Source organism: Candidatus Amarolinea dominans (genome assembly GCF_016704685.1).
Classification (GTDB): domain Bacteria; phylum Chloroflexota; class Anaerolineae; order SSC4; family Amarolineaceae; genus Amarolinea; species Amarolinea dominans.
Window position 1 is genome coordinate 1 of the sequence record NZ_JADIZS010000016.1, and the last position, 113,449, is coordinate 113,449.

Genomic DNA, 113,449 nt, shown 5'->3' on the forward strand with positions numbered 1-113,449 from the left:
GCGCAGAATACCAGCGGTGACGCCTGTCAAAACCAAAAACAATGGCAGGATAGCAAGCAAAGCGATCCTTGTCCAATTCCTCGCCTTCCTGAACAGCGCCCCATCGTCGGTCTGCAAATACATGACCGGAGCGAATACATCGCGGCCCGCCTGATAGGGCGGCAGGATCAAGCTCTGGCGCGCTTCGGCGATGGCAACGTCCGCCGGACGGAACGCGGCCAGGAGATGCAAGTACTGCTCGACGAAGGCCGGCGCCACCAGATCGCTGACGGAGTACTGCATGGCGATCACTGCCGGGACGGTCTCGCATAATTCCTGCGCAAAGCTGCGCAGCAGTACGCCCGTCTCATCCGTGTTCGCGGCGGTGTTGCAGGCAGCAACCAGGACGAGCCGCGTCGGTTTTTCGCGCAACCAATCGGTCAGATGACCTTTGGCCGGCAAAGGCGACCTGTCTCCATCTTCATCTTCCAGGAAGATCACCGGGCGTTGCAAACCATCTGTCTCGTCGAAACCACCGTGACACACGAAGACAATGGCGTGGAAGTCCTCGGCCAACTTATCCAACAGCGCATCGGTTGTGGAGTGCAAGAGGGTCTCAAAGGAAACTACCTTGCGGGCGATCAGTTTTCCCAGAACCTCCTCCCCGGCCAACCGGGCGGCAATGGCCTCGATGTCAATAGGGGTATTATTGGCAGGCGATGCGCCCACGAAGAGGATACGCAAGGGGGGCGAGATCTGGAGGGACGACGGGTAGAGCACGTCGGCCGAAGCAGGGAAACGGCGCACGAGCGGAGTATCGCCGCGCGTGCTGAGCCATCCGTTGGCATCGTGCATGGTCTCCCAGGGCAGCGCCGATAGCCCCGGCGGGACGATTTCCAGGCGCAGACGCAGTCCCTTGTCTTTCTGCATGGCGCGCGCCGCGCCGAAGGCGACAGCAATGTCCGAGCCGAACAGCACCTCGAAAAGCCTGCGTCCTACCCGTTGGATGGCTTCGGCCGGCAGTTCCCCGCCCGTGATGTTTTTCCCGCGCCACAATATCCAGGATGTTCCGTAGCTCGGTCGTAAGCCAGGCGTCACGATCGGCAAGAGAGACTCGAACGGGCTGATCCAGGCCCGGTCCCCTGGCTGTTACCACATAGGGCGGTTCTGTGCCCTCAACCACGATCTCAAAGGTCGCCGTGTTTGTCTGCCTCATGGTGTCTGTCCCTGTGACTCCTCTGACTGGCCAGCTGCTTCGCTGTCCTCCGCCGCCTTTCGGAACTGCTCCGGGAAATAGGATGGCTCGCCCCGGCGGACGAACGCAGCCAATTGCTCCACACGAAGCGCTCGGCGGCCAGTGTGGCTGGCTGCTGCAACCTGAAGGTGTTCAAGACCAGGCGCCGATGGGTATCGAAGCTGTTCTTGATCAACTCGCCCAACAATGCCATCCGGCTGATGGCGGAACGATAGGATGCCGACGCAACGACCAGGGCAAGGACGGCCACGCCTGCTGGCAGAATTACAGGTTGGCCGCGCACAGCATAAGGCCCACCGTGGCAATAGTTTCCAGCACGACAATGCCTGCCAGGAAGGTCAGGTTGATTGAGATGTCCAGGAAGGTCTTCGCGGCCGTCAGGCGTTCCGAGTGCCCCTCCGCGTGCTCGTGCATCTGTTCGCGCAAACGGGGCCAGAACAGAACACTATCTGCGCCATAGCAGTCATACGGGTACTCCTCCGCCATCGCGTAGATATTGCCGAAGGTTGTGGGCATCACACGTTCAGGGTCGCACGGCAGCAGCGGATTGCCCATCATTCCATCAATGCGTGTGTGCTCCTCAGCTATCTGCTTGCCAGACCTGCCCAGGAGTTGCTCCATCTTCAGACGATCGGCGTCGCTGTCAGCCGCACCAGGCGATGGCTTTCATAGCGATATTGCCTGCGGAGTCCGGTCAGTTCTTCCCGCAAGCGACACTGCTGTTCGTTTGCGCCGTTGCCAATGAACAAGCAGGCCGCGTCGGAGCCAGCGCGGCCTGCCCTCGAAGACGATGATCAACGCGTCATTCAGCGCAACCAGGATCAGACCGACCAGCATCGGCAAGAACAGGGCGCCGAGCAAATTGGATAGCTCGCTGCTCAGGGCGCCGAGAAGGGATGACTGTTCACCTGAGGTTGACTCACCCGTCTGCCCCGCCTGATCTGGTGCATCGGCAAGCAGCCCAGCGTCGGCAGAAGGCGCCGCGGCGACAGCCGGCTCTTGCGAAGCTCCGGCCAAAGGATCTGCCAAGCCCCAGATTGGCGCCAGCAGTTGCACGTTGACGAGGAGGAAGACCGCCGCGGGCAAATAGTATGCCAACAGAAAGGTCTGCCCCAGATGCTCCAGCGCCCCGCTCAGGGCTTCAGTCAGGCTGTTCATGGCGTCTCCACGATGTGCTTGCACGCCTGGCAAACGTAGCGGCCACCCTCGAATCGGTACCAGCCTTGCTTGCCGCAATGCGGGCATGTGGGCGGCTTGACAGAGATTAGCGGCACCACCCCAGGCCCTAATCGGGCGTATTCACCATGGAGGCCGAAATAGGAGACTGCATCGAGCGCACCGCCAGAGAGGTTGGCGTTGACGAACAGCGCCACAAAGCCGGCGTCATTGACCACGACGAAGACCGCGCCGGGCGTTGCCGTGAGCCGTTTTTCGACCGAACCCCCTCCCTCCTGCGTGTCCTGCCGCACGACCTCGGTGGCGGCCGTATCGGCAGCTCGATCAGGGGTGTCTTGAAGGCGACGCTCCCATCAACTTGACTGGCGTCAGCAGTTTTGCGCCAGGACGACCCGAAATCCCCCGCTGGATCATCGGTTACCACATAGGTTCCATGCTCCGAATAGCCCTTCTGCGCCAGCATCGCGGCCATTTCAGAGAGGGTCGCCGTGCCTGGCAGCACGAGCACGCATCTTGCCGCTCGTTTTTCGATGAGCTTCAATGATATAGGCATGTTGTTGCTCCTTGTCCCTAGCGCCTCCCTTGTTGGGCTCGCACTTCGAGGTGCTCGAACAACCCTGGGCTGGTTTGGCCGAGATTGTTCGAGCAGCAGGATGGTCGCTGATCAGGCTGATCATGGATGCTTTACTGTAAAGGTTGCAGCCCGGCTCCTTGCAATCAGCCCAAGCCATTCGCTCCAAAGTCCGCCTCTTTGTAGCGCTTGCGATGACCAACGCCACAAGGGAGCTGAACAGCCTTTCCGTTCCTCAAAGCCTCCCCGAGCAGGCTCCAAGCATCTCCCCCACCAAGGTTCGAATTGACAAAGACGCAGATGAATCCATTCGAGTCTACGATGACGAAGATAGCGCCCGGTGTGCTCGTCAGTCGTTTTACCACTGAGCCGCCGCCTTCCGGGGTATCTCTGGGGATCACTTCATTCGCGCTGGGGATTGCAAGTTGACTCAGGGGGAGGTCGAAGGTTTCTGCGGTGATCGCGCCAAGGTGGGCGAGCAGCCCGCAGAATAACGATGTGCGATACTGGGCCGCCGATTCAGCCACGACGAGAATGGTGTTGTATTCGCTGGCATTCGGCTGTTGTTCCGGAAGCTGTTGCAGTTCGTCAATGGCATCATGCAGGGTCTTGTTGCCCTGCACTGACGATGACGTTCTTCCACCGCCGTTTTTCGATGAGCTTGTCTGGAGATCAGCCATGGTTTGTCTCCTTGTTGGTTGCCTAGGTTTGCTAGTTGAGAAGTAGCGCCGACGTTCCTCGGCACGATAGACTTGCGGTTGGCGTTGGATCAGGGAGTCGGCCTGTTCTAGTAGATTGTCCAGACTCTGCCAGGTTTGCAAGACCGCATCATCTCCTCCTGTGAGAATGCTTTGATCGCCAGGATTGATTGCGATTGCCGGATCGGTTTGAGTTCGATATTCTGTATTGAACTCTCCAACGTACCGTCATCTACGCTGCGTGTCAGGATTGTGCCATCGCAACTGACTGAAATCAAGTGGCTGCCATCTGACGTGAATGCAAGACCTGTCACTTGCCTGGTATGGCCCGCGACAAGTGGAAGTTGCTTGCCTGTCTCGATATCCCAAAGCTGAACCAGTCTGCCGGCCGGTAAATCTGGCTTCGATTCAGATATCCCAGGTTCGGGACATGCCAGATATTCGTCGTAGCTGGCGGTTGCCAGTAGTCTGCCATTTGGACTGAATACGACGCTATTCACGGGGCCTGGGAACTCAGGGAATGGACGGCGTGAAGTCCGTGATGCGATGTCCCACAGTTGCACCACGCGATCATCACCGGCAGTGGCGAGGTTTGTCCATCGGGACTGAATGTAGCCGCAAGAACCCCACCAGTGTGGCCAGAAAAGCGGGTGATTTTTTGCCCGGTAGCAGGGTTCCAGAGGATCACGGTACCGTTGTCGCCAGTAGTCACGATCATCTCGCCGTTCGGGCTGAAAGCGGCAGAGTAGATCGCGCCTTCATCGCCTTCCAATTTGTATACGATCTCGCCATTGTCGGTGCGCCACAAGAATGCTGCACCGGCTTCATCGGCCGACAGCGCCAATGGGGCTATTGGGCTAAACGCTACAGCCGTGACCGACGCCAGATGGCGATCAAAAACGCGCAGCACATTGCCATTTGCAGTGTCCCAGAGCCTTACCGTGGCATCGCTGCCGCCGGAGGCCGCCATTGTACCTGCTGGCTGATAGGCCACAGCCAAGATCGGGCCAGTGTGTCCCTGCAACTCCCGCGCTTGACCCCAAGACCGAGTCCGCCAAAGCCGGACTGTGCCGTCGGTGCTTGCGCTGGCGACCATGGCTGTTTGTGGTGAGTAGCTGACATCCACGACCGTGTCCTCATGGCCGCGCAACGCCAGGATCTGCTTGCCGGTGTTCAGGTCAAAAAGGCGAATCGTCTTGTCCTCACTGGCCGTCATCAGGGTCTTGTCGTCCAGAAAACTGACGCGTGTCACGTTGCTGCCATGTTCGAATATGTATTGTGCGATCGGTTTGCCTTCGATGTTCCAGACCCGCGCCGTGCTATCTGCTGGCGGTGGCGATGAGATGTTCATCGGGGCTGAGCACGACGTCAATCAGTGGGCCTTGATGTCCCTCCTGGCATATGGGAGGATCTGAAGAACTCAGCAGCCAAAGGCAAAATCGTTTATCGTCTCCAGCAGTAGCAACCGTCTTTCCGTCCTGACTAAAGACCACTTTACTGATGGCCTCGGCGTGTCCTCCCGATAAGGTTCGAACGATGCGATCTGCTTGCCAGTCCCATAGTTGGGCGATGTTATCGAGGCCCGTTGTTGCGATCAGCCTTCCTGTTGGATCGAAGTCGGCATCGGCAAGGAGAATATATTTTCGCGTCCTGGAAGCTCGGCAAGAAGCTTCGCGGTCACTGAATCCCACACCCGTACGGTTTGATCGCGCTGGCGGTGACTATGTATTGGCCATCATGACTAAACTTGGCAGATCGAATGACGCTGAGGTTGCCTTCAAGTGCTTCAAGGACATGCAACATCTCTCCCGTGGCCGTTGACCATAGGCGCGCGGTGCGGTCGCGGCTGGGCCCAGAGTGCCCTTCTCGAAAGTACACAGGTTCGCCAGAGTCGCTTTTCCAGAGTCGTAGGCTCTGATCGTCACTCACTGACGCAAGATATCTCCCTGCGGGCTCGAAGGCAACGGCGTTGACCAGAGCAAAATGCCCGATCAAATCTCGCAATCTCATGCCACTCTTGACATCCCACATTACAAGCTCACCCTCCAATCCTGCCGTGACAATGGCGTCATCTGCCGGATTGAACGCGGCGTATTTGATCCCACCATAATCGCTTTCAAACCGGGGCAAAATCTCCTCTCCTGTGGTGATATCCCAGATCGTGCAGTACCATCGCTTCCTGCGGTGATGACTTGTTTGCCAGTATGATCGAACTCAGCTGAAATACTCCCACGCTATGACCGCTGAAGGTTTGAAACGTTTGCCATCTATAGTGCGCCACAGTTTTGCGGTACCATCTCCGCTTGCGGTAACGATCTGCGCGCCATCGGGACTGAAGTTGGCTGTCATTACCCGCGCTCCATGACCGCGCAGTTCGCGCAGCAATTTTCCAGACGTTGGATTCCATATTCGAACCAAGCCATCATCGCAGGCAGTCACGATGGTGCGTCCATCGGGGTTGAAAGAAGCCCACCAGACAATATCACCATGAGGAAGCCGGGCGCGCATCTGGCCTGTTTGGAGATCCCAAACTCTGGCGGTTCCATCCAGGCTGGCCGAGACCAGGCGGCGACCGTCTGGACTGAATCGAATCGCCCAGACGCCATATTCGTGACCCTGTAGGATCTGCAGTTGTCTGCCGGTGGCAATATCCCAGAGCCGAATGGTTTCATCCGCGCCAGCGGTGGCGATGGTATGCCCGTCGGGGCTGAAATCTACGCCAAAGATGGCTCCCTCATGGCGATCCCGCGGCAAGGTCGCGATCCACGGCGAGACATGGTCAACGACCTGCTGCAGGGTGTTTTGCGCGTTGACGGTCGGTAGTTCACCGGCTTCTAGCGATATTGATACAGCATCGCGGGCCAGCATGAGAGCCAACGACGGATCCTGGTTTGACTCGCTTTCAAGTATAGCTAATGCGCTCGACGCCAATTGTTCTGCCTGAGCCACGTGAGCTTGATATTCGGCCTGTTGTTGTTGGATTCTTGCAAATACTGCAATCCAATAGCTAAAGCCATTAGAAGCAGAGCCGCGGCCGCCAACAGTCGAATCCGTCTGCTCTGCCTCCGCTCTCTCTCCTCCCGCTCTCTTCTCCTCCGGCACGAGGCCAGAAAATCACGCTCCCCCGGCTCCAACTCCGCCTCGTGCTTTGCCGCCCACTCCTCCGCCTCGGCCAGCACCTTTCCGCTCAACAGCAGCCCATCCGAGCGGCCCTGCTCATCCCACAGCGCGGCCTGGCGCTGCAGCGCGCTCAGGTGCTGCGGGAACCAGGCCGCGTTGCTGGCCCGGATCGGCTCCACGAAGCGGTCATGCACCAGCTCGATCCACGTATCCCCGCCCCGCGCCTCGGCGCGCACCAGGAAGCGGCGCTGCAAGGCGCGGACCACGCCGTTGGGTAGCCCGCCGGCGTCGCTCTCACCCTGATGCACCAGCCCGCGCGTGCCCTCCTCAGTGATCAACTCCTTGTCGAACCAACTCCGTAACTGCCGCTCGCTCACCCCCGCCGCCGCCGGGTCCGCCAGCGCCGCGGCCAGCGTCTCCTCGTAGAACTGCGTCAGCGCCCGGTCCACATCCCCAGCCCGCTCCGCCACGTCGTCGCCGCCACTTTGCTGCTACGCTCCCCTCCCCAATCTCCGGTCTCCGGTCTCCGCTCTCCAATCTCCGCTTCTCTCAGCCCCTCCCACAGTTGGTAACACACCACCTGCAACTGCACCGGCTCCACGTACTGCCCGGCGACCGTCGCCTCCTGCCCAGGCACGCGCACCTGGCGCAGGTTGTCGGCCAACTGCTCGGCAACACCCTCGGCAAAAGGCCGGCCGGCCAGTTCGGCCGGCTTGCGAATGGCGTCCAACGCCGCGGCCACGCCCATGCGCTCCATGTAGAAGCGGGCGCGCAGGCGGTCGGCCACGAAGGGCGCGTAGGGGTCGAGCGCGGCGACGTAATCCTCGCGCAGGGTGAGGACCACCCACAGGTTGGGGTCGGCCCGCATGGCCGCGTCGAGCTGGCGGAAGAACGCCTCCCGCTCGCGCCAGCGGCCGGGGTGGCTGGTGATGATCTCCTCGAACTGATCCACGATCAGGGCGTAGCGCCGGCTGCCGGGCGCGGCGGTGGCGTCGGCGTCGTAGACCCAGCCCTTGCGCTCCCGGCCCTCAGGGTCCGGCACGGTCTGCCGGGTCAGCCGGGCCAGGAAATCGCCCAGGGTGACGTGGGCCAGCCGCGCCGGATCGGCCCCCTCGTCCATGCTGAGCAGCAGATTGAAGACGAAGATGTTGTCCACCTGGGCGACGCCGACGGGCAACTCCCCGCTGACGCGGCCGACGGGCAACACGACGAAGCCTTTCTCCTCCTGCAACTGCGGGATCAGCCGGGTGCGCAACAGGGAGCTTTTGCCCGCGCCCGATTGGGCATAGAAGAGCAGCAGCCGCTCCGACAGCACCCGCGCCAGCAGGTCGCGCGCCTCGCGCTCGCGGCCGAAGAAGAGGTGGCGCTGCTCGTAGGCGAAGGTGCGCGGGCCGACGTAGGGGTTGGTGGATTGGGAGGTTGGGAGATTGGGAGATTGGGAGTTGGGTGGCTGGGTCATGGCTGGCGCAGCTCCTTCAGGGTGTCGGTATACTCTTCCAGGTTGCCCCAGAAGATGTCCAGGCGGGCCTCCCGGTCCAGGTAGCCATGCAGATACTTTTCCTGTTTGGCCCGCTCCTCCGGCGGCAACTGCACCACGCAGACGCCGCGGCGGTCGCGGCCCTGGCCGGTCTGGCGGATCAGGCCGTAGTAGAGGCCGCGGAAGGCCCAGCTATCCAGCCGGAAGCCCAGCAGGATGACGTCGTCGAAGAGCGCGCCCCGCACCAGGGCCGGCAGGCGGTCGGCGGTGTCCTTGCCCCGGCCCTCGGCCAGGTTGACCAGCATCTCCAGATGGTCGTCCTCGCTCAGGGCCAGGGAGCCGGGCAGGGCCGCGCCAGTCTGGGGGTGCGCGTCCAGCCCGCACAGGTGATAGACCAGCGGCCGCTCCGCGCTCGGTCGGTAGTCGTCAGGGATCAGCCACAGGTCCTTCTCCGGCGCGTCCACCGGCCCGCGCCAGCGGCACATCTTGGTCAGCGGCTGCTTGCCCGCCCGGCGCAGCGCGTCCTCCAGGAAGGCGCTGGCGCTGATGGTGAGGTAGGTCTTGAAGGGCAGGTTGGCCAGCACCTGCAAGGGCAGGGTCTGGGGCAGGTCGAAGCGGGGGTAGCCCAGCAGGTGGGCAAACGCGGTCACGCCCACCCGGTCGTACTGGCCCCGGGCCTCGGCCAGGGTCTCCTCGTCCACGCCCGCGGCCCGGGCCTCGCGGAAGATGTGGTTCTTCAGGCAGTCCAGATAGAATTCTTTGCAGGCGCCGTCGCTGCTGCGGTTGGTGTAGCGGTCGTAGTTGGCAAGCTGGCCGATGTCGGGCAGGTTGGGGTAGGGGTAGCCCACCTTCTCGGCATAGAAGCGCTTGAAGCTCTCGTGGCCGAAGAGGGCCAGGTCGAAGAGCGCGCTGTGGCTGAGGATGGGCAGCGCGTTGCCGGCGCGCACCCGCTGGCTGATGCTCTGCGCCTGGCTGGCGGCGGGTAGATCTTCGTCATCCCAGATGGGCATGGGTGGTATCTCCTACGGAATCTGCATGACGACGCGGAAGCCGCGCCAGGCGATCTTGCTGTCGGGTAGGGCGTTGCCGCGCGCGGTGGCGCGCAAGTCCTCGGGCCGTGACTTGAACGAGCCGCCGCGATGCACCAGCCGGGCCTGCGCGGGCAAATGTTGCGGATCGGTGATTTCCCGGTCATCACCGGAGTTATAGGGGTAGTCGTAATCGGGCTGCGTTGGCTGGCTGCCCCACAACGAGCGCGTCCACTGCTGCACGCCGCCCAACAGATCTTCCACGCGGTTCGCGCTGCCCCCCACCCCCGGCCCCTCCCCCGCGCTCGGGCCAGGGGTGTGGGAGAGGGCCGCCGCCTTCTCCCACTCCGCCTCGCTGGGCAGGGTGTAGACGCGCGGCTTGCACTGCTCGCTCAGCCAGGCGCAGTAGGCCAGGGCGTCGAACCAGCTTACGTCCGTGACGGGGTGATCCAGCCGGTCGGCCGGCGGCTGGCGGTTGAACCAGCCCGCGGGCTGGGGGTGCGCCTTGCGGTCCTTGATGAACGCCGCGTACTCGCGCACGGTCACCGGATACTTGCCGATACAGAAGTCGGGCAGGTGGACGGTGTGCTGGGGCTGCTCCGCGGGCGGCGCGGCCGGGTCGGCGCTGCCCATGAGGAAGGGGCCGGCGGGAATGAAAACGGTTTGCGGCTCGAAGGGCTTGCGCGGCCGCTCGCGGGCATCATCCTGGCCCAGCCGGACCTGAGCCTGCCGCACCAGCGCGTTGAAATCCTCGCCCAGCGCGTCGAGGCACAGGCGGTTGAGCGGCTCGATGATCTCGGAGCGCTCGCTGCGCCGATTTTCGTTGTCGCCGTGACGCCGCGTGCGCTCGATGTTTTCTTGCAGGCGCTGTTGATAGAGCAACGCGTCGGCGGTCAAGGCATGGTCGCGCCCCAGCCGTTCGAGCAGGGTGTGCAGGGCAATCAAATAAGGGACGAAGAGGTCGGCGGTCATGATGGCGCCCTCCGGGTTGGCAACACGATAGGGGAGTAGACTATTTTAGCACAAGCGTACACAGCCGCCAATCCGGCGCCGCAGGGCGAAAATCGTGTGCGTCCCGTTCATTCTGCCCAAATCGGCCGCCAAGGGGAGCAATGACGCGGTTTTTGTGGGCGCCGCTTGATCCTCGTATAATGTAACCCCCAGGCCATCCGTGATCTACTGGTCGGTCAGGCAGAACAGAAAAGAGGAATCAATCATGAAGGTCTTGTTCATCGGCGGCAGCGGGCTGATCAGTTCAGCCAGCTCAGAGTTGGCCGTGGCGCGCGGCATGGAGTTGTTCGTCATGAATCGCGGTCTGTCGGCCAGGTACCCCTTGCCCGCGGGCGCGGTCCACTGGCAGGCCGATGTGCGCCAGGCGCCAGACGCGGCCGCGCGGCTGCTGCAAGGACATTTCTTCGATGCCGTGGTGGATTGGGTCGCGTACACGGCCGCCGACATCGAGCAGGACATCGGCCTGTTTCGGAATATGACCCGCCAGTTCGTCTTCATCAGCTCGGCCAGCGCCTATCAGAAGCCGCCCGGTCACTATCTGATCAGCGAAGACACGCCGCTGGCCAACCCCTTCTGGGACTACTCACGCAACAAGATCGCCTGCGAGGAGCGTCTGCTGGCGGCCTATCGTCAAGAAGGCTTCCCGGTCACCATCGTGCGCCCCTCGCTCACCTACGGCCCGACGCAGATTCCGCTCTGCATGGGCAGTTGGCAGCACCCGTGGACGGCCCTGGATCGTATGCGCCGCGGGCAAAAGATCATCGTTCCCGGCGACGGTACCTCGCTGTGGGTGATGACCTGGAACGGTGATTTTGCCAAAGGCTTCGTTGGCCTTCTTGGCCGTGAGCAGGCCATCGGGCACGCCTTCCACATCACCTCGGACGAAGTGTTGACCTGGGATCAACTCACGGTGCAGGCCGGCCATGCCCTGGGCGTGGAGCCTGACATCATCCACATCCCGTCGGACCTGATCGCGGCCTACTGGCCGCACGCACATGGCAGCCTGCTGGGAGACAAGGCGCGCAGCGTGGTGTTCGACAACAGCAAGATCAAGCGCTTCGTGCCTGACTTTGTGGCCACGGTGCCCTGGCAAGAGGGTGTGCGCCGCGCCCTGGCCTGGTTCGAGGCTGACGCCGCCCGCCAGACGATTGACGAGGAGGCGAACCAGGTCTGGGATACGATCATCCAGGCCTACCTGCGGGCCTTTCCCAGCTCATAAACCTGGTGTGGTGCCCCGGCACCTTGCTCTGCAACGGCCTCTCAACCGATTCTCAGCCCCCCGCTGCCTGCTTGGCGATGTACTGCACGCCTTCGATGTGCGCGAAATGTTCGTCCTGCGTCCAGGTCGTGGCGCCGTAGGCTCGAGCCGTGGCAAGAATCATACTGTCAGCCATCGGTATCCGCAGGAGCGTTGAAATCTTGGCTGCCGACAAGGCAAGATGGACGTCGAGATCCACCGCGCGACCCCGCATCATCACGGCGACGGCCTGCAACGCTTCACTTTCGCTGCGCTGTTGCAGAATGCGCTTGAACACTTCGTATACGCTGATCGTGGGCACGACTAAATCAGAAATGGCTTCGATTGCCGGCGCGAAGAAATCAGCGTTTGGCCCATCAACGAAATACTCGAGCCAGCCGGACGAATCAACAACGTTCATACGCGATCTGGCTCCCGTTCGATGGTTGTATCAATGCCTCTGAGAAATCCGCGCATTTCATGGATTGGTCGGAGAGGAATCAACTCGATCCGATCTTCGTACTGCAGGACTTGCACCTTCTGACCGGGCCGAATTCGTAGCGCCTCCCGCACTGCGCGTGGAATCACAACTTGAAACTTGGGAGAAACCAAGACCGTTTCCATACCGTCTCCTTATCGATCAGCTGTTCGTAATACGTATCGTGATTTTAGCACACCTTGATCAAAAACGCACGCTAAGGGTTCGTAAAAATATAACTTCCCGTGTTTCTCAGCGTTTTCTCGGCAAAATACAGGAACTAATTCTTTTACGAACCCTAAGGAGCGAGAATTTTTTAATTGTCTGGTTCAACGGCCCACGGGGTGGCTATGTTCGGACACTTATTTAATTCTCGTTCCTAAGCGCCCAAGTTCCTACGTGCTCTTATCCTTCCCTTCATGCGCATAAGCATGGGTGAGCAAACGAAAACCGTTCTGCAACAGAATGGGGCGGCTCATGGGGCCGGCGCCCGTGGTGACAAACGCATAACCCCGGCCAATGGCCTCCTGGACGCGTACGGCAAGCAGGGCTGAATACAAGCCGCGCTTGCGGTACTCAGTTCTTGTCGCGGCGCCAAAGAGGCCGGCAAACTGACTGTTTGGGTGAAAGTACACCCAGCCGACAGAGGCAGGTTGGCCCTCGACATAGGCCACAAATAAAGCGTGCCAGGTTTCTGGCACGCTTTACGTTGCATATCGGGGGGTGATGTAACTATAGATTGACGCCGGTTCAAGCCTGAGCCGGGCGCCGGCTGATTGCCAGACTAGCGCTTGGTGTACTGCTTCGCGCGGCGGGCCTTGGTCAGACCAGGCTTCTTGCGCTCCACCGCACGGGCGTCACGTGTCAGGAAGCCGAACTTGCGCAGGGTGGTCTTGAAAGCCTCGTCGGCCTCCACCAGGGCACGCGCAACGCCCATGATGACCGCGCCGGTTTGACCGGACGTGCCGCCGCCGGCCACGTGGACCGAGACGTTGTACTGATCCTGCGCCTCAGTCACGTTCAGCGGACGCAGCAGTTTGATGCGATCGGTCTCGCGCGGGAAGTAATCCTCCAGGGAGCGCTCGTTGACCACGATGCTGCCCGTGCCCGGATACAGACGTACCCGTGCCGTGGAAGTCTTGCGGCGCCCAATGCCCTCGTAATAGCGAACTGTAGCCATTCGTTCTTCTCCTCGACTATGCGCTGCCCTTACTCTTGCGGCATGTCCAGCACCTTGGGCTGTTGGGCCTGGTGCGGGTGTTCGTTGCCAGCGTAGACCTTCATTTTCTTCAGCATTTGCCGCCCCAGCTTCGTGCTGGGCAGCATCCCGCGCACCGCCAACTCGATCACACGGTCCGGGTGATGCGATATCTGGTTGCGCAGGGAAATCTGCTTCAAGCCGCCATGATACATGGAGTGGCGATAGTAGAACTTCTGGTCGAGCTTGCGGCCCGTCACCTGAATCTTTTCGGCATTGAGGACAATCACGTAGTCACCCATGTCCATGTGGGGCGTATACGTGGGCTTGTGTTTGCCATGCAGAATGATGGCGATTTTGCTTGCCAGTCGCCCCAGGTTTTTCCCGGCAGCGTCAACCACGTACCAATCTCGTTGAATCTCTGATGCTTTTGGCGAATAAGTTTTCACTTCCACGTCTCCTCGAGTCCATCTAGCCCTATGCACGGCCTCACGCGCCATCGCAACCATGGCTAGCGTCGCAAATCGCCGGACATTCTCTCATCGTTCAATAACGAACATGCACCAGGCACAAACCGCAAGCCGGGGCCGGCGGCGGGGCCAGACGGCGTTCAGCCGCCAGCAGCAGATCCCGCACGTCGGCGGATGTCCGCTCACCCCGCCCCACGGCCAACAACGTCGCCACGATGGTGCGCACCATGGTGCGCAGAAAGGCGTTCGCCTCGATGTCGAAGCGATACCACACGCCTTCGTCATCCACCGTCAGCCGCCACTGGGCTTGCATCACCTCACGCCGCGTGTTGCCACGCCCGGCTTTTCCTTCCGGATCCACGCCGAAGGTGGCAAAATCATGCCAGCCAACCAGGTGCGCCGCCGCTTCATTCATGGCGGCCAGGTCAAGCGGCTGCTTGACCTGGTGGGCGAAGCGTGCTCGCAGCGGCGAGCGCACCGATCCCACCCAAACCGTGTAGCCGTAATGACGGCTGCGCGCACTGAAGCGCGGGTGAAAGCCGGGCGCCGCCACCGCCAGCTCACGCACCGCCACCGCAGCCGGCAGAACGGCATTGAGCGCCCGTTCCAGGTCAGCCACCGGATGCCGCCAGGCACTCCGAAAACCGATCACCTGGCCGCTGGCATGCACTCCGGCGTCCGTGCGACCGGCGCCGCTGATCCGGATCGTCTCACAACAAACTCGTGCGAGTGCTGTTTCTAAGGTGCCTTGCACGGTTGGCCTTCCCGTTTGGATTTGCCAACCGGCGTAGTCGGTTCCGTCATACTCCACCGTCGCTCTGTAGGCAGGCCGTTGGTCGTCAGACGGTTGTATCATGATCCCAGCAAGTACTTCTCCCCCGTGGTCACCGGCCCCTGATGGGCGTCCCGGTGGCGGCGGGTTATTCCTGCACCAGCTCGATGATCGCCATCTCGGCGCCATCGCCCTGCCGCATTCCCAGCTTGTACATGCGCGTGTAACCGCCAGGGCGTGATTCATAGCGCGGGGCGATCTCATCGAACAGCTTCTGCGCCACGTCAACGCCATTGACACGCGCCGCGACTAGCCGGCGCGCATGAACCTTGTTGCCGTCGGCGCGCAGCCCGTTTTTGGCAATCGTGATCAATTTTTCCGCATCTGATCGAATCGCCCGCGCTTTGGCCTCGGTCGTCTGAATACGGCCATGCTGAAATAGCTGGCTGATCAGGTTACGCAGAAGTGCCCGGCGCTGGGCATCGTTTCGTCCTAGTGTATAACCGCTAACTTGGTGTCGCATTTCATCCTCACGCGTATCGTCGCCGGTTTAGCCAGGGGCGCCCCGTGGCAGCCCTGGCCAAGCATCCCTTACTCGGTTGCGAGCGCCGGCTCTTCAAGATTGGTATCATCATCCGTTTCGGCCACAGCGCCATCAGGCGTCCGCCGCTCGAAACGAATGGCAGACAAGAAGCCCTTCACTTCCAGGCGTTCCAGCAACTCATCGAGCGATTTGCGACCAAAGTTGCGAATCGCGAGCACTTCCTCTTCGCCCTGTTGTAGCCGCTCCAGCACCTCGCCGATCTTGGTAATCCCGGCGCGTTTCAAGCAGTTGTAAGCCCGCACCGACAAATCCAGATCCTCGATGGCCGTCTCGTAGATGCGATCAGGAATGCCCTCTTCATCCTTCTTGGGCAGGTCCGCGATCGTGGCATCCACGCCGACAATCAACGAGAAATGCTGCACCAGAATGCGCGCGCTCTCGCCGAGCGCGGCCTTCGGCGAGATGGTGCCATCTGTCCAGATTTCAATCATCAGTTTATCGTAGTCAGTTTGCTGGCCTACGCGTGTACGCTCGACGGTGTAGTTCGACTTGCGCACAGGGCCAAAGATCGCATCCACCGGAATCTCACCGAGCGGCAGCTTGGTGCGATCCTCAGACGGCGAATAGCCCTTTCCGCGCTGAACCACCATTTCAATATCTAATTCTGCTAGTTCGGAGTCAGACGCCAACAGGTACAACTCCGGGTTGATCACTTCGACGCCCACCGGGCACACCAAGTCGCCCGCGGTGATGATGCCCTCGCCAGTGACCTCAACGTGCAGGCGCTGCGGCTCATCCGTGTCGCACTTCAGGCGAATCTGCTTGATATTCAAAAGCAGCGCGGTCATGTCCTCGCGCACATGAGGGATGTCCTGGAACTCATGATGCACGTTACTGATACGAATCGAAGTGACAGCGGCCCCCGTCAACGAAGAGAGCAGAACACGGCGCAACGCATTGCCCAGGGTAATGCCATGTCCACTTTCCAGCGGGCTGATGACAAAGCGTCCGTAGTTCTGCGCACTCGCTTCACATTCGATTTTCGGCAGCATTACGCTTGACAAGTTACTACCTCCTTGCGTCATGCGATTGACGTGAAACGGAAAGCAAGTCGGGCCACCCCTGATCGCTGCAGGCAGCAGTCCTTACCCATCTCACGTGGCAATCGTCTACCGGCTGTAGAACTCAACGATCAACTGTTCGTTCAGTTGCACATCGATGTCCAAACGGCCTGGAAGCTCCACCACACGCCCGGACATGCCCGCCGTGTCGCGGCTGAGCCATGCCGGTGTGGAACGGTCATGCAGGTAATCGCTCAGACCCTTGAAATAGACGTTGCCGCGACTATTGTCGCGCACGGCCACCACATCGCCTGGCTTGACCAGGAAAGACGGGATATCGGTCTTTTGACTATTGACCGCAAAATGGCCGTGACGCACCAACTGGCGGGCCTGGGCGCGTGAATCGGCAAACCCCAGGCGGTAAACCACGTTGTCCAGCCGTGACTCCAGAATCGTCAGCAGGGTGGCGCCGGTCAGGCCTTTGGCCCGGCTGGCAGTTGAGAAGTAGCGGCGGAACTGCCGCTCCATGATACCATAAATCCGGCGCGTCTTTTGCTTTTCGCGCAGTTGACGGTTGTAGTCAGACACCTTGCGCTTGAAGGTGCCCTTGCGGCCATGCATACCTGGCACAAACGGCCGCCGTTCCACAGCGCACTTGGGCGTCAAACAACGCTCGCCCTTCAGAAACAATTTTTGACCTTCAGCTCGACACAATCTGCAAACTGGGTCCGTATATCTCGCCATCGTTTTTCCTCCAAATCAATCACGCGCCGCAGTCCAGGCGGTCACGTGGGCACGGGACAAGTTTACAGGCATACGGTAGCCCGTCCTCCTTGTCAACCGCACGACCTTGTTTTCCTAAACTCGGCGCTTCTTAGGTGGCCGACACCCGTTGTGCGGCAGGGGTGTGACATCGGTGATGGTTCGCACCCGCAAGCCCGCGCCCTGGATCGAACGGACAGCCGCCTCGCGTCCGGGGCCGGGGCCTTTGACAAACACGTCCACTTCACGCATCCCTATATCCATGGCACTCTTGCCGGCCTGCGTCGCAGCCAGGCCCGCCGCAAAGGGGGTACTCTTGCGGGAGCCTTTGAAACCGGCCAGGCCCGCGCTGCTCCAGGTCACAGTATTACCCTGGGGATCGGTAATCGTGATGATCGTGTTATTGAACGTAGACTGAATGTGCACGGCGCCCACGGGCACCATCTTCTTTTCGCGTCGTGCGGCGCCGCGGCGCGGTTCACGTCGTGCAACTCGTGGTGGCATATTAACTCCTTCTTAGGACTTTGGCGCCAGCCCGTAGGCTGGCTCCCCACACCGTTGAAAACTCCACCTGTAACGCAATCCGGCGGATTGCGCCCAGAGGCTCCGCTCTGATGGCTGAACCACAGCGCAGAGCGTTCATCCTTACTTCTTGGCCTTTGAACGACGCTTGCCAGCCACAGTCTTACGGGCGCCGCGCTTGGTGCGGGCATTGGTCCGTGTACGCTGACCGCGCGCCGGCAGGCTGCGACGATGGCGCAGGCCCCGGTAGGAACCGATCTCCTGCAATCGCTTGATGTTCAGGCTGATCTCACGCCGCAAGTCGCCTTCCACGCGGTAGTTGCGGTCAATGACCTCGCGCAGACGGGCCACTTCGGCTTCCGACAGATCCTTGACCCGCGTATCCGGGTTCACGCTGGTGACACCCAGGATTTCTTGGCTGGTGGAAGAGCCAATGCCAAAGATGTAGGTCAATGCCACTTCCACCCGCTTATCGCGCGGCAGGTCAACGCCAGCAATACGAGCCATGCTTGCCTCCTAAACTCTTAACCCTGTCGCTGCTTATGCTTGGGGTCCTGACAAATCACACGCACCACACCGTGGCGCTTGATGATCTTGCACTTTGCACAAATTCGCTTTACAGAGGGTCGAACTTTCATGAGAACACCTCTCCTTACCCCTACTTTTCGCTTCTACCCTGATCCCCTTAGCGCGACCTGGTCAGGATTTCCACACCATGATCGGTCACAGCCAGGGTGTGCTCGAAATGCGCCGATAGCCGGCGATCCTCCGGCACAACCGTCCAGTCATCGTCAAGCACCTTCGTCTTCCAGGTGCCCGCGTTGACCATCGGTTCGATGGCAATGGTCATCCCCGGCCGCAAAATCCAGTGCCTCACCTTATCATCGGGATGAAGATAATGCAGAATCTGCGGCTCTTCGTGCATTTGCCGACCAATGCCATGACCGGTGTACTCGCGCACGACGCTGAACCCCTGTGCCTCCACGTAACTCTGAATGGCCGCTGCAACATCCCCGAACGTTCTCCCGGGCACAACCTGCTCAATCGCCAGGTAGAGCGATTGTTCCGTTACAGCCAGCAAACGCTTGGCCTCGTCGCCAATCTCGCCTACCGGATACGTCCACGCAGAATCACCGTGAAAGCCTTTGTAAATGACACCGACATCCACACTGATGATGTCGCCCGCCTTCAGCATGCGCCTGGCGCTGGGAATTCCATGCACCAACTCATCATTGATCGAGGCGCAGATAGAGGCCGGGAACCCGTTGTACCCCAGAAAAGAGGGCACCCCGTTGCGTTTGCGAATCAACGCATCAGCCAGGCGATTCAGTTCACCGGTGGTTACGCCCGGCTTCACCGCCTGCTTGATGGCCTGATGCACCTCAGCCACAATTTGACCGGCACTACGCATCAGGCTCAGTTCATACGGCCCTTTCAGCGTGATGCGCGCGAGCGCCGGTTTCTCTTGCGGCCGCGTCGCTGTTCGGCGCGACAGCAACTGCCTCAAGCCTGAATTCGACTCAACACGTCCCACAGATCACTCGTTACCCTGTCAATCTCTTGCGCGCCGTTGATCTCAGCCAGCAAGCCGTGGGCGAAGTAATAGCCGATCAGGGGCGAGGTCTGTTTGTAGTAGACAAACAGACGATTGCGCACCGTCTCTGGCTGATCATCGCCTCGCTGGTAAATGTCACACTGGCTCTTATCGCCTTGCGGACATTCCCCATCCGGGGGCGGCCGGTTGAACAGCAGATGAAACACCGACTGGCAACGCCGACAGACTCGGCGGCCGGTCAGGCGAGCCATCACCTCATCATCCGTCACACTGATCAGCGGTACCAGGGCCACTTTCTGCCCTTTCCCGCTCAACATCTGGTCGAGCGCTGCGGCTTGGGCCAACGTGCGCGGGAAACCATCCAGGATGGCACCCCTGGCGCAGTCTGGCCGACTCAAACGCTCTTCTACCATCTGAATCGTTACATCATCGGGCACCAGTTCGCCCTTGTCCATGTAGCTCTTGGCCAATTGACCAAGCGGCGTCTGGTTGCGCAGGTTTTCGCGAAAGATGTCGCCGGTTGAAACCTGCCTCAGCCCCAGTCTCTCTTCAAGCCGCTGCGCCTGGGTGCCCTTACCCGCACCCGGCACGCCCAACATCACGATAAAGATCGGACTCGTTGACTCCATTGTCACACAACTCCTTGCCGTATCTGATTACTTGATGAACCCTTCATAGTGGCGCATCATCAACTGCGCTTCCAGTTGCTTCATCGTGTCGAGCACGACACCCACGACGATGAGCATACCGGTACTCGTAATCAGCATGGTGGTGGTCTCGGTCAAGTCACGTGTCAGCCAGGGCAAAACAGCCACCAGCCCCAGGAAGATGGCGCCCACCAGCGTGATCCGATTGAGAACGCCGTTGAGATAGGTCTCCGTAGGTTTACCCGGACGAATGCCCGGCACAAAACCACCTTGCTTTTGCAGTGATTCCGGCAGGTTTTGCTGCTGGAACACCACGCTGGTATAAAAGTACGTAAAGCCAAGTACCAGGAAGAAGTACATAATCCAGTACAGATTGCTCTGTGGGCTGAACATTGACGCAATCCAGGTGGCTACACTGCCAATCGTCGCGTTGGCTGAGTATACGAAGTAACTGGCAATCGTGCCAGGGAAGATCATGATACTCTGCGCGAAGATCAGCGGAATCATACCTGCAGAATTGACGCGTAGTGGAATGTGCGTACTCTGCCCACCCACCATCATCAACCGATTGCCACGCATGACACGCACCCGCTTGCCATACTGCACCGGAATGCGCCGCTGTCCTTCCTGCACCACAACGATGACGGCCACCGTCACGACGGTGACCAGGAGGAAAACCACGAACGACAGCACATTGTTGGCCAGCAAATTACCCACCGATTGGGGAATGCGTGCCACGATGCCGCCGAAGATGATGATCGAGACGCCGTTGCCAATGCCCTGCTCGGTGATCAACTCACCCAGCCAGATGGCGAACATGGTCCCAGCCGTCAAGGCAATAATCGTTGTTAAGGTCTCCAGGGGATACTGCGTGAACCCAAACGTGGACAATACTGGCGTGCCGGAGGTCTGCGAGCGGGTCAGGATGGTCGCCTGACCATAGGCCTGCAACGCAGCCAGCGGAATCGTCAACCAGTTCTGATATTGGTTGATCCGATTGCGGCCGGCCTCACCTTCCTTTTGTAGCGCTTCCAGTCGCGGCACAATCGGAATCAACAACTGCATGATGATGGACGCGGTGATGTACGGATAGACGCCCATCGCCATGATCGAGAAATTCGACATCGCGCCGCCAGAGAACATGTCAAGCAGGCCCAACAATTGGTTCGTTTGGAAAAGCTGACGCAATCCTTCCGCGTTGACACCGGTCACCGGTACGTGAGCCGCCAAGCGGTACACCACCAGGATCAGGAAGGTGGTCAACAGCTTGCGACGTAAGTCTGGCAACTTAAAGGCGTTACGCACGGCTTGCAGCATTTGCATGGAACTGATCTCCTCATAGCGCATCGCCGTCAAGCAGGTCGCCTAGCAACCTGTCTTCACGGCCAACGCCTTAGCGCCGATCGTGCTTGGTCTGCACCGACAGCGCTTCCACAGTACCACCAGCCGCTTCGATCTTCTGGCGGGCACTGGCCGAAATGCGATGGGCTTTCACGGTCAGCGGGCGATCAAGCTCACCGTTCCCCAGAATGGCCACACGTTTGTCAGCCGGCTTGATAATGCCAGCTTCGGCCAGCGTCTCCGGTGACACAATGCTGCCGGCCTCGAACACCGTCAGGCGATCCAGGTTGACCGGCTTGAACTCGATGCGCCACAGGTTATTGAAGCCGGGCAGGTGAGGCAAGCGACGTACCAGCGGCAACTGACCGCCTTCGAAGTACGGCGCTACGCTGCGGCCGCTGCGCGCATTCTGACCCTTGGTGCCCTTACCGGCCGTCTTACCCCGACCAGCGCCGCTACCGCGGCCCACGCGCACACGCGGCTGCTTGGCGCCGACTACTGGCTTGAGATCATGTAATTGCATAACTTCTCCCTACTCAAGCACTGACTTCTTCGACGCGAACCAGGTGCGGAACCTTGCCGATCATGCCCCGAATGGCGGGCGTATCAGCATGGAAGACAGTCTGGCCCAGGCGGCGGAGTCCCAATGCCAGGACTGTGCGCTTCTGACTTTCTTCGTAGCCAATGGAGCTTTTCACGTAGGTCACGCGCAAGCGTCCGCTGCTATTATCCTTGTTTGGCATCTGCCTTTTGCCTCCAGAACGGCAGCAGGCTATCGGCAGGCTTACCGCGGCGTGCCGCTTCTGCCTCGACATCCTTGAGCGAGTTGAGCGCCGCATGGGTCGCTTTCACCACGTTCAGCATGTTACTGCTGCCCAGGGATTTGGTCAGGATATCCTTGATGCCAGCGGCTTCCACCACGGCACGTACCCCACCACCGGCCACAACGCCAGTTCCCGGCGACGCCGGCTTGAGCATCACCTCGGCTGCGCCGAAGCGCACGCGTACTTCGTGCGGAATCGTCCGTCCCGCCAGGAACACAGGGCGCATGTCTTTGTGCGCACGTTCCGTCCCCTTACGAATGGCGTCCGGCACTTCGCGTGCCTTGCCGATGCCGATGCCGATCTTGCCGTTATTGTCGCCCACCACCACCACAGCGCGGAAGGTGAACCGGCGACCGCCCTTGACTACCTTGGCCGTGCGGGCGATATGTACGACGCGCTCGTCTAATTGCTCGCGATCTTCTTCGCGAGGACGTCGCTGTTCGCGTTCTCTCTTCTTCTCAGGCATGTATCCTCCTGCTCGGCGCCGGCCGCCCGGCCGGTCGCCATTGTCCGCATCGCGTCGGCTGACGCGGCCATTCCAGCGTTAGAAATCCAAACCCTTGGCGCGCGAGCCTTCGGCCAACGCCTTGACACGGCCATGATAAATGTAGCCGCCCCGGTCGAACACCACCTGTTTGATGCCGGCAGCCAGTGCGCGCTCGGCAATGATCTCGCCAACCAGCGTCGCCTGTGCCACCTTGTTCAGTCCAGTCGCCCGGGTGCGCATCGCCGGGTCAACCGTCGAAGCAGAGACCAGGGTGCGCCCTTGCTCATCATCAATGATCTGGGCATAGATGTGATCCAGGCTGCGGAATACATTCAGCCGGGGCCGTTGCGCAGTCCCCACTACATGTCGGCGAATGCGTGCATGCCGCCGCGTGCGTGCTGTTGCACTGTCATTTCTTGCCATGAGTCGTTACTCCCTTACTTGCCGCCCTTGCCAACTTTGCCTGCCTTGCCTGCCTTGATGCGGACGACCTCATTCACATAGCGGATACCCTTGCCCTTATAAGGCTCCGGCGGCCGAATGCGACGAATGCGTGCGGCGGTCTCGCCAACCACTTCTTTGTCAGCGCCCTCCACCGTCACCCGTGAATTCTTATCAGGCGTCGGGACAACGGCGAACGACACACCGGCCGGCGGCAGAAACTCCACGGGATGAGAGTAACCCACAAAGAGCATCAGGTTTTTGCCTTGCAATTCGGCCCGATAGCCAACCCCAATAATGTCCAGGTCCTTCTTGAAACCGCTCGAAACACCGACCACCATGTTGTTCAGCAGCGCGCGCACCAAGCCGTGGGTTGAACGCTGAAAGCGGTTCTCGGCATAACGCTGCACCGTCAGAGTGCCATCGGTCAGGTCAATGGCCATAGTGGTTGAAAATTGCCTGCTCAGCGTACCACGCGGCCCTGTTACTGTCACTTCATTGCCCGGGGCAATGTCAACCGACACGCCATTAGGCAACTTAATGGGAAGTTTACCAACTCTTGACATAGTTCCCTCGCAAGTTTCTGCCGGCTACCAAACGTAGCACAACACTTCGCCGCCCAAATGGGCACGTCGTGCCTGGCGGTCAGTCATCATGCCGCGCGGGGTTGTCAAGATGGCAACACCCATCCCACTCAGCACCCACGGGATTTCGCGGTACGGTGTATAGACACGGCAGCCCGGCTTGCTCACCCGCTTCAGGCCCGAGAGTACCGGTTTGCGGTTCTTGTCATATTTCAGAATGATGCGCAGCATCGGCTGCGGGCGGTCGCGCGTCACATCATAGTGCTGAATGAAGCCCTCTTCCTTGAGAAGGCGGGCAACCGCAACTTTCATCTTCGAGCTGGGGATCAGCACTTGGCGATGCCGAGCCATCAGCGCATTGCGAATGCGTGTCAACATATCCGCAATCGGATCATTAACCATCGTCTTTCACTCCCGAGGGCACACTGGTAAGTGACTCAACACTCCTGGTGGCCCCACTCACTAATATGGCTTCCCTGAACCCACACAGAGGCGCCGGCGCGGCGCCTGGTATTGCTCCGACCAGCCCAACGGCGGCGGCGGTTTTTACCAGCTCGACTTCACCACGCCCGGCAACCGTCCCACCAAAGCCTCTTGGCGAAAACAGATACGGCACAGACCAAAACGGCGCATGTAGGCACGCGGGCGCCCGCACATCTTACACCGATTGCGCACGCGCACAGCATACTTACGATGTGCTTCCTTAATGACAATTGACTTTTTGGCCACAGTTTCTCCTCGTCCTCACCGGTCTTCCCGACCGCCGACCCCGTCCAACCCGCCTTCGCGCGGTCTGCCAGGGATACTACTGCGAGCGAAATGGCATACCGAACAACTGCAACAGTCGGCGCCCCTCATCGTCCGTCTTGGCCGTCGTCACGACGGTGATTTCCATCCCACGTACACGGTCAACCTTGTCGTAATCAATTTCCGGCCAGATCAGCTGCTCACGCAGTCCCAGGCTATAGTTGCCACGGCCATCGAAAGCGTCGGGTGACACACCGCGAAAGTCACGCTGACGCGCCAGCGCGATATTGCACAGTCTGTCCATGAATTCGTACATGCGAGTGCCACGCAGCGTCACCTTCACGCCAATCGCGTTGCCCTCACGCAGTTTGAACGTCGCAATCGAGCGCCGGGCCTTGGTGATCACCGGTTTCTGTCCAGTGATCGTCGCCAGGTCGCCCGCGGCCGCTTCCAGGGCCTTGGCATTTTGTAGTGCCTCGCCCATCCCGATATTCACGACGATCTTTTCGATCCGCGGCACTTCATTGACATTCTTGTAGCCAAAATCCTCGCGCATGGCCTTGATAATGTCATTGTGATAGCGCACCTTAAGTTTTGGTTGTGCGTTCATCGTTTACTCCGTCTCTTTCGCCATCATCAATCAATGGCTTCGTCGGTGCCCGCTTCGCGACGCACCTTACGGCCATCGGCGCCCACCATCGAGCCGACGCGTACCGGCTCATTCGACTTGGGCGAAACGAGCATCACATTGGAAACGTGAATTGGCGCCTCGCGCTCAATGCGGCCGACCTGGGTGCGTACATTGCCGGTGCGCCGTTGGTGTTTGATGATCAGGTTGACGCCTGCCACTACCACGCGGACATCATTTGGATCTCTGTGCCCCAACTTATCCCTGCCCAGCAGCACCGTATTGACCTTGCCACGCGCCCCCGATGTTCGCCTCGAATGACTTCAACCGTGTCGCCTTTTCTAATCTTCATAACCCGGCTCTCCTCGTTACTCGCTCACTTCCACTGGCTTTGGCTGTTGACACCACGTCTTAAAGCGTTTCCGGAGCCAGGGACACGATCTTCATGAAGCCTCGCTCGCGCAGCTCACGGGCCACCGGGCCAAAGATGCGCGTCCCCTTGGGGTTCTTCGCTTCATCAATGATGACCGCCGCATTATCATCGAATTTGATATGTGAACCGTCAGAGCGGCCGTACCCGCGTGCGGTGCGCACGACCACGGCGCGTACCACATCGCCTTTCTTGACCGAGCCATTGGGCGCAGCCTGTTTGACCGAGGCGACAATAATGTCACCCACCGAAGCATAGCGGCGCGTGGAGCCACCCTTGACACGAATGCACAGGATTTCTTTGGCGCCTGTATTGTCTGCAACAACCAACCGGCTTTCCTGTTGAATCATTGTTGTCTCCTTCTGTGTGAATCACCGAACCGTCGCGTATCACAGCCCCGCCCAGTCATGCGACCAGGCCGCACGTGCGGCACGGTTGCGGAAAACGAATCAAACCACTTCCTGGTTCGAGCGATTCAGAATCTCGGTAACCACCCAACGCTTGTGGCGGCTCAGCGGTTGAGATTCCAGGATATGCACCATGTCACCTATCTGGCAGGTGTTATTCTCATCGTGCGCCATGAAGCGCCGGGTGATCTTGATGACCTTGCCGTACAGCGCGTGACGGCGCACACGTTCCACCGTCACGACCACGGTTTTGTCCATCTTGTTGCTGGCCACGCGGCCAACCAATATCTTACGCTGTTCACGCATAATTCTTTCCTCCGACGTCGGCTTTCAGGCCACGCTCCCTGCAGCATACCAGGCTTCCAATTCACGCTCACGCAGAATAGTCTTCAACCGGGCAATGTCACGCTTCACCACCGTCAGGCGGCTGGTGTTCTTCATCTGGCCGGTTGACATCTGAAAGCGCAGATTGAACAACTCCTGATAGGAGGCATCCAGCTTGACGCCAACTTCATCGGTTGTCAGCGTACGAATTTCTCTTGACACCATCTTGGGCTCCTCTTTACTACGCCGCGGCGCCCGTCGCTACGGCGCCCATCGCCTCGCCCGCCACTTCCGGCGCGGCTGACTCTGCGGCACGCGACACGATCTGCGTCCTGATAGACAGCTTGAAGGATGCCAACTGGAAAGCCTCTTTTGCCGCCTCTTCCGTCACACCGGCCAACTCGAACAGCATCAGTCCCGGACGCACAACCGCCACCCAGTGATCTACCGGCCCCTTACCGCTACCCATGCGGGTCTCGGCAGGCTTCTTGGTCACCGGTTTGTCCGGGAAGACACGAATCCACAACTTACCACCGCGACGAATGAAGCGCACGATCGTGCGACGAGCCGCTTCGATCTGGCGGCTGGTCATCCAGCACGGTTCAAGGGCCTGCATGCCGTACTCACCAAAGGCAACCTGGTTGCCCCGGCCAGCCGTCCCGCGCATATGGCCACGGTGCATTTTTCGATACTTTACACGCTTCGGCATTAACATCGTTTATTTGCTCCTAAATTCCACGGCCTGCGGGCGCCGCCACGCGCTGGCTTACTCCATCGTCTGCACAGGCTTGGTTTCACTCGGGCGCGCCATGCCAGGCAGAACTTCGCCCTTGTAAATCCAAACCTTGATTCCAATGCGGCCGAAAGTCGTCAACGCTTCGGAAAAGGAGTAGTCAATGTTCGCACGCAGGGTGTGCCGTGGAATCTGGCCGTCACGCACCGAGTCGCGACGGGCCATTTCTGATCCGGCCAGACGACCGCTGCATGTGATCATGATACCCTTGGCGCCCAGCCGCATGGCACGCGTCACCGCCTGCTTCATGGCACGCTTGTACGAAATGCGCTTCTCCAGTTGCTCGGCAACGCTCTGGCTCACCAGGTAGGCGTCCAACTCCGGCCGCTCGATTTCCTCGATGTCAATCTTGACCTTCTTTCCGGTCATAGTCTGCAGCTTGGTGCGCAGATCGTTGACATTGGCGCCCTTGCGTCCGATAATGATGCCTGGCTTGGCCGTATGCACACGCAAGGACACCTGGTTCGGGAAGCGCTCGATTTCGAGCAACGAGATGCCGGCGCCCGTAATTAATTTCATCACCATCTGGCGGATGGCGCGATCCTCTTGTAATTGCTGCACATATCGCTGACCCGATGCAAACCAGCGGGTCTGATGATCACGAATGATCCCTAATCTAAAACCAATTGGATGAACCTTGCGACCCAATGCGTCCTCCGTATCCTGGGTTTTCCCGGCCCTCGGCTGCCACAGTCGGCGGCCCGCGCCCCAGCTATCATGAAATCCCTGCCGTCCAGCCGACAGTTCGTGTGCAATGTTTCCGCCGACTTACGCGTTCTCTACTTCCGCCAACACCACGCAGATATGAGAACTGCGGCGCAGAAGCGGCTTGAAGCGACCACGTGCGCCGAAACGTCGCCATTTGCGCGTCGAACCCACGTCGGCCCAAATGGCGCTCACGACCATATTTTCCTGGTCCAAGCCCAGGTTCTCCTCGGCGTTGGCCATGGCAGACTTGATCGTGGCTGCCACCGGCTTGGCTGCCGCTTGCGGCATCACCGCCAGGAAGGCCAAGGCCTCAGTCGCCCGACGGCCACGCACCTGGTCAACTACCAGGCGTACCTTTTGCGCCGACAGACCCACATGTTTGGTGGTCGCTCTCACGGTTACGACGTCACTCATGCTTGCTTCCCTCCTGGCGCCTTCGTTGCCACCTTCGTCGGTTTTTCCCTGGCCGCATGACCACGGAAGAAGCGCGTCGGCGCAAACTCGCCCAGCTTGTGGCCCACCATATTCTCGGTGACGTAAATCGGCACATGGCGCCTGCCGTCATGCACGGCCATGGTATGGCCCACGAACTGCGGGAAGATCGTTGAGTCGCGTGACCAGGTCTTCAGCACGCGCTTCTCACCCCGGCGATTCATCATCTCGATCTTCTTCAGCAGCTTCGGGTCTACAAACGGTCCCTTTTTCAATGAACGTGACACAGGTAAATCCTCCTCACCCTCGCTTACTTCAGACGACCCGCGCTACGCCGGCGCACGATCATGCTGGCCGTGCGTTTGTTCCTGCGCGTCTTGTAGCCGAGGGCCGGCTTGCCCCATGGCGTCTTTGGCCCGGGCATACCAATCGGCGAACGGCCTTCACCACCACCGTGCGGGTGAGAACTGGGATCCATAGCGATACCACGCACCTGCGGCATATGACCACGCCAGCGCAGGCGCCCAGCCTTGCCCCAATTGATGTTGGCATGGTCGGTGTTGCCAACCTGGCCAAGCGTCGCCATGCACTGCACGCTGATCAGACGCACCTCGCCGGAGGGCAAACGCACCTGGGCATAGTCGCCGTCTCTGGCCAGCAACTGCGCCGATACGCCCGCAGAGCGCACCAATTGGCCGCCGCGGCCCGGCTGCAGCTCGATGTTATGGATCACAGAACCGAGCGGAAGATTGGCGATCGGCAGGGCATTACCACTGCGCACCTCGGCATCTGGCCCGGACATCAACTTGTCATTAACCTGCACCCCCAGGGGCGCCAGGATATAGCGCTTCTCGCCATCGGCATACACCAGTTTGGCAATACGCGCCGTCCGGTTAGGGTCATACTCGATGCTCTCGACACGAGCGGGCACGCCAACCTTGTCGCGCCGAAAGTCAATCAAGCGGTAGCGCTGCTTGTGCCCACCGCCCTGGTGGCGTACCGTTATCCGGCCCTGCTGGTTTCGCCCACCGCGCTTTCGCATACCGGTGAGCAGTGAGCGCTCAGGCTGCGTCTTCGGCGTAAGTTCCGTGAAGGTCGCAACGCTCATGCCGCGCCGGCCCGCTGAGGTGGGCCGATAGATCTTGATTCCCATCGCTTAAGCTCCTCTTACACGCCTTCGAACACCTGGATCGTCCCCCCAGGTGCCAGCGTGACATAGGCCTTTTTCCAGGCGATATGGCGCACTACTTGGCGACGGGCGGCACGCTTGTGCTTGGCCGGCATGTTGGTGATGCGCACATCCAAGACTTTCACGTTCGGAAAAACCGCTTCCACTGCATCTTTCACCTGGTGGCGATTGGCGCGGCGGTCCACTTCGAACGCATAATGGTTGGACAGTTCACGCATAGCCATCGTTTTTTCCGAAATCAACGGCCGCTTGAGAACTTCATAGATATGCATCGCTAATTCCCTCCGACTCAGTCCGCCAGGAAAGATTCGATCTGCTCAAGCGCCGCCAACGGCAACACCAGAGTTTCGTACCCCAGCAGGTCGCGCACATTGAGATAGCCGGCGCGCAGGGTCTTCACATTGGGAAGATTACGCGCGGACAACTCCATGGTCTCATTGCGTTCAGACAACAAAATGAGCGCGCTCCGCTTGATATCAACCTTGTTGAGGAACTGCACAATTGTTTTTGTCCTGGGCGCGTCCAGGGCAAACTCCTCGACCACCACGATCTGCTGTGCCGCGGCCTTGACTGTCAGCGCCGAGCGCATCGCCAGGCGCCGCATCTTGCGCGGCATGTCCTGCGTGTAGGTGCGCGGCTTAGGCCCAAAAGCAACGCCGCCATGCCGCCAGTGCGGCGCACGGGTGCTGCCCTGACGCGCACGGCCCGTGCCCTTCTGCCGCCACGGCTTCTTGCCGCCACCCTTGACCTCGGCACGCGTCTTGGTGTCATGGGTGCCCAGGTGAGCATTGGCAAGCTGGCGGATGAACGCCTGGTGCATCGCGGAACGATTCACCGGCGCTGCAAAGATATCGTCGCGCAGTTCAATCTGCCCGACCACTTCGCCACTGATGTTATGAACTGGTACTTGCATGATTCTTCCCTCCGGTGCCCATCAACCCGCTTTGCGCGCTGCCCGGATATACAGCAGGCCATTTTTGGCGCCTGGCACTGCCCCACGCACCAACAACAGGTTACGCTCGGCGTCCACCTTGACAACACGCAAGTTGCTGACCGTCACCCGTGCCGCGCCCATGTGCCCCGCCATGCGGGTGCCCTTCTCGACACGACCAGGCGACGTGCCGGCGCCGATGGAGCCGGGCGATCGCTGGCGATCCGACTGGCCGTGCGTCTTGGGGCCGCCATGGAAACCGTGGCGCCGCATTCCGCCCTGAAACCCACGACCCTTGGACACACCGGTCACGTCCACCACATCACCCGCCGCAAACACGTCGGCGGTGATCTTCTGACCAACCTGCCACTCGATCTTGTCGTTGCGATAGGCGCGAAACTCGCGCAGGGTGCGCAACGGCAGCAATTTTTTCGTGCTCAGATGACCGAGCTCGCCCTTCGTCAGACGCCTGGGTTTCACCTCGTCGAAGCCGAGCTGCACCGAAACATAACCATCTTTTTCCAGCGTGCGCATCTGGATCACGTAGCACGGCCCAGCTTCGATGACGGTCACCGGGACCACCTGGCCCTTTTCGGTGAAAACCTGCATCATACCGATCTTTCTTCCAATAATGCCCTTCATACGGTCCTGGAAGTAAGGACTGCCAACGGCCTGACTCCGCCGCATCATCCCCAGCTTCCCATCCTCCTTTGATTGGTCATCCCGGCTCCTGGCCCCGGTTATCCCGGGCTACGATGGCCTTCCATAAACAACTGGAGGGTACCTGTCAGCGGCCAGGTACCCTCCAGTTGCGCCACGCGGCGAATGGCTTTCCATTCGCTTTTGATGGCGTTCACATGGTGGGACCGTTCATGGCAGCTTGGGCTGACAGACTAGTCGTCCCCCGTACCGTCGCTCGTCAGGCAGTGGACGGTACAGACACAGCGACGAGATAGCTTGGTTCGTCGCGTCGTTTATGTTCTTTTTTGGTTTACAGCTTTATTTCGATATCAACACCTGCCGGAAGATTCAAGTGCATCAACTTGTCAATCGTCTTCTGGCCCGGATCAATCACATCAATCAAACGCTTGTGCGTGCGAATTTCAAACTGTTCGCGCGAATCTTTGTCAATGAACGGCGAACGATTGACGGTAAACTTCTCGATGCGCGTCGGCAGCGGTACAGGACCAACAACATTCGCGCCGGTCTGCTCTGCCACATCCACAATCTGTGCCGCCGAGCTATCTAGAACCCGATGGTCATACGCCTTGAGTTTGATGCGGATTCGTTGCTTCGCCATGCTTCCCCCTGGGTCAAGAATTGGACAAGAGAGAAGGCCCCTGGCGCTTCTCTCTTGTTTGCATCCTTGTTGCGGATGTTAGTTCATCATCTTGGTGATGACGCCGGCGCCAACGGTGCGGCCACCCTCACGGATGGCAAACCGCGACCCCACTTCCAACCCGACCGGTACGATCAGCTTGATCTTCAGGTTCACGTTGTCGCCCGGCATGACCATCTCCAGCCCTTCCGGCAAATCGCACGTCCCGGTTACGTCCATCGTCCGAATGTAGAACTGCGGCCGGTACCCGTTGAAGAACGGCGTGTGCCGTCCGCCCTCTTCCTTCCGCAACACGTACACCTCGCCCATGAACTCCATGTGCGGCTTGATCGAACCCGGCTTGGCCAATACCTGCCCGCGCTCCACATCGGTGCGCGTGATCCCCCGCAGCAGACAACCCACGTTGTCCCCCGCCTCGCCGTTCCAGAATCTTCTTGAACATCTCGACGCCAGTCACGATCGTCTTGCGCGTATCTCGCAATCCCACAATCTCGATCTCTTCGCCCACCTTGACTGTGCCACGCTCGATACGTCCCGTCACCACCGTGCCCCGACCCTTGATCGCAAACACATCTTCCACCGGCATCAGGAACGGCTTCTCCGTCTCACGCACCGGCGTCGGTATGTACTCGTCCACCACTCGCATCAAGTCCCAAATGCACTTGTACTCCGGCGCATTCGGATCCTTCGAACTCGATTCCAATACCTGCAACGCACTGCCACGCACGATCGGAATGTCGTCCCCAGGAAAATGCTGGCTCGTCAGCAACTCCCGTAACTCCAACTCCACCAACTCCAGCAGTTCCTCGTCGTCCATCATGTCGCACTTGTTCAGGAACACCACCATCGCCGGTACTTCCACCTGCCGCGCCAGCAAGATGTGCTCCGCGTCTGTGGCATCGGCCCATCCGGCGCCGCTACCACCAGGATCGCACCGTCCATCTGTGCCGCACCCGTGATCATGTTCTTGATGTAGTCCGCATGTCCCGGACAATCTACGTGCGCATAGTGCCGCTTCGCTGTCTGGTATTCAACGTGCGCAATCGCAATCGTGATGCCGCGCGCCTTCTCTTCCGGCGCATTGTCAATCGAATCAAATGCACGAAAATCCGCCCATCCCTTGAGCGCCAACACCTTCGTGATTGCCGCCGTCAAACTCGTCTTCCCATGGTCAATATGACCAATCGTCCCCACGTTGATGTGCGGCTTCGTTCGCTGAAATACTGCCTTTGCCATAGCTCCGAATGACTCCTTTCACTCACCAATCACTCACCAACAACGACATCAAGAGTCGCGCTGCGCACTCCAGGTCGCAAATTCACTGTTTTTCTCGTTTGATACCTGTTTGAATCTTGCCACGCAAACCTAACTATTATACGTAGAACAATGATCTTGGCAAATACCTCAGGCCAGGCGGTGAGAAAATGCACAGACCGCCCGCATGCCAAGCCACTGGCCTACGCACCCAGGTGTGCGTGCCTCACCGGTTGAGCAGCTTCTGCGTCTGCTCCGCAGATACCGGCTGGTAATGATCGAACTCCTGGGTGAACACACCACGCCCCTGCGTTCGCGAACGCAGATCGGTGGCATAGCCAAACATGGCGGCCAACGGGATGAACGCGCGCACCGCCTGCGTGCCGGTGGAGTGCATCTCGATGCCATCAATCTGCCCACGCCGTGAACTCAGGTCGCCGATCACATCGCCCACGTAATCCTCAGGTGTCACCACTTCTACCTTCATGATCGGTTCCAGCAGAACCGGCCCGGCCTTCAGCGCGCCGTCCTTCAGGGCCATGGAAGCGGCAATCTTGAAGGCCAATTCCGACGAGTCAACTTCGTGATAGGAACCGTCCACCAGCCGTGCAACCATGTCAATCAGCGGGAACCCGCCGATGATGCCGTTCTCCATCGCTTCCTTGATACCAGACTGAATGGAGGAGATGTACTCGCGCGGCACCACGCCGCCCACCGTCTTGTCCTCGAACAAGAAGCCTTCGCCTGGCGCCAGCGGCTCAAGTTCCAGCCACACATCGCCATACTGACCGCGGCCACCGCTCTGGCGTATGAAACGGCCCTGAATCTTCACCTTCTTCGTAATCGTCTCGCGGTAGGCAACCTGCGGTCGTCCCACCTTGGCCTGCACGCGGAACTCGCGTAACATGCGGTCTACCAGAACTTCCAGGTGCAACTCGCCCATACCCGCAATCAGGGTCTGGCTGGTCTGCTCATCCACCTTCACCTTGAAGGTCGGGTCTTCTTCGGCCAGGCGTTGCAGCGCCATAGACATCTTGTCCTGGTCAGCCTTGGTCTTCGGCTCGATGGCGATCATGATCACCGGCTCAGGGAAGGAGATATTTTCAAGAATCACCTGGTCGCCAGGATCGCACAACGTGTCCCCGGTAAAGGTCTGTTTCAGGCCGATGATGGCGCCAATGTCGCCAGCCGAGATGTCGGTCAGGTCTTCGCGCTGATTGGCACGCATGCGCATCAGGCGGCCGATGCGTTCCTTGCGCCCCTTGGTTGAATTGATCACCCCGCTGCCGGCGTTGAGCACACCGGAGTAGACGCGCACATAGGCCAGGCGCCCGACATAGGGATCGGCCACAATCTTGAACACCAACGCCGACAGAGGCGTCGCGTCATTGGTGGGGCGAATCTTGTCAGCATTGGTATCGGGGTCCACACCATGCACCGCCGGAATGTCGAGGGGAGAGGGCAAATAGTCCACCACCGCGTCCAACAAAGGCTGCACGCCCTTGTTGCGCAATGAACTGCCACATAAAACCGGCACCAGTTGGCTGGCCAATGTCGCCCGGCGTAACGCCGGACGCAGCTCCGCCGTGGTGATCTCTTCGCCTTCCAGGAACTTCAGCGTCAGATCTTCATCGGTCTCGGCAATGGCCTCGATCAGTTTGTCGCGCCATTCTTTGGCCTCGGCCTGCATGCTGGCCGGAATCTCACCGATCTGGGGTGAAGCACCCAGCTCGTCGGTGAAAACAACCGCCTGCATCTCCATCAGATCCACGGCGCCCTTGAACGTATCCTGCACACCGATCGGAATCTGTATCGGTATAGGCTTGGCTCCCAGGCGCGTGCGGATCATGTCAATCGTGCGCCAGAAGTCGGCGCCGATGCGGTCCATCTTATTGACCAAGCAGATGCGCGGCACGCCATAACGATTCGCCTGGCGCCAAACCGTCTCCGATTGTGGCTCCACGCCGGCCACGGCGTCGAACACCACCACGCCGCCATCGAGTACACGCAATGAGCGCTGCACTTCAGCCGTAAAGTCAATGTGGCCCGGCGTGTCAATCAGGTTGATCTGATAATCACGCCAGGAGGTGGTAATGGCCGCAGCGGTGATGGTGATCCCGCGCTCCTTTTCCTGCTCCATCCAGTCGGTGACGGTGGTGCCTTCGTCCACATTGCCCAGGCGATAGGTGCGTCCTGAGTAAAAAAGCACGCGCTCGGTTGTCGTTGTCTTGCCCGCATCAATGTGGGCAATAATGCCGATGTTGCGGATACGTTCTAGCGAAAATTCACGGGCCATGGCTGCTGATCCTTGAGACAAGGACGAAGGGCAAAGAATGGCTCTCTGCCCTTCGTCTCGAAATAAACACGCTTCCACGAACGACGGTCAATCCAATTGATCCGTCTCCAGGCGCTCCCCCCACAAGGGCGGCGGCGTTTTACGGACGAAAAATTACCAACGATAGTGTGCAAAGGCCCGATTGGCCTCTGCCATCTTATGCGTATCTTCCTTCTTCTTGATCGCATTGCCCTGGTTGGATGCTGCATCGAGCAGCTCGCTGGCCAACCTTTCGGCCATGGTGCGGCCCGGGCGATTGCGCGCCGCCTGCACCAGCCAGCGCATGGCCAACGCGCCGCGGCGCTCTGGCTCGATCTCCACCGGCACCTGGTAGGTTGCGCCACCCACACGCCGTGGCTTGACTTCAAGCGTCGGCGTCACGTTGCGCATCGCAGATTCAAAGGTGTCCATCGGCGCTTTCTTGGTCTTACCCTCGATGATGTCGAGCGCCGAATAGACAATGCGTTCGGCCACGCTCTTCTTGCCACGCTGCATGATGCGATTGATCAACCGCGTCAGTGTTTCGTTACTATAGCGGCTATCTGGAATAATCGGTCGAAGCTCGGCTCGATTTCGTCTTGACATACAAACCTCCGCAGGAGATTCCGGGTACAGGGCGGCAACTGCCTCCAACAACAAGGCAACCATGCCGCTCCACAGCCGTCATTCTCGTTACTTCTTGCCCTTGGCCGGGGTGGCTGGTTTCTTGCCCTTGACAGCCTGACCGGCCTTCGGGCGCTTGGAGCCATACTTGGAACGACCACGCTTACGGTTCTCGACGCCGGTGGTGTCTAGCGCCCCACGCACGATGTGGTAGCGCACGCCGGGCAGGTCCTTGACGCGACCGCCCCGCACCAACACAACCGAGTGTTCCTGCAAGCGATGACCCTCACCTGGAATATAGGCTGTGACTTCGATACCGTTCGTCAAGCGTACACGAGCGATTTTGCGCAGCGCCGAATTCGGTTTCTTCGGTGTAGTCGTACGGACCTGCGTACACACGCCCCGCTTGAAGGGGTTGCCAGTCTTGATACGCTGTGTCCGGCCGCTCAACGCGTTGTATGAAAAACGCAGCGCCGGCGCCTTTTCTTTGGCCTTCTGGGGCAGGCGGCCCTTACGGACCAACTGATTGATGGTAGGCAATTTCTTCCTCCGCGATGACTGGCCTCAGGCAACACAAAACCGCCCGCGCGCCAGGCCTGAGGCCTTTACCGGCGCCATTCCCATCGTCCGCACGCAGCGGAACGGGAGCGAGGCGGGAAAAAGGGCCGACGTTGTATCGTCAGCCCTATCATAGGGCGCATTATAACCACAGATTTGTGACTGGTCAAATTTGCCCGTTACGTTCGCATGGCCGATTTCAAGCTGCGTGTCAGAACATGGTATAATCGGCCCCACAATAACACATGGGGAGCTTGCCGTGACACGTCACCCCGGCATTCGCGCCGGTTTCTTGGGAGCAGCCGCGAGCATCGTTTTCTCGTTGCTCGCCTTGATTCCCTTCTTTGGCTGTCTGATCATGCCGGTCAGCCTTTTCTTGTACCTGGGCGTCGGCATGCTGGCGGCCCATCTGCAACTGCGCAGCCGCCCACAAGCCTTCATGCCGCGCAGCGCCATGCAGCGCAGCGCACAGGCTGGCTTTCTGGCCGGCCTGATCACAGGCCTGGCCGATGGCGTGATAGGTCTGGCTACGGTGCCGGTGGCGCTGCCCTTGACCGGCGGCAGTGAGGCCATTCTGGCGCAACTGCCCCCCTCCATTTCCGACCTGGTGCTTTCGCTGGGCCTGGCGCCGGCCGATGTTTTCAGCACCAGCGGCATCTTCGTACTGGCAGCGCTGGTCGCGCTCCTCACCATCGTGGTGGCTACGATCCTCGGCACCCTGGGCAGCATCCTATACGTGGCGGCCCCGGTGCGGCGCTCACGCACGGTCACGTGACTTGCCCCCGCCAGACCGGAAGTGCCGTACCGCGGCCCAGTCAGCTCGCCTCACACCTCTTCTTCGAAGCGCTCGCCGCAATGTGGGCAGGTCACGTCAGCGGCACTTACCTCACCACCACAATGATCGCAGGTCAGGGAAAAGTGCGCGCCACAGGCAAAACAGCGTGTGGCATCTGCGTCCACCACATGCTGGCACTGCGGACACAGGCTGACGCCGCAGACGCCACATTCACTGCTGCCCGCCGGCAAGCGGGTGGCGCACTGTGGGCAGGCAAAGGTGGGCGCAGGCGCGGCCACCTGTCCGCAGCGCGGACAGGCGTTTTCTTCATGCACCAGAACCAGGGCACAGCGGGTACAAATACGATGCCTGCAGGCCTGGCAGAAGCCCCGGGCCAGGGGAAATTCGGCCCGACAGGTGGGACAGCGCACCATGACGAGCACCCCGCCCACGCCAAAAACCTCACCACTCGGCCGCCCAGCCAGGTCGAACGCCTGGCCGCAAGCGTCGCACGCCGTCACCTCGCCAAACACGCGGGCGTTACAGCGCGGGCACACCCGCACAAATGAACGTCCGCAGTTGGGGCACTCGCTGGCCTGGGTCAGCAACGTAAAGGCACAATCCGGGCAGGCAAACTCCAACAGCAAGCCACAGGCCTCGCATAGGCCGTCGGCCTCGCCCACAGTGGCGCCGCAGCGCGGGCAAAACGGCTGCCCACATGCCAGGCAGCTTCCCTGTTCCAGGAACACATCCGCCCCGCAGTGCGGGCAGCGGCCTGTGGGCGGCTCAAACATCGCGCTGATCCCCGGCCCGGATTCTACTGCCGTGCGACTGCCGAAAATTCCCGGAACATCCGAGAGCGCAGGGGCCAGGTTCGTGGAGTTTGCAGAGTTCGAGAATGAAGGATCGGCGTCTTCCATCAGCGAAGCGCCGCAGGTGGGACACAGACGAGTTCCCGCCGCAATCTGGGCGCCACAGGCAGAGCAAGCGAGATCGAACTCCAGCCCGCAACGGGGGCATTGCAGCGCATCCTCTGGCAGCAGGGCGCCGCAGTCCGGACACAGATCAGCATCACAGGCCGGACAAGTGTCACTGCCTTCGAATACCGGTACGCCGCACGATGGGCACGGGAAGGTGAATTCCGTAGCACACTGCGGGCAGGCCAGGGCATCCGGCTCTACTTCGGCGCCGCAGTTGGGGCAGGTCAGCATGAATTCCACGCCACACACCGGACACGCGTCATCCTCCGCACTGACCGCCGCGCCGCACGCCGGACACAACGCCTGCGTACATTCAGGGCATTCTCCGCTCCCGTCCTCGATCTCTGCTTGACACATTGGACACTGCATAGCTTTCCTCCTGCACAAGGCATATGGGCACTCAGTATGCACTACCCTGCGGCAACCTGCAAATCTGAACACGCACCAGAACAGACACCCGGTTTCTGCGGGAAACCGGGTGTCTCGAAAAACAAAGTTAGCGGTGGGCGGTGTTGGGCGCCTTGTCCAGGGTTTCGAGCGCCCTTTGCAGTTGAACGTCCTGGGCCGCCTGGAATTCCTCAGGCGTCATCGTCCGCAAGCGGGAGGGGGTGATGAGCATGACATCCATCGGCAACACCACGGTGATGTCCGGCTCGATGCCCTGGTGCCAAATGACGCGGCCGTTGGGCGTTAGCCATTGGCGTGTGGCCAGCAGCAGCGCAGAGCCATCATCCAACTCGAACTGATTGAGCACCGTGCCCGTGCCGAAGGTGGTCTGACCGATCAACTGGCCGCGACCCTGGTCTTGCAGGGCGCCGCTGACAATTTCGGCCGCGCTGGCCGTGCCCTGGTTGATCAGCACCACGAGCGGCATATCGAGGGCCACGCCGCCGGGCTTGACCGCCAACGGTTTGCGGTTGCCTTGTGCGTCCTGTTCCTGCATCACCAGGCCATCGCCCAAGAATTGACTGGCGACGGCGATGGCTTCATCCAACAAACCACCGGGGCTGTTGCGCAGGTCAAGAATGATTTTTTGTGCGCCATCCACTTTGCCCTGTTGCAGCGCCGTCTTCAGATCATCGCTGACCCGCTCGCTAAACGAGCCGATGCGCACAAGCAACACCTGCGTCCCCGGAATCATGTGGGCCGAGACGTTGATCAACGGAATCTTGGCGCGGACGATCGGGATGTCCGTCACCTGGTTGTCGCCCTCATGCAAAACGGAGAGAACCACCGTCGTGCCCTTCGGCCCCCGCACGCGCTGGATGATGTTGCTCAGCGCCATCCCGGTGGTGTCTTCACCATCCACTGCGACGATGACATCGCCAGCACGTATACCGGCCCGCTCGGCCGGTGAATTCTCCATCGGTGACACCACCACGGGCATGCCATCCTTGGTGGTCAATTCGGCGCCGATGCCCTCGAAATCACCGGACAGGGCCTGACTTTCGGCTTGCATCATCTCCGGGCTGAGGAAGCGGCTGTGCCCGGTATCACCGAGGGCTTCCACCATGCCGGAGATGGCCCCATAGGCCAGGCGTTGCTCCTCGATCGCGGTGCGGTCCACGTAATGGTTCTGAATGATCTCGCGTGCCTGCCACAGGATTTGGTATTGAGGCGGCCCTTCGTTGATCTGGTCGGCGGTGGAGCCGGGCAGCGTGCCGTTGCGCTCCAGCATGGCGCCGACGAGAAAGCTGGTGGGGGCAATCACGGCAAACAGAATGAAGAAGGCTGCCACGGCCAGCAAACAGCCAGGCAGACTGGGACGTTGATTGGTCATTGTTTTTTTTGGAACTCCCTCTGTCGCGCGGGTCAAGAACCCAACGGTTGGCAACGCGTGAAAGGCCTCTTTTTGCCCATCTTTCTTTCTCGTGCGATAATGTCAGGCCAAAATGTTAGCACGAGCGCGGCGCCCAGACCGTGAGCAGGCGCCCGGAGTCACATAGGGACAAAGAGAGACATGGCAACAACATCTGATTTGAAAACAGGCAACATCATTCGCTATAACGACGATCTGTGCGAAGTGATCGAATACCAGCACATCAACCCCGGCAACTGGCGCGCCTTTGTGCGTCTGCGCCTGAAGAGCTTGAAAACCGGTCGCGTGGTCGAAGACCGGGTACGCGCCGGCTCCGAGATTGACCTGGTGCGTGTGGACCGCCGCGCGATGCAGTTAAGCTACCGCGACGGCGATGACTTCGTGTTCATGGACCCAGAGACATTCGAACAGATTATGGTGACGAAGGCCATGATGGGTGATAAGGCACGCTTTCTACGCGAGAACGATTCAGCTTTCGTGGTGATGGAAGGCGAAAATTTGCTCAGTGTGGACTTGCCAACCTTCGTCGTCTTGAAGGTGGCGGAGACCATGAATGCGATTCGTGGCGACACAGCGACCAACGTGACTAAGGCAGCAACGTTAGAAACCGGGGGCATCATCACCGTGCCTTCTTTCGTCAACCAGGGCGATTCACTCAAGATTGATACCCGCACGGGCGATTACATTGAGCGCGTGAAGTAAGACTGCAAGGGGCCACGGGCGAACCCAGCCCCCCCAGGGGGGCCGCCTGAGCAGTTACTTCTGCGCAGAAGCCCGCCGCTTGGACAAAAAACACCCGGAGCTTGATGGCTCCGGGTGTTCGATTTACAAAGGGTGCCGGTTAACCGACGTTCCTGCTATTGCTTAGCGATCGCGATCGCCACCGCGCCTGCCGCCGCCGCCGCCACTGCTGCCGCCGCCGAACCCACGGCGCTCGCCGCCGCCGCTACCACCACCGCCGCCGAAGCTGCGGCGTCCACCGCCAAAACCACCGCGGTCGCCGCCGCGATCACCGCCGCCAAAACCACCTTCACGCGGTTCACGTGGGCGAGCAGCATCAACCCGAATCTGGCGATTCTGGAACGAAGCCCCATTCATTTGCAGGGCCTTCTCTGCGCCTGGCGCGTCCTTCATTTCCACAAAACCGAAGCCCTTGCTCTGGCCAGTCTCGCGGTCACGAACGACTTCCGCCGTCTTAACTTCCCCAGCGCTGCTAAACAGTTGCGCAAGGTCGTTGTCCGTCATGGTATAGGGAAGGTTCCCAATATACAACCTGGTACTCATCAAATCACTCACCTTTGCCCTCAGGCACGAAAACTAGATTCTAACTACACTAGCGGCATTGACGCCTTTAGCGCCTTGACGGAGCTCGAACTCAACACGCTCACCCGCCTGAAGCGTGCGGAAGCCATCCGACTGGATGGCGGAGTAGTGCACAAAAACGTCTTCACCGTTATCTTGGAGGATGAATCCGTACCCCTTGGCACCGTTAAACCACTTGACCGTTCCGACCATGCGCTTTTCCACTGACGCTGCGCAACCTCCCAAACCGATATCTGTAGGTGATGGACCTGATGACGGGAAAACAAAAACGCCACCCGGCCTTGCAAGCCTGACAGCGTTCACCACGTCCGAACAGATGCTTACTGCAACCTACAGAACGACATTCTAGCACAGATGCGAGAACTCGTCAAAATACGCCTAATGCAAAATCATATGGTATACTGTGTAGAAGTTCGACTGCCAACGCAATCGGTTCACAAAGGAGTGACATTTATGGACTTCGCATTGACCCCGGAACATCTACAGGCACAACAGATGGTGCGCGACTTCGTTCACAGGGAGATCGCGCCCATTATCAAGGATGCCGACCGCAGCCAGCAGATGCACCCCAGCATCTTGTCCCGCATGGCCGATCTGGGCATCCTCGGCATCTGCATCCCACAAAAGTACGGCGGCCAGGGCTTTGACTACATTACGCTGGGCTTGGTGTGCGAAGAACTGGAAGCGATGGACACCAGCCTGCGCGTGGTGATGTCAGTACACGTGGGCCTCAACAGCCTGGCCATTTTGCAGTGGGGCACCGAGGAGCAGAAGCAGAAATTCCTGACGCCACAGGCCAAAGGCGAGAAGTATGCCATGTTTGGCCTGACAGAACCAGGCGTCGGCAGCGATGTGGCCGCCATGACCTCGACCGCGCGACGCGACGGTGATGAATACATCGTCAACGGCGAAAAGATGTGGATTTCCCTGGCCACGAAGGCGCACCACATCCTGTGGGTGGCGCGCACCAACCCAGAACGGCCGGACCCGCACGATCAGCTCAGCGCGTTCATCATCGAGACCGATCGTTCAGGCGTGACTCGGGGCGACATCCACGGTAAGCTGGGCGTGCGCGCCGGCTCGACCGGCTGGGTCAACTGCCAGGATGTGCGCGTGCCGGTCGCCAATCGCCTGGGTGAAGAAGGTGAAGGCTTCAAGATCGCCATGTCCTGCCTGGACAACGGCCGCTACACAGTAGGCTCCGGCGCGGTGGGGCTGATTCGGGCCTGCCTGGAAGCCAGCACCAGCTACGCCACTTCGCGCCGGGCGTTTGGCAAAGAGATCGGCAAACATCAACTGGTGCAAGAGAAAATCGCCAAGATGGTGCGCGATTACGAATATGGCCGCCTGATGACGCTCAAAGTCGGCTGGATGAAGAACATGGGACTGCGCAACACCCAGGAGACGTCGCTGCTCAAGTGGTTTGCTACCGATGCCTCTTTTCAAGCGGCGCACGAAGCCATCCAGATTCACGGCGCCTATGGCTACAGCGATGAGTACGACGTGGAGCGCTATCTGCGCAACTCGCGCGGGGCCATCATCTACGAAGGCACAAGCGAAATCCACATGCTGATGCAGGCCGGTTACGCGCTGGGCTATCGCAGCAACGCCCCTTTGCGCTGTGAACTGCCCCCGTACGATCCCGCAGTGTGGGAAAGCTAAGCAAGACCCGCCAAGACACACGTCCCCGGCAACACCGGGGACGTGATTTTGGTCAACTATACTGCAAGCGGGAATAGACTTCACTTTTCCGCCTACGGAAACAGGCGCAATTCGTGCCCGCTTGCAGTATACGGCTCCAGTTTCAGATGAAATCCACCCTTGACCCAAGCCACCACGGCGCGCAGGTGTTTTTGATCCTGCGCGCTGAGATCCCCATACGTCGCACTCAGTTTGGATAACAAGGCCGTCAAGCCGCCCGCACCCGCGGCCGCGCCGGCGCCGGGCATCAACACGCTCAGCAGGGACGCCAGGCCACCGCTCGTAACCGTTTTGCTCACAATAGACACGGCCAACTTCTTGCCGGCCTCCAAATCAGCCTCGGTGTAGGTTTCAGCCGCATGCTGTGCCAGGTCCTGATCCAGCGTCGAGCCGGTACGCGGCGTTGCCTTGCGGCCTGTGGCGGGACGAGTCGTCGCTGGCTTGGCGGTTGCGCCGCTGCCACGACGCACGCCGCTCGTGCGCGGTCGCGCCGTGGTCTTGGGCTTCGCCGCGCCGGTTTGATCCCCCGCCGCCCTACGCCGCGTTGTCGTCTTCGGCTTGGCCGCGCCGGTCTGATCCTCCGCCGCCTTACGCCGCGTCGTCGTCTTCGGCCCCGCCGCGCCGGTTTGATCCTCCGCCGCCTTACGCCGCGTCGTCGTCTTCGACCCCGCCGCGCCGGTGGGTTTGGCTACTCGCTTGCTACGTGCTTCCGCTCCGCCTGACGCCGTCGCAGATACTTTTCGTCGCGAGGATGCCCTGCGAACAGGCGCCGCCTGCTCCTCGCCCCCATCCATCCCTCCGATATTCGCCGCATGTCCTGTGCCGAGCCTCTCAGTCTCACCCATCACACCAGGGGGGGGTCTCCGGTCTCCGGTCTCCGGTCTCTTCACCCAAACAACCCCGACAGCCGCTGCGTCTCGATGGCCCGCGTCATCATTTCTCCGTTGGCGCGCACCAGGTGGATCAGGCGAGCAAAGCGCGGGTCCTGCGTATGCCCCTGTCGGTAACGAGCATAGATTTGCTGCACAATCACGGCCACCTTGTACAGGCCGAACACCAGGTAGAACAGGGCATGGCCGATCTCGCGCCCACTGGCGGCGGCGTAGGCATCCACAAACTGCTGCCGCGTCAGGTTGCCAGGCAGGGCGGTCATGCCAAAATTGCGCAGTATCTCAGGATCACCGGCCTCCGCCCAGTAGCCGAGGGTGGTGCCCACATCCATCCAGGGGTCACCCACCGTGGCCATCTCCCAATCGAGCACCGCGCGGATGTGCGTCAGGTCGTCTGGATCGAGCACCACGTTGTCGAACTTGTAGTCATTGTGGATGAGCGCGGCGCCGGCTGCGCCCTGGTCTGGCGGCAGATGAGCGCGCAGCCAGGCGCCAGCCTGCGTCATGGCCGGCACATCATCGGTCAGCGCATTTTCATAGCGCCTGATCCAGCCGCTGACCTGGCGTTGGACGTAGCCCTCGGGCCGGCCCAAGTCGGCCAGGCCGGTGGCGTGCAGGTCAAGGCGATGCAAGGCCACCAGGTTATCAATCAGCGCGTGGCACAGCGCGGTCATCTGGCCGGGCGTCAGGCTAAGGCCCGGCGGCAGGCGGTTGCGCAGGATGACTCCGCTGACCCGTTCCATTATATAGAAGGGCGCGCCAATGATACTCAGATCGTCGCTGTAGAGCAGCGGTGCGGGCGCCTTGGGGTAAACGGGCCGCAGCGTGCGCAGGATGCGATACTCACGCGCCATGTCATGACCGGACTTGACGGCCGCGCCAAACGGCGGCCGGCGCAGGACGAGTTGGCGCTCGCCCAGCCGCAGCAAGTAGGTCAGGTTGGAGAAGCCGCTGGGAAATTGTTCAACCTGCAGGACGCTGCCTGCGCCCTGCAGGTTTTGCGTCAGAAAGGCCGCCAGGCGTTCGGCATCAAGCTGTTCACCGGGCCGCACTGCGCGGGCCTCGTCAATCATGGCTCACTCCTTGGGCGCAGCCTGGCTCTCAGGCCAGGATCGAGATGTCAACGCCATAGGCTTTCATCACCTGGCGGGCGACAACGGTCTTATGAACTTCATCCGCGCCGTCGTAGATGCGCGCCGCGCGCTCGTGGCGATACCAGAATGCCAGCATCGTATCATCGGTCACGCCCAGCCCGCCATACACCTGGATGGCGCTATCGAGCACGCGGTTGAGGACATTCGCCACATAGAACTTGATCAGCGAAATATCTACGCGCGCGCCATGCGCGCCCAGGGTCTCGATCCTGGCCGCGGTGTCCATGACGAGCAGCCGCGCCGCGTTGATTTCGGCCCGACGCTCAGCAATGGCGTGCTGCACGGACTGCTGTTGCACGAGCAGCTTGCCCGGCGCCAGTTCGCGGGTGGCCGCGTACGTACACATCAGATCGAAGGCGCGTTCGCAGATGCCAATCCAGCGCATGCAGTGATGGACGCGGCCCGGCCCCAGGCGCTCCTGCGCCAGGGCAAACCCGCTGCCCTCCGCGCCGATGAGGTTGCTGGCCGACACGCGGCAGTTTACAAAGCGCAACTCACTGTGGCTGGCCCAGCCGGCGCCTTCTTCACCCATGATCTTGATCTTGCGCACATGCTCCACCCCCGGCGCGCCGCGCGGCACGATGATCTGGCTGGCGCGCTGGTGCGGCTTGGGCGCCTGCGGGTTGGTCACAGCCATCACAATCACGAAATCGGCGCCCTCGAAGCCAGTCACAAACCATTTGTGGCCGTTGAGCACATAATCGGCGCCATCGCGCGCGGCGGTCGTGCTGAGCCAAACCGGGTTGGAGCCGGCGTGCTCAGGCTCGGTCATAGCGTAGGCGCTGCGGATTTCGCCGCGGGCCAGGGGCGCCAGGTAGGTGGTCTGCTGCGCGGGCGTGCCGTGGTGCAGCAAGAGTTCCTGGTTGCCGATGTCGGGCGCGTTGCAGTTCAGCACATAGTGGCCGAAGGGGCTGCGCCCCAACTCCTCGCTGACCTGGGCAAAGGCGGTCAGAGAAAGGCCAGCGCCGTCCAGGGCGGGAGGCAGGTGCGGCGCCCAGATACCAAGCTGGCGCGCCAGGCGGCGCAGCTCGTCCAGGCGGGGCAGAATGGCGTCAACGCCCGCTTGCAGCATGGGCGCTTCCAGGGGCAACAGGTGTTCGTCACGAAAGGCCCGAATCCGGGCCAGAAAAGCAGGTAGGTCGGTCATAACCACGCGTGATAGCGTCTCCTTTGCAGGCGCATGAATGGGAGGGGCACAACTTCACCAACGATTTTAGCCGCGCCCACGCAGGAAGGCAAGAACATCACCCAACCATCACTTCGCGGCAATTCGTGGCACAAACCAATCGCCTTAACCGCACCAACACAGGGGCGAGTCTTACCGGGTCACACTCAGACCAACAATGCGCTTGACGGCATCTGAGATGTACCTGGCTTCATGCACAAACCGCTCCTTGTATTCCGGGTGCAGGTGGAACCACTCACGGGGCAGCATCGCCCCCTTCTCCGCATTGCACTTGAGACAAGCATGCACCCGATTGGAATCATTGTCTAACACCCGCCGACGAACACCAAATTCACGCCAGCGCGAGATAGGCACGACATGTTCGACCGTGAGATCCTTGTCGCTGCCGCAATAGACACAGGCAGTTTTCGTTTTGCTTGATCTATTCATGGGTACACCTCGTCAGGGCTGCCGATATCGAGCAGGATGATCCTCGGGGGGGGGACCAACGGGGGGGGGGAGGGGGACGGAGAAGGAGAGAGTTCAGTATACACCGGCAGGCCCGGCGACTGCAAGTCGCTGCAACCCCCCCCCCCCCCCCCCCCCCCCTTTTTCCCCCCCCCGCCCCCCCCCCCCCCCCCCCCCCCCCCCCCCCCCCCCCCCCCCCTTTCCCCCCCCCCCCCCCCCCCCCCCCCCCCCCCCCCCCCCCCCCCCCCCCCCCCCCCCCCCCCCCCCCCCCCCCCCCCCCCCCCCCCCCCCCCCCCCCCCCCCCCCCCCCCCCCCCCCCCCCCCTCCCCCCCCCCCCCCCCCCCCCCCCGGCCCCCCCCCCCCCCCCCCCCCCCCCCCCCCCCCCCCCCCCCCCCCCCCCCCCCCCCCCCCCCCCCCTTCCCCCCCCCCCCCCCGCGGCGAAGAACCCGGAAGGCGGGGCCCCCCCCCCCCCTTTTTTCCCCCCCCTTTTTCCCCCCCCCCCCCCCCCCGGGCCCTTTTCCCCCCTCCCCCGAACCCCCCCCCCCCCCCCCCCCCCGCCCCCCCCCGCGCCCCCCCCCCCCCCCCCCCCCCCCCGGCCCCCCCCTTCCTCCCCCCCCGGCCCCCCCCCCCCCCCCCCCCCCCCCCCCCCCCCCCCCCCCCCCCCCCCCCCCCCCCCCCCCCCCCCCCCGCCCCCCCCCCCCCCCCCCCCCCCCCCCCCCCCCCCCCCCCCCCGCCCCCCCCCCCCCCCCCCCCCCCCCCCCCCCCCCCCCCCCCCCCTCCCCCCGACCCCCCCCCTTCCCTTTCCCCCCCCCCGGGGCCCCCCCCCCCCCCCCCCCCCCCCCCCCCCCCCCCTTTCCCCTTTTTTTCGCCCCCCCGGCTGCAAAGCCACTTGCGGGGCTGGGGCATGGATAACTGACGGGTAAACCCAGGCATCGCAACGGTGATTGCGCACGGCGCCCGTTTGCGCCGAAACCATCAAATCTGGGACATAGCCCACCGCGGTGGTATACTTCCGCACAACGGTGCATACGATCCGCCCGGCGCCGGGCGCGGAGGCGCCGCTTGGATGACACGAAAAAGATGGAGAAGAAGATGGAGAAGAAGATGGAGAAGAAGACCATGAGCAAACGAACCTCTCTGTTTAGCCTGCTGTTGATCCTGGCCTGCTGCTCACTGCGTGCAGCCCCGCAACGCCAGCGGCGCAGCCTACCGCCACCGCACAGCCGGCCGCCCCAACAGCCGCCGCCGTCCCCACCCTGCCGCCGCCGCCGGCGCCCGCAGTCACCGATACCCCGGCCGCGGCATCCCCCACCGTTGCGCCGCCCGCCACCAGCGTGGACGTGACCGCCTACAACAACTTGCCCGATCTGAAAGGGCGCAAGATCAAGGCGGTGACGGCGAACGATTTCCCGCCGCTGAACTTCATTGATGGCAAGACGGGCAAGGCCATGGGCTGGGAATACGACGCCATTGCCGAAATCTGCCGCCGTCTCAACTGCACCGTGGACTGGCAGGTCACCTCCTGGGACACGATGATCGCCGCGGTCAAGGCCGGCCAGTTCGACGTGGGCATGGACGGCATCACGATCACGGAGGAGCGCAAGCAGCAGGTGGACTTCTCCGACCCCTACCTGCGCTCGGAGCAGTTCATGCTGGTGCGCGGACGAGACCCGTTTCAGCACGCCGGAGCAGTTCAAGGCCGATCCCAAGCTGTTGATCGGCTCGCAGGCCGGCACCACCAACTTCTACGCCGCGGTCTACAGCGTGCTCGACGGCGACGAGAAGAACCCGCGCATCATCCTCTTCGAGACCTTCGGCGCGACCGTGCAGGCCCCTCATCACGGGCGACGTGGACATGGTGCTGATGGACAACGCCTCCAGCCGCGGCTACATCGGCGCCAACCCGGATAAGCTCAAGCTGATCGGCGATCCCCTGGCCGGCGAAGACTTCGGCTTCATCCTCACCCCCAAGTCCGACCTGCGCACCCCCTTCGACCAGGCGATTGCCGCGCTCAAGGCCGATGGCTATCTCGACTACCTGAGCAGCCGCTGGTTCTTCCTGGCCGATCCGGCCGGCAGTGACGCGTACCATCAACTGCCCGATCTGAAGGGGCGCCAGATCAAGGCGGTGACGGCGAACGATTTCCCGCCGCTGAACTTCATTGACGGCAAGACGGGCAAGGCCATGGGCTGGGAGTACGACGCCATCGCTGAAATCTGCCGCCGCCTCAACTGCACCGTGGACTGGCAGGTCACCTCCTGGGACACGATGATCGCCGCGGTCAAGGACGGCCAGTTCGACGTGGGCATGGATGGCATCACCATTACCGAGGAGCGCGCCAAAGAGGTGGACTTCTCCGCGCCCTACCTGCGCTCGGAGCAGTTCATGCTGGTGCGCGCGGACGAGACCCGTTTCAGCACGCCGGAGCAGTTCAAGGCCGATCCCAAGCTGTTGATCGGCTCGCAGGCCGGCACCACCAACTTCTACGCCGCGGTCTACAGCGTGCTCGACGGCGACGAGAAGAACCCGCGCATCATCCTCTTCGAGACCTTCGGCGCCAGCGTGCAGGCCCTCATCACGGGCGATGTGGACATGGTGCTGATGGACAAGGCCTCCAGCCGCGGCTACATCGGCGCCAACCCCGATAAGCTCAAGCTGATCGGCGATCCCCTGGCCGGCGAAGACTTCGGCTTCATCCTCACCCCCAAGTCCGACCTGCGCACCCCCTTCGACCAGGCGATTGGCAGTATGAAACAGGACGGTTTCCTCGATCACCTGAGCAACCGCTGGTTCTTCCTGTTCGACGCTTCGGCCAAGTAGACCGGAGAGCACAGAGAATAGGTAACTGCTCACCCTGCAGGCCGATTTGGACAGGATGAACAGGATGTACAGGATTCTTGCTCTGTGGTGTGCAAAACTATCGGCACGAGAGTTCGAATATCCTGTCAATCCTGTGAATCCTGTCTGAATTCCAGGCAGACCCAGCAGTGACGAGAATAGACAGGATTGACAAGATGCACAGGATTGCTGGCTGCCGACACCGATCGTTTGGCTGGCGACAGAAAAGGAATCCTGTCCATCCTGTGCATCCTGTTTATGAGGGATTTTAGATGGAACCTGACGCGCGCACTCCCCTGGCCGCACGCTTGCGCCAAATTCCGTATTGGTTGGTGATGACGGTCTTCCTCGGCTTGCTGCTGCTGGGGAGCATCATCACCAATCAAGACTATCACGTCATCTTCACGGCCATTGCCGCGGGGATGTGGGTGACGCTTTACGTCTCACTGATCGCATTCGCGCTCTCGCTGCTGCTGGGGCTGTTGCTTGGCCTGGCGCGGGTGTCCGGGCAACGCTGGGTGCGTGAGGTGGCGTCGTTCTACGTGGAGATCATGCGCGGCGTGCCCATGTTGGTGATTCTGTACTACATCGCCTTCGTGGGCGCGCCGGGGCTGGTGGATGGCATCAATCTGCTGGGCAAGGCGCTGCAAGGGGTCGGCCTGGGCATCCTGGGCGATCCGCTGGCCGGGCTGAGTGTGCGCGGGCTTGACTTCACGGTGCGTTCGATTCTCGCGCTCACCGTGGGCTACAGCGCGTTCATCTCTGAGATCTTCCGCGCGGGCATCGAGTCCATCGAGCGCGGGCAGGTGGAGGCGCGCGCAGCCTGGGCATGAGCTATTGGCAGGCCATGCGTTACATCATCCTGCCGCAGGCGGTGCGGCGTGTCCTGCCGCCACTGGGCAACGATTTCATCGCCATGCTCAAGGACTCCTCGCTCGTCTCCGTGCTCGGCGTGCAGGACATCACCCTGCTGGGCAAGGTCTACTCCGCCAGCACCTTCCGCTTCTTCGAAACCTACAACGTCGTGGCCTATCTCTACCTGGTGATGACGATTGGGCTCTCGCTGTTCGTGCGCTATCTGGAAAAACGGACCCCCGTGGCCGGGCATGACGGCAGCGGACAGCGTCTGCGCTGAGCCATCGTGCGGCAGGCAGTGCCGCGGCAGCCATGAACGCGAAATCAGCCCGCTCAGTTGCCGCTGCCCCTGGCGTACAGGTCAGGCAAATCCACGGGCAGGGCGCCGCGGGCAGACGTCACGCCGCACAGCACGTCGGCCACAGCCGCCAGCGAGGCCGGCGCATCACCGTAGGAGGCCAGGTAAGTCGAGGTGTCTGGAAAACGGAGCAGATCGTACGGCGACTGCAAGGCCACGACGACCAGCCGGGTCTGGCTCAGCGCGTTGACCAGGCGCGCCTGGCCGGGCCGTCCGCGCGCCTCCGCGGTCCCCACCACGACCGCTGCGGCGCGCCGCGCTTGGCGCATGACCTGGTCAATTTCCGCCGCGGTCGGGTCCGCGCTGACCATCAGCGTTTGCACGTCGGGATGACACGCGGCCAGCGCGCGCCCCAGGTTGCCCGCATTCTTGGGCCAGACGACCAGCAGCGCGCCATCGGCCGGTATGGGGAGCCGCGCCTGCTCGTCGCGCAGCAGGGTCACGCTGGCATGGGCAATCTCTTGCGCGGCCGCCAGGTGGGTTGCCTGCCCCAAAATTTGAAGCGCGGCTTGCGGGTCTGTTGGCTGCCAGGCGAACAGCCCGTATTGCGCCTTGACCCGCAAAATGCGCTGCACCGATTCATCCAGGCGGCGACGCAACTCAGGATCGGACTGCACCTGCGCCAGCAAATGACGATAGGCCGGCGCTTGTTCGGCCGGCGTGTGCCCGACGTCGGCCCCAAAGGCCAGGACATCGGCCCCGGCGCGCAAGGCCAGCCCGTCGCCTGGTTGACCCCATACGTCTTGAAGAGCGCGCCCATGGTCAGCGAATCGGTGACAATCAGGCCGTCGAAGCCCATCTCCCGGCGCAGGAGGTCTTGCAGAACCCGGCTGGAGAGGGTGGCCGGTCGTCCGGTGCTGCCTTCGAGCGCGGGGAAAAGCACATGCGCGGTCATGATGGCATCCACGCCCGCGCGAATCGCGGCCTGGAATGGCGCCAGCTCCACGGCGCGCAAATGGGCCATGTCCTGGGTCACGACCGGCAGCCCGACGTGCGAATCAACGGCGGTGTTGCCGTGGCCGGGAAAATGTTTGGCCGTCGCCAGAATACCGGCCGCGATAGGTCTCGATCATCGCGGCGCCAAGCCGGGCCACTTCGTCCGGCGAGGAGCCAAACGAGCGCAGGCCGATGACAGGATTGTCGGGGTTATCATTCACATCGAGCACCGGCGCCAGGTTCATGTTGATGCCCAACGCCTTTAGCTCGCTGGCGGTAACCTGGGCCATCGTGCGGGCCAGGTCGGCCGATCCACTGGCGCCGATCGCCATGTTGCTGGGGAAGTGTGTGGCCGGGGACGGCAGGCGCACGACCGGCCCGCCTTCCTGGTCAACGGCCACGAACAGGGGAACCTGGGCGCCATGCGCGACCGCTTGGGTCTGGGCGCTGTTGATCAGCTCCGCCGCCTGCCGCGCGCTCTGCAGGTTGTCAGCGATCTGAAACAGCACGATGCCGCCCACGTGATAATCGGCAATCATCGTTTTGAGCGCCGGGGAGAGCGTGGGGCCGTCGAAGTAAACCAGGAATAACTGGCCGACCTTTTCTTCCAGGCTCATGCGGGCCACGAGGTCGGCGACCCGCGGCTCCAGGTCGGCTACCGGCGCGGCCGCCGCCGGGGTTGGCGTGTGCAGCGGCGCCAGCGTGACGGTCGGTTGAGGCGGCCTAGGTGAGGCCGTAACGCTGACGGCCGCGGGTGGGGGCGGCGTTGACTGGCGGGTGGGCGCGCACGCGCTTGTCAGGCAAACAATCATGAGCAACGCGGCAGCTTGCACCCACCCTGACCCCTGCTGTCGCCGGTGGTCAGCGTCAGCACCCACGTGATTCTTCCCTAAGCGCACAAACAGACTCCAACATTCTTCACTGGCGATTGAAACTGCAGCGACCATTACTAAGTCGGCCTTCCCTGACTACCCAATCCACCACGGAATACACAGACCACACAGAACACTATTCTTCATCCTCCCTTCCGTGTATTCTGTCTGTTCCGTGGTTCATTCGGCGAAAATCACACCAGTTTCAACACAGCGTAAGGCGTGGTCCGCGCTGCCTTACCGCCGGCGCACGCGAAGCACCGGGCTGATGATGGCCGTCTCATCAGGCAGGGCCGTCAGGCCATTCACCCGATTAGCCTGACTGCTCAGCGCCTGCGCCGAGGCCGGGTTCTGGGTCGCCACCACCAAGGTCTCGTAACTGTAGCCAGGGGTAGCATACTGGGCATCCATCGCCCAACGCCCCGCCGCGTCTGGCGCAATTTCCTTGATCGGGAAGAACCGGCGCCCAAACGCAGTGGAACGCGTCACCAGGAAGGCGCGCTGGCCGGGCGCCAGGCTCGACAGTGTGCCTTTGACCGCTATCGTCTGGCCGACAGCCGCACCATCGGCGGGCGACGTGACGAAGGCGATCCCGTGGGATAGAGCCGTCACGTTGATCACATCGAACGCTTCGACGGCAAACCCCTGCTGATCCTGCGGAATGGCCGCGGCGGCCGGGGGCAGCATCACCAGATCGCAGGACGCGGCTAAGTGGCGCATGCTCACCCGCAGGTAGAGCGTTACGCGGGCGGCCTGCAGCGTTGGGGTGATGCGCACGCGCAAGAAATGTGTATCGTTCGCAGGCCAGGGCTTGTACCACAGTTCGGCGACCGGTCGCTGCACCACCAGCGTTTGCGCAGGGCAGAGGCTGCCGGCCTTCAGCACCTTGTTGCACGGCGACGAAACATCAATCACCCGCGCATTGGGATCGCTATACTTGCAGTCGGCCCAGTCAACGGGCAAAATGCGCACGTCGGCATCCACGACGGTCATGTCCCCGCCGTCGGGCAGGGAGAGCGTGATCGAACCGCCCCCATTGGCCGCGGCGCCGAGGTTGCTGACCTGGATTTCGACCTCGAACGGCTCGCCGGGGACGAAGGTGCCGGGGATACGCACGGCCTCGATGACCGGCAGCGGCTTGGTCTTGGCCTGGGCCAACGCCTGGCTGCGCGCGGCGGCGCGTGCCGCGCTGCGCGCGTCGGCCGTCGCAACGGCCACCTGGTTCCACGCGTCCCGTAGGGCACGCACGGCGGCCGTGGATGTCGCACCGGCATCGGCCGTCGCGGTGGGCGCAACGGGCGTATCCGTGGGTATGACCGGCGTGGGCGTCGCGGAGTTCAGCGCGGGTCGCAGCGTGGACGTGGCGATGGCGCGCGGCGTGTCGGTCGCCACGCCGGCCTGGTTTTGGCCGCGACTGCCGCCGATGCTGACCAGGCCACAACGAGCAAGACGATGGCGGCCGCGCCGATCGCCATCAGCGCCCATCCTGGCGCCGGGGATTTGCGCCGCGCCGCGACCGGCATGGGTGACGACCGCGGTGTCTGGACGACCGGGGCCGGCGCGGCCACCTCGGTGGGCGGCGTTTCCCGTGGCGTAACCAGGGTTGGCGGCGCCGCCACTGTGGCCGGCGACGGCGTCACGACCTGGCCATGGCCGAGCGATGCTTCGACTTCCTGCCGAAACTCATCCACGCTCGCCGGGCGATTTTGTGGCAGCGTCTCCAGGCCGTGCAGCAGCGCCTTCTCCAGCGCCACGTTGAGGCCGGCGTTCAACACCCGCGGGGGTTTCAGCACCTCACCGGCCATGCGCCGCACGCTGTCAGGAGGCGTTTCTCCGGTCAACATCGCATACAGCGTCGCGGCCAGGGCGTAGATGTCCGAACGGTGATCGGTGTGCGCCTGGCCGCCGTACTGCTCCCAGGGTGAAAAGCCGGGCGTCACGCCTTGGGCGCCCGCGATGGTGCTCTGCCCGCCGCCGCCCACCTTGCTCAGGCCAAAGTCCACCAGGAAGGCCTGGCCTTCTGGCGTGACCTTGATGTTCTGCGGCTTGATGTCGCGGTGCAGGACGGGTGGATTCTGGCTGTGCAGATAGGTGAGCGCGTCGCACACCTGGGTAAACCAGGCACCGACCTGGGTCGGCGCCTGGCGCCCGCGTGACGCCAGCAGTTCGGCCAGATTGGCGCCGGCGATGAAGGTCATGACCAGGTATTGCGCGCCGTCGGCCGTGATGAAGTGATCGCTGACCTTGGGCAAGTGGGTGTGATGCAGGCGGGCCAGGACTTTCGCCTCGCGCTCGAACTGGATGCGCGCATCGGCCGTGGCCAGCGTGTTTTCCTTCAACGCCACCCACTGTTCCAGGCGTGTGTCCCAGGCGCGATAAACCGCGCCAAGCCCGCCTTTGCCAAGCAGGGATTCGAGGCGGTAACGGTTTTCGAGCATCGTGCCAGGGGGAGCGGGTTGGATGGGAGAGGCATCAGAACCTCCTGATGGCGTCGGGGCCGGCCTTGTGCGGGCGGTGTGAGTCTGTCGGGGCAGCTAGATTATAGGCGATGGCGTGCGAATCAACAAGCTGGTGTACGCAATCACGTGATCTGCGCGTCATTATTGCTGGTCTTCTGAGCGTAGAGTATAATCCTACGCATGTTTGAGATAACCTTGTCGCCATCTGCGCTCGATGACGTGGCGTGGTTTTCCAAAAGAGAACTATGAAGACGATTCTCGTTTCAGCACGCAAAAAGACGTTGCGAGACTTATTGGAACAAGCATCGAGTGAAAATCTGGTTCTGATGACCGGCGATGGGCGGGAGTTCATCTTGGCCGAGGTAGACAGCTTCGACCGCGAGATCGAGCTGACGCGGCAGAATCAAGCCCTAATGCAGTGGCTCGACGCCAGAGGCCGCGAGCATGGAACGGTGTCATTGGCCGAGGCACGGGTGCGACTTTTAGCCAACTGAACCTGGCAGGGTGCGATCGCAGCATAAGTTTCAGAGGCCGGAAAATGTCACCCGAAAACCGACATCGCAACTGCGGCTGCTGGGGCTGCCGCGGTAGCGGAGCGCGGAGCGTACGTTGTTGCTTCCATTGTGCCAGCTCCCGCCCCGCAGGACTCGACGCAGATCTGTTCTGCTCAATTCCTCGCGGCCATCGCGTGCGTTGTACGGATAGGCAAAATCTGGCTTCTCCCATTGTTGTCCCCACGCACTGCGCGTCCATTCCCACACGTTCCCCGCCATGTCCAACACCCCATAGGCGCTCGCTCCCATTGGGTAACTCCCCACCGCCGTCGTGTCGCCACCGTCCACGCCGAAGTTGCAGCGGCGCCCGTCTGGCGCCTCGTTCCCCCACGGGTAAATCCGCCCATCCGCGCCGCGCGCCGCCTTCTCCCATTCCGCCTCGCTGGGAATCTGCACCCCTGCCCAGGCGCAAAACGCCAACGCATCCATCCAACTCACGCACGTCACCGGATGCTGCCCTTTCTGCTCCACGTCACTGCCAGGCATGCGCGGCGCTCGCCATGACGCATCCTTCACCTGCTTCCACTTCGATCCGGTCCACACGTGACTCCACCCTTCCTTCTCCGCCGTCGTCACGTAGCCCGTTGCCTGCACAAAGACCGCAAACTGCGCCACCGTCACCGGCGCCCGGCTGATTCGATACGCGCCCAAGGTCACCCTGTGCTGCGGCAGCTCATGTTCCGAGGTCTCAGCGTCCTTCTGCTTGTCGCTCCCCATCCAGAACGGTCCCGCGGGAATCTCCACCCAGTCGAACGCGATGCGGGCCGGCGCCGCTGCGGTATGGCTGCGGGGCGCCACCATTTCCAACCAGTGGGCTGCAATGGGGCCAGGTCGCGGCGCCTGCAGCGCAGGGAGAACATCCTCCGCACTGCCCCGTTTTTCGGCCTCGACGGGCGATGTCACCGCCACCGGCCCTGCGTTGACAGCGAACAGCGTCCCTTCGGGCGCGCGCATGGTCAGGACCGGGGTGCCCCATTCCACCGTGTTGCCCACCACCAGGCTCACCGTCTTGCGGCCCTCGCTGACCGCGGCCTCCACGGGCAGCCCATCGGCCACGGCTTCGTAGAAGGCGCGGGCAAATTCCAGCGCGGCCTGGTCTGTGATGACATCCTGCATCGCCAGCACGGCCGGCATTCCCCGCCGCGTCAGGATGGCGGCCACGCTGGAGAAGATGTCGTGTTCGCTGCTGACCGACCCTTCGCAGGCGTTGAGAAGCACCAGGCGCAGGCTGCGCTGGTCGGCCAGCAGCCGCGCCAGTTGTGTGGCGAACAGCGGCTGTGACTGCCCGGTATCGTTGGTCAACACCACGAAGCCCTCGTCACTGGCGCTGTCGAAGCCGCCATGACCCACAAAATGAAAGATGTGCCACGGGCCTGCGCGCAGCGCCTGCTGCAAGGCGCGCACCGTGGATTCGGCAAGCCAGGTCAGGTGTACCTGCCCGCCGGCCTGCAGGGACGCCAGCGCGCGGCCGATGCGCGCCTGTTCCTGCGCCACGTCCAGGGCAGGCAGGTCGCGGGGCGCGGCGACCACGCCCAGGATGCGCAGTGGCTTGACCACGGGCAAGGGGCTGCACGGCTTGTGGCAGTTCCGGGTAGCGAATGATCGGCGTGTTGCGTGACAGGCAGAGGTAGTCGCCCTCGCGGGCGTCGTACAGGTACTCCCAGGGCAACACGGCCAGTTCGGGCGGTCGGATGCGCAGGCGCAGGCGCAGGCCCACATCCGCGTCGGCCGCCTGCTGTTGGCTGACATCATAGCGGCTGCGCACCTCGCCGGTGAAAAGCGCATCGAAGAGGGCCTGGCCGAATTCTCGCACGGCCCGCTGACCGGGGCTGGGCGCCGCACGTCGCTGATGGTCGGAATCGAGCAGCGCGGTGCGCAGATTCGCCAGGACACTGGTGAGCGTCCGATCATCGGCCGGGAAGCGCATGACGCCGCGCGCCTCGCCTGCCGGTGAATAGAGCACGGTCACAGGATAGGCGCGGTCTGCGCCGAAGCCAATTCTCCAGATCGAAGTCGAGAAAGCGAGTTGATGGATCAGATGGCATAGAGGCGCCTCGTATCGGCTAATTGTCCGTTCATGACGACTACTTTTCTGGGAATTCATCCTTATTATAAGGATAAATTTGCTGATCGCCAAATGTGAACGGAATGGCTGCCCGTAAATGGGCCTGCGCTCCTCGTTCGGGCGGTTTTGGCCCAAAATCCCCGAGATAGGTGGGCAGCAAGAGGGATTGTGGGCGTTGAAGCTACATTTGGAAATGCGGCGCCCCGTAGGGGCACCTTGACTTGAGCGAGCGATGCCCCCCACACCCGTCGTCCCGTAGGGGCGCCTTGACTTGAGCGAGCGATGCCCCCCCACACCCGTCGTCCCGTAGGGACGATTGAATGAGGCCGCCCCGAGCGCAATCCGTCGCTAAGGTCAGGTGTCCCTACGGGACGGATACGGCTCGTGCGATGATGGCTAAGGTCAGGTGTCCCTACGGGACGCGTCGCGCCCACCAGGACGGCCTGGCGCTGGCCAGTCACATGGATGGCTACATTTGGAACTACCGCGCCAGGTACAGCCCACCCAATACGAGCGCAGCGCCGGCGAGGGTTTGGCCGCCCAGGCTTTCGCCCAGGGTGATGACGGCGATCAGGCTGGCGATGACGGGGATGAGGAAGAGGAAGATGCCGGCGCGGCTGGCGTCCATACGGGCCAGGATCTGCCACCAGGCCAGGTTGGCGAGCGCGCTGCTGCCGATGCCGAGGGCCAGCAGCAGCAGCCATGTGCCTGGCTGGGCGGGGATGGTCAGCCCTTGCCAGGCGGCGACCGGCAGCAAGAAGAGGGCGCCAAAGCCGGCGACCAACCCGGTCATGACGGCCGGCGGCGTACGGCCGACCAGCGGCTTGCCGTAGATGGAATAGAGCGCGGCGCACAGCGCGGCTGCCAGCGTGATCAGGTCGCCCGCCAGGGTGCTGACGCCAGCCGCGGGCGCGGCGCCCTGCCAGACGATGAGAATCACCCCGCCGAACGCCAGCGCCAGGCCCAGCCAGCCGCGGCCGCTCAGCCGCTCGCCCAGCCAGAAGACGCCGAGCAGCGCGGTGAAAAGGCCGATGGCGTTCATGATGAGGCTGCTGTGGATGGCGCTGGTGCGGGTCAGGCCGATGTTCTGCAGGCCGTAGAGCAGGCTGACGCCGAGCAGGCTGAGCAGGAGCAGGCGTCCGCCATCTCGCCGCAGCGCCAGACGCACCTGCGGCCCCTGTCCGCTCAGCGGCAGATAGGCGGCGAAGAACAGGGCCGCGATCAGCCAGCGCCAGAAGGCCAGGCTCCATGGGTTCACCTCCTGCAAGGCCAGCTTGGACCAGGTAAAACTGGCGGACCAGAAGAACACACTGGCGATGAGCGCGGGCGCAGCCCAGAACTTACCCCGCACGGCCCGCTTCAACCTTGCGCTCGTCAGCATCACCGGGCACCTCTTCCAGGCGCAGCGACAATACCTGCGAGGTATTGTCCGTGCTCATGGAGACGCCGTAGATGGTCCGCGCGGCCTCCACCGTGCCGCGGTTGTGCGTGATGACGATGAACTGAGTGTCACGCGCCAGGCGGCCGAGCGCATCCCGAAAACGCCCCACGTTGGCCTCGTCCAGGGCCGCATCCACCTCATCCAGAATGCAGAACGGCGGCGGGCTGACGCTGAGCACGCTGAAGATGAGCGCGGCCGCGGTCAACGCACGTTCGCCGCCGGAGAGCAAGGCCAGGCTCTGCGGCCGCTTGCCCGGCGGCCGGGCGATGATCTCGATGCCGGTCGTGGCCAGACTGTCGCCATCGGTCAGGCTGAGACGCGCACTGCCGCCGCCAAAGAGCATGCTGAAGTATTCCTTGAAGCGCTCGGCAATGGCCCGAAAGGTCTTGCGGAACTCCCGCTCCATCACCTTCTCCAGTTCGGCGATGACCTCGTGCAGCCCGTGCGCCCCTTTTTCCAGGTCGGCCACCTGCTCGACCAGGAAGGTATGGCGGCCGGCCGCTTCCTGATACTCGGTCGGTGCGTCGGGGTTGATGTTGCCCAGGCGGGTCAACTGCTGACGCAGGCGCTGCACCTCGGCTTCCAGCCCCTCCGGCGGAGTTTCCACCACCGGCAGGGTTTCGACCAGCGCGCCCAACGGCAGCGGCGGCTGCTCGGCCAGCTCCTCGCTCTGCTCCAACTGCACCAGGCCAAAATCGTGCTCGATGTCGCGACGCAGGCGCGCCAGCGTGTCCTGGCGTCGTTCCAACTCCAGGCGGGCCTGGTTCAACTGCACCTCGGCGCTGCGTACCTGCTGGCGCGCCCGGTTGGCCACGTTTTCCTGCTGCGTTTGCGTCGCTTCCACCTTTGCCAGTTCAGCCTCGGCCGGTTCGATCTGATCCTGATAGGTCTTGATCTGGCCGGCCAGCCGGCCATCCTGGCTGGTCAACTCGCGCACGTGCGCGCCCAGGCGCTCCAGCTCGGCCTGCCACTCCGCGGCGCGGGCGCGACGGGCCGCGGCTTGCGCGATAGCCTGTTCACGCGCCATCTGCGCCTGCTGCGCCAGCGCGGACTGCGTGGAAACCTGCGCCTGCGCGGTTGCCAGGGCGGCGCGTGCCGCGGCCAGCGCCTGATCGAGATCATCAGCCGCGAGCGCGGCCAGCGATTGCCGCGCGGCGCCGATGGCGTCCTGGCTGGCCGCCTGCTGGGCGTCGTGCTGGGTCAGGGTGGCTTGCAGCGCGCTGATCCGCGCGGCCAGGGTGACGCTTTCCTCGGCCGCCTGCCGCGCCAGGTCGGTGTGCCAACGTTCGGCCTGGCGCTGACGATCCAGGTCGCGCTGCACCTGGTTGAGCGCCTCACGACCGGTCGCGGCCTGTTGTTCCTGCTGTGTCTGCACGCTGCGCAGTTGACGCTGGCTGTCGAGCGCGGCCTGGCGCTTCTGTTCCGCCTGGCGCACCTGGGACTCGACTTGGCGGCTGCGCGCCTTCAACGCCTCGATAGCCGCGGGCAGCTCACGCCACTCGCGTTCGCGCGCCAGCACTGAGCCATCCTGGCGATTGCGCGCTGAGCTGCCGCCGCTGACGCTGCCGCCGGGCCGCACCAGGTCGCCTTCCAGCGTCGCCAGCGTTGGCTGCGGGCCGCTGCCCAGCCCCTGGCGCACACGCCGCGCCGCGGCCAGGTCTTCGGTGACGACGACGCGATTGAGCAGGTAAGCGACCACCGGCGCCAGGCGCGGCGCGGCCTCCACCAGGTCGGCCGCGACGCCGAGCACCCCCGCGCCACGCGGCACAGGAATGGGCGGCGCGGGCCGGATCGTGTCCAGGGGCAGGAAGGTGGCGCGCCCGCTGTCGGTGCGTTTGAGAAACGCGATGGCGGCCTCGGCCACCTCCCAGGTTTCCACCACGATGTCCTGCAGTTGACCGCCCAGGGCGACTTCGAGCGCGGTCTCCAGATGACTGGGCACCCGGATCAACGAGGCGACTGTGCCCAGGATGCCGGCCGGAAGCTGTGGCCGCGGGCTGGACAGATCGGCCAATACGGCCCGCGTGCCCGCGGCAAAGCCCGCGCCTTCGCTGCGTAAACGCGTCAGCACCTCGAAACGGCCCTGCAAGCTGGCGCTTTCACGGCTGACATCGTTCAGCGCGGCAGCCAGTTGGCGGCGCTCAGCCTCAGCCTGCTCGGCCAGGGCTGCCTGCTCGGCGCCCAGGTTGCCCAGGCGTTGAATTTCGGCCTGTGCAGCCGCCTGTTCGGCCTCCAGGAGACCGACACGCTGCGCCAGGGTGGCCGCGGTCTGGCGCGCGACGGCGATGGCGCCGGCGTGTTCGGACTGCTTTTTCTGCAACGCAGCCTGACGTTCGCCAATCTGCGTCAACTGCGCACGTGCGGCCTGTTGGGCAGCGAGCAGGCGGTTGGCTTCGGCCTGCACCTGCTCCAGCGCCTGCTGGCGGACACGACGGTCAGCCTGGCGTGCGGCCAGGGCCTCTTCTGCCTGGCGCACCGCGGCCTGCCGTGCCGTCGCGGCTTCACGGTGAGTGGTCACGGCCGCCAGCAGGGCCTGCAGCCGTTCCTGGGCCGCAGCTTCCTGCGCCTGCAAATTTTCCACCTCGAGCGCGGTGTCGCGTTGACGACCCAGCAGTTGGCGCTGACGCTCTTCGTTGACCGCCAGTTCGCGTTGGGTCGTCTCGGCCTGACGGTGCAGCGCGCTGGCTGCGCGGTGCCAATCGCCCAGGTGCTGGCGCAGATCAGCATGGCGAGCGCGCTGCGCCTGCAGATCCGCTTCCAGGCGGGCCAGATCGGCCTGGAACTGGCGTTGCAGGTCAGCGGCGCTGCGCTCGCCCTGCTGGGCGCGTTCAACCTCGCCCAGCAGCGTATGCCAGCGGTAGCCGTACCAGGTGCGCAGCAGCGCGTGCAGGTCGGCCTGGAGCTGCCTGGCCTGGTTGGCCTTGTCCGCGGCCAGTTTGAGGTGGCGCAAGCGCGGGGTCAGTTCCTGCAGCAGGTCCTGCACCCGCTGTAAATTGACCTTCGTTTCGTCCAGGCGGCGCAGGGCTTCGTCGCGCTTGGCCTGCTGGCCGGTGATGCCTGCGGCCTCCTCGAACAGCGCGCGGCGCTCATCGGGCCGCTGGGAGAGCACTTGATCCACCAGGCCCTGGCCGATGACGGTGTAGGTGCGCCGGCTGAGACCGGAGCGGCCGAGCAGCTCGGCAATGTCCTTGAGGCGCACGCGGTTGCCGTTGAGCAGATATTCGTTTTCACCAGAGCGGAAGGCGCGACGCGTGATGGTCACTTCAGCAAAGTCGAGCGGCAGCGAGCCATCGCTGTTGTCCAGGGTCAGGCGCACCTCGGCCATGCCCAGGCGGGCGCGCTGATCGCTGCCGGAGAAGATCATGTCTTCGGTCTTCTTGCCGCGCAGCAGGTTGAAGCTCTGCTCGCCGAGCACCCAGCGCACCGCGTCGGCCACATTCGATTTACCGGAGCCATTGGGGCCAATGACCGCGGTCACGCCGCGGTCGAAGACGAACTCAGTACGATTGGCGAACGATTTGTAGCCTTGCAGTTCAAGTTGCTTGAGGCGCATGAATCTCCATTCGATGCTTATCGGGCGTCAACTCGTCTCTCCGTGCTGAGACGGGCAGCAGAATGCATTCTAACACTGGCAAGAGGAATGGCAAAAAACGGCAGAACTCTCGCCTTCCACACACCCGATCTCTGGTCTCTAATCCCTGATCTCTCTCTGGAGACCGGGGAGCGGGATTTGCTCAATGGCGTGGGGGGCGTATAATGCAGGCGGCTCAAAACAACAACCGCACACGAAGCCCTACCCGAACAAACAGCAACCGAACTCAATACGCTGCACTTTGCACTTTGCACTCTGCGCTTTGCACTCTGCGCTTTGCACTTTGCACTTTGCACTCTGCACTCTCGATCCCGGAGGTTTCACCGATGCCACGTCCAATGTTCGACTCCGAGTACCTGTACGGACTACACGATCCCGGCGGTGAGCAGTTGATGCTCGATGCAGGTGCGCCGGGGTGGGTGGTCATTTCCGAGAAGATCGAGGCCGACCCGAACGATCACGGCGGCCAAAACTACACCCATCTCTCCGGCCGCGGCCTGGGCGTGATCGTGCGCCTGAACTACGGCTACTACGACACCAGCACCATCCCCCACTCCTCGCGCTACGAGGACTTCGCCAGGCGCTGCGCCAATTTCGTGCGTAACTCGCCGGGCTGCCGCATCTGGATCATCGGCAACGAGACGAACATGTACGCTGAGCAGCCCAAGTCGCCAGATGAAAAGATCACGCCGGCGCTGTATGCACGCTGCTACCGCCTCTGCCGCAATGCCATCCATGCAGTGGACCCCGGCGCGCAGGTGTTGGTGGGGGCCGTCGCGCCCTGGAACGCAGAAACGGGCGACTGGGTCAAATATTTCGAGGAGGTGCTCAAACTGGTGGCCGGCGAGTGCGACGGCTTCACCCTGCACACCTATGGGCGCAGCAGCGATCCGGCGACCATTACCAGCGCGGAGACCATGGACCCCCCTTACAACCGCTACAGCAAGCAGTTTGCCACCTACCAGGATTTCCTGCGCGTGGTGCCCGCGTCCATGCGCTCCCTGCCGTGCTACATCACCGAAACTAACTACAACGGGCCGTGGGAAGACCGCAACACCGGCTGGATTCGCCGCGCGTACGAGGACATCAACCAGTGGAACCAACAGGCGGGCAACCAGGTTATCCGCGCTGGTGCTCTATCGTTGGGCCAATTACGACCGTTTCGTCATCGAAACGCAAGAATGGCGCCAAAGACGATTTCAGGCAGGCCCTGGGCGCCGGCTTCAAGTGGCCGCAGCGGGCGGTGGTGGTGGATGATCCCTATGCGGCGCTGCGCAAGCGCCTGGGCGACCTGGAGACGCAGGTGAATAAGCTGCTGGCCGACCTGCAGAAGGCGCTCGCCGCGGGCGCCGCGGCGTCCGGCCCGCTCGTGGCCCGCATTGCGGACCTGGGCAAGCGCGCCGGCGATGTGACCGCCGCAGCCGCGGAGGCCGATGCCCTGACCCGCAGGGTGAGCAGCCTGGAGGCGCTGTTGGCCCTGCCGCCGGGCGCAGTGCCGCAGCCGGACCTGCAGGACCTGAGCGAGAGCCTGCCCAAGAAGGCGCCTTATCCCACCCGTGACGCAGGCGCGATCCGCCGCATCGTGATTCACCACACCGGGAATGCCGGCGACACCTCTCCCGTGGCCATTGCCAGGTACCTGATCCGCACCGGCAAGGCGGGCATCACCTATCATTTCCTCATCAACACGGATGGCACGATCTACTGGACGCAGCCGCTGGAGGCCGTCGTGGAGGCGGGCAAACCCGATCTCAACGCGGACAGCGTGGCGGTGGCCCTGGGCGGCAATTTCACGACGGAGGTGCCCACCGAGGCGCAACTCGCCAGTGCCGCACACCTGGTCGCCTGGCTGTTGTCAACCTGCCAATTGGGCGTCGAGGCGGTCATCGGCCGCCGGGAAGTGGAGAAGATCGCTCCCTCGCCCGGTAACCAATGGAACACCGGCGCCTGCTACCGTGAGCGCCTGTTGGCTGATGTGCAGACCTGGCTGAACAATCAGCCGCAGCCGGACGACACCGATCTGGCGGCACTGCGCCTGCGCGTGGATGAACTGACGGCCCAGCTCGGAAAGTTGCAGGTCGCCGCCACGCAGCTCGAGCAGGAGACGCAGACCCTGCGCACCGCGCTAGCGCAGAAGGAACTGGATAATAACGGTCTGAGTGACGCGCTGAAGCAGAAAGAGACGGCGCTGGCCGGCCTGCGCGACGCGCTGGCGCAGAAGGAGCAGGACATCGTCGGTCTGCGCACCGCTGTGGCGCAGAAGGAGCTGCAAATCGCCGATCTGACTGAACAGGTGCGGCGACTGCAGGGCGGAGCGCCGGCGCCAGGCTTGGTCAAGCCAGAGATCAAGGACCCTGGGCTGTTGAAACAGCATGAGGTCAAGCGTTACCCGACCCGGCCGCTGAGCGACATCAAGCGCATCGTCGTGCATCACACGGTGACTCCCGGCACGGTCACGCCGCAGCGCGTGGCCGAGGCGCAGGTAGTAGGCAAGAACCGGCCCGGCATCACCTATCATTTCCTGATCAGCAGCAACGGCACGATCTACGCGACGCAGCCGCTGGAGACGATCACCGAGCAGACCGATCAGCCGGCCGTGAACGCCGACAGCGTGGCCGTGGCCCTGGCCGGCGATTTTACGACGGTTGCACCGCCCGCGGAGCAGTTGAACGCCGCGGCCCGCCTGATCGCCTGGCTGTTGTCAACCTGCCAATTGGGCGTCGAGGCGGTCATCGGCCGCCGGGAAGTGGATAAGAGCGCTCCCTCGCCCGGCGCACAATGGCTGAGCGGCGCCGCTTTCAAGCACACCCTGCTGGCGGCCGTGGCGGCCGAGCGGGCCAAAGCGCCGCCGGACGACGGGGGCGCCGACGACAGCGCGCTGGTCGCGCAGTTGCGCGGCCAGATCAGCGGGCTGACGCAGGAGCGCGATGATCTGAAGAGCGCGCTGGTGCAGGCGCAGGCCGAGGTGGCGCGTTTGCGCAGCGCGGGCGGCCAGGTGGCCGATCTGCAGGCGCAGGTGACGAACCTGCGTGATGCGGTCGCCGCCGGCGAGGTCACGGTGGCGCAGTTGCGCAGCCGCATCGCGGCGTTGGAGGCCGAGATCGCCCGGCTGCGGGCGGGTCAGCCGGCCGGTGTGCCGCAGCCCACGATCGTGGACATGATCGGCAAGCTGGCTACGCATCCCACCCTGCCGCCCTACACCACGCGCACGCGGCCGATCACGATGATCGCGGTGCATCACACCGACACCCCGCTGACGCACACCGTGGAGACCATTGCGCATTACCACGTCTTCGGCGAACGCAAGAAGGGCGACCAGGTCATCAAGGCGCCGTGGCCCGGCGTCGGCTATCACTACATCGTGGCGCCCGACGGCGTCATCTATCACTGCCAGCCCGATGACATCCGTTCGAACCAGGTGGGCGGCGAACCGAACAGTTACACGGTGGCGGTCAGCCTGATTGGCCGCTTCATGCGCACCGATCTGCAGGGCAAACCGCACCCGCCAGAGAAGCAGGAACCGACAGCCGCCCAGCTCGCCAGCGCCACGCAGTTGATCGCCTGGCTGATGCAGAAGTACAGCGTCCCACTGCAGCCGAAGTTCGAGAACAGTATCCCGGTCACCGGCGTGGTGGGTCATCGTGACATCTGGGACCAGGTGCAAAAGGGCGCCACCGTTTGTCCGGGCGACCAGTGGAAAACGGGCATCGCCTGGCGCGACAAGCTCTACCAGGCCGTGCAGAGCTGGCTGGACGGCCGGCCGCAGAGCCGCGCCAAACCAATCAAGCACTATCTGCTGCTCTGGGATCACGGCGCGGACTGGGCGCAGACCGATTGGCGCAACGCCCAGGACTACATCGCGTTCTTCCGGCCCACGGCCGGCTTCTCGACGACGGACGCCATGCAGGCCGAAGTCGTGACCATCGTGGGCGGCGATGCCGGCGTCACCGGCGCGGACGAGGCGCGGCTGGCCGCGGCCGGCTGCCGTGTCTTCCGCCTGGCCGGCGTGGATGAGGCCGACACGCGAGCCAGGTTGGCCGCGTTGATTGACGCCCGCACGCCCTATCCAGGGGCGTCAGTGGCCACGCGCGGCATCGAGGCCGCCGATCCGTGGGATCGGGGGCCGGAAGCATCGCCAGACCTGCCCTGGGACGCGTGGACCGTGCCGGACGACTGGCCCGCAGCCGGGTTCGACCCGGTGGCCGCCGAGGATGAGGCGATTGACATCCCCGGCGTGACGCGTGGAGTTGGCAAGGCCACGAAGGCCAAGACCACGAAACCGAGAACCTCGCAGCCAAAATCCACGGCCTCGGACACTGAGCCGAAGCCCAAGCGCAAGCGCAGCAAGAGCACGGGAGGCGCAGCATGAACAAGCTCGGCTTTTACATCGAAGTCTCTACGCGGCAGTGGATACCCGAGGCGCTGGCGGAGGTCAAGCCGCCGACGATCCTGTGGCACGCGGGCGACCGGGGCAAGCTGCAGGAGATTCGGCGAGGTCTCTCGCCCGATTCGTTCATCATCGGCCGATGGTTCGTGGAGAACCAGGAGCAGGACGCCATGCTGAGGAGCGCGGACCCGGCCGCGGCCGGCCGCAGTCTGGCCGACAGGATTCTGAATTACGACATGGGTTATGCCACCGAACGGGTCAACGATCGCCTGCTGATTGACGCGTGGATGAGCCTCAACGAGGCGGTGCCAGGCCCGGCTTCGAGCAATTTCCAGAGCGATCCGGCCGAGGTCAAGCAGAAGCTGCGGGCTTATGAGGAGTTTCAGCTCGGTTTCCGTGAGCGCCTGCAGACCCAGAAACTGGAGGCGGTCGCGTTCAATTTTGCCGCCGGGAATTTCACGGCGGCCAGTCACTACCTGGAATGGTTCCCGCGCACGTTGGAGAGTTACAAGTACCTCGGTTTTCACGAGTACGGCTGGCCCGCGCTCAAGCCAGGGCCGGATGTGGCGACCGGCGCGCTGCTCTACCGCACTTGCCTGGATGGCATCCGGAAGAAATACGGCGACCGGCACGAAGTGATCATCACCGAGTGCGGCCTGGCGCGCATGTACAAATACCCGGTAGACCCGGCCGGCGACGTGGGTTGGTTGTGGCCGGGCGAGACGATTGCGCAGGACAGGTACTGGGAATCGCTGGCCTGGTACAACGCCGAGCTGTGTCGCGATGCGTATGTCAAAGGCGTGTGCCTTTACCAGGTGGGGCATGGCGGCGGCAAATGGGAGACCTTCCGCCACCTGGGGGAAGACAACCAGCATCAGTCCATTCAGATCATCTCGCGCATCGCGAAGCTGCGCGACGCGCGAGGGCCAGATCCAGATGGGCCGAAATTGCCCGATGACCCGAAATTGCCCGATGGGCCGAAGCTACCTGATGAACCGCTGCCGGCGGATCTGGCGGGGCTTAAGAAACGGGCGGCAGACCTGGAAGGCAAGCTGGCGCTGGCCGCGCAGCAGTTGGCGTCGCTCGCCCAACTGGCCGCCCAGAAACCGCTGCTCGACACAGCCGCCAAGCAGGCAGTACAGGCGGCCGCGCTGCTCAGCACCCTGACCGCGCTGCAAGGCCGTATGCAGCGGGCGGGGGCGCAGTTGGCGCAGCGCAGCGATGCCACCCCGGCCCTGCGGCAGCGCGCCGCGGACCTGCAAGCCAAACTGGACACGCTGCAAGGCCGCGTCACGGCAGTGGCAGGCCTGGCGCCGGCCATCAGCCAGGCGCAGAAGGACCTGCAGGCGGCGCTCGCCGGCCCGAGCAATCTGCCGGCGCTGCAAAAGCAATGTCCAGCCTGCTGGCGGCGGTCAAGGGTCTGCGCGCCGACCTGGAAAAAGGCGCGGACAGCGACGCGGAGATCAGCCTGCAAAACCCCGCGCCCGGCGTCGGCATCCGGCAGAGTTTCGGCCAGAACCCGGCCGCTTACAAGTCCTTTGGCCTGGCCGGGCATGAGGGCATTGACTATGCCTGTGCGCTCGGGACGCCGATTAGAGCCGCGGCCGACGGCGTGGTGTTCCGCAGCGGCGCAACCTCCGGCGAGTACGGGCCAGACAAGAATCAGGGACCTTACGGCATCCGCGTGACCGTGGAACACACCCGGGGCAGCCAGAAGGGCTACACGGTTTACGCGCACCTGTCCAGCGTCTCGGTCCAGGTTGGCGACCGCGTGCAGGCGGGCGACGAGGTGGGCAAGAGCGGCAACACCGGCCATTCGACCGGCGCGCATCTGCACTTCAGCCTGATCCTGGCGGGCAAGAGCAATCCCGGTTATAGATCGGTGCTGGCCGATGACACCTGGTTCCATGACCCGGCGCCGTTCATGTCCGGCACTCGCGGGGTAGATGAATGGGTCGAAGGCGACACGGGCGACATGCACGAGGAGATCATCTGCCTGCCGCCGACGCGACCGGAGGAGATGTAACCGGCATCACCAGCGATAACAATGAAGGCGACCGACGATGATTACCGTGTATCAGATCCACCCCGACTCGCTCGAAGTGGTGTCAAGTCCCACGGCGGGCTGTTGGATCAACGTGCTTGAGGCGACGCAAGAGGACGCGGCGCAGTTGGAAGCCTGGGGCTTTCCTTCCCATTATGTCACCTATGCGCTGGATCCGGGAGAACGCGCCCGCGTGGAGCACAGTCAGGGCGTGACGCTGATCGTCTTTCTCATTCCGCACGCGAAGCCGGCGCCTATTGACACGCCCTACGCCACCCTGCCGCTGGGCATTCTGATCACCGAGAGCAACATCGTCACCATCTGCTGTACGCGCAGCCATATCCTGCGTGACATTGCGGCCGGCAAGATTCCCGATATGCCGACCGTGAATCATCGCCGTTTCATCTTGAAACTGCTCTTGCGCATCAGCGAACAGTATCTCAAATACTTGCGTACGATTGATGAGGCGGTCGAACAGGTCGAGGTTCGCCTGCACCATTCCTTGCAGAATCGTGAGGTGCTTGAGCTGCTGAAGTATCAGAAGTGCCTGGTCTATTTTGTCACGGCCCTACGTTCGAATGAGCTGATGCTCAAGCGCCTGCAAAAAAGCGCTCTGCTGACGCATGCCGAAGACGAAGAACTGCTGGAAGATGTGCTGATCGAAATTCGGCAGGCGATCGAGCTGACGGAGATTTCGGAGCGTATTTTGGGACAGATGATGGGTGCGTTCACCTCGATCATCTCGAACAATCTGAACGTGGTGATGAAATTCCTGGCCGCCGTGACCATCATCATCAGCCTGCCAACGCTGGTCGCCAGTTTCTTCGGCATGAATGTCAACCTGCCGGCGGCGAATCATCCGTTGGCCTTCTGGTTCGTGATTGGCCTGGCCGGTACGTTGGCCATAAGTATCGTGCTGTTCTTTTGGCGCAAACACTGGTTATGATCCAGCGCGTTCATTGACGCACCCGCGCCACCGGCATGCAGGTTCAGGGCCTGACGCGGCCGTAACATGGATTTACCAAAGTGCGTCATGGCAGCAGACGATGGAGGAGAGGAACAAATGCTTTATTCGCTCGAACAGGTGGTGACGGGGCGCAAGGCGCCCATCTGCATCCAATCGGACGCGACGGTGCTCGACGCCCTGCACCTGATGATCGGCCATCACATCGGCCAACTGCCGGTGCTCGCTGCCGACGGCCAGGTGAGCGGCCTGATCTCGCAGCAGGGCATTCTCACCACCTACTTCACGGCCAACGGCAAAGTCGCCCTGCTCGATCTGCCGGTCAGCCACTGCCTCGACCCGGTCACGACCCTGACCACGGACGACGATCTGATGACGGCCATCGAGCTGCTGCGCACGCGCGGCCGCTACGCGCTGGTGATCCTGCGCGAGTCGGCGCCGGTCGCCATTCTGACCGGCAAGGACATGAGCTACTTCTTCCGTTCCCTGTTCGGGGGCCTGCTGTTCCTGGAACAGATCGAAGTGATCCTGCGCGACGCCATCGCCGCTGCCTTTCCCAGTGCCGACGCGCGGCGGGCGGCCCTGGTGGCCGCGTTTGGCTCCAGCCCGGCCGACAAGAGCAAGCCGACCCGCGGCGAGCGCTATTTGACCTTTACGGACCAAATCTACCTGATTCAAGACAACGACAATTGGCCCGCCTTTGCCCCGCAGTTCGGCCCGCGCGACTTCTTCGTCTCGATGATGAATCAGACGCGGCAGGTGCGCAACCGCATCGCGCATTTCAACGGACGGCCCGATTCTCTGCAACTGGACACCCTGCGCCGCATGGCCGCATGGCTGGCCGGCCGGCCGTCCCTGCCTGCGCCTGACGCCGCGCCTGCGCCTGACGCCGCGCCTGTGCCTGACGCCGCGCCCGCGCCCGGTCCGACGGCGGACGCCGCGTCTCGCACCAGCAGCCTGGAGAGCCTGCTGGCCGGCCGTCGCCCCCTGGTCGGCGTTGGTCGCCAGGCCACCCTGCGTGAGGCGCTGCAGGTGATGCTGGAGAACGGCTTTGCCCAGGTTCCGGTCCTGGACCAGGACGGCCTGCTCAGCGGCGTGCTGACCTTGACCGCGATCCTGCGCCTGTACTACCACACCGAAGGGGCCGTTGACCTGTTCGATCTCGACGTGACGCACTGCCTGGAGCCGGCGGTCACCGTGGATGTCAGCGATGACCTGTTCCGGGCCGTGGACAGCCTGGCCACCCCGCGCGTCAGCGCGGTCTTTGTGCTGGCGGAGGGCAGGCCGGTCGGCATCCTGACCGGCAAAGACATGACGGCGTTCTTCCGCGCCCTGTTCGAAGGCATCATCCTCGTCGAACGGGTGGAGACGATCCTGAACGAGCAGATCAGCCAGGCCTTTCCGAGCGAAGAGGCGCTCAACGCCGCGGCCATCCTGGCCTATGGCGCTGATCGCAAAGACCCAAGCCGGCCGCAGCGTCACCCGCACCGGGTATCGCTGGCCGACAAGATGGTTTTGATCTGCGAGGGCCACAACTGGCCGCTGTTCGAGCCGGCGCTTGGCCCGCGTGAAGCCTTCATGCACCTGATGGAACGGGTGCGCCGTGTGCGCAACAACGTGATGCACTTCCGCGGCGACCTGGGCGCGCTGGAGCGCGACGCCCTCGATCAGGCCTACAGTTGGCTGCTGCACCGCACGCAGACGCCGCCGCCGCCGGCCGCAACGGGCAATCATCATGGTCAGCAAGAGCCGCCCCCGGCGTCCGGGGCATCGCCCGTGGGCGGCAATCCCTACTTCATGCTCATGCAGCGCCCGCTCCGCACCAGCGTACTGACGTGAACGCGCCTGCAGGCCAGCCCGTGTTTGCGCTGCCAACCCGGAGGGTGCCATCATGACCACGACCGACTACCGCAACTTCGATCTCCTCATCGCCCGCGCCGGCGAGCGCTACCGCGCGTTCGTGGTGGACGCGCCGGCCGGTGAGGCCAGCGTCGTCTTCGACCTGCCCTTCGCGCCGGATGAGATCACCCGCCTGGGCAGCCTGGTGCGCGGCGCCAGCCGTCGCCCCGGCGCGGCCGAGGATGCCGGTCCGGCCGCCAACCTGGCCGACCTGGGCCGGCGCCAAACCTGACGCTGTTGAACAACGCGCTGCGCCAGACGGGCTGGATCGGCGCTGAAATCACTGCGGAAACCTGGCGGCCAGTTCTGGCCGATCAGCTTCAGCGGCTCAACTGGGATCGGGTCGTGGATGACGTGCGCCCCTTGCTCGACGTGGGCGCCGATCTGGCGCTGCTCACACTGGAGAATGTACTGCAGGTTGTGACGCATCCCCGTTCGCGCACGTAGACCACTTTGAGATCACGCGCGTGGCAGCTATTCGTCGAGCAAACGTTGGCGAATTAACGAAAGGATGGGAGGACGCAAGCATGTCAATTGCAGAAGCAGCACTTTACGGCGATTTGGTCAGGCGCCTGCGCGACGTCTGCGCGCAGCAGTTGGCCCAGTTGAAAGGCATCAGCATCGAATCTGAGCGCGTCGCGTTGGATGACGTGATTCGGGCCTGGTTCTTCACCCCGCAGAATGACCTCTACGGCCTGACGCCGCAACGGATGATTCGCAACGAGGAGTTGGGCATCGCCAACACAATACCTGGCGACAGACTGGGCGACATGTTCGAAGACGACTGTCCAGTCTGCGCCGCCATGCGGGCTGAGGCCGAGGCGGGTATGGCGGCCGGTCCCGACCACGATCACGGCTGGTCCTTCGGCCTGGCGCCCGACTCCAGCCTGCTGGACGAGTACGATCCTGAAGGCTCTGACGAGCGCTGGCGCATCGAAGACGAGCGCATGAAAGCCAACCAGGCTGCGCGCAAGGCTGAAGCGCAGACACTGCCCTTCGCCGGCGCCGATGACCCCGACCTGGCGCACGACATCCAACAGGAGCGTGCCTGGCTGGACGGCGACTTCCAGTTCTAGCCGGGATCACAGATGCTGACGCGTTGGCTCTTGGGCGGCGCGGCCATGATCCTCCACTTTGGCGCCAGTCGCGCCACTCGTGATGTTTCGTGCTGAAGATCATTGCCCTCTTGCAGCAACTGCAGGAAGACACCCGCGCACGCTATCAGGCGCTGGCGGCTGTCGTGACCGAGCGCGCCGCTAACGACAGTGACGCCCATGCGCCGCGCGCGGCTGGCCCTATGCGTTGACGAGATGCATCTCGACCTACGCCACCCTGGCCCTGGCCGAGGCGGCGACCGTGGCTGACTGGCTGGTCCGCAGCGAAGCGCTCGTACAGGAGGACGCTCAGGCCGGCCGGCTGCCGCCCCTGCACCGCCCCCACCTGCACCTCCTGGGCGATGGCGCACAGCCTGCGCCGGGCAGGTAACTGCTTTTCTGCCAGGAGGGAACGTCGTGTTTGCCGCCCCCGTCAGGCTTGCGCAGCCTAAGCCTGTTTTCGACACCCCAATGGGTAGTAGGCCATCAGGCACTTGCCACAAGCCGTCGCGCAGAACATTTGAGCGAAAACAGGACTGTTCCTACAGGTTGTGTGCGATTTGCCAATGACCACAAGCTGTTGTATGGAAACATCTGTTCTATGTCGAAAACAGGCTAAGATGCGACGTTTGTGTCTTGATCTTGCTTATGGTATACTGTATCCATAATCAAGCAAGAATCGTCCAGGTACCGGACGCATGGATGAAGCAGTACTTTCTGGAGGAACAAGGGTGGAATCTCGACTAGACGACCTGTTTCAGGAATGGGGTCAATTGGGCGGAGCGGTGCTGGTGGCCGGCAAACGGCGGGTGGAGGAAGCGCGCCCAGCCGAACAGGTCCTGGCCGAGAGCACGGCCCTGTGTCGCCATGCCGCGGCTGACGTGGGTCGTGGTTGATTGGCTGCGCACCCGCGTGGATGACCTTGATGAGCAGGCGCTTCTGGATCGGACGCGCGCCGAGGGCGATCTGTCGGTGCTGGGCGTGCTCTGCGACCTGGCCAACGAGGCGACGCCGCATCCCAAGTTCAGGCACATCATGGTGCGCTGCGTACCGCACCCTGGTCTGGAGCCATTCTTCAGCAGCGTCGCCCGCAGCCCATTGGCCGCCAGGCTGGCGCGCGAAAACGCGCTGGAAGTCTTCCTGCGCTGGAACTACTGGTGCGAGGAGGTTCGTTATCTGAGCCCAGCCAAGGTGGCAACGCGCCAACCGGCGCGTTGGGGTGGGCGTCGCTTGCCAGGCCCGGGCAAGCGGCTTGGGCGTCCGGCCCTGGATCGGCCAGGGGGCCGGCGGCTGTTGGCGCTCTGGTGTACCGAGGAGGAATGGAACCGCCTCTTGCAGCAACTGCCGGAAGACACCCGCGCACGCTATCAGGCGCTGGCGGCTGTCGTGACCGAGCGCGCCGCTAAGGAATGAGAATTAAATAAGTGCCCGCTTTGGTGCTGTCTGTATGCTCAGAATTTGCTCGGAACTGGACAGTTAAAAAATTCTCATTCCTAAACGCAGGCGCGGCGATCTCATTCCGGCAAGCGATCGGCTTCGTATGGCTCCAGATTCGCTTCGGCGACCGCCTGCAGCACGCGATCGAACCTTGTGCGGCTGCCGCGTCGGCCGCGCTGCTCGATGTAATCCAGGGTGCGCAGTGCAGCAACTTTTTCCGCTACCGCAAGGGTGACGAATTGATTGATCGAAACTTTGTCGCGCTCCGCCAATTCGCGCACCTGCGCGTGAAGCGACTCAGGTAAACGCAAACTCAATGCGCTCATTTCAACACTCCGATCTCTTGCAGAAGCTCAGCAGGCGTGAGCAGTCGCACTCCAAAACGTTCACAACCGCGAAAGTCGCGCTTGTTGAAAGTGACAATGGCATTACTGCTGCTGGCGATAGCTACTTCCAAGACCATGTCGTCGTCTGGATCACTAGAGGACGCCAGCAAGTAGTTTGTGGCACCTACCACATCCAGGTTCTTCCGTTTGGCTTGGCGGGCATTCGACCAACGGCCCAGATATGAATGTCGAAAACCTTTTCACATGTAAATGCCCGCGAGGCGAGCGCAGCGCAGCAATCAGAACGTTGGTGTCAAGCACAACCTGAAGCCCTGGCATCGGCATCCCTGAGGATTTGTCAAGTGATGGTATTATATTCGGTACTGTATACGATGTCAAGCTGCAAGGCCACCAAGCCCTGGTGGGTTCATACGGAAACCGCCCGCCTGCCCTCCCTGACTACTGTGACCAAACCTCGCAACCGGCGTCCAAGCCTGTGGAGGTTCGAACAAGTATGAAAATCGCAGTTTTTGGCGCTACCGGCGGCGCCGGCAGGCAGGTGGTGGAACAGGCGTTGGCTGCAGGCCACCAGGTCAGCGCGCTGGCTCGCAACCCTGCCAAACTGGCGCTGACCAATGACAACCTGACCATCGTCGCCGGCAACGTGCTCGACGCCATCGAAGTAGAAGAAACCCTGCAAGGAGCGGATGCCGTGGTGGTTTCCCTGGGTAACACCGACTCCAACCCCGACGATGTGGTTTCACAGGGCACTCAGATCATCATCAGCGCCATGCAGCGCCTGGGCCGGCCCCAGCGCATCGTCATCGTCAGCTCCCTGGGCGTGGGCGAGAGCAAGGACCAGGTGCCTTTTGCCTTCAAGCTCCTGATGAAGAGTGTGCTGAAAAAGCCCATGCAAGACAAGGAACGCCAGGAAGCGCTGCTCAAGGCCAGCGGCCTCGATTGGACCATCGTGCGGCCCGGCGGTTTGACCAACGGCCCGGCCACCGGCCGCTACCGCGCAGGACTCGACCCCAAGATCAGCGCAGGCCAGGTCAGCCGCGCCGATGTGGCCGCGTTCGTGCTCGCGCAACTCACCGACCTGACCTACCTGCATCGCGCCCCGGCCATTACCTGACCTGCATCGGCCCCTGCGCTGCTGGGAGCGCGGGCGTCTCGCCCGCCTCTCACAGCGTCAGCGTGCGCAGCACCACGCGCGCTGGCGCGCCGTCGCTCTCGGCAATGCACAACGGCAGAGCCATCACCTCGTAATCGCCGTCCGGCACGGCCCGCAGGCACAAATTCTCCACAATCACCACAGCGCAGCGCAGAAATGCCCGATGCGCCGCGAGATCGGCGCTGCTGACCGGGTCCACCGACGGCGCGTCGGTGCCAATCAAGCGCACGCCCTGATCGCCCAGCCAGGCCGCCGCGTCGGGCGTGAAAAAGACCAGGTCATGATCGAAGACATCGTCGGGCACGTCACTGTCGCGTGTGTGAACGAGCAGCCGCGTCACGCCGGCCAGATCGAGCGCCTGCACGTCGGCCAGGGTGATGGCGTTCGTCACCGGCAGCGTGACCACGCGCGCCCGGCCAATCAGGACATCGAGCGGAATGCGGTCAATGCCCGGCCCGGCGTCACTGTTGTGGCGCGGCGCGTCCACATGCGTGCCGGCATGAACGCTCAGGGTGATCGAACTGAGATTGCACGCGTCTCCCTGCCGCAGCAGCAGATTGTGCGTCAAAGAAACCGGGGTATCGCCGGGGAAAACCGCGCTGCGGGGCGTCAGGGGGCGCGAAAGATCATAAAACTGCATGGCTACCACCTCTCCACTTGCCTACGCGACATAGGCCCAACCAGGGCCGACTCCACGCGTGACTATACCACAGCGCGCCGAGTTGCCAATTTTCGTGAAGTTGGCAACTCTCGTTCCTCGTTCTCTCCGCCAGATGGTACGATCTCTCTATGGAAATCGAACGCGAAAGCGGCTATCAATGAGATGTGCCCAACTTCAAGGAGTAGATCGTGACACTAAATAATGCTTCGTTCCTCCGCTGCTGGCGCATATCTGCGCAGGTTTCCAGGATCGTGATGGCGCTGGCTTTGATCGGCGGTCTGTTGGCCGCAGCGCCGGGCCAGGCCGCCAGACTGAAGGCCACGACAGCCTCTTCGACATTCACCACAGCCCAGGCGGTCACCCATTTCAACCCAACTTTGAGCAATCCCGGCGATGAAAACTGGAGCAACGGCTTTCACCTGCCAGGCATGAACGGCTCGGTCACCGCGTTGGCTGTCGCCGCCAACGGCGATATCCTTGCAGGCGGCAATTTCACCACGGCCGGCGACGTCAGCGCCAGCCGCATTGCGCGCTGGAGCGGCTCATCCTGGAGCGCGCTGGGCAGCGGCTTGAACGGATCGGTCAATACCCTGGCCGTGGACAGCAGCGGCAACGTCTACGCCGGCGGCAGTTTCACCCAGGCGGGCGGCGCCAGCGCCAACTATGTCGCCCGTTGGGATGGCGCGGCCTGGGGCGCGCTGGGAACCGGCATGGATAGCACGGTGTACGCCCTGGCAGTCAACACCTCCGGCACGTTGGTTGCTGGCGGCAACTTCACCACGGCCGGCGGCGGCAGCGCCAGTTACATTGCGCAATGGAACGGCACCGCCTGGAGCGCGCTGGGCGCCGGCATGGATGGATCGGTCAACGCCCTGGCGTTCGCGGCTGGCGGCGATCTCTACGCCGGCGGCTGGTTCATGAACGCCGGCGGCGGCAGCGCGAACCGCATCGCCCGCTGGGACGGTTCATCCTGGAGCGCGTTGGGAACCGGCATGGACAACAGCGTCTACGCACTGGCGGTTTCGGGCAGCAACGTCGTCGCCGGCGGCGCCTTCAGCACGGCCGGCGGCAGCAGCGCCAGCCGTGTGGCGCAATGGAACGGGACGGCCTGGGCCGCGCTGGGCAGCGGCGCCGATGGAACCGTGTCTGCTGTAGCCATCAGTGGCAGCACTGTTTACGCCGGCGGCAGTTTTGCCAACGCCGGCGGTAGCAGCGCCAGTCGCATCGCGGCCTGGAACGGCACGAGTTGGAGCGCGTTGGGCAGCGGCATGGATGCCACGGTCAGCGCCTTGATCGTCAAGGGCGACGGTACGCTGTATTCGGGAGGTTGGTTCACCGCAGCCGGCGGCAGCAGCGCCAGCCGCATCGCCCGCTGGAACGGCGCAGCCTGGAGCGCGCTGGGGGTCAGCGGCGCCGGAGTCAATAACACCATCACCGCGGCTGCGCTGGACACGAACGGTAATCTCTTCGTCGGCGGCTATTTCACCAGCGCCGGCGGTGTGAGCGCCAACCGCGTCGCCCAATGGAACGGCAGCGCCTGGAGCAGCCTCGGCAGCGGCATGAACGGCTCGGTCAACGCCCTGGCCCTCGACAGCAGCGGCAACCTGGTGGCCGGCGGAGCCTTCACCGACGCGGGCGGCGTCAGCGCCAACCGCGTCGCGATCTGGAACGGCACAGCCTGGAGCGCGCTCGGCAGCGGCATGAACGGTTCGGTGGATGCCCTGGCCTTCGACGGTAGTGGCAACCTCTATGCCGGCGGGTCTTTTACCGACGCCGGCGGCGCCAGCGCCAATCGCGTCGCCAAGTGGAACGGCAGCGCCTGGAGCGTCCTGGGAACGGGGGTGGACAGCTACGTGACCACGTTGGCCTTCGGCGCCGATGGCAGCCTGGTCGCCGGCGGGGCCTTTACCGACGCCGGCGGCGTCAGCGCCAACCGCGTCGCCAAGTGGAATGGCAGCTCGTGGAGCGTGCTGGGAACCGGCATGAACGGCGCCGTCAACGCCCTCACGTTCGATGCCAGCGGCAACCTGGTGGCGGGAGGATGGTTCACAGACGCCGGCGGGACCAGCGCCAACTATGTCGCAGTCTGGAACGGCGTCAGTTGGAGCGCGCTGGGCAGCGGCATGAACAGCGCCGTCAACGCGCTGGCGCACAACAGCAGCGGCGCCCTCATCGTCGGCGGCGAGTTCACCAGCGCGGGCGGAGGCAGCGCCAGCTACATCGCAGCCTGGAACGGCGCCACCTGGAACGCCCTGGGCAGCGGCCTGGACAGCGCCGCCTACGCGTTGGCACTCGACGACCGTGGCAGTCTGTACGTGGGCGGTGTTTTCACCGCATCGGGAAACAAACCCGCTTACAGCATCGCGCGCTGGACCACGGCGGTCAGCCAGGCCATCAGCGGCGCCGGAACCTACAGTTTTTATGTCAACAACCTGCCCGTCACCGTGGTCGTGACCAGCGCGGGTGACCTGGCGCGCATCAACATCCAGCGCCGCAATCAGCATCACGCCCAGGCAACGGCCAACCTGCAAACCGGTTATTACTGGGAGATCGAAGGGCTGAACGCCAGCAGCGACCCGGCCAGCGGTTTCACCGTCAACCTGACCTTGCCAACCACCTTCAGCACCGACAACAGCGACCGGGTCTGCCGTTACACCGGGCAGCGCGTGGGACTGCGCGCTCAACTCGTTTACCGCCAGCAGTGTGACCCGCCAGGGCGTAACCGCTTTTTCGGACTGGGCAGCCGAGAACAACGCACCCCTGGCCGCGGGGCTGGCCGATTTCGCGGTCCAGGCGCAGACGCAAGGCATCCTCGTGACCTGGGAAACCACCAGTGAAGTGGGAACGCTGGGCTTCGACCTGTGGCGCGGGATGACGCCAGACGCGCCCACGCAGCGCCTCAACGCTGAACTCATCCCCTCGCAGGCGCCGGGCAGCAGCCAGGGTTTCAGCTATGCCTGGCTCGATCAGGACAACCTGGTGATGGGCGCCACCTACTACTACTGGCTCGACGTGGTGGAGGTCAGCGGCGCCCAGGAGCGTCACGGCCCGCTGTCGGTCACCTGGCAAGCGCCCACCGCGCTGGTGGTGGACAGCTTTACGGCCGGTACTGATAGCGTGGGTAAGCGGCTGCTCGCCTGGCTGCTGGGGCGACGCAGCGCCGCCGAATGAATTCGGGGCGAAGGGGCGTTCCGCCACGAGGTCGGCCTGCGCCGACCGGCGGTACGCCCTTTGGGCGCGATTTCAATCGCTGAATAGCGGCGCTTTGCGGTTCATGGGGGGTTGGGGTAGAATGGTCGCCCTGACGGCCTGCAATCACCGTCAACTGAAGCGATGCGCCGGCGGCAGCCGGGCCGACCAATCCAATTCGATGAGACGTGCAACCATGCAGCTAACCTACACCCTGGCGATGCCAACCCCTGTCACCCATCTGTTTCATGTCACCCTGACCGTGACCGGCCTGGAGCAGCCGACGGCTGAGTTTGCCATGCCGGTGTGGACGCCCGGCTCCTACCTGGTACGCGAATACGCACGCCATGTGCAAGGTTTTGCGGCGGCGGATGGCGCGGGTCAGGGCCGGCCCTGGCGTAAAATTGCCAAGAACCGCTGGCTGGTGGAAACGGCCGGCGTTGACCGCGTCACTCTCAGCTACCAGGTCTACGCGGGCGAACTGTCGGTGCGCACCAGTCACCTGGACAGCACGCACGGCTACTTCAATGGCGCCACCGTTTTCATGAGCCTGGACGGCGGCCGCGATCTGCCCTGCGACCTGGTCATCACGCCCTTCCCCGGCTGGCGTATCTCCACACCGCTGCCCGCGGCGGCCGGTGAGATCAACCGCTATCACGCCGACAACTTCGACCACCTGATTGACAGCCCCACCGAGATCGGCGCCCACCAGGTGATTGAATTCGAGGCGCTGGGCAAGCCGCACCGCATCGCCTTTTACGGTCATGGTAACGAAGACCTGACTCGCCTGACGGCCGACACGCAGAAAATCGTCGAGACGGCCGGGGCCATCTTCGGCGGCCTGCCCTATGACGATTATCTGTTCATCATCCATGCCACGGAGCGACGGCGCGGCGGGCTGGAGCATCGCAATTCCAGCAGCAACGGCGTGGTGCGCTGGAATTTTGGCGATGACAAGGAGTACCGTCAGCAAGTTCTGGCCCTGCTGGCGCACGAGTTTTTCCACGTCTGGAACGTCAAGCGCATCGTGCCCGTAGGCTTCCTGGCCTTCGACTACGACGAAGAAAACTACACCAAACTCCTGTGGGTCATGGAAGGCTGGACTTCGTATTTCGAGCTGCTCATTCTGCGCCGCGCCGGCCTGTGGACGGCCAGCGCGGTGCTGGAAGAGACGGCCCAGCGCATCCTACGCTTGCAGCAAACGCCCGGCCGTCTGCTGCAGAGCGCCGAGATGTCGAGCTTCGACACCTGGATCAAGTTCTATCGCCCTGATGAAAACAGTCAGAACACGGGCATCTCCTACTACAACAAGGGTGCGCTGCTGGGCATGCTGCTCGACCTCGATCTGCGCCGGCAGAGCGGCGGTCAGCGTTGCCTGGACGATGTCATGCGCCACTGCTGGCAGGACTACGCCCTGGTCGGCCGCGGCCTGCCCGAAGCCGATTTTCAGGCCGTCGTCGAGACAGTGGCCGGCGCCTCTCTGGCCGATTTCTTCGAGCGTTTCGTGCGCGGCGTTGACGAACTGCCCTTCGATGATCTCCTGGCCCACGCCGGGCTGGAGCTGCGCTTCGGCTATCAGGATGACAAGCCCAACGGCGCGGCTGACGCCCCGCCTGCGCCCAGGGCAGGGCTGGGCCTGCGCGTGGAGGAGACCGACGGCCGTTCGCTGATCAGCACAGTCTTTGCCGATGGCGCCGGCGCCGCGGCCGACGTGGCGCCTGGCGATGAGCTGCTGGCGCTCGATGGCCTGCGCGTGACTGCATCGTCCCTCAATCGGCGCCTGGACGGCTATCACCCCGGCGATCGCGTCACGCTGACGCTGTTCCGCCGCGATGAGCTGCGCCAGGCTGAGGTGACGCTGGGCGTGCGACCGTTCAACCGCCTGCAAATGCGCCCGGCCGCGGCGGTCACGGAGGCGCAGCAGGCGCTCTTCAGCCAATGGCTGCACGAACCATTCCCGGCGCCCGATTTCGTCGCCACGGGCGATATCGAGATCGAATCCGAGAAACCAAAAACCTGAGCCAATGCCCAATGTCATCTGAACTCACCACCATCTGGCTGCTGCGTCATGGACAGTCGCAGTGGAATCATGAAGGGCGCTGGCAGGGACAGGCCGACATCCAGCTCAGCGAACTGGGCCGCCAACAGGCGCACCGCGTGGGGCAACGGCTCCGTCGTTACCAGATCGAGCATCTGATCAGCAGCGACGCGACGCGCGCGCTGGAGACGGCGCAGGTTGTCGGTTCCTACCTGCACCTGACGCCCTCACCGCACGCGGGTCTGCGCGAGTCGGACATCGGCGCCTGGACCGGGCTGACCTCGGCTGAGATCAAAGCCCGTTTTCCCGAAGAATGGGCGGCCATGAACGCACGTACGGATGTGGCCCGCGGCGGCGGTGAAACGTACAGCGAACTGCGTGGTCGCACCTGGGCCGTCGCGCAGGAGGCGGTGGCGCGCCATCACGGGCAAGCCGTCCTGCTGGTGTCGCACGGGACGGCCATTCGCGCCTTGATTTCGGCTGCGCTCGGGCTTGACGTCTTCACCATGCACAACCTGTGGATTGGTGGGAACACTGCGCTCAGCCGCCTGCGCTTTCGCGACGGGCGCTTTCATCTCGATCTGCACAACGACACCGCGCACCTCGAAGAAGCGGAGGCATAGGAACCTGTGGGAACGATCCTGCCCGTGGTCCTCGGCAGTGCATTGATCCTGCTCGGCGCGGCCTACCCGCTGCTGGCGCTGATGCGCATCGCCCGCCTGCTCAACGACAAGGCGCAGCGTCCGTCGTCGCGGCAATTGGCGATCCGCCTGCTGCTGACGGCCGCGCTACCGGTCGGCGCGATCCTGGGCGGCGTCGGTCTGCTGCTGCCGCGGCTCTGGCAAAACCCCATCTTCAGCGCGCTGGTCGTCGCGGCCGCCGTGGTTGTGGCCGCTTGCGCCATCCTGCTTTCGATCCGCCGCCTGCGGTGATGCTCAGTCTGGTGGAGAACTGTCTTTACGCGCAGACGCCGCTATCTTCCCCCCTTCTCCTCTCCGCTGTGCGGAGAGGAGAAGGGCCGGGGATGAGGTGAGGTCGCTCTGCCCCCAACAAGTGCTGGTAACAAAAAAATGTTCGACATCAACGCGACACCCATACAAGAAGACGACCTGCCCGCGGTCGCAGCCCTGGTCAACGAAGCGCTGACCCAGGTACCGATCAGCGCGACGGTCAGCGCGGACTCGTTTCGCCGGCTGGGCCTGTTGAATGAACAGGGCACGCTCTATCCGCTCGATCTGCACAATGACCCGGCGGGCTGGCTGCTGGTGCGCGACCGAAACATGACGCTCGGTTTTGTTCATGCCTGTACTGGCTACCTGCCCGATGCCGCCGCGCCATCCCTCGTTGGGCAAGGTCCCTCGGCCCCAGCCGCCGCGCCGCCGGTTGGATTCATCCGCTTCCTGATTTTTCCGCCCGGCCGGAACGATGTGGGCGGCGTCCTGTTAGCCGCGGCAGAAAAATTCCTGCGCGCGGCCGGTGTGCGCACCGTGTACGCCTGGCACCCGCAGGCCGGTTATCCGTTCTACCATGCTGGCGTCGGCATCTCCAACGGACAGGATTTCTACGGCCTGAGTGCGCTCAGTGAAGCCGGCTACCTGTTGACCACGCGCGTGCTCTGTTACCAATGCAACTTGGGGCAACCCATGCCCGAATACACGCCGGCCCGACGTCTGCGCTGCGTCATGCGCCCCGCCACCGGCATGCCCTGGTCGCTGTCGGCGTTTCTGCCCGGCGAGCCTCAGCCGTGCGCCCAGGTGCAGATCAAGACGCTGCCTGAAGCGCTGGCCGTGAATGGCAAACCGCGCGCCTATCTGCTGCATGCGGCTGTACAGGAAGAAATGCAGCGCCAGGGGATCGGCCGCTGGCTCCTGCAGCGCGCGTGCAACGAGTTCAGCGCGCGCGGCTTCGCGGCCATCATCGCGCATGCAACACACCAACAGGCGGCCGCGCAAGCCGTTCTACCTCAAGCGGGCTTCGAGGAACTGGCCTTCCGGGGCTACACCTTCGAGCGTCAGATACCCCGATAGGGAATCCATGGCTCAAATCAGCGTACAACTATTTCGATGGCGACCTGCGCGGGCTGGTGGAGCGGGTTGCACCCTACAAGCTGCTGCACGTCATCTTTCGCCAATCGGTCAGTCCTGAGCAACTGCTCACCTTCGGCGAAGTCGAATCGGTGGATGAAATCGAAGCCACGCTGCGCGTCCCACGTGGGCGCACCTCAGAATATGCCGCCCGCCTGCTGGCCGCCTTCCAGGTGGACGACGTCACCATCCAGGAACCGCCGGTGGAAGCCATCATCAGCCAGATCTTCCAGGAGCAAGCCGCCCTGACCGCCGCACCCGCGTAGGTTGCGCCGAATTCATTCAGCGGCCCATCCGGCGGTCGCCAGATTGACTTATCGGGTGTCTCGCGTGATAATGGGCCGCAAGTAGTTTTGCCCCGTTTTGGACAGTGCGGAGAGGCTTCGATGCTGACACGACTCAAGGTCTCTGGGTTCAAGAACCTGGTTGACGCAGACCTACGTTTTGGCCCGTTCACGTGCGTGGCCGGAGCCAATGGTACCGGCAAGTCCAATTTGTTTGACGCGATTCAGTTCCTCAGTAAATTAGCCGGTGACACGTTGCTCAACGCGGCCCTGGCGGTGCGTTCCGAAGGTAGACGCACGGCCGATGTACGCAACATCTTCCATCGTATTGGCGACAATTACGCGGGTCAGATGACTCTCGAGGCAGAGATGATCGTCCCATCCACCGGAATTGACGATTTGGGGCAGCGCGCTGAAGCGTCCATTACCCTCTTGTGCTACCGGCTTGTCCTGGCCTACCGGGCGGACAGCAATCTTCCCAGCCTGGGTTCACTAGAAATCTTGCATGAGGAGCTGACTCACATCAACGTGACTGATGCGGCCAGGCATCTCCGCTTTCCGCACAAGCTGGCGTGGCGACGTTCGGTTGTCAAAGGCCGGCGCGTCGGCGAGTTCATCTCGACGGTCGAAAAAGAGGGGAGATGCATCATCAAGCTGCATCAAGAGGGCACGGCAGGGCGTCCGCGTGAATATCTCGCCGCCACGCTGCCGCGCACGGTCCTTTCGGCGGTCAATGCCATCGAGAGCCCAACAGCCTTGCTGGCGCGGCGCGAGATGCAGTCCTGGCGCCTGCTGCAACTCGAACCCTCCGCGTTACGCGAGCCTGACGAATACACGGCCCTTCCTCGCTTGGGCGCTGACGGCTCACATATGCCGGCGACCCTGGACTATCTGAGGCGTGCAGCTCACAATGGAGATCAGTCTGGCGGCAGTAACGGGGAGTCGCCCATGCTGGATGAACTGGCTGCACGTCTCTCTGAACTTGTCGAACACGTCAAAACGATCCATGTTGACCGAGATGATCGCCGGCAGCTTCTGACACTGGAAATGACAGACCGCAGCGGTACTTCGTTACCGGCCCGTTCACTGTCTGACGGGACGCTGCGCTTTCTGGCGTTGGCCGTGCTGGCTCTCGACCCGCGTGAAGAAGGGCTGATCTGCCTGGAAGAACCGGAGAACGGCATCCACCCCGAACGCATCCCGGCGATGCTGCAGCTTCTGCAAGAAATCGCCGTTGATATAGAGAACGAGGTCGGTGCAGACAACCCGCTGCGACAGGTGATTGTCAACACTCACTCACCCAGCGTGGTCAGCCAGGCGCCTGACGACGCCCTCCTGGTTTCCGAACTGCAAGAGGTGATGACGGCCGGGCAACGTGCGCAGGCGGCCCGATTTCGATGGTTACCCGACACTTGGCGCTGCGATGCCGACCCAGACACACCTCCTGTGGCACGCGGCATCCTGCTGGCCTACCTCAATCCGGCGAGCCGCCCTGACCACCAATTCGAGCAAGGTGCGCCTGCTAATGGCATTTCCAGGCCGCGTCGCCTTGTAGATCGGCCCGATTTTCAACCCTTTCTGCCTGGGATGAAACATCCGAGATGAGGGATCTGACTTTCACTCTCGTGACGGATGGAAGTTCCGATGTCGTCCTGTTGCCCATTCTCACCTGGTTGCTGCGGACGAATGGAGTGGCTCTGCCACTGCAAGGAAGGTGGGCGGACACGCGCCGGGTGCATCTTCCTCGTCGGGCTACCCTGAGCGAGAGAATACACTTGGCTCTTGATCTGTATCCTTGCGAACTTCTCTTCATTCACCGCGATGCCGAGCGCGAACCACGCGATCTGCGCGTTGCCGAAATCCAAGAGGCATTGCATCGTTTACCGCCCAGCTCGCCCCAACCGACGGCCGTTTGCGTCGTACCGGTACGCATGCAGGAGGCGTGGCTTCTGTTCGACGAGATGGCGATCAAGGTCGCTGCCGGCAATCGCACCTTTCGTGAGAATCTCAACCTTCCCATGCTCAAAGACATGGAGTTGCTGCCGGATCCCAAGTCCGCGCTGTATGATTGTCTCCGACGCGCCAGTGGCTTACACGGGCGGCGCCTGCAAAGCTTTCCAGTGGGCCAGCGGGCTCGCCGTGTGGCCGACTTGATCGAAGATTTCTCGCCTTTGCGCGCTTTGCCTGCTTTTGGCGCGTTGGAAGAGGATGTGAAAGAGATCATGACGCGTCTTCATTTGCGCAGAGATACCTCGCAGCCACCGGGGTGAGCTACGAGCCGACCGACTGCCGGTAGGCGTCCACGGCCTGCCTGGTGGTGTACCACACCTTGCCGCGCTTGACTGCTTCCAGGCGGCCATTGCGCGCCAGCAAGCCCAGGTATTCCTGGCTGTAGGGCGTCCCTTCGACCGCCTGCCGCAGTGGAATCCACTGCTCTGCCGGGTCAGGCATGCTGCCGCGGGACGTGCAGGCTTCGAGGTAAAGGGTCAGGCTGCGCTCAACGGCCCGGCCCACGAAGTTGACGATGGGCGGTTCGTTCCCTGCATCGGCCTGGGCCAGAACGCGGTAGTACTGGCCGCGGTTTTCGCGCAAGATGATGGTGGGTGGAAACCCATCGCGCAGGAGCAGGAGGTTCATCACCAGGCGAGCCGTGCGGCCGTTCCCATCTATGAACGGATGAATCGCGGCCAGGCGATGATGGGCAAGGGCTGCCCGGCTGATCGGATGCAAGGACAGGGCTGTGCTGTTGAGCCACTCCGCCCAGTCGGCCATCAGGTATGGGAGGTCCCAACTCTCCGGCGGCTGATGACGCGCCCCGCCAATCCGCACCGGAAGCGTGCGATATTGGCCGGCGTTGGCATCATCAATCTGCGTCAGCACGAGCTTGTGAATCTGCCGCACGTGAAACGCGTTGATCGGTTCATCGCCAGCGGCCAGCATCTGGACGTAATCAATCGCATCCCTGTGATTGATCACCTCGAAGTGCTCGCGCAGACTCTTGCCGCCGATGGTCAGCCCGGTTTCCAGAATGAACTGCGTCTCACGCAGCGTCAAGGTGCTGCCCTCGATGGCGTTGGAATGGTAGATCCACTCCACCATCAGTTGTTCCTGCAGACGACGGAGCGCCGCGGGCGGCAGCGGCCGCAGAGCGTCCAACTGCGCTTTTTTGCGGTTCAGGCGAGCCAAGAGGCGTGATTCCAGCACGTTCTTCTCCTATCGGTATCGGATACGCCCGGTTATTGTACATCCGATACAGAATCCCAACAAACGCATGATGAGACTGCTCAAGCTGGTGCGTAAACGGGCCGGGCTGTTGGTGTTGTGGCCGCTGAACGACGACGAACGCCGGGTGCAGGGGGCGGTGATCGGGTTGCCGGTGCTCTGCAAGTCCCCGGACGCGACCCTGGCCGAGGGGGTTGGCGCAGACCTGGGAGTATGCTGACCGCTGCGCCGCCGCTGAGGCGCGCCTGGTGATCTTCGATCGCAGGCCGGGCATGGCCTGGGAGCAGGGGATCTTCCACAACAGACATCACTGAGCAGAAAGGGACAATCGGTGGTATACTGTGCCCGTGACAAGAGCGGATTATGTGGATTCGCAGTTTTTCATCTGTTCGGGTGTTTGATCTGACGAGATAGGAATGCATACAGGAATGCGTACAGGATGGAGGAATGTCCGATGACAGCTACAGTGACATTAGAACTACCGGAGAGTGTCTTGATTCAGGCGCTCAGAAAATTGCCGCCTGCGCGACGCTACGAACTGCTGCGCCGGATAGACAACGAAGCGTTGCGCGTTAAACCTGGAACCGACGTCAACCAACGCTTAGAACAACTCCCTTGAGCCAGAGGCGCGGGCTGCCAAACCAGCGCCGGTTTGCTGGTCACTGAGCGCGCCGCCCCAACAGCTGAACCACCCGTGAATTCATTCGGTGGGGCCAACGCAACCTGACGTGGTCAGGTTGTCAGGCCGGTAGATCGAGTCGTTCATCAATCCAATCGCGCAGTAAGGCACTGATGCTTTTCCGCGCCGCGGTCGCTTCGGCCCATAGGATAGCTTTGGTTAGCGCATCCAGATGAATCGTTGCGGTTTCGTCCGGCTTACGCGTAGTGGGAAAGAGCACAGTCTCGAAATACTCGGTGGGGTAGAGATAATCCTCCCCCTCATTGTCAATGATTCGCAATTCTCCCAACCGCCGTTCATCTTCGGTTGGCGGCAAGCCTTGTAGACGCGACCGATCGTAAGGCTGGCCAACGTTTCGTCGCGTAATGGCTGACCACGAAAATAAACATAGGATTTGTTGTTCAGGCAGCGTACATACCTCATGCGATTCTCCGAATTTTACGTTTGTCCTTTTCTTCCCGACGTGGTTGCACGCGGGTGGGCAGGTTGCCTCTCCTCTCTCCGCTGGCGGGAGGGGGGGGAGGTGGGGCGTCCGGCCCCGGATGGATTGACCTGTGCAGCGCAAATAGATCATCGGCCGAGACCGCTGCCTGACGTCGTGGGGTGTGCGGGCCGGGGGAGGGTGGGGTTCATCTCTTTGATCGCGCCGGCCCAGGGTGAATCGCGAGCCAGGTAGACGAAACCAAAACCCTCGAGGACGCCCTCGATGAGGTACTTGCCATTCAATAACGAATCGTTGGGTTTGAGTCCCATGGGACGGCTCCGGGAATGACGTAGACAGCGGTACGAACGATGTCAGTATAGAGCAGAGCGGGCGGTTCGTCAATTCATGGCGCGCCCCCACCGATCGAAAGGCGTGAGAACGCGGCGCCGGCGCGTGTCTCAGGCAGGTTGGCGAATCGGGCGCCATCAGGTATACTGGGCCTGTTCACAGGAGCACTCATAACATGCGTTACAACACGGCTGCCATTCGCGATCTTCTCAACCAGGCGCTGACCGATGACGAGCTGAACACCCTCGCCTTCGATCATTTTCGTGACATCTACGACAGCTACTTCACGGCAAGCCTGACGCGCCAACAAAAAACCCAGATTCTGCTGGAACAGGTGGAACGCCGCGGCGAGACCGAGCGCCTGCTGGCCCTGGTGCGTGAAATCAACCCTGTGCAAGTGACCGCCTTCGCCGACCAGGTGCTGCGCCTGCCGCCGGCCGCCGCAGCGAAGGCGCGGCCGCGCTGGGCGATGGGGGTAGCGGCGCTGGTGGTGTTGGCCGTGATGGGATGGGGCGTCCGAATGTTGCTGCGCAGTATGCAGCCGCCGGAATTGCCGCCGCTGCCCTCATTTGCGACCTGTCAAGCTTCCCTGGAGCCTGTGCGAGTGGCGCTGCAACCGTTGACTGACTGTCCGGCTGAGATCAAGGATAACGTGCAAGCCACTCTGACGTCCGTGAACGTTGTCGTGACGCAAACCACGGCAAGCACCCTGCGCACCTGGCGTCAACCAGACGGCTTTGACCTGGTATTGCGTGGTACGTGTAACAGCGACACGTCCGCCGCCCGCCTCACAGTGTCGTTCGAATTGTCGGCCATCCGTAATGCAGACGACTTGTTTCAACCGCCTGAGATCACGGTCAGCGGAACGGTGAGCGAGGTGCTCAGCGCGGGACTTGCGCTGGCTGTGTTTCAACATGGCGATTACTCCCAAGCCAGCGAGCAAATTACAGAACTGCCGGTGAACGTACAAACCCACGAACTGAGATTGTTGCGCGCCAATGCCATGCTATTCGACCAGCGCTATGAAGACGCGATTGATCTCTTGCGCACACTAAAAGATCAACAGCCAAGCTGGAGCGCTGCAGTCCACAATCTCGGGGTGGCCTTGTTCGGCAAAGCTCAAAAGCTGGCTGTGTTTGCGACTTCGGGCGAAGATTACCTGGACGATGCAATCAGATTCGCGGCGAAACAAGGAGAAACCGACATCGAATTGTTGGCCCATGCAAACTACAGCAACCTGCAGCGCCACACTATCTTCAACTTCGACAAGGCAAAAGTTTCCTGTCAGCGAGCGGAAACACTCGACGGTCAGTCGGTGTTCACGAGACTCTGCTGGGCTTACTACTACCTGGCTATTACAGGTAGACCAGGCGCCAATCCCGCACAGATTGACGCCAAGATGGCTGAGTATCTTGGAACACCGCAGACAGATGACCCTCCCCGACTGCAAATTTTACGGGCAGTCTGGTACCAAGATCAAGGCGCCTACCTGCGTTTCTTACAACAGATGCAGTTTCACGCCTGCCTGAATCAAGACCGCAAATTCCTGGCCGAATTGCGGCGGTAGATCACCCAACACTAGATAATCCAGTATACGTGACGACCGGCTGCGTCATGAGAGTGCTTCCAGGTCACACTGACGCTCAGTCTGCCTCTAATAGGAGGATCAGGAACATGATGCGAATGACTGACAATATCCTCCGCTTCATGGGTATGATACGCTGCCGCATCGGCTTCGATTTCCATGGCTGCAAATAGCGTCCAAAAGAGCTTGGCTTTGACGTCAGGAGCGAATTTCTCCGCAGCCATGATGGTAGTCACGAGATGCGAAAGCACTTTCTCGAAATCGGAGTGCGGGCTAGAGGGCGCCGATGGAATCTCGGGGAAGATCGGTGAGGTGATATCTGGCAATTCAGTCCAGCTCATCCGATCAAGATCCGCCAGGTCATCATCAATCGTCTTGTGCCTGTGATCATCCCTGCACTCCTGTCCCGCATGACAACAAATCAAATCCCACAGGCATCTATCGCCGGGCCACACCGGTTTATTGAGCAAAGTGTGAACGATCAGCGGCACGTCGCCAGCCAAATCATCGAGCGTGGTGTGCGCGCCTGGATACTCCTCTTTGCCGATTTTGGGCGCAAACGCCAACCAGCGATCAGATAACGAGGGCCGATTGACTGGCAGGTCATACTCGCCGCCCACAGATTTCCGCGCCTCACGTGCGGCTTGCATGCGTAACTGATCCTCGTAACTTGGGACGCGTCCGCGTGTCACTTCTTCTCCCATGCCAGCCCAAGCCATCAACTTATCACGATAATAAGGGTGCGAGCTTCGATCGGCGATTTCGCGCACAACCTGGAGCGCAATCAAAGGACGTAGATACAGGGAGGGGTGAGCATCGTTCTTTACGCCAACCAATTCGGTGTCCTTGGAGACAGACACTGCCGCCAGGTCCTGTGCTGAGAGCGCAAACATCGGCCCGGCGAACAGAACACCGCAGATGTCAGCAAAGACTTCCTCCATCCACAGATTCCACAGGTTGAGACGTCCCACTATCGCTTCTTCGGCCGTGCTAAAATCTACACCCAGTTTCCTACATAGCGCGTCCATTACCGCTTGGCACATACGGTTTTGGAGAGGAACGAACTCATCAAGTGTGACGCCATTCCAAAAAATGTGGTGTCCTATCTCGTGCGCGAGGGCCTGCCAGCGGTCCGGCGCATCATAGTCGGAAAGTGGAATGGAGATGACCGGAATGTCGGGCGCAAAGAGCGCGCGTGAAATGCGATACAGCTTCTCGAAATAGACCACCGGCGTCTGTAAAGGCACATAGACAGGATCGTCCGGCGATTTCCAACGGGCGCAGTAGGAGGCCAGCATGGCATCGGCCTGCTCCAGGTAGTAGCGCGTGCTCTCTTGACGGTCTTCGGACTTCATGTACTTGGGGTTGGTCTCGCGGCGCTGCTCGCAGGCGCGACTGAGGATGTTCCACTCCTGCAGCAGACGCTCGATGCCTGACCGCAGCAAGAACGAGAGCTGACCCGACTGATTGGCGTTGTCGAGTGTGGTGGCGTATTCGATGGCGAAATCCTTGAATTTGCCGATGAGCGTCTCTAGCCCATCTTGATCTACTTTTTTGAACAGGCGATCGGCCAGGCGCACCATGGCGTTGACCTGGTTGCGCTGCGTGCGCCTCACGGCTGTACCCAACTGCTTGGTTTGCAGTCGAAGCGTCGGTTGAGATGTTGACAATTGGCGTGACATGAGGACCTCCTGGGAAGCGGTGAAGGGTGGTACCTGTTGACGACAAAGCTCACTGACCCGTGCGGTCACCCTGCGAGCAGGATTGTAGCATGAGCAGCGCGCACAGCCAAACGGAGCCGATGGAGCGGGGATGGTTATCGGCGCAATATCGGCAGTTTATCGGCCAAATAAACGACCGTTGAGCGGTGACGCCGGCCTGCCGCCGTCCGTCTGAAACTCCAGATTCGTTTCCTGGAGGAAAATCACTCATGCGTGTGGCAATCTGGTGGATTCGGCGTGATCTGCGCCTGGCCGACAACCCGGCGCTGACGGCCGCCCTGGCAATGGCCGACCAGGTCATTCCCCTCTTCATTCTCGATCCGCACCTCGCCCAGGCCCCAACCACGGGCGCCAAACGCCTGGCCTTCCTGCTGAACAGCCTGCGCAGCCTGGATGCGGACCTGGCCCGCCGCGGCAGTCGCTTGATCTTTCGCCAGGGCGACCCGCAGGCGGTGCTGGCCGACTTGGTCGCAGCCGCCGGCGCCGGCGCGATCGTGGCCCAGGCCGATGTTTCTCCGTATGCGCGACGCCGCGACGCCGAGGCGGCCGCCCATCTGCCCTTGCAGCTCACCCCAGGCGTCACCGTCTTCCCCTCCGATGTCGTGACCAAAGCGGACGGCTCGCCCTACACCGTCTTCACGCCCTTCAGCCGGGCCTGGAAGGCGCTGCCGCCCAACCTGACCCCGCTGCCCGCGCCCGGCCGCATTCCCACTCCCGTTAACCTGGCGAGCGACCGGATTCCGGCCAGTCCCGCCTTGCCGCCCGACGTGCCCTTCGAGGCCAGCGAAGCGGAGGCGCAGCGCCGTCTGCGGGCCTTTGCGGACGGCTTGCAGGCGCCCATCCGGCGCTACCACGAGCTGCGCGACCGCCCGGACCTGGATGGAACCTCGCAGTTGTCGCCCTACCTGCGCTTCGGTCTGATCTCCCCGCGGCAGGCGGCCGCGGCGGCCTACGCCATCCTCGACGGGGCGACCGACGCAGCCGGCCGCCGCGGCGCGGAGGTCTGGCTCAACGAGCTGATCTGGCGCGAATTCAACGCCAGCATCCTCTATCATTTTCCTGGCGTGCTGCGCGCCGCGTTCCGCCCCGAACTGCGCAGCATCCCGTGGGACAACAACCCTGAGCTTTTCGCCGCCTGGCGCGAGGGCCGCACCGGCTATCCGATCGTGGACGCGGCCATGCGCCAACTGGTGCAGACCGGCTGGATGCACAACCGCGCCCGCATGATCGTGGCCTCGTTCCTGGTCAAAGACCTGCTGATTGACTGGCGCTGGGGCGAACGCTTCTTCATGCAGCATCTGGTGGACGGCGACCCGGCCTCGAACAACGGCGGCTGGCAGTGGACGGCCGGCGTTGGCACAGACGCCGCGCCCTATTTCCGCATCTTCAACCCGGTGCTGCAAGGCGAGAAGTTCGATCCCAACGGCGACTTTGTGCGCCGCTGGCTGCCCGCGCTGGCGCATGTGCCCGCGCCGTTCATTCACAAGCCGTGGACCATGACGCCGCTGGAACAGCGCCAGGCCGGCTGCGTGCTGGGGCAGGATTACCCGGCGCCCATTGTGGATCATGCCGCGGCGCGCGAACGGACGTTAGCCGCGTACCAACGGGCGGGGTGACTATCCAGCCGCGACGATCCGCAAGCCAACGATTGAGGTGAAGTACATCCAAACGTCCATCAATCGCAACTGCTCACCCTGCAGGCCGATTTGGACAGGATGAACAGGATGTACAGGATTCTTGCTCTGTGGTGTGCAAAACTATCGGCACGAGAGTTCGAATATCCTGTCAATCCTGTGAATCCTGTCTGAATTCCAGGCAGGCCCAGCAGTTACCATCAATCCCGCTTATTGCTCACACGACCAGGTTGAAGAGATAGCCGACGAGGACGATGCCCGTGGCGACAACGCCGATGAAGACCCCGATGAGCTGCGGTTTGAGCACGCGGCGCAGGATGATCATTTCGGGCAGGCTCAAGGCCACCACGCTCATCATGAAGGCCAACACCGTGCCGAGCGCCGCGCCTTTGCCCATCAGGGCATGCACCACCGGAATGATGCCCGCGGCGTTAGAGTACATCGGCACGCCCAATGCCACTGCGGCCGGCACAGACCACCAGGCGTCGCGGCCCATGATGCCCGCAAGGGCGTTCTCAGGCACGAAACCGTGGATGAGCGCGCCGATGGCAATGCCCACCACCACGTAGGGCCACACCTTGCTCACGATCTCGGCCGTACTCTGGCGGGCGCGAGCGAAGCGATCCACCCACGTCAGGCGTTCGCTCTCCAGGCCGGCGCCGCCAACATGGATTTGCCACACGAAATCTTCGACGAAGCGCTCCAACTTCAGGCTGCCGATGACCAGGCCGGCCACGATGGCAATCACCAGCCCCATCACCATGTAGAGCGCAGCCACCTGCCAGCCGAACAAGCCGAACAGCATGACCACCGCGACCTCATTGACCATGGGCGCAGCGATCAGGAACGAGAAGGTGACGCCCAGGGGAATGCCCGACTCGACGAAGCCGATGAAGAGCGGCACGGCCGAGCAGGAGCAGAAGGGGGTGATGACGCCCAGCCCGGCCGCCAGCGTGTTGCCCAAGCCCAGGCGCTTGCCGCCCAGCAGGCGGCGCGTCTGTTCAGGGCTGAAGAAGGAGCGCAGGATCGTCACCAGAAAGATGATGCCGCTGAGCAACAGCAAAATTTTGGGCACATCGTAGAGGAAGAAGGCCACCGCTTCGCCCAGGTGCGAGCCAGGGGTCAACCCGATCAGGTCGAAGGCGAGCCAGTTCGCCAACGGCTGCAGGCTACGGTAGGCCAGAATCCAGGCGATGGCGGCCAGGATGACGGCGGCCCACGCCGCGGCCTGCGGTCGCCGCGTCGCGATGCGGTTGTAGAGCGAATCAGGATGCGTAATCATGCAGTTCTCCAGTGCAGGAAAGGGGTACTTGACCCGTAGGTCACGCCTCCGGCGTGACGACGCCGTTGGCAACAGATCCCCCGTACCACGGCATTCATCCCGTCCGGCGGCGCACGGCATGAATGCCGCGTGATACAACCAGGTAGGGGCGCCGCGTCAACCAGCCAGGGCCGCGTTGGCCAGCCAGGTCTGCACCTCGGCCACGGTGGGGATGCGGCCGCCACTGACCAACTTCTCGTTGATGACCAGGCCCGGGGTGTGCAGCAGGCCGTAACGCGCAAAGGTGACGTAATCTGTGACCTTCTCGATGTGGGCGTCTATGCCCATTTGGGTCACGGCGGCACGCGCGGTGGCTTCCACCTTGTGGCAGTTGTTACAGCCGGGGCCGAGAACTTTGATGTTGATCGTCATAGAACATTTCTCCTCGAACATGATAGGTTGTTGTCTTTTTTTGGGTTCTGCGGAATGCTCAAGCTGTCGGGGCCATTTGCAGATGCAACGTGATCGGCGCGATGGTGCTGCACTGGGGGCAGGGGCAGCCGGCCAACGGACGCTGATCGCCAGTAGGGGCGGGGCCAAGCACGGCGGTCAGCAGAACAGCCAGCGCGGGATCGGTCACCCGGTAATAGACATTTTGCCCTTCCTTGCGATCCGTGACCAGGCCCTCGCTGCGCAGCACGGCCAACTGCTGTGAGATGTAGGGCTGCGGTCGTTGCAGCGCGGTCTCCAGATGGCACACGCAGGCCGCCTCGCGGCGCAGGGCGTCCAGAATCTGCAGGCGCACCGGGTGCGACAACAGTTTGAGACGGTTGGCAATCTCCTCGTACGACATCTCCATCGGCTTGTGTACTCCTGGCTGGAATATGCGAATATGTGCATATGATACTCTTGTATGCACTTCTCTGCATATGATGTGCGTCATACGGTGCGGCTGTTCTTCCTCTGGATGGCGCAGAAAAAGAAACCCGGCTTCTCGCTGAAGCCGGGTCTTTGACGCATAGGCTGAACGATCCCTGGTTTTCTATGAGCAGACCAGGCCGAACCGTGACGCGGTAGCCGTCGCGTCAATGACATCAATGTAACCGCTGATCGTGATATCGAGCACCGGATTGAGGGCCGGATCGAGCCAGGCATTAGCCACGGCGCTGATGTCGGTCACATCCACGTCACCATCGTCGTCCACGTCGCCGATCAGCAGACACGCGGCAAACTCGAACGCGCCGATGTCGCAGCGGGTCAGCCGCGCACCGTCGCGCTGGTCGGCGATCACGGCCGCGCCGGTATTGTCAACGCAGCCGGCGGGGTTGCCGGCGTTGAAAGGCGGGGAGCCGGTGGGAAAGGCGTTGGTCTGGGTGCGACCGCCGTTGCTGGCCAGGGCAGCCAGGTTGGGGTCTGTGCCGGTGATGTTGCCGGTCGTGTTGCCGCCAATGGCGCAGCCGGTCGTGTTCTCGATCAGGTTGTAGCCGTCGGAAGTGAAGCCACCGGAGCAGTCGGGAAAGATCGTGCCGCTGGTTGAGGCGTCAACATTTTCGCCGATGAGGCTATTGCGCACGATCGCGGTGGCGGCGTTGCTCAGACCGCCGCCGTCGCCGAAGTTGTTGGCGTCGGAGTCGGCCACGTTGAAGGCCACGGTGACGTTGCTGAGCTGCAGCAGCGCGCCGCTGCCGTTGGCGATACCGCCCGCCCCCGCGCTGGCCGAGTTGCCGCTGACCGTGCTATTGATCAGCACGGCTGTGCCGGCGTTGGCGTTGCGCATGCCCGCCGCGCTGATCGCGGTGTTGTTGTTGATCGTGCTGTTGCGGATGGTCATGCTGCCGCCATCGTTGGAGATCCCGCCGCTGTCGTCCGCCGTGTTGTTGCGCACGGTGCTGTGGCTCATGACCAGGGTGTCCTGGTTGAAGATACCGCCGCCCACCTCGCTCACGCCGCCGCCAGGGGTGCCCGCGTGATTGGTATGCACGGTGCTGCCAAGCAAGGTCAGGTTGTTTTCGTTGTAGATGCCGCCGCCGTTGGTGTCCGCGCTGTTGTTGTTGATCGTGCTGTTGATCAGCGTGGCCGAGGCGCTGCTACCGTTCCACATGCCGCCGCCGCGGTCGCTGGTCGCGGTGTTGTTGTTCAAGCCAAGGTTGACGGCCTCGAGCGTACCCCCAAGCAGCGCAATGCCGCCGCCCAAGGTGGATGCCGTATTGTTGGTAATCGTGGTGTTGATCAACGACAGCGCGCTAGCTTCGTTCGCGATGCCGCCGCCCGCGTTGCCGGTGCTTTGATTGGCGATGAGGGTGACAGTACGCAGCGTCAACGTGCCCGCGCTGCGGATGCCGCCGCCAAACGAGGTGGTGCGCCCGTTGCGCAGCGTGACGTTCGAAATCGTGACGATGTTGCCGGCTAACACCTGGATAACCCGGTCGAGCGTGGTCGCCCCATTGGCGTCAATGATGGTGTTGCTGCCGGCGATCGTCACGTCGTCGGTGATGTCCAGGTCGCCGTTCACCGCGGTGTCATCCGCACCCACACGGGTCAGAGTATAGGTGACATTGGCCTGCAGGGTGATCGTGTCCGCGCCATTGCCGGCCGCACACGCGTCCACCGCCTGATCCAGGTTGGCCGCACGGATCGCCTCGCGCAAGGCGCAGTCACCGTCGGTGTTCAGTTCGTCGGTCAACGTATTGACCAGGATGCTGGCGCCGGCGGGCGCCAGGCGCGGTGTAGCCAGTGCGGTGTTGGACCACAACAGGCTGACCAGTAGAAGCAGATGAAACAGAATCAGACGTACCTTCATAATAGATGTTTCCTCGAACCGGACTTATCGCAGTCACAAAAACCCGGCTTCTCGCAGAAGCCGGGTTTCTCGCTTCTCTCTCACAGAAACCCGGCTTCTCGCAGAAGCCGGGTTTCTTCACAACAATCAGCGCAGGACAGACGGCAGGAAGAACCGGTGTGCCTGCATGAAGGGGAATTCGGCGCTGCCGCTCTCGCCGCTGGTGGTCAACACCAGGCGTCGCGTCAGCGGTTCCAGCGGGACGTAGCCGGCCGGCCAGCTCTCCACGGTGACGAAGTAAGTGCCAGGCGGCAAATCCTGCACCAGGTAGCGACCGGGCTGGAAGTGGTCGGGGCCGGTGGTGATGATGGCGACGCGTTCGCCCAGGTCGTTGGTGATACTGAGGGTGACGTCGCTGAGCGTTGGCTCATCGTCGAAGTTACCGTCAGGCGTCGTGTCTTGCCAGGTGAGACCGCCGATCGTCACGGCCGGGCACGGTGTACTGGGCAGACCGGGGCGCCGCGGGCCGCAGGAGCCGACGTTGAGGATGGTGATCCACGCGTCTTCGACTTCGCCGCTGTTGGCCGGGCCGGTGGGGGCAGCCACCTCAGACGCGGCGTTGGCGATGCGGCAGCGCAGGTAGCTAACGCCTGGGGTGGGCACGGGGAAGCCGCTGAACGTCAGGTTGACCGACTGCCGGTTTACACTGCTGTTGATGGCGGCCGCGGTGCGCTCGCCGGCGTCCAGGAAGTCGCCGTCACGGTTGAAGTCAAGCCAGCAGGCCACCGTGGCGGGCTGGCCGGTGGCATTGAGGGCTGACACCATCAGGTTGACGCCGCCGGAGGCGGTGGAGATGATGGGGAGGATGGCGATGCCATCTTCGTCATCCAGGCCGGTGGTGTCGTCGGCGTTGCTGTCCGGGTTTTGCAGCGCGCCGTTGTCGCTGTCGGGCGCCTGGCGTCCGAGGTGGAGACCGGGGATGACGATGTGACTGGGGCCGTTGTCCGCGGCGATGGTCTGGTAGTTGCCGACGCCGGCGCCAGGGCCGGTGTCGGGCGCGTCGCCGTAGTCACGCGGCAGGGCCTGCACGACATCCACGCAGACTCGCTGGGAGCTGGCCTGGGTGTTGACCTGGAGAGTAGCGCCGGTGGGGGTGGTGGCGGTCGCCGTGACAGAGCCGATGTTGCAGGTGCGACCGGTGGGGGTGACGGTGCGGGTGCAGGTAGCCTGCTGGCCGGGGGCCAACGGGCCGATGGCGGGACTGGCGCAGATCGCTCCAAGCACGTCATCGCTGACGACGAGGTTGCCGAGCCAGGTGTCGCCCAGGTTGGTCACTTCGTAGGTGTAGGTGACGCTCTGGCCTTGCAGGACCTGGGCGGCGCTGGCGCGTTTGTTGATGACGACGCGCACGCGGGCAAAGCCGAAGTCGGCAAAGAGATAGGCGTCATTGGCGCCCAGCGTCACCGGGTAGGGATTGGGGCCGTAAGCGGCGCTGGTGAAGGCGAAGCCGGCCAGGGGGCGACCGGGGTCATAGTTGGAGGCGGGGATGCGCACCTGGTAGCTGCCGGCCACGAGGCCCTCGAACAGGTAGAGGCCGCCGTTGGTGGTGACGTCGGTGGCGATGACGCTGCTGCTGGTATCGAGCAGTTCGACGAGCACGCCGTCAATGCCCGGCTCCCCGGCGTCGTGAATGCCGTCCAGGTCGAGGTCACGCCAGACCAGGTCGCCGATGACCGAGCGGGCGACGATGCCTTCGTAGTTGGCGTCATCCGCGTCCTGCACGGCGGTGCTGCCGTGCAGGCCGCTTGCCGTGGCGCGGTTGAGGATCTGGCCGGCCTGGGCGGAGACGGGGCCATAGTTGCAGGTGAAGCTCTGGCCGGGCGCCATGGGGTTGGGCGGGAGGCCGCAGCCGGCCAGGGGGTAGCGACTGTCGGTGAGGGTGACGTCAGCCAGGGCGACGTTACCGACATTGACGACGACGATGCGGTAGTACACCTCGCTGCCCAGCAGCACCTGCGGGCCAGGCGCGGCGTCAGCATCCTGCCAGGTGATCTGGCCGTCCACGGAGATGAGTTTCTCCACGTCAATGGCGGGGCGGGCCGGGGCGTAGTAGTTGGCGTCGTCCGTGTCCTGCACGGGCGTGTTGCCGTAGTAGCCCTGCGCCAGGGCGGTGTTGGTATGGACGCAGTTCTCCGTGTCGGTGACGACCGACTGGAGGACGCAGGTGAAGGAGGCGCCGGGCAGCAGCGGGTTCGGGATGGGGCCGCAACTGGTCAGGTCATACACATTGTCGGTCAGGCTGACGTTGGTCAGGGGGACGTTGCCGACGTTGGTGACGATGAAGCGGAAGAAGACGGGATCGCCGACGCGGGTCTGGGGGCCGGGGGAGAAGTCGGCGTCGAGCCAGGTGAGCTGGCCGTCCACGGAGACGTGCTTTTCGACATCAATGGCGGGTTGGGCGACGACGTGGAAGTTGGCGTCGTCGTTGTCGCGCACGGTGATGTCGAGGTAAACGCCGCTGGTGGAGGCGGTGTTGGTGTGCTGGCCGACCTGGGCGGTGACGGGGCCGTAGGTGCAGGTGGCGCTGGCGCCGGGCTGCAGGGGGTTGGGGATGGCCGGGCAGCCGTTCAGCGGATAGACGTTGTCGCTCAGGGTAACATTGCTGAGGGGCACGTCGCCGATGTTGGAGATGACGAAACGGAAGAAGACCGCGCTGCCGAGCGCGGCCTGCGGGCCTGGCGACGTATCGGCGTCCTGCCAGGTGACCTGATTGTCCACGGAGACCAGTTTTTCGATGTCAATGGCCGGCCGGGTCAGCGCGTTGTAGTTGGCATCGTCCTGGTCGCTGACGGTGATGCTGCCGGCGGCGCCGGTGGCATAGGCGGTGTCGGTGTGCTGGCCCAGCTCGGCCGGAAGGGGACCGATGGTGCAGATGTAGGCGGCGGTGGGCTGCAGCAGGGCCGGGATGGGGCCGCAGCCGGCCAGCGGATAGAGGCTGTCGGTCAGGGTGACGTTGGTGAGGGCGACGTTGCCGACGTTGGAGACAACAAAGCGGAAGTAGACGCTGTGGCCGGCGATGGTCCCCGGACCAGGCGGGACATCGGCGTCATGCCAGGTGGCCTGGCCGTCCACGGAGACATACTTCTCGACGTTGATGGCGGGCTGGGGGGGCACGTTGTAGTTGGCGTCGTCGGCGTCGGTGACGGTGGTGGCGCCGTACATGCCCGTAGCCGTGGCGGTGTTGGTGTGCTGACCGACCTGGGCGGGCGTGGGGCCATGCCAGCAGGTGTAGCTCTGACCGGGGGCGAGCACGCTGGGGGCGTTGCAGCCGCTCAGGATATACACATTGTCGGTGAGGGTGACGTTGGTGAGGGGGACGTTGCCGATGTTGGTGACGATGAAGCGGAAGTAGACGCCGAAGCCGTCCACGGTCTGCGGGCCAGGCGGCAGGTCCGCGTCCTGCCAGGTGACCTGACCGTCCACTGAGACCAGTTTCTCCACATCAATCGCGGGCACGAGCGGGATGGGCGTCGGCGTGTGGGTGGGGGTCACGGTCGGTGTCCGGGTGGGCGTCGCGGTCGCGGTAGGAGTGGCCGTAGCCGTCCAGGTGGGGGTGGGGGTGTTGGTGGGCGTGGGGCTGGGCGTCAGCGTGGCCGTTGGCGACTGGGTCGGTGTAGGCGTGGGGGTGGGGGTGGGCGCGTTGTAATTGGCATCGTCCGCATCGCTGACGGTGATGGCGCCATACAATCCGGTCGCGGTCGCCCTGTTGGTGTGTTGACCGACCTGCGCGGTCACAGGTCCCAGCCAGCAGGTGTGGCCCTGGCCCGGCTGCAGCGGATTGGGCACGTTGCAGTTGGTCAAGGTGTACACGTTATCGGTCAAGGTGACATCAGTCAGGGGCACATTGCCGATGTTCGTCACCTCGAAGCGGAAGTAGACGCCGTCGCCCACCGTCGCCTGGGGGCCGGGCGGCGTGTCAGCATCGAACCAGGTCGCCTGGCCGTCCACAGAGACATATTTCTCCACATCGATGGCCGGCTGTGAAGGGGTGTAGTAATTGGCGTCGTCGCTGTCTTGCACCGTCGTGCCGTTGTAGCTGCCGACGGCGGTGGCGGTGTCAGTGTGTTGACCCAATTCGGCCGCAACCGGCCCGTAGATGCAGACGTAGCCGGCCCCAGGTACAAACGGGTCGGGAATAGGGCTGCACCCGTTCAGCAGGTAGACGTTGTCACTCAAGGTCACGTTGCTCAGGGGCACGTCGCCCACGTTGGTGACGACGAAGCGGAAGTAGACGCCGCTGCCGGCGGTGGCCTGCGGGCCGGGCGAGTTATCAGCATCGAGCCAGGTGGCCTGGCCGTCCACAGAGACATATTTCTCCACGTCAATGGCCGGCTGCGCGGGCGCGATGACGTTGGCATCGTCCGTGTCGCTGACGGTGGTGGCGCCGAACTGGCCGCTGGCCGTGGCGGTGTTGGTGTGCTGGCCGGGCTGGGCCAGGACCGGGCCGTGCCAGCAGACGTAGGTCTGGCCGGGGACGAGGATGCTGGGCGCGTTGCAGTTGTTCAGGCTGTAGACATTGTCGCCCAGGGTGACGTTGCTGAGGGTGACGTTGCCGGTGTTCCTGACTTCGAAGCGGAAGTAGATGGCGCTGCCGCTGGTGGTCTGCGGGCCGGGCGGCAGGTCAGCGTCTTGCCAGGTGAACTGGCCGTCCACGGAGACGAATTTCTCCACGTCAATCAGCGGCGCCTGCGGGATAGGCGTGGGCGTATTGGTGGGGGTGTTGGTCGGCGTCCAGGTGAACGTCGCGGTCGGGGTATTCGTTGGCGAGGGCGTCCAGGTGGCCGTCGGCGTGTGGGTCGGAGTGTGGGTGGGCGTCCAGGTGGTCGTCGCGGTGCCGGTCGGGGTGTTGGTCGGCGTAGGCGTCGGTGCGACGTAGTTGGCATCGTCCTGATCGCTGACGGTGGTGGCGCCGTAGACCCCGGCGGCGGTGACGGTGTTGGTGTGCTGACCGGGCTGCGCGGGGACGGGGCCGAGCCAGCAGGCGTGACTTTGGCCGGGATGCAGCGGGTTGGGGACGTTGCAGTTGCTGAGGCTGTAGACGTTGTCGGTCAGGGTGACGTTACTCAGGGGCACGTTACCCGTGTTGGTGACGTCGAAGCGGAAGTAGACGCTGCCGCCGGCCGCGGCCGTGGGGCCGGGCGGGAGGTCGGCATCGGCCCAGGTGGCGCCGCCATCTACAGAGACGAGTTTTTCCACGTCAATGAGCGGCCGGGCGAGGACGTTGTAATTGGCGTCGTCCTGATCGGTGACGGTGGCGCCCTGATAGCTGCCGCTGGCTGTACCGGTGTTGGTGTGCTGGCCGACTGTCGCCACGGTGGGGCCGTGGATACAACTGTAGGACTGGCCGGGCTGCAGGGGGAAGGGGATGAAGCAGGCGGACAGGGTGTAGACGTTATCGGTGATGGTGACCGCAGTGAGGGGCACATTGCCGGTGTTGGTGACGATGAAGCGGAAGTAGACGGCGCTGCCGACGGTGGTCCCCGGGCCGGGCGGGGTGTCGGCGTCTTGCCAGGAGACCTGACCGTCCACGGAGACGTGCTTCTCCAGGTCAATGGCCGGCTGCGCGGGCGCGGTGTAGTTGGCGTCGTCAGAATCGCTGACGGTGAGGCCGCTCCAGGAGCCGTTGGCGGTGGCGGTGTTAGCGTGCTGACCGACCTGCGCCGGCGTGGGGCCGAAGATGCAGGTGTAGCTGGCGCCGGGCGCCAACGGGTTGGGGATGGGGCTGCACGCGGTCAGCGCGTAGACGTTGTCGGTCAGGGTGACGTTACTCAGGGGCACATTGCCGCTGTTGGTGACGACAAAGCGGAAGTAGACGTTAGCGCCCACGGCCGCCTGTGGCCCTGGCGCCGTATCAGCGTCGTGCCAGGTGGCCTGATTGTCCACTGAAACGTATTTTTCAACGTCAATGGCCGGCGGCTGATACAGCCCCGCGTCCCACTGCCGCTGATGGTCGCCCGCGCCCAGGCTGATGGCGACGGTGGCGCCGGTGGTCACATCCGCGTCACTGTCCACCGTGTCGTCGCCGCCTTGATCGCGCAAGGTGATCAGGTAGGTGGCCGGCGGGGTAAAGCGGACGTAGTAGCTGCCCGTCAACAGGTTGGCAAAGAGGTAGTGGCCGCTGGCGTCGGTGGCTTGCGTGCCCTGGCTGACCCAGGCGGCGCCGACCTGCTTGAACAGGGCAACGGTCACGCCGGGAACACCGGCCTCGCCGCTGTCCTGGATGCCGTTGCGGTTCTGATCCAGCCACACAAAGTCGCCAATGCTGCTCAGTTGGGTGTTGCCGAAATCGAAGCCGGAGAGCGATTGGTTGGTCAGGGTCACGAAGTGCGCGCCGATGCCGTCGGGGTAGGTCTGCGTCCAACCGGCCTGACCGAATTCGGTGACGGTGTAGGTGCCCGGCTCCAGGTTGGCGAAGGCATAGGCGCCGCTGGCATTGGTCGTTGTGGTCAGATCAACGGCGTGCGGCCCGCCGGTCAGGCGAATCGTCCAGCCGGCCAGGGTCGGCTCGCCAGCGTCGCGGGCGCCGTTGGCATTCAGGTCGTTGAATTTGACGCCGCTGATGCCCAGGGCGCCGCGATTGCCGAAGCGCCGCTCCTGCTGCTCCGGGAAGGCCAGGATGACTTCTTGCTCCAGCGGGGTGGTGTTGGTGTAGCCGGGATGGTTGGCGACCTGTTCGACAACCTTGTAGCGCGCGCCGGGCAGTTCGGTAAAGGCCAGCCGTCCGTCCGCGCCGGAGGTGCCGCCGCGGAACTGCGCCCAGTCGTTGTTCTGCCAGATGTAGAGGGCAAATTGCCAACCCGGCAAACCAGGCTCCTGCCCTTCATCCCAGATGCCATCGCCGTCCGTGTCCAGGAACTTGAGGACATGCAGGACCGAATAGCGGCTGTTGCCGAAGTCTGCGCGCCACTGCATCCAGGGGTCGCCAGCGCTGCGGGTGCGGCTCTGGCTCAGGGGGGTGCTGTTGATCCAGCCGTTCTGCAGGGTTTCGGTGAGGACATAGGCGCCGTTGCCGCTGATGCGGTCAGCGAAGAAGGCGTTGCCGTTGCTGTCGGTGACGCCGGTGAACTGACCGCCGGGCGTCCCCAGGGTGAAGGTCCAACCCGCCAGGTTCGGTTCGTCCTCTTGCTGCACGCCGTCGAAGTTTCGGTCTTCGAACTTGTGGGCGATGATGAGGTTGCCGGACTCTACCCAGTCCTTCGACGCCAACGCGCGCACGGAGACGCGGACGGTTTGGCCCAAGACGATGCGCTGCCAGCTATCCGGACTGAGCTGATCCACGAAGCGTGAGCCAGCCGGCAGGTCGAGGGTGGCCGCGGCGGTGATGTTGGCATGGCCGGCGGTTGTGCTGGTGAGGACAAAGGCGGCCTCGCCGTTGGCATCGGTCAGCGCGCTGGTGCGGTCGAGCGTACCAGCCGTGGCGCTGACGGTGACGGTGTAGCCGGCCAGCGGAAATCCGCCCTTGGTCAGGCGCACGGTGAAGGGATGGGCCGGCTGGTAGGGCAGGAAGTTGGTGGCCGAGGCCGGGGTGATAGCGATTTGCACGTTGCCCGGTTGATACTCCACCGGCGGCGTGGCCGGGATGCTGGCCAGGATGGCGTTGTAGGCGTTGCGCACGCCGTTGTCATAGGTGGAGTTGTAGATGGTGGCGTCGGCCTGATTCAGGAGCCAGCCGTCGGTCAGTCTCCAGACCGCGGCCTGGCGTGCGGCCTGCATGATGGCATCGTTGAGGGTGGGGGGGTAGTTGGCCACCATCCAAGCGACGCGCCAGTCAGAGAAGAAGCTGCTGTCCAGGCAGAAGCCGCGATTGAAGGCGCGCGAGTGGTAGATGTCGGTGCAGAAGCCGTAGGCGATGTTGTTTTGACCAAAATCGAGTTTGGCGAGGGGGGTGTCGAGGATTTTGGGGACGCCATTCTTGAGCAGATTGACCGAAATGGCGACGGTGGGGTTGGGGCTGTTGGTGGGAACAACCCAGGTGGCGATCCCGCAGACGGCGGCGTCCGGCCCGGTGGGCTGCAAGCGCCACAGTTCGGGCATGATCGGTGTAATCACCGTGCCCCCCTCAAATGGGGGTTCGGTAGGCTGCGCCTGTGCCGACGGGGTGCTGATGACCCACAGGCTGCAGAATACAAGGACGGCCAACAGAAGCAGTGGCCCTCCGCGCAGCGCCAAACGCGTCGCGGGTGGGCGCAGCCGCCTCGGGGTAGATAGGTAGCTTGCGAATGACATGACAGATCCTCCTCATCAGGTTGCACATAAAACACAATGGCGCTGGTGCGCCATTGGCCTGAGCGCCGGCAGACAATAATGGCGCTAGCGCCAGTCATCAGCACGGCGGGGCCGTAAACAACGAAGAATCAAAGCAGGCGCAGCACCCACCAGGGACGACGAGAAGAGCGGGCGTGCGACGGGGGGCGATGGGCATTAGTACCCTGATACCAGACGTATTGTATCATCATTTGGCGCGCCTGTCTACCGATCAAAATCTGAGATTCCAGCATTTTTGCTTACAAAAACGCCGCCGAATGAATTCGGGGCGCAAGGGCGTTCGGATGCTGTGTCCCGCTGGCAGAGATTGACAGGTCAGGGAGGAAAGGTGTAAACTGAGGGCCGTGTGCTTCCTGGCGTCTTGACGCGAAGCCATTTTCAGGTTAGGGAGTTAGGGTTTGGATCTACCACTGACCGCCGCGCACAAGGTCTGGTACTCGCAGGCCGTGGAAGCGCTGGCTGCCTGGGTTCTGCAGCCAAAACAGCCGCCGACCATCGTCAGCACGTGGCCGACCGCGGCCTGGGAAACCTTTGGCCTGACCGCGTATCTGCAGGGCGTGCTGCCGCTGCTGTGGGGCATGCCCTGGCGCTCGCAGCTGCCGCCCGCGGTGCAGGCGGTGATCGAGACCGGCTATCGCAGCAACGCGCGGCGCAACCAGCGCCTGCTCGACGAACTGAACGGCCTGCTGACCGCCCTGGCGCAAGCCGGCATCCCAGCCATGCCGCTGAAGGGCAGCCTGCTGCTCGAAAATCGCCTCTATCCTGACCCCGCTCTGCGCGCCCTGCACGATCTGGACATCCTGGTGCAGCCGGAGCAGTTGGCCCGCGCGACGCAGGTGGTGCAGACGCTCGGCTATCGGATCGAAAATCGCACCTGGCGCCACATCGTTCTGCATCCGCCCGGCGCGGCCGCCATCGTCTCCTGGACGCAGGATCACCCGGACAATCCCCGCCCCCTCGATCTGCACAGCCATGTGCGCGAGGAGTTCCGCGGGGCCAGCTATGACCTGACCGCGCAGCTCTGGCAACATGCCCGGCCGCGCCCGTTCCTGGGTACGACGGCCTGGGTGCCCACGACCGCGGATTTACTGCATCACCTGGTTGCCCATGCCTCGGTCTCCATGCTGGAACGCCTGCTGCGCCTGGTCCACCTGGTTGACCTCAGCTTGATGGCGCAGCGTCATTCGCCTGACCTGGCCCCTCTTTCGGCCGATGGCGCTCGTTTCCTCTATCCGGCCCTGGGCTTGCTGGCGCACTATCAGCCCGACGGGCCGCTGGCTGCGTCAGCCGCGCGGCTGGCAACCCAGGTTCATGCGCCGCTGGCCGCGTGGATCGAGACCAGCAGCCTTGCCAATCGCACCACCGGCGCCGACGCGCCCGCGCCGCCCGGAGAGATGCTGCGCGTCTGGCCGCGCAATCGGCGCGAACGCCTGCTGGCCGTGCGACATACGCTGTTTCATTCGCGCGGCGAACTGGCCGCGCTCTACCCGCGGTTGAGCGCCTCGCCCTTCTTCTGGCTGGCGCATGTCCGCTTCTGGGCGCGCCTGCTGATCTCATGGAACGGCCGCGGTTGGCACAGCCTGGCGCAGCGGGTGCGAGCGCGGGATGACGCCGGAGGGACGCATGGCCGCTAACCTGCGCCGGACCGCAGCCCTGGTGCTGGGGCTGACGCTGACCGTCAACGCGTTGAACTACCTGCGCGATGCCGCGCTCGCGGCGCGCTTCGGCGCCAGCCCGGCCAGTGATGCGATCTTCAGCGCGCTGCTGCTGCCCGCCATTCTGCAGCAGATGCTGGTGGCTGGCACCCTGGCGCCGGCCGTGGTGCCGGTCTACCTGGAGATGGCCGGCCACAGCCCCAGCCAGGCCCGACGCCTGACCTGGCAGGTGCTGCTCAGCGTGGCCGTGGGTCTGATCCCCCTGGCCGTGCTGGCTGTGTTCCTGACGCCTGCGCTGGTCAATCTGCTCTTTCCCGGTTTCGACGCCGCGACCCAGGCGCTGACGGTGCAGGCGCTGCGCCCCTTCTGGCCTGGCGCGGTCTGCCTGATCCTGGCCGGCCTGACGGGCAGCCTGCTCAACGCGGCCGATCATTTCGTCCTGCCCGCGCTGACGCCTGGCCTGGGCAGCGCGCTGGCGCTGATCGTGCTGTGGCTGTGGCCTGCGGTGAGCGTGCCAGAACTGGCGCTGGCGTTGGCCCTGGGGATGGCGATGCAGTTGCTGCTGCATCTGCCCGGCCTGTGGGCGACGGGCCGCAATCCCCATGCCCTGCCCGCACCCGTTGACGGGATGAATCCCGCGGTACGGTTCGCTCCCGCGAGACCGCTGCGGCGGGTGCTGATGCTCAGCCTGCCGCTGTTCGCTTATGTCAGCCTGTCGCAGGTCATGACCTTGATCGAGCGGGTGTTTGCCTCGCACCTGGGCACGGGCGCGGTCGCGCGCTTGACCCTGGCGCAGAAGCTGGCGTCACTGCCGCTCTTCCTGGTGGCCGGCTCGCTGGCCGTCGTCATCTTCCCCCGGCTGGCGGCGCTGCAGATCAACCGGGCCGATTTCAGCGCGGCGCTGGCGAGCGGGCTGCGCACGGCGCTGCCGCTGCTGCTGTTGGCAACCGCCTGGCTGATGAGCGGCAGCCAGCTTCTGGTGACGCTGCTGTATCAGCACGGCCTCTTTTCCGCGCAGGATGGCGCCCAGACCGCCATTCTAGTGCAAGGTTACGCCCTGGGAATGGCGCCGGCCGGGTTGGGCGCTATTTTGCTCAAAGCCCTGCACGCGCGCCAGGATGTGCGCTCGCCGCTGTGGGTGGCGGCCGTCAGCCTGACCTGTTACCTGGCCCTGGCCGCGCTTTGCAGTCGCGCGTGGGGCGCGTTGGGATTGGCGCTGGCGCTTTCGACCACCGCCTTGATCTCGACCAGCCTGCTCGCCCTGATCTTGGTGCGGCGACATCAAGCCCTGGCCTGGCGCCGCTTGTTGCACGACCTGCGCTTGCTCTTGCCCGCCGCGGCTGCGGCCCTGGCGGCTGGGTGGCTGGGGGAAGCGTGGCTGCAGCCGGCGCTGGGCGATGGGCTGCCGGCGCTGCTGTTGCGCCTGCTCGTTTTGATCCTGGCCGGCGGCGGCGCCTTCGCGGTCCTGGCGCGCGGGGCTGGATTTGTGCGCGGCGACCTGCGCAGTTGGTTGGAACCGCGGCGGCCGGCCAGACCGCCGCCCGTGTCCCAGGCAGAGGTTTGACTGATGCACATCGTCTTCGATATGACTTTTCCGGCGCGTAACCGCAGCGGCGTGGGCGTCTACGGTCGCGAGCTGCTGGCCGCTCTGCGTCGCGAGGCGCCACCTGAATTCGAGATCGAAGAATTCTGCGCGGCCGGCCCCGCCTCGAAGCCGGACATGCTGCGCAAACTGGCCGATGGCGCGGCTTTCATGACCGGCGTCGAGCTGGGGTTGCCTCTGCACCTGTGGCGACGCCGCCCTGACCTGCTGCACGCACCGGCGTTTATTGCGCCGCTGCTGCCCCTGGGCTGTCGCCTGGTCATCACCAGTCATGACACGATCCTGGAGGATGGCTGGCAGGCGTTCCACCCGGCCTGGCGCCTGTTTCACCGCCTGTCCCTGCGTCGGGGTCTGCGCCAGGCTGCAGCCATCCTGGTACCCTCACAGCAGGCGGCGCGCGATCTGGCCCGAGTCTACGGCGTGGACGCGGCGCATCTGCACGTCATCCCGCACGGGTGCAACCCGATCTTCCGGCCTGTGGCCGCAGAGGGCATCGCGGCCGTGTTGACGCGCCTGGGGGTGCGTGCGCCGTTCATCCTGAACGTGGGCGCGCAGGTGGAACGCAAGAACCTGGTGCGCTTGCTGGAGGCATTCGACCAGGTGCGGCGCGGGCGTGTCCTGCCGGGCCTGACCCTGGTGTTGGTCGGTCCGCCCGGCAACGCCAGCCTGCGCGTGCAGCAGACCAGCGCCCGGCTCGATCTGCATGACCCCGTGACCTGGCTGCCTGCGGTGACGGATGGCGAACTGGCCGCGCTCTACAGCGGCGCCGCGGCCTTTGCCTTTCCATCGCTGGTCGAAGGTTTTGGCCTGCCGATCCTGGAGGCGCAGGCGTGCGGCGCAGTGGTGGTCACCAGCGATCGCGGCGCGATGGCCGAAGTGGCCGGCGGCGCGGCGCTGCTGGCCGATCCGACCCGTGTGGATGCGCTGGCGGAGGCGTTGGAGCAGGCGCTGGGCGATCAGGCGCTGGCCGCGCATCTGCGTGAGCAGGGGATGCAGCGGGCCGCGACCTTTACCTGGGAACGCTGCGCGCAGGCGACCCTGGCGGTTTATCAACAGGTGACCGCATGAGCATCACGATTCGCGACCTGACGACCTATGACGAATTTGTGCAGGTGCGCCAGATTCAGCAGCGCTGTTGGGGTTTCAGCCAGGGCGAAGGGCTGTATGTGCCGCTGCTCAACACGGCCGCAACCAGCGGCGGCACGGTGTTGGGCGCGTTCGACGGCAGCCAGATGATCGGGTTCCTCTTCGGCTTCCTGGGGCTGCACGAGGGCCGGCGCCTGAAGCTCTGCTCGCAGACGATGGGCGTCCTGCCGGAGCACCGCGGGCGGGGCGTGGCTGCCAGCCTAAAATGGGCGCAGCGGGAGCGGATGTTGGCCCTGGGCATTGGCCTGATCACCTGGACGTTCGACCCGCTGGAGGCGCCCAACGCGCGCCTGAATCTGCACACCCTGGGCGCCACGGTGGCAACCTACTTCCGCAACCTGTTTGGCGAGGACTTTGGCGAACTGGGCCGCGGCCTGCCCAGCGACCGCTTGCAGGCCGTGTGGTGGATCAACAGCGAGCGCGTCAACCGCCTGGCCGCGGGCGCAATTCTCCATGCCGAACCGTTGGCCGGGCCGCAGGCCAACCCCTGCGCCGGCGAGGGCCTGGGCCGGCGCATCGTGCGCACCGACCTGGGCCTGGAGACGGACGTGGTGCATGTGGAGATTCCGGCCGACATCCAGGCCCTCAAGCAGGCCGACCTGGCCCTGGCGTTGGACTGGCGCCTGCAGACGCGTCTCGTCTTCGAGACCTACCTGGGCCGCGGCTACATCGCCACCGACCTCCTGCGCCTTCCCGCGCCGGGCGGGACGCGGGTACACTATCGGCTGCAGAAGGAGTAGCCCTGATTGCAGAAGAAAAGAGGAGGCCTTATGCCGTCTGGTCCTTTGCCTAACGAGACGTTGCCCCGTAGCTCATCTTCGCTGATGATCGCCGGTTCGCCGCGACCGAACATCCCCTGGGAAGAGCGGCCGCCTGCCTGTGCGGACGTTGTCTGGCGTTTCAGCCGCAACCCCATCATTGCCCGCGACGCCATTCCGACCGCCAACAGCATCTTCAACAGCGCGGTCGTGCCCTTCGGTGACGGCTTCGCGGGCGTCTTTCGCTGCGACGACCGCGCCCGCCGCATGAACATCCATGCCGGCTTCAGCGACGACGGCATGCACTGGCGCATCAACCCGCGGCCGATTGAGTTCCGCTGTCATGATGCCGAGATCGGCGCGCTGGCCTACCGCTACGATCCCCGCGTCTGCTGGGGTGTACTGACATCCTGCAACGGCTTCGTCTACAGCTTCGGCGCGGCCCTGCTCGATCTCGACCAGCCCTGGAAGGTGATTTACCGAACTGCACCCTACCTGCTCTCGCCGCAGATGTTGTATGAATGTGTGGGTGATGTTCCGAATGTCGTTTTCCCCTGCGCTGCGCTGACCGACGCGGCGACCGGCCGGGTCGCCATTTATTATGGCGCGGCCGACACCGTCACCGGGCTGGCCTTTGGCTATCTGCAGGAGATCGTTGCGTTTCTCAAGGAAAACTCCCAGGTTTGATTCTCGTCGCCGCGAACGTCACATGTTGGGGACATGAGCGGCGGGCGGGACGCCCGCACTCCCCGCCTGTGACGCTCTCCGTCGCCCATCCCCGCTCCAAGACCCCGTGTGGTATAATAGGCTGCCTGTTCGGCAGATGCTATGCCGCAGGTACACAAACCAAGAGAGGATCAGCAAAAAATATGGCGAAGCAGTGGAGCACCCCCCCGGCGATGAAGATTGATGTCAAGAAAAATTACACGGCAACCATCGTCACCAACCGGGGCACGATCGAGGTAGCCCTGTCCGCGCAGTACGCGCCTAAGACGGTCAACAATTTCGTTTTCCTGGCGCGCGACGGTTTTTATGATGGCGTCTCGTTTCACCGGGTCATCAGCAATTTCATGGTCCAGGGCGGCGATCCCACCGGCAGCGGGAGTGGCGGGCCGGGTTACCGCTTCGAGGATGAAACGCGCGGCAACCCACTCAAGCACGAGACCGGCGTCATCTCGATGGCGAACGCGGGGCCGAACACCAACGGCAGCCAGTTCTTCATCACGCACTCGCCGCAGCCGCACCTGAACGGCATGCACACCGTTTTCGGCAAGGTCGTCAAAGGGATGGACGTGGTCAACGCCATTCGTCAGGGCGACGTGATGTCGAGCGTCACCATCACCGAGGCGTAGAGGGGCGGGTTTTTGACCGCAGAGATCACAAAGAGCACAGAGACGTTGCCGATATGCGGCTAATCTGCCGTTTCTTTGTGATCTCTGCGTTCCCTGTGGTCGAATACTTCTTCATGGAGGGTATCATGACTGTCACGGTTCTTGATCGTCACATCGAAATCACGCCCGGTATTGCAAACGGAAACCTCATCCTGGCCGTGGATCACGGTGCAGAAATCGTTGTCTGGCAGAGCTATGTGACCATGTGCGATACGATCTACGTGGCGGGGTTGCGCCGCCTCTCATCACGCAGGTAGGCAACGCTGGTGGGACTTTGCGCAAACAGCTCCATCGTTGCGCGGCTGAAGGTTCTTCCCCAATGACCGTCTTCGCTACTACACGGAGCATGTTGCCCTGCGGTTGTCGGGTTGTTCCGGGCGCCCTGGGAAGTGGGGTGTTTGGGGCAGGCCGGGACGCGGGGGGGTAATTGGCTCTTGGGGGATAGAGCGGGGACACCGCCTTGGTGAGAGCATGCGGAGGAAACATGACTCAAGGACAGATCTTGAACGAGTTCCGCCAACTCCCGTTGCAGCAACAGCCGCCGACAGGCGCGAGCTCCGGGAGACCGTTTGCGGGGTGAAATATGGGGGAGCCTTGCCACGGCGGGGCAGGTGCGGGCCCTCCCGGCCGCGGGATGGTGCGGTGGCAAACCTTGGTCAAAATATCACCCTTCAACGTTCGTTGGCGCGGAAGTCGCGTATAGTAGCGAGCAGATGCAAGTGATCGCGAAAGCACTGGCTGTTGTGTTGGCGATCAAATGAAGTTGTCACAGGGCAAGCGATTCATTCGAATGGCAGGAAAGACGGTCATTTTGCAAAAGCAAAATGACCGTCTTTTATTGGATATGCGTCCGGCTACCTCAGCAGGATCACTTCTGCGCTGCAACACTCCCTTTCGGCGGCGCGGAATCAGCGCAGTACCACGAGCGGGCGTCCTGCTGATCACGGAGCTCTGACCAGGCCGACAGGGAACCATACTGTTCCCGGCAGGCGACGTTGGTGTCCATGTCGCCCTCACGGGTCATTTCACCCATCGTGAATTGATAGGGACAGCGCCAACTGAAGGGGTTGTGTGGATTCAAGAGAACTGCTGACCTGCCGTCTGTCAGGCCAGGAAACTGTTGCTGACATGCCAGGTCGAAATTCAATGCACCCAGCACGTAGCGCCCGAACGGA

119 protein-coding genes and 3 pseudogenes (1 of these 122 cut by a window edge) are annotated in these 113,449 nt (G+C 63.0%); 44 read left to right on the forward strand and 78 right to left on the reverse strand.

Features of this window, described 5'->3' with window-relative positions; translation table 11 throughout:
• The 12 genes from IPF85_RS11660 to IPF85_RS11715 form a co-directional block, all read right to left on the reverse strand.
• A partial coding sequence (locus IPF85_RS11660) for a CHAT domain-containing protein (RefSeq protein WP_343408403.1) occupies window positions 1-1,077 on the reverse strand: 1,077 nt, incomplete at its 3' end.
• A 421-nt stretch (window positions 1,078-1,498) separates the two neighbouring features.
• Window positions 1,499-1,855, reverse strand: a complete 357-nt coding sequence (locus tag IPF85_RS11665) for a hypothetical protein (RefSeq protein WP_343408259.1) — start codon at window positions 1,853-1,855, stop codon at window positions 1,499-1,501.
• A gap of 45 nt (window positions 1,856-1,900) precedes the next feature.
• Complete coding sequence (locus tag IPF85_RS11670; RefSeq protein ID WP_343408260.1) at window positions 1,901-2,392, reverse strand: hypothetical protein; 492 nt, start codon at window positions 2,390-2,392, stop codon at window positions 1,901-1,903.
• On the reverse strand, window positions 2,389-2,703 hold the full coding sequence (locus IPF85_RS11675; RefSeq protein WP_343408261.1) for a hypothetical protein: 315 nt from the start codon (window positions 2,701-2,703) through the stop codon (window positions 2,389-2,391). The genes IPF85_RS11670 and IPF85_RS11675 overlap by 4 nt, the downstream gene beginning before the upstream one ends.
• 424 nt (window positions 2,704-3,127) lie before the next feature.
• Window positions 3,128-3,661 (reverse strand): hypothetical protein, encoded by a 534-nt coding sequence (locus IPF85_RS11680; protein WP_343408262.1) that lies wholly within the window; start codon window positions 3,659-3,661, stop codon window positions 3,128-3,130.
• Between the two features lie 514 nt (window positions 3,662-4,175).
• Window positions 4,176-5,030, reverse strand: a complete 855-nt coding sequence (locus IPF85_RS11685) for a WD40 repeat domain-containing protein (RefSeq protein WP_343408263.1) — start codon at window positions 5,028-5,030, stop codon at window positions 4,176-4,178.
• A gap of 326 nt (window positions 5,031-5,356) precedes the next feature.
• On the reverse strand, window positions 5,357-5,809 hold the full coding sequence (locus IPF85_RS11690; RefSeq protein WP_343408264.1) for a hypothetical protein: 453 nt from the start codon (window positions 5,807-5,809) through the stop codon (window positions 5,357-5,359).
• Between the two features lie 84 nt (window positions 5,810-5,893).
• A complete protein-coding gene (locus IPF85_RS11695; protein ID WP_343408404.1) occupies window positions 5,894-6,547 on the reverse strand; it encodes a WD40 repeat domain-containing protein in 654 nt (217 codons plus the stop codon).
• Between the two features lie 44 nt (window positions 6,548-6,591).
• Window positions 6,592-7,269: a hypothetical protein gene (locus IPF85_RS11700; protein ID WP_343408265.1), complete on the reverse strand. Its 678-nt coding sequence runs from the start codon at window positions 7,267-7,269 to the stop codon at window positions 6,592-6,594.
• Complete coding sequence (locus tag IPF85_RS11705; protein ID WP_343408266.1) at window positions 7,233-8,258, reverse strand: hypothetical protein; 1,026 nt, start codon at window positions 8,256-8,258, stop codon at window positions 7,233-7,235. Before IPF85_RS11705 ends, IPF85_RS11700 begins: the two co-directional genes overlap by 37 nt.
• Complete coding sequence (locus IPF85_RS11710; RefSeq protein WP_343408267.1) at window positions 8,255-9,286, reverse strand: SIR2 family protein; 1,032 nt, start codon at window positions 9,284-9,286, stop codon at window positions 8,255-8,257. Before IPF85_RS11710 ends, IPF85_RS11705 begins: the two co-directional genes overlap by 4 nt.
• 12 nt (window positions 9,287-9,298) lie before the next feature.
• The gene (locus IPF85_RS11715; RefSeq protein WP_343408268.1) at window positions 9,299-10,276 is read right to left on the reverse strand and encodes a formylglycine-generating enzyme family protein; all 978 of its coding nucleotides are present in this window, start codon (window positions 10,274-10,276) and stop codon (window positions 9,299-9,301) included.
• Window positions 10,277-10,520: 244 nt separating this feature from the next.
• Between IPF85_RS11715 and IPF85_RS11720 the strand changes: the two genes are divergently transcribed.
• A complete protein-coding gene (locus IPF85_RS11720) occupies window positions 10,521-11,534 on the forward strand; it encodes an NAD-dependent epimerase/dehydratase family protein (RefSeq protein ID WP_343408269.1) in 1,014 nt (337 codons plus the stop codon).
• Window positions 11,535-11,586: 52 nt separating this feature from the next.
• Here IPF85_RS11720 and IPF85_RS11725 read toward each other — a convergent pair whose 3' ends face one another.
• The 40 genes and pseudogenes from IPF85_RS11725 to rpsL form a co-directional block, all read right to left on the reverse strand.
• A complete protein-coding gene (locus tag IPF85_RS11725) occupies window positions 11,587-11,973 on the reverse strand; it encodes a type II toxin-antitoxin system VapC family toxin (RefSeq protein ID WP_343408270.1) in 387 nt (128 codons plus the stop codon).
• Complete coding sequence (locus IPF85_RS11730; RefSeq protein WP_343408271.1) at window positions 11,970-12,176, reverse strand: AbrB/MazE/SpoVT family DNA-binding domain-containing protein; 207 nt, start codon at window positions 12,174-12,176, stop codon at window positions 11,970-11,972. Before IPF85_RS11730 ends, IPF85_RS11725 begins: the two co-directional genes overlap by 4 nt.
• 249 nt (window positions 12,177-12,425) lie before the next feature.
• Window positions 12,426-12,731 carry a GNAT family N-acetyltransferase gene (locus IPF85_RS11735; RefSeq protein ID WP_343408272.1) on the reverse strand — a complete coding sequence of 102 codons (306 nt, stop codon included), beginning with the start codon at window positions 12,729-12,731 and terminating at the stop codon, window positions 12,426-12,428.
• An 83-nt stretch (window positions 12,732-12,814) separates the two neighbouring features.
• Window positions 12,815-13,210 carry a 30S ribosomal protein S9 gene (gene rpsI / locus IPF85_RS11740; RefSeq protein ID WP_343408273.1) on the reverse strand — a complete coding sequence of 132 codons (396 nt, stop codon included), beginning with the start codon at window positions 13,208-13,210 and terminating at the stop codon, window positions 12,815-12,817.
• Window positions 13,211-13,239: 29 nt separating this feature from the next.
• A complete protein-coding gene (gene rplM, locus IPF85_RS11745; RefSeq protein WP_343408405.1) occupies window positions 13,240-13,677 on the reverse strand; it encodes a 50S ribosomal protein L13 in 438 nt (145 codons plus the stop codon).
• A gap of 97 nt (window positions 13,678-13,774) precedes the next feature.
• Window positions 13,775-14,554 carry a tRNA pseudouridine(38-40) synthase TruA gene (gene truA, locus IPF85_RS11750; RefSeq protein WP_343408274.1) on the reverse strand — a complete coding sequence of 260 codons (780 nt, stop codon included), beginning with the start codon at window positions 14,552-14,554 and terminating at the stop codon, window positions 13,775-13,777.
• Between the two features lie 64 nt (window positions 14,555-14,618).
• Window positions 14,619-14,993, reverse strand: coding sequence for a 50S ribosomal protein L17 (gene rplQ / locus IPF85_RS11755; protein WP_343408275.1), 375 nt, complete (start codon window positions 14,991-14,993; stop codon window positions 14,619-14,621).
• A 68-nt stretch (window positions 14,994-15,061) separates the two neighbouring features.
• Complete coding sequence (locus tag IPF85_RS11760; protein WP_343408276.1) at window positions 15,062-16,078, reverse strand: DNA-directed RNA polymerase subunit alpha; 1,017 nt, start codon at window positions 16,076-16,078, stop codon at window positions 15,062-15,064.
• A gap of 105 nt (window positions 16,079-16,183) precedes the next feature.
• Window positions 16,184-16,819 (reverse strand): 30S ribosomal protein S4, encoded by a 636-nt coding sequence (rpsD, locus tag IPF85_RS11765; RefSeq protein WP_343408277.1) that lies wholly within the window; start codon window positions 16,817-16,819, stop codon window positions 16,184-16,186.
• 114 nt (window positions 16,820-16,933) lie between these two features.
• Complete coding sequence (gene rpsK / locus IPF85_RS11770) at window positions 16,934-17,341, reverse strand: 30S ribosomal protein S11 (protein ID WP_343408278.1); 408 nt, start codon at window positions 17,339-17,341, stop codon at window positions 16,934-16,936.
• A gap of 141 nt (window positions 17,342-17,482) precedes the next feature.
• On the reverse strand, window positions 17,483-17,866 hold the full coding sequence (gene rpsM / locus IPF85_RS11775; protein ID WP_343408279.1) for a 30S ribosomal protein S13: 384 nt from the start codon (window positions 17,864-17,866) through the stop codon (window positions 17,483-17,485).
• Between the two features lie 17 nt (window positions 17,867-17,883).
• Complete coding sequence (rpmJ, locus tag IPF85_RS11780) at window positions 17,884-17,997, reverse strand: 50S ribosomal protein L36 (RefSeq protein ID WP_343408280.1); 114 nt, start codon at window positions 17,995-17,997, stop codon at window positions 17,884-17,886.
• A gap of 47 nt (window positions 17,998-18,044) precedes the next feature.
• Window positions 18,045-18,803: a type I methionyl aminopeptidase gene (gene map / locus IPF85_RS11785; RefSeq protein ID WP_343408406.1), complete on the reverse strand. Its 759-nt coding sequence runs from the start codon at window positions 18,801-18,803 to the stop codon at window positions 18,045-18,047.
• 59 nt (window positions 18,804-18,862) lie between these two features.
• Complete coding sequence (locus IPF85_RS11790; RefSeq protein ID WP_343408407.1) at window positions 18,863-19,525, reverse strand: adenylate kinase; 663 nt, start codon at window positions 19,523-19,525, stop codon at window positions 18,863-18,865.
• 45 nt (window positions 19,526-19,570) lie between these two features.
• Complete coding sequence (gene secY / locus IPF85_RS11795; protein ID WP_343408408.1) at window positions 19,571-20,878, reverse strand: preprotein translocase subunit SecY; 1,308 nt, start codon at window positions 20,876-20,878, stop codon at window positions 19,571-19,573.
• Window positions 20,879-20,954: 76 nt separating this feature from the next.
• A complete protein-coding gene (gene rplO, locus IPF85_RS11800; RefSeq protein ID WP_343408281.1) occupies window positions 20,955-21,425 on the reverse strand; it encodes a 50S ribosomal protein L15 in 471 nt (156 codons plus the stop codon).
• 13 nt (window positions 21,426-21,438) lie between these two features.
• On the reverse strand, window positions 21,439-21,645 hold the full coding sequence (rpmD, locus tag IPF85_RS11805) for a 50S ribosomal protein L30 (protein ID WP_343408282.1): 207 nt from the start codon (window positions 21,643-21,645) through the stop codon (window positions 21,439-21,441).
• The gene (gene rpsE / locus IPF85_RS11810; RefSeq protein ID WP_343408283.1) at window positions 21,629-22,192 is read right to left on the reverse strand and encodes a 30S ribosomal protein S5; all 564 of its coding nucleotides are present in this window, start codon (window positions 22,190-22,192) and stop codon (window positions 21,629-21,631) included. The genes rpmD and rpsE overlap by 17 nt, the downstream gene beginning before the upstream one ends.
• A 78-nt stretch (window positions 22,193-22,270) precedes the next feature.
• The gene (gene rplR / locus IPF85_RS11815) at window positions 22,271-22,636 is read right to left on the reverse strand and encodes a 50S ribosomal protein L18 (protein WP_343408284.1); all 366 of its coding nucleotides are present in this window, start codon (window positions 22,634-22,636) and stop codon (window positions 22,271-22,273) included.
• Window positions 22,637-22,650: 14 nt separating this feature from the next.
• The gene (rplF, locus tag IPF85_RS11820; RefSeq protein ID WP_343408285.1) at window positions 22,651-23,220 is read right to left on the reverse strand and encodes a 50S ribosomal protein L6; all 570 of its coding nucleotides are present in this window, start codon (window positions 23,218-23,220) and stop codon (window positions 22,651-22,653) included.
• Window positions 23,221-23,244: 24 nt separating this feature from the next.
• Entirely contained in the window at window positions 23,245-23,640 is a 396-nt protein-coding gene (rpsH, locus tag IPF85_RS11825; RefSeq protein ID WP_343408286.1) for a 30S ribosomal protein S8, read from the reverse strand.
• A 144-nt stretch (window positions 23,641-23,784) separates the two neighbouring features.
• Window positions 23,785-23,967: a type Z 30S ribosomal protein S14 gene (locus IPF85_RS11830; RefSeq protein WP_343408287.1), complete on the reverse strand. Its 183-nt coding sequence runs from the start codon at window positions 23,965-23,967 to the stop codon at window positions 23,785-23,787.
• 76 nt (window positions 23,968-24,043) lie between these two features.
• Window positions 24,044-24,595, reverse strand: a complete 552-nt coding sequence (gene rplE / locus IPF85_RS11835) for a 50S ribosomal protein L5 (protein ID WP_343408288.1) — start codon at window positions 24,593-24,595, stop codon at window positions 24,044-24,046.
• Window positions 24,596-24,621: 26 nt separating this feature from the next.
• Window positions 24,622-24,965, reverse strand: a pseudogene (gene rplX, locus IPF85_RS11840) (50S ribosomal protein L24).
• 59 nt (window positions 24,966-25,024) lie between these two features.
• Window positions 25,025-25,393, reverse strand: coding sequence for a 50S ribosomal protein L14 (gene rplN, locus IPF85_RS11845; protein ID WP_343408289.1), 369 nt, complete (start codon window positions 25,391-25,393; stop codon window positions 25,025-25,027).
• A gap of 99 nt (window positions 25,394-25,492) precedes the next feature.
• Window positions 25,493-25,756 carry a 30S ribosomal protein S17 gene (gene rpsQ, locus IPF85_RS11850; protein WP_343408290.1) on the reverse strand — a complete coding sequence of 88 codons (264 nt, stop codon included), beginning with the start codon at window positions 25,754-25,756 and terminating at the stop codon, window positions 25,493-25,495.
• A 24-nt stretch (window positions 25,757-25,780) separates the two neighbouring features.
• Entirely contained in the window at window positions 25,781-25,999 is a 219-nt protein-coding gene (gene rpmC / locus IPF85_RS11855) for a 50S ribosomal protein L29 (RefSeq protein WP_343408291.1), read from the reverse strand.
• 16 nt (window positions 26,000-26,015) lie between these two features.
• Window positions 26,016-26,489, reverse strand: a complete 474-nt coding sequence (gene rplP, locus IPF85_RS11860; RefSeq protein ID WP_343408292.1) for a 50S ribosomal protein L16 — start codon at window positions 26,487-26,489, stop codon at window positions 26,016-26,018.
• Between the two features lie 51 nt (window positions 26,490-26,540).
• Window positions 26,541-27,215, reverse strand: coding sequence for a 30S ribosomal protein S3 (gene rpsC, locus IPF85_RS11865; protein ID WP_343408293.1), 675 nt, complete (start codon window positions 27,213-27,215; stop codon window positions 26,541-26,543).
• A 120-nt stretch (window positions 27,216-27,335) separates the two neighbouring features.
• Window positions 27,336-27,689 (reverse strand): 50S ribosomal protein L22, encoded by a 354-nt coding sequence (rplV, locus tag IPF85_RS11870; protein ID WP_343408294.1) that lies wholly within the window; start codon window positions 27,687-27,689, stop codon window positions 27,336-27,338.
• On the reverse strand, window positions 27,686-27,994 hold the full coding sequence (rpsS, locus tag IPF85_RS11875; protein WP_343408295.1) for a 30S ribosomal protein S19: 309 nt from the start codon (window positions 27,992-27,994) through the stop codon (window positions 27,686-27,688). The genes rplV and rpsS overlap by 4 nt, the downstream gene beginning before the upstream one ends.
• A gap of 23 nt (window positions 27,995-28,017) precedes the next feature.
• Window positions 28,018-28,860, reverse strand: a complete 843-nt coding sequence (rplB, locus tag IPF85_RS11880) for a 50S ribosomal protein L2 (RefSeq protein ID WP_343408296.1) — start codon at window positions 28,858-28,860, stop codon at window positions 28,018-28,020.
• Between the two features lie 14 nt (window positions 28,861-28,874).
• Window positions 28,875-29,168: a 50S ribosomal protein L23 gene (gene rplW / locus IPF85_RS11885; RefSeq protein WP_343408297.1), complete on the reverse strand. Its 294-nt coding sequence runs from the start codon at window positions 29,166-29,168 to the stop codon at window positions 28,875-28,877.
• A gap of 17 nt (window positions 29,169-29,185) precedes the next feature.
• A complete protein-coding gene (gene rplD, locus IPF85_RS11890) occupies window positions 29,186-29,812 on the reverse strand; it encodes a 50S ribosomal protein L4 (protein ID WP_343408409.1) in 627 nt (208 codons plus the stop codon).
• Between the two features lie 18 nt (window positions 29,813-29,830).
• Window positions 29,831-30,469 carry a 50S ribosomal protein L3 gene (gene rplC, locus IPF85_RS11895; RefSeq protein WP_343408298.1) on the reverse strand — a complete coding sequence of 213 codons (639 nt, stop codon included), beginning with the start codon at window positions 30,467-30,469 and terminating at the stop codon, window positions 29,831-29,833.
• A gap of 349 nt (window positions 30,470-30,818) precedes the next feature.
• Window positions 30,819-31,127, reverse strand: a complete 309-nt coding sequence (rpsJ, locus tag IPF85_RS11900) for a 30S ribosomal protein S10 (protein WP_343408299.1) — start codon at window positions 31,125-31,127, stop codon at window positions 30,819-30,821.
• Window positions 31,128-31,205: 78 nt separating this feature from the next.
• Window positions 31,206-32,402: pseudogene (tuf, locus tag IPF85_RS11905) on the reverse strand (elongation factor Tu).
• Window positions 32,403-32,646: 244 nt separating this feature from the next.
• On the reverse strand, window positions 32,647-34,716 hold the full coding sequence (gene fusA, locus IPF85_RS11910) for an elongation factor G (RefSeq protein WP_343408300.1): 2,070 nt from the start codon (window positions 34,714-34,716) through the stop codon (window positions 32,647-32,649).
• A gap of 153 nt (window positions 34,717-34,869) precedes the next feature.
• Complete coding sequence (gene rpsG / locus IPF85_RS11915; RefSeq protein ID WP_343408301.1) at window positions 34,870-35,340, reverse strand: 30S ribosomal protein S7; 471 nt, start codon at window positions 35,338-35,340, stop codon at window positions 34,870-34,872.
• Between the two features lie 87 nt (window positions 35,341-35,427).
• Window positions 35,428-35,898 (reverse strand): 30S ribosomal protein S12, encoded by a 471-nt coding sequence (gene rpsL, locus IPF85_RS11920; protein ID WP_343408302.1) that lies wholly within the window; start codon window positions 35,896-35,898, stop codon window positions 35,428-35,430.
• Window positions 35,899-36,175: 277 nt separating this feature from the next.
• Between rpsL and IPF85_RS11925 the strand changes: the two genes are divergently transcribed.
• Window positions 36,176-36,691, forward strand: a complete 516-nt coding sequence (locus IPF85_RS11925; RefSeq protein ID WP_343408303.1) for a hypothetical protein — start codon at window positions 36,176-36,178, stop codon at window positions 36,689-36,691.
• A 50-nt stretch (window positions 36,692-36,741) separates the two neighbouring features.
• On the opposite strand, the gene IPF85_RS11930 is transcribed toward IPF85_RS11925, so the two are convergent.
• Window positions 36,742-38,040 carry a zinc ribbon domain-containing protein gene (locus tag IPF85_RS11930; protein WP_343408304.1) on the reverse strand — a complete coding sequence of 433 codons (1,299 nt, stop codon included), beginning with the start codon at window positions 38,038-38,040 and terminating at the stop codon, window positions 36,742-36,744.
• A 127-nt stretch (window positions 38,041-38,167) separates the two neighbouring features.
• A complete protein-coding gene (locus IPF85_RS11935) occupies window positions 38,168-39,451 on the reverse strand; it encodes a S41 family peptidase (RefSeq protein ID WP_343408305.1) in 1,284 nt (427 codons plus the stop codon).
• A gap of 180 nt (window positions 39,452-39,631) precedes the next feature.
• Between IPF85_RS11935 and efp the strand changes: the two genes are divergently transcribed.
• Entirely contained in the window at window positions 39,632-40,192 is a 561-nt protein-coding gene (gene efp, locus IPF85_RS11940; protein ID WP_343408306.1) for an elongation factor P, read from the forward strand.
• A 162-nt stretch (window positions 40,193-40,354) separates the two neighbouring features.
• Here the strand turns inward: efp and IPF85_RS11945 are convergent, their stop codons facing one another.
• Window positions 40,355-40,774, reverse strand: a complete 420-nt coding sequence (locus IPF85_RS11945) for an RNA-binding protein (protein WP_343408307.1) — start codon at window positions 40,772-40,774, stop codon at window positions 40,355-40,357.
• Between the two features lie 33 nt (window positions 40,775-40,807).
• Entirely contained in the window at window positions 40,808-41,005 is a 198-nt protein-coding gene (locus IPF85_RS11950) for a cold shock domain-containing protein (protein ID WP_343408410.1), read from the reverse strand.
• A 261-nt stretch (window positions 41,006-41,266) separates the two neighbouring features.
• On the opposite strand from IPF85_RS11950, the gene IPF85_RS11955 reads away from it, so the two are divergent.
• Window positions 41,267-42,475, forward strand: a complete 1,209-nt coding sequence (locus tag IPF85_RS11955) for an acyl-CoA dehydrogenase family protein (protein WP_343408308.1) — start codon at window positions 41,267-41,269, stop codon at window positions 42,473-42,475.
• Between the two features lie 92 nt (window positions 42,476-42,567).
• On the opposite strand, the gene IPF85_RS11960 is transcribed toward IPF85_RS11955, so the two are convergent.
• The 4 genes from IPF85_RS11960 to IPF85_RS11975 all read right to left on the reverse strand — a co-directional run bounded on the left by IPF85_RS11960 (window position 42,568) and on the right by IPF85_RS11975 (window position 46,173).
• A complete protein-coding gene (locus tag IPF85_RS11960) occupies window positions 42,568-43,362 on the reverse strand; it encodes a hypothetical protein (RefSeq protein WP_343408309.1) in 795 nt (264 codons plus the stop codon).
• A 38-nt stretch (window positions 43,363-43,400) separates the two neighbouring features.
• The gene (locus tag IPF85_RS11965) at window positions 43,401-44,477 is read right to left on the reverse strand and encodes a phosphotransferase family protein (protein ID WP_343408310.1); all 1,077 of its coding nucleotides are present in this window, start codon (window positions 44,475-44,477) and stop codon (window positions 43,401-43,403) included.
• Between the two features lie 28 nt (window positions 44,478-44,505).
• The gene (locus IPF85_RS11970) at window positions 44,506-45,705 is read right to left on the reverse strand and encodes an acyl-CoA dehydrogenase family protein (protein WP_343408311.1); all 1,200 of its coding nucleotides are present in this window, start codon (window positions 45,703-45,705) and stop codon (window positions 44,506-44,508) included.
• A gap of 171 nt (window positions 45,706-45,876) precedes the next feature.
• Window positions 45,877-46,173, reverse strand: a complete 297-nt coding sequence (locus tag IPF85_RS11975; protein ID WP_343408312.1) for an HNH endonuclease — start codon at window positions 46,171-46,173, stop codon at window positions 45,877-45,879.
• 1,080 nt (window positions 46,174-47,253) lie between these two features.
• On the opposite strand from IPF85_RS11975, the gene IPF85_RS11980 reads away from it, so the two are divergent.
• The 4 genes and pseudogenes from IPF85_RS11980 to IPF85_RS11995 all read left to right on the forward strand — a co-directional run bounded on the left by IPF85_RS11980 (window position 47,254) and on the right by IPF85_RS11995 (window position 50,165).
• The gene (locus tag IPF85_RS11980; protein WP_343408313.1) at window positions 47,254-47,535 is read left to right on the forward strand and encodes a hypothetical protein; all 282 of its coding nucleotides are present in this window, start codon (window positions 47,254-47,256) and stop codon (window positions 47,533-47,535) included.
• Complete coding sequence (locus IPF85_RS11985; RefSeq protein ID WP_343408314.1) at window positions 47,532-48,056, forward strand: transporter substrate-binding domain-containing protein; 525 nt, start codon at window positions 47,532-47,534, stop codon at window positions 48,054-48,056. The genes IPF85_RS11980 and IPF85_RS11985 overlap by 4 nt, the downstream gene beginning before the upstream one ends.
• Window positions 48,047-49,012: a transporter substrate-binding domain-containing protein gene (locus IPF85_RS11990; protein WP_343408315.1), complete on the forward strand. Its 966-nt coding sequence runs from the start codon at window positions 48,047-48,049 to the stop codon at window positions 49,010-49,012. The genes IPF85_RS11985 and IPF85_RS11990 overlap by 10 nt, the downstream gene beginning before the upstream one ends.
• Window positions 49,013-49,452: 440 nt before the next feature.
• Window positions 49,453-50,165: pseudogene (locus IPF85_RS11995) on the forward strand (amino acid ABC transporter permease).
• 53 nt (window positions 50,166-50,218) lie between these two features.
• On the opposite strand, the gene IPF85_RS12000 reads toward IPF85_RS11995, so the two are convergent.
• The 3 genes from IPF85_RS12000 to IPF85_RS12010 all read right to left on the reverse strand — a co-directional run bounded on the left by IPF85_RS12000 (window position 50,219) and on the right by IPF85_RS12010 (window position 54,489).
• Window positions 50,219-50,953 (reverse strand): hypothetical protein, encoded by a 735-nt coding sequence (locus IPF85_RS12000; RefSeq protein ID WP_343408316.1) that lies wholly within the window; start codon window positions 50,951-50,953, stop codon window positions 50,219-50,221.
• 288 nt (window positions 50,954-51,241) lie between these two features.
• Window positions 51,242-52,057 carry a glycoside hydrolase family 3 N-terminal domain-containing protein gene (locus IPF85_RS12005; RefSeq protein WP_343408317.1) on the reverse strand — a complete coding sequence of 272 codons (816 nt, stop codon included), beginning with the start codon at window positions 52,055-52,057 and terminating at the stop codon, window positions 51,242-51,244.
• Between the two features lie 1,331 nt (window positions 52,058-53,388).
• The gene (locus IPF85_RS12010) at window positions 53,389-54,489 is read right to left on the reverse strand and encodes a protein kinase (RefSeq protein WP_343408318.1); all 1,101 of its coding nucleotides are present in this window, start codon (window positions 54,487-54,489) and stop codon (window positions 53,389-53,391) included.
• 266 nt (window positions 54,490-54,755) lie between these two features.
• Here IPF85_RS12010 and IPF85_RS12015 point away from each other — a divergent pair, with 266 nt between their 5' ends.
• On the forward strand, window positions 54,756-55,004 hold the full coding sequence (locus tag IPF85_RS12015; RefSeq protein ID WP_343408319.1) for a hypothetical protein: 249 nt from the start codon (window positions 54,756-54,758) through the stop codon (window positions 55,002-55,004).
• A gap of 30 nt (window positions 55,005-55,034) precedes the next feature.
• On the opposite strand, the gene IPF85_RS12020 is transcribed toward IPF85_RS12015, so the two are convergent.
• Window positions 55,035-56,621 carry an SUMF1/EgtB/PvdO family nonheme iron enzyme gene (locus IPF85_RS12020; RefSeq protein ID WP_343408320.1) on the reverse strand — a complete coding sequence of 529 codons (1,587 nt, stop codon included), beginning with the start codon at window positions 56,619-56,621 and terminating at the stop codon, window positions 55,035-55,037.
• Window positions 56,622-56,802: 181 nt separating this feature from the next.
• On the opposite strand from IPF85_RS12020, the gene IPF85_RS12025 reads away from it, so the two are divergent.
• Window positions 56,803-57,018 carry a hypothetical protein gene (locus IPF85_RS12025; protein WP_343408321.1) on the forward strand — a complete coding sequence of 72 codons (216 nt, stop codon included), beginning with the start codon at window positions 56,803-56,805 and terminating at the stop codon, window positions 57,016-57,018.
• Between the two features lie 592 nt (window positions 57,019-57,610).
• On the opposite strand, the gene IPF85_RS12030 is transcribed toward IPF85_RS12025, so the two are convergent.
• Window positions 57,611-58,510 (reverse strand): DMT family transporter, encoded by a 900-nt coding sequence (locus IPF85_RS12030; protein WP_343408411.1) that lies wholly within the window; start codon window positions 58,508-58,510, stop codon window positions 57,611-57,613.
• Window positions 58,470-62,123 carry a chromosome segregation protein SMC gene (gene smc / locus IPF85_RS12035; protein WP_343408322.1) on the reverse strand — a complete coding sequence of 1,218 codons (3,654 nt, stop codon included), beginning with the start codon at window positions 62,121-62,123 and terminating at the stop codon, window positions 58,470-58,472. The genes IPF85_RS12030 and smc overlap by 41 nt, the downstream gene beginning before the upstream one ends.
• A 365-nt stretch (window positions 62,124-62,488) precedes the next feature.
• Here smc and IPF85_RS12040 point away from each other — a divergent pair, with 365 nt between their 5' ends.
• From IPF85_RS12040 to IPF85_RS12100, 13 genes are all read left to right on the forward strand, one after another.
• On the forward strand, window positions 62,489-63,469 hold the full coding sequence (locus IPF85_RS12040) for a hypothetical protein (RefSeq protein WP_343408323.1): 981 nt from the start codon (window positions 62,489-62,491) through the stop codon (window positions 63,467-63,469).
• The gene (locus tag IPF85_RS12045) at window positions 63,412-66,531 is read left to right on the forward strand and encodes an N-acetylmuramoyl-L-alanine amidase (RefSeq protein ID WP_343408324.1); all 3,120 of its coding nucleotides are present in this window, start codon (window positions 63,412-63,414) and stop codon (window positions 66,529-66,531) included. Before IPF85_RS12040 ends, IPF85_RS12045 begins: the two co-directional genes overlap by 58 nt.
• Window positions 66,528-68,237, forward strand: coding sequence for a hypothetical protein (locus IPF85_RS12050; RefSeq protein ID WP_343408325.1), 1,710 nt, complete (start codon window positions 66,528-66,530; stop codon window positions 68,235-68,237). The genes IPF85_RS12045 and IPF85_RS12050 overlap by 4 nt, the downstream gene beginning before the upstream one ends.
• Window positions 68,141-68,575: a M23 family metallopeptidase gene (locus IPF85_RS12055; protein ID WP_343408412.1), complete on the forward strand. Its 435-nt coding sequence runs from the start codon at window positions 68,141-68,143 to the stop codon at window positions 68,573-68,575. The genes IPF85_RS12050 and IPF85_RS12055 overlap by 97 nt, the downstream gene beginning before the upstream one ends.
• Before the next feature lie 37 nt (window positions 68,576-68,612).
• Entirely contained in the window at window positions 68,613-69,539 is a 927-nt protein-coding gene (locus IPF85_RS12060) for a magnesium transporter CorA family protein (protein ID WP_343408326.1), read from the forward strand.
• A 117-nt stretch (window positions 69,540-69,656) separates the two neighbouring features.
• Window positions 69,657-71,396 (forward strand): CBS domain-containing protein, encoded by a 1,740-nt coding sequence (locus IPF85_RS12065; RefSeq protein ID WP_343408327.1) that lies wholly within the window; start codon window positions 69,657-69,659, stop codon window positions 71,394-71,396.
• A gap of 52 nt (window positions 71,397-71,448) precedes the next feature.
• Window positions 71,449-71,688 (forward strand): hypothetical protein, encoded by a 240-nt coding sequence (locus IPF85_RS12070; RefSeq protein WP_343408328.1) that lies wholly within the window; start codon window positions 71,449-71,451, stop codon window positions 71,686-71,688.
• 5 nt (window positions 71,689-71,693) lie between these two features.
• Complete coding sequence (locus tag IPF85_RS12075; protein WP_343408329.1) at window positions 71,694-71,903, forward strand: hypothetical protein; 210 nt, start codon at window positions 71,694-71,696, stop codon at window positions 71,901-71,903.
• Window positions 71,904-71,983: 80 nt separating this feature from the next.
• Entirely contained in the window at window positions 71,984-72,532 is a 549-nt protein-coding gene (locus tag IPF85_RS12080; RefSeq protein ID WP_343408330.1) for a hypothetical protein, read from the forward strand.
• A gap of 89 nt (window positions 72,533-72,621) precedes the next feature.
• Window positions 72,622-72,762 carry a hypothetical protein gene (locus tag IPF85_RS12085; protein ID WP_343408331.1) on the forward strand — a complete coding sequence of 47 codons (141 nt, stop codon included), beginning with the start codon at window positions 72,622-72,624 and terminating at the stop codon, window positions 72,760-72,762.
• Window positions 72,759-72,941 (forward strand): hypothetical protein, encoded by a 183-nt coding sequence (locus tag IPF85_RS12090; RefSeq protein ID WP_343408332.1) that lies wholly within the window; start codon window positions 72,759-72,761, stop codon window positions 72,939-72,941. Before IPF85_RS12085 ends, IPF85_RS12090 begins: the two co-directional genes overlap by 4 nt.
• A 340-nt stretch (window positions 72,942-73,281) precedes the next feature.
• Window positions 73,282-73,446: a hypothetical protein gene (locus IPF85_RS12095; protein ID WP_343408333.1), complete on the forward strand. Its 165-nt coding sequence runs from the start codon at window positions 73,282-73,284 to the stop codon at window positions 73,444-73,446.
• Entirely contained in the window at window positions 73,418-73,963 is a 546-nt protein-coding gene (locus tag IPF85_RS12100) for a hypothetical protein (protein WP_343408334.1), read from the forward strand. Before IPF85_RS12095 ends, IPF85_RS12100 begins: the two co-directional genes overlap by 29 nt.
• Before the next feature lie 101 nt (window positions 73,964-74,064).
• Here IPF85_RS12100 and IPF85_RS12105 read toward each other — a convergent pair whose 3' ends face one another.
• Entirely contained in the window at window positions 74,065-74,313 is a 249-nt protein-coding gene (locus IPF85_RS12105; RefSeq protein WP_343408335.1) for a toxin-antitoxin system HicB family antitoxin, read from the reverse strand.
• A 514-nt stretch (window positions 74,314-74,827) separates the two neighbouring features.
• On the opposite strand from IPF85_RS12105, the gene IPF85_RS12110 reads away from it, so the two are divergent.
• Complete coding sequence (locus IPF85_RS12110) at window positions 74,828-75,448, forward strand: SDR family oxidoreductase (protein WP_343408336.1); 621 nt, start codon at window positions 74,828-74,830, stop codon at window positions 75,446-75,448.
• Window positions 75,449-75,497: 49 nt separating this feature from the next.
• On the opposite strand, the gene IPF85_RS12115 is transcribed toward IPF85_RS12110, so the two are convergent.
• Window positions 75,498-76,127, reverse strand: a complete 630-nt coding sequence (locus IPF85_RS12115) for a cyclase family protein (protein ID WP_343408337.1) — start codon at window positions 76,125-76,127, stop codon at window positions 75,498-75,500.
• 209 nt (window positions 76,128-76,336) lie between these two features.
• Between IPF85_RS12115 and IPF85_RS12120 the strand changes: the two genes are divergently transcribed.
• The 9 genes from IPF85_RS12120 to IPF85_RS12160 all read left to right on the forward strand — a co-directional run bounded on the left by IPF85_RS12120 (window position 76,337) and on the right by IPF85_RS12160 (window position 86,013).
• Complete coding sequence (locus IPF85_RS12120; RefSeq protein ID WP_343408338.1) at window positions 76,337-78,985, forward strand: hypothetical protein; 2,649 nt, start codon at window positions 76,337-76,339, stop codon at window positions 78,983-78,985.
• The gene (locus IPF85_RS12125; RefSeq protein ID WP_343408339.1) at window positions 78,963-79,319 is read left to right on the forward strand and encodes a hypothetical protein; all 357 of its coding nucleotides are present in this window, start codon (window positions 78,963-78,965) and stop codon (window positions 79,317-79,319) included. The genes IPF85_RS12120 and IPF85_RS12125 overlap by 23 nt, the downstream gene beginning before the upstream one ends.
• Before the next feature lie 214 nt (window positions 79,320-79,533).
• Entirely contained in the window at window positions 79,534-81,357 is a 1,824-nt protein-coding gene (locus IPF85_RS12130) for a PDZ domain-containing protein (protein ID WP_343408340.1), read from the forward strand.
• An 11-nt stretch (window positions 81,358-81,368) separates the two neighbouring features.
• Window positions 81,369-81,998 (forward strand): histidine phosphatase family protein, encoded by a 630-nt coding sequence (locus IPF85_RS12135; RefSeq protein ID WP_343408341.1) that lies wholly within the window; start codon window positions 81,369-81,371, stop codon window positions 81,996-81,998.
• A gap of 6 nt (window positions 81,999-82,004) precedes the next feature.
• Window positions 82,005-82,307 (forward strand): hypothetical protein, encoded by a 303-nt coding sequence (locus IPF85_RS12140; RefSeq protein WP_343408342.1) that lies wholly within the window; start codon window positions 82,005-82,007, stop codon window positions 82,305-82,307.
• Window positions 82,308-82,445: 138 nt separating this feature from the next.
• The gene (locus IPF85_RS12145) at window positions 82,446-83,402 is read left to right on the forward strand and encodes a GNAT family N-acetyltransferase (protein WP_343408343.1); all 957 of its coding nucleotides are present in this window, start codon (window positions 82,446-82,448) and stop codon (window positions 83,400-83,402) included.
• Between the two features lie 56 nt (window positions 83,403-83,458).
• Window positions 83,459-83,725 carry a hypothetical protein gene (locus IPF85_RS12150; RefSeq protein WP_343408344.1) on the forward strand — a complete coding sequence of 89 codons (267 nt, stop codon included), beginning with the start codon at window positions 83,459-83,461 and terminating at the stop codon, window positions 83,723-83,725.
• Between the two features lie 120 nt (window positions 83,726-83,845).
• Window positions 83,846-85,348 (forward strand): AAA family ATPase, encoded by a 1,503-nt coding sequence (locus IPF85_RS12155; RefSeq protein WP_343408345.1) that lies wholly within the window; start codon window positions 83,846-83,848, stop codon window positions 85,346-85,348.
• Between the two features lie 170 nt (window positions 85,349-85,518).
• A complete protein-coding gene (locus IPF85_RS12160) occupies window positions 85,519-86,013 on the forward strand; it encodes a hypothetical protein (RefSeq protein ID WP_343408346.1) in 495 nt (164 codons plus the stop codon).
• A gap of 1 nt (window position 86,014) precedes the next feature.
• On the opposite strand, the gene IPF85_RS12165 is transcribed toward IPF85_RS12160, so the two are convergent.
• Window positions 86,015-86,947, reverse strand: a complete 933-nt coding sequence (locus IPF85_RS12165) for a Fic family protein (protein ID WP_343408347.1) — start codon at window positions 86,945-86,947, stop codon at window positions 86,015-86,017.
• A gap of 67 nt (window positions 86,948-87,014) precedes the next feature.
• Between IPF85_RS12165 and IPF85_RS12170 the strand changes: the two genes are divergently transcribed.
• Both IPF85_RS12170 and IPF85_RS12175 read left to right on the forward strand, forming a co-directional pair.
• Window positions 87,015-87,185 (forward strand): hypothetical protein, encoded by a 171-nt coding sequence (locus IPF85_RS12170; RefSeq protein ID WP_343408348.1) that lies wholly within the window; start codon window positions 87,015-87,017, stop codon window positions 87,183-87,185.
• 234 nt (window positions 87,186-87,419) lie between these two features.
• On the forward strand, window positions 87,420-87,584 hold the full coding sequence (locus IPF85_RS12175) for a hypothetical protein (RefSeq protein WP_343408349.1): 165 nt from the start codon (window positions 87,420-87,422) through the stop codon (window positions 87,582-87,584).
• A gap of 121 nt (window positions 87,585-87,705) precedes the next feature.
• On the opposite strand, the gene IPF85_RS12180 is transcribed toward IPF85_RS12175, so the two are convergent.
• The gene (locus IPF85_RS12180; protein WP_343408350.1) at window positions 87,706-87,933 is read right to left on the reverse strand and encodes a hypothetical protein; all 228 of its coding nucleotides are present in this window, start codon (window positions 87,931-87,933) and stop codon (window positions 87,706-87,708) included.
• A 281-nt stretch (window positions 87,934-88,214) separates the two neighbouring features.
• Complete coding sequence (locus IPF85_RS12185) at window positions 88,215-88,397, reverse strand: hypothetical protein (protein WP_343408351.1); 183 nt, start codon at window positions 88,395-88,397, stop codon at window positions 88,215-88,217.
• A gap of 194 nt (window positions 88,398-88,591) precedes the next feature.
• Between IPF85_RS12185 and IPF85_RS12190 the strand changes: the two genes are divergently transcribed.
• Entirely contained in the window at window positions 88,592-89,983 is a 1,392-nt protein-coding gene (locus IPF85_RS12190; RefSeq protein ID WP_343408352.1) for a hypothetical protein, read from the forward strand.
• A gap of 11 nt (window positions 89,984-89,994) precedes the next feature.
• On the opposite strand, the gene IPF85_RS12195 is transcribed toward IPF85_RS12190, so the two are convergent.
• Complete coding sequence (locus IPF85_RS12195; RefSeq protein ID WP_343408353.1) at window positions 89,995-91,683, reverse strand: hypothetical protein; 1,689 nt, start codon at window positions 91,681-91,683, stop codon at window positions 89,995-89,997.
• A gap of 248 nt (window positions 91,684-91,931) precedes the next feature.
• On the opposite strand from IPF85_RS12195, the gene IPF85_RS12200 reads away from it, so the two are divergent.
• Window positions 91,932-93,338 (forward strand): deoxyribodipyrimidine photo-lyase, encoded by a 1,407-nt coding sequence (locus IPF85_RS12200; protein ID WP_343408354.1) that lies wholly within the window; start codon window positions 91,932-91,934, stop codon window positions 93,336-93,338.
• Window positions 93,339-93,573: 235 nt separating this feature from the next.
• Here IPF85_RS12200 and IPF85_RS12205 read toward each other — a convergent pair whose 3' ends face one another.
• The 5 genes from IPF85_RS12205 to IPF85_RS12225 form a co-directional block, all read right to left on the reverse strand.
• Window positions 93,574-94,638 carry a permease gene (locus IPF85_RS12205; protein WP_343408355.1) on the reverse strand — a complete coding sequence of 355 codons (1,065 nt, stop codon included), beginning with the start codon at window positions 94,636-94,638 and terminating at the stop codon, window positions 93,574-93,576.
• A gap of 156 nt (window positions 94,639-94,794) precedes the next feature.
• A complete protein-coding gene (locus IPF85_RS12210; protein ID WP_343408356.1) occupies window positions 94,795-95,049 on the reverse strand; it encodes a thioredoxin family protein in 255 nt (84 codons plus the stop codon).
• Window positions 95,050-95,107: 58 nt separating this feature from the next.
• Window positions 95,108-95,476 carry a metalloregulator ArsR/SmtB family transcription factor gene (locus tag IPF85_RS12215; RefSeq protein ID WP_343408357.1) on the reverse strand — a complete coding sequence of 123 codons (369 nt, stop codon included), beginning with the start codon at window positions 95,474-95,476 and terminating at the stop codon, window positions 95,108-95,110.
• 183 nt (window positions 95,477-95,659) lie between these two features.
• Window positions 95,660-97,417, reverse strand: a complete 1,758-nt coding sequence (locus IPF85_RS12220) for a choice-of-anchor Q domain-containing protein (protein ID WP_343408358.1) — start codon at window positions 97,415-97,417, stop codon at window positions 95,660-95,662.
• A gap of 126 nt (window positions 97,418-97,543) precedes the next feature.
• A complete protein-coding gene (locus IPF85_RS12225) occupies window positions 97,544-105,682 on the reverse strand; it encodes an SdrD B-like domain-containing protein (protein ID WP_343408359.1) in 8,139 nt (2,712 codons plus the stop codon).
• 437 nt (window positions 105,683-106,119) lie between these two features.
• On the opposite strand from IPF85_RS12225, the gene IPF85_RS12230 reads away from it, so the two are divergent.
• The 7 genes from IPF85_RS12230 (at window position 106,120) to IPF85_RS12260 (ending at window position 112,531) form a co-directional block, all read left to right on the forward strand.
• Complete coding sequence (locus IPF85_RS12230; protein ID WP_343408360.1) at window positions 106,120-107,355, forward strand: nucleotidyltransferase family protein; 1,236 nt, start codon at window positions 106,120-106,122, stop codon at window positions 107,353-107,355.
• Window positions 107,345-108,940 (forward strand): lipid II flippase MurJ, encoded by a 1,596-nt coding sequence (locus IPF85_RS12235; RefSeq protein WP_343408361.1) that lies wholly within the window; start codon window positions 107,345-107,347, stop codon window positions 108,938-108,940. Before IPF85_RS12230 ends, IPF85_RS12235 begins: the two co-directional genes overlap by 11 nt.
• Before the next feature lie 3 nt (window positions 108,941-108,943).
• Window positions 108,944-110,047: a glycosyltransferase family 1 protein gene (locus IPF85_RS12240; RefSeq protein WP_343408362.1), complete on the forward strand. Its 1,104-nt coding sequence runs from the start codon at window positions 108,944-108,946 to the stop codon at window positions 110,045-110,047.
• Window positions 110,044-110,865: a GNAT family N-acetyltransferase gene (locus IPF85_RS12245; protein WP_343408363.1), complete on the forward strand. Its 822-nt coding sequence runs from the start codon at window positions 110,044-110,046 to the stop codon at window positions 110,863-110,865. Before IPF85_RS12240 ends, IPF85_RS12245 begins: the two co-directional genes overlap by 4 nt.
• A gap of 84 nt (window positions 110,866-110,949) precedes the next feature.
• Entirely contained in the window at window positions 110,950-111,570 is a 621-nt protein-coding gene (locus IPF85_RS12250) for a hypothetical protein (RefSeq protein WP_343408413.1), read from the forward strand.
• Between the two features lie 182 nt (window positions 111,571-111,752).
• A complete protein-coding gene (locus IPF85_RS12255) occupies window positions 111,753-112,235 on the forward strand; it encodes a peptidylprolyl isomerase (RefSeq protein ID WP_343408364.1) in 483 nt (160 codons plus the stop codon).
• A gap of 125 nt (window positions 112,236-112,360) precedes the next feature.
• Window positions 112,361-112,531, forward strand: a complete 171-nt coding sequence (locus tag IPF85_RS12260) for a hypothetical protein (RefSeq protein WP_343408365.1) — start codon at window positions 112,361-112,363, stop codon at window positions 112,529-112,531.
• Window positions 112,532-113,142: 611 nt separating this feature from the next.
• Here IPF85_RS12260 and IPF85_RS12265 read toward each other — a convergent pair.
• Window positions 113,143-113,449, reverse strand: partial view of a helix-turn-helix transcriptional regulator gene (locus tag IPF85_RS12265; protein ID WP_343408366.1) — the final stretch only. Its footprint extends 545 nt past the window's final position; only the last 307 of its 852 coding nucleotides appear in the window; its start codon lies off the right edge, out of view — the gene reads right to left on this strand; it ends in the stop codon at window positions 113,143-113,145.

Coding starts and splice junctions, on each gene's coding strand:
- rplW (WP_343408297.1), bottom strand. CDS start 29,168: ATGCATATCTATGAAGTTCTCAAGCGGCCGTTGATTTCGGAAAAAACG.
- IPF85_RS12010 (WP_343408318.1), bottom strand. CDS start 54,489: ATGCTCGAAAACCGTTACCGCCTCGAATCCCTGCTTGGCAAAGGCGGG.
- IPF85_RS12080 (WP_343408330.1), top strand. CDS start 71,984: ATGTCAATTGCAGAAGCAGCACTTTACGGCGATTTGGTCAGGCGCCTG.
- secY (WP_343408408.1), bottom strand. CDS start 20,878: ATGCTGCAAGCCGTGCGTAACGCCTTTAAGTTGCCAGACTTACGTCGC.
- IPF85_RS12145 (WP_343408343.1), top strand. CDS start 82,446: ATGTTCGACATCAACGCGACACCCATACAAGAAGACGACCTGCCCGCG.
- rpsH (WP_343408286.1), bottom strand. CDS start 23,640: ATGGTTAATGATCCGATTGCGGATATGTTGACACGCATTCGCAATGCG.
- rpsG (WP_343408301.1), bottom strand. CDS start 35,340: ATGTCAAGACGAAATCGAGCCGAGCTTCGACCGATTATTCCAGATAGC.
- rplN (WP_343408289.1), bottom strand. CDS start 25,393: ATGATTCAACAGGAAAGCCGGTTGGTTGTTGCAGACAATACAGGCGCC.
- rplR (WP_343408284.1), bottom strand. CDS start 22,636: ATGGCAAGAAATGACAGTGCAACAGCACGCACGCGGCGGCATGCACGC.
- efp (WP_343408306.1), top strand. CDS start 39,632: ATGGCAACAACATCTGATTTGAAAACAGGCAACATCATTCGCTATAAC.
- IPF85_RS12105 (WP_343408335.1), bottom strand. CDS start 74,313: ATGAGCGCATTGAGTTTGCGTTTACCTGAGTCGCTTCACGCGCAGGTG.
- IPF85_RS11935 (WP_343408305.1), bottom strand. CDS start 39,451: ATGACCAATCAACGTCCCAGTCTGCCTGGCTGTTTGCTGGCCGTGGCA.
- IPF85_RS11990 (WP_343408315.1), top strand. CDS start 48,047: ATGGTGCTGATGGACAACGCCTCCAGCCGCGGCTACATCGGCGCCAAC.
- IPF85_RS12225 (WP_343408359.1), bottom strand. CDS start 105,682: ATGTCATTCGCAAGCTACCTATCTACCCCGAGGCGGCTGCGCCCACCC.
- rpmD (WP_343408282.1), bottom strand. CDS start 21,645: ATGCCAAACAAGGATAATAGCAGCGGACGCTTGCGCGTGACCTACGTG.
- IPF85_RS12220 (WP_343408358.1), bottom strand. CDS start 97,417: ATGAAGGTACGTCTGATTCTGTTTCATCTGCTTCTACTGGTCAGCCTG.
- IPF85_RS12115 (WP_343408337.1), bottom strand. CDS start 76,127: ATGCAGTTTTATGATCTTTCGCGCCCCCTGACGCCCCGCAGCGCGGTT.
- IPF85_RS12255 (WP_343408364.1), top strand. CDS start 111,753: ATGGCGAAGCAGTGGAGCACCCCCCCGGCGATGAAGATTGATGTCAAG.
- IPF85_RS12250 (WP_343408413.1), top strand. CDS start 110,950: ATGATCGCCGGTTCGCCGCGACCGAACATCCCCTGGGAAGAGCGGCCG.
- rpsK (WP_343408278.1), bottom strand. CDS start 17,341: ATGCCACCACGAGTTGCACGACGTGAACCGCGCCGCGGCGCCGCACGA.
- truA (WP_343408274.1), bottom strand. CDS start 14,554: ATGATACAACCGTCTGACGACCAACGGCCTGCCTACAGAGCGACGGTG.
- rplV (WP_343408294.1), bottom strand. CDS start 27,689: ATGAGTGACGTCGTAACCGTGAGAGCGACCACCAAACATGTGGGTCTG.
- rplB (WP_343408296.1), bottom strand. CDS start 28,860: ATGGGAATCAAGATCTATCGGCCCACCTCAGCGGGCCGGCGCGGCATG.
- rpmC (WP_343408291.1), bottom strand. CDS start 25,999: ATGGTGTCAAGAGAAATTCGTACGCTGACAACCGATGAAGTTGGCGTC.
- IPF85_RS12110 (WP_343408336.1), top strand. CDS start 74,828: ATGAAAATCGCAGTTTTTGGCGCTACCGGCGGCGCCGGCAGGCAGGTG.
- IPF85_RS11730 (WP_343408271.1), bottom strand. CDS start 12,176: ATGGAAACGGTCTTGGTTTCTCCCAAGTTTCAAGTTGTGATTCCACGC.
- IPF85_RS11685 (WP_343408263.1), bottom strand. CDS start 5,030: ATGAACATCTCATCGCCACCGCCAGCAGATAGCACGGCGCGGGTCTGG.
- smc (WP_343408322.1), bottom strand. CDS start 62,123: ATGCGCCTCAAGCAACTTGAACTGCAAGGCTACAAATCGTTCGCCAAT.
- IPF85_RS11950 (WP_343408410.1), bottom strand. CDS start 41,005: ATGGTCGGAACGGTCAAGTGGTTTAACGGTGCCAAGGGGTACGGATTC.
- IPF85_RS12175 (WP_343408349.1), top strand. CDS start 87,420: ATGACAGCTACAGTGACATTAGAACTACCGGAGAGTGTCTTGATTCAG.
- IPF85_RS12040 (WP_343408323.1), top strand. CDS start 62,489: ATGCCACGTCCAATGTTCGACTCCGAGTACCTGTACGGACTACACGAT.
- rpmJ (WP_343408280.1), bottom strand. CDS start 17,997: ATGAAAGTTCGACCCTCTGTAAAGCGAATTTGTGCAAAGTGCAAGATC.
- IPF85_RS12245 (WP_343408363.1), top strand. CDS start 110,044: ATGAGCATCACGATTCGCGACCTGACGACCTATGACGAATTTGTGCAG.
- IPF85_RS12170 (WP_343408348.1), top strand. CDS start 87,015: ATGATGAGACTGCTCAAGCTGGTGCGTAAACGGGCCGGGCTGTTGGTG.
- IPF85_RS12200 (WP_343408354.1), top strand. CDS start 91,932: ATGCGTGTGGCAATCTGGTGGATTCGGCGTGATCTGCGCCTGGCCGAC.
- IPF85_RS11710 (WP_343408267.1), bottom strand. CDS start 9,286: ATGCCCATCTGGGATGACGAAGATCTACCCGCCGCCAGCCAGGCGCAG.
- rplO (WP_343408281.1), bottom strand. CDS start 21,425: ATGCAATTACATGATCTCAAGCCAGTAGTCGGCGCCAAGCAGCCGCGT.
- IPF85_RS12210 (WP_343408356.1), bottom strand. CDS start 95,049: ATGACGATCAACATCAAAGTTCTCGGCCCCGGCTGTAACAACTGCCAC.
- IPF85_RS12070 (WP_343408328.1), top strand. CDS start 71,449: ATGACCACGACCGACTACCGCAACTTCGATCTCCTCATCGCCCGCGCC.
- rpsI (WP_343408273.1), bottom strand. CDS start 13,210: ATGGCTACAGTTCGCTATTACGAGGGCATTGGGCGCCGCAAGACTTCC.
- IPF85_RS12185 (WP_343408351.1), bottom strand. CDS start 88,397: ATGGGACTCAAACCCAACGATTCGTTATTGAATGGCAAGTACCTCATC.
- rplP (WP_343408292.1), bottom strand. CDS start 26,489: ATGTTAATGCCGAAGCGTGTAAAGTATCGAAAAATGCACCGTGGCCAT.
- rplQ (WP_343408275.1), bottom strand. CDS start 14,993: ATGCGACACCAAGTTAGCGGTTATACACTAGGACGAAACGATGCCCAG.
- IPF85_RS12030 (WP_343408411.1), bottom strand. CDS start 58,510: ATGCTGACGAGCGCAAGGTTGAAGCGGGCCGTGCGGGGTAAGTTCTGG.
- IPF85_RS11680 (WP_343408262.1), bottom strand. CDS start 3,661: ATGGCTGATCTCCAGACAAGCTCATCGAAAAACGGCGGTGGAAGAACG.
- IPF85_RS11705 (WP_343408266.1), bottom strand. CDS start 8,258: ATGACCCAGCCACCCAACTCCCAATCTCCCAATCTCCCAACCTCCCAA.
- IPF85_RS11695 (WP_343408404.1), bottom strand. CDS start 6,547: ATGCTGGCCCGCGATGCTGTATCAATATCGCTAGAAGCCGGTGAACTA.
- IPF85_RS11945 (WP_343408307.1), bottom strand. CDS start 40,774: ATGAGTACCAGGTTGTATATTGGGAACCTTCCCTATACCATGACGGAC.
- IPF85_RS11970 (WP_343408311.1), bottom strand. CDS start 45,705: ATGACCGACCTACCTGCTTTTCTGGCCCGGATTCGGGCCTTTCGTGAC.
- fusA (WP_343408300.1), bottom strand. CDS start 34,716: ATGGCCCGTGAATTTTCGCTAGAACGTATCCGCAACATCGGCATTATT.
- IPF85_RS11665 (WP_343408259.1), bottom strand. CDS start 1,855: ATGGAGCAACTCCTGGGCAGGTCTGGCAAGCAGATAGCTGAGGAGCAC.
- IPF85_RS12060 (WP_343408326.1), top strand. CDS start 68,613: ATGATTACCGTGTATCAGATCCACCCCGACTCGCTCGAAGTGGTGTCA.
- rpsD (WP_343408277.1), bottom strand. CDS start 16,819: ATGGCGAGATATACGGACCCAGTTTGCAGATTGTGTCGAGCTGAAGGT.
- IPF85_RS11670 (WP_343408260.1), bottom strand. CDS start 2,392: ATGAACAGCCTGACTGAAGCCCTGAGCGGGGCGCTGGAGCATCTGGGG.
- IPF85_RS11725 (WP_343408270.1), bottom strand. CDS start 11,973: ATGAACGTTGTTGATTCGTCCGGCTGGCTCGAGTATTTCGTTGATGGG.
- IPF85_RS12215 (WP_343408357.1), bottom strand. CDS start 95,476: ATGGAGATGTCGTACGAGGAGATTGCCAACCGTCTCAAACTGTTGTCG.
- rpsE (WP_343408283.1), bottom strand. CDS start 22,192: ATGCCTGAGAAGAAGAGAGAACGCGAACAGCGACGTCCTCGCGAAGAA.
- rpsJ (WP_343408299.1), bottom strand. CDS start 31,127: ATGGCGAAGCAACGAATCCGCATCAAACTCAAGGCGTATGACCATCGG.
- IPF85_RS12205 (WP_343408355.1), bottom strand. CDS start 94,638: ATGATTACGCATCCTGATTCGCTCTACAACCGCATCGCGACGCGGCGA.
- IPF85_RS12240 (WP_343408362.1), top strand. CDS start 108,944: ATGCACATCGTCTTCGATATGACTTTTCCGGCGCGTAACCGCAGCGGC.
- IPF85_RS12015 (WP_343408319.1), top strand. CDS start 54,756: ATGAAGACGATTCTCGTTTCAGCACGCAAAAAGACGTTGCGAGACTTA.
- rpsM (WP_343408279.1), bottom strand. CDS start 17,866: ATGGCTCGTATTGCTGGCGTTGACCTGCCGCGCGATAAGCGGGTGGAA.
- IPF85_RS12050 (WP_343408325.1), top strand. CDS start 66,528: ATGAACAAGCTCGGCTTTTACATCGAAGTCTCTACGCGGCAGTGGATA.
- IPF85_RS12135 (WP_343408341.1), top strand. CDS start 81,369: ATGTCATCTGAACTCACCACCATCTGGCTGCTGCGTCATGGACAGTCG.
- IPF85_RS12155 (WP_343408345.1), top strand. CDS start 83,846: ATGCTGACACGACTCAAGGTCTCTGGGTTCAAGAACCTGGTTGACGCA.
- IPF85_RS12195 (WP_343408353.1), bottom strand. CDS start 91,683: ATGTCACGCCAATTGTCAACATCTCAACCGACGCTTCGACTGCAAACC.
- IPF85_RS12190 (WP_343408352.1), top strand. CDS start 88,592: ATGCGTTACAACACGGCTGCCATTCGCGATCTTCTCAACCAGGCGCTG.
- rpsQ (WP_343408290.1), bottom strand. CDS start 25,756: ATGCGTGAACAGCGTAAGATATTGGTTGGCCGCGTGGCCAGCAACAAG.
- rplF (WP_343408285.1), bottom strand. CDS start 23,220: ATGTCAAGAGTTGGTAAACTTCCCATTAAGTTGCCTAATGGCGTGTCG.
- IPF85_RS12065 (WP_343408327.1), top strand. CDS start 69,657: ATGCTTTATTCGCTCGAACAGGTGGTGACGGGGCGCAAGGCGCCCATC.
- IPF85_RS12130 (WP_343408340.1), top strand. CDS start 79,534: ATGCAGCTAACCTACACCCTGGCGATGCCAACCCCTGTCACCCATCTG.
- IPF85_RS12235 (WP_343408361.1), top strand. CDS start 107,345: ATGGCCGCTAACCTGCGCCGGACCGCAGCCCTGGTGCTGGGGCTGACG.
- IPF85_RS11930 (WP_343408304.1), bottom strand. CDS start 38,040: ATGCAGTGTCCAATGTGTCAAGCAGAGATCGAGGACGGGAGCGGAGAA.
- rplE (WP_343408288.1), bottom strand. CDS start 24,595: ATGAACGCACAACCAAAACTTAAGGTGCGCTATCACAATGACATTATC.
- IPF85_RS12100 (WP_343408334.1), top strand. CDS start 73,418: ATGCCGCGGCTGACGTGGGTCGTGGTTGATTGGCTGCGCACCCGCGTG.
- IPF85_RS12260 (WP_343408365.1), top strand. CDS start 112,361: ATGACTGTCACGGTTCTTGATCGTCACATCGAAATCACGCCCGGTATT.
- IPF85_RS11975 (WP_343408312.1), bottom strand. CDS start 46,173: ATGAATAGATCAAGCAAAACGAAAACTGCCTGTGTCTATTGCGGCAGC.
- IPF85_RS11720 (WP_343408269.1), top strand. CDS start 10,521: ATGAAGGTCTTGTTCATCGGCGGCAGCGGGCTGATCAGTTCAGCCAGC.
- IPF85_RS11965 (WP_343408310.1), bottom strand. CDS start 44,477: ATGATTGACGAGGCCCGCGCAGTGCGGCCCGGTGAACAGCTTGATGCC.
- IPF85_RS11955 (WP_343408308.1), top strand. CDS start 41,267: ATGGACTTCGCATTGACCCCGGAACATCTACAGGCACAACAGATGGTG.
- rplC (WP_343408298.1), bottom strand. CDS start 30,469: ATGAAGGGCATTATTGGAAGAAAGATCGGTATGATGCAGGTTTTCACC.
- IPF85_RS11715 (WP_343408268.1), bottom strand. CDS start 10,276: ATGACCGCCGACCTCTTCGTCCCTTATTTGATTGCCCTGCACACCCTG.